We start from the raw sequence: 84,877 nt of genomic DNA, 5'->3' as shown, positions 1-84,877 counted from the left end.
GTCACCTCAAGATCAACCGGGCCATCGCCACCCGCTACGACCAACTGACCAGCAGCTTCCTCGGCATGGTCCACGTCGCCACCGCCAGATACTGGCTCAAATTTGTCCACGCCGCCTAGTCCCATAAGAAGCCGGCAACGCCGGCCGAGCGTATCGCATCGACCGCGCGCTTACCTATTCTTCCTGTAGCCATTTTCGAGCCTCCCGCAGGTGCTTTCCAGCAATCACCCAGCAATCACCGAAGCGGAAAAAGCCGCCAAGAGACTGCAAGTGTAGCGCAGTGAGGCTCAGAAAAAATCCGAAAAATCAACGCTATGCTACGCCTCAGTACGCTTCCAGCGAAAATACCAGACCTCATGCCCCTTGATGCGGGCCTTTCGTTCGTAGCGGGTTTCGGGCCAGTCGGCGGGGCGGTTCAGGAAATCGCCCGGCGTTTTTGCCTGCCACTCAAAGTCGCGCCGCTGGTTCATCACCATCATCGACCAGCGGCAATAGGTCGGGTCGTCTGTGCCGAGCCGGAATTCGCATCCCGGTTTCAGCTTCGCCGCGATCATGTCGATCGGGCCGTGATTGACCATTCGGCGTTTGGCGTGGCGCGCCTTGGGCCATGGGTCTGGGTGGAGCAGATAGACGCGGTCGAGCGATGCATCTGGCAGGCGTTCAAGCACCGCAAGCGCATCGCCCAGGTGCAGCCGCACATTCGTCAGTTCCCGATCGCGGACATGGCCCAGTGCGCCAACCATTCCGTTCAGAAATGGCTCGCATCCGATAAAGCCATGTTCCGGCCGCGCGCTCGCCTGTCCGGCAAGATGCTCCCCCGCGCCAAACCCGATTTCGAATTCCAGCGGGCGGTTGTCGCCAAACAGGACTTCGGCATTCAGAGGACCGGTTTCGGGAACGCTGAGTTCGGGAAGCAGCGTCTCGACCAGATGCGCCTGGGCGTCGCGAAGTTTATGGCCTTGGCGGCGGCCGTACAGGCGGCGGATCGTGCTGGGATCGTTCATGGCCGGGGCAACAGCATAATTTGGTCGCTTTGATAAGCCGTCGCTGTGCCGGGTGGTGGGGTGCGGCGCAAAAACTCGACTGGTCGTATGCAGGAAACGCTCGCACGCGTCGATCAGCCTGATCGATTTTTTCGCATGAACTTAGCGCTTTGCCCGCTGTTGGGCGAGCGGGGAACACAGCTTCAGGCCAAAAGGAAATTGCGAATGACCGACGACCTTAACCTCGACAAGGGCGGCGCGCCGCATCAGACCACCGAACAGGGATATGAAACGATGACGACGTCGCAGGGCGTTGCGGTTTCCGATGACCAGAACCATTTGAAGGCGGGCGCGCGCGGCCCGATGCTGATGGAGGATTTCCATTTTCGGGAAAAAATCTTCCATTTTGATCACGAGCGCATCCCTGAGCGCGTCGTCCATGCCCGCGGCTTCGGCGCGCACGGCTATTTCGAACTGACCGACGATTGTTCGGATGTGTCGATGGCGCACATCTTCAACCATGTCGGCGAAAAGACGCCGGCCTTTGTGCGGTTCTCCACCGTTGCGGGAAACAAGGGGTCCCCCGATCTTGCCCGCGACGTTCGTGGTTTCGCGGTGAAGCTGTACACGCAAGAGGGCAATTGGGACATTGTCGGCAACAACATTCCCGTCTTCTTCATTCAGGATGCGATCAAGTTCCCCGATCTGATCCATTCGGCCAAGCAGGAGCCCGATCGCGGATTCCCGCAGGCGCAAACGGCGCATGACAATTTCTGGGACTTTGCTTCGCTAAGCCCCGAATCGATGAACATGATCATGTGGATCATGTCCGATCGCACGATCCCACGTTCCTTCCGTTTCATGGAAGGGTTCGGCGTCCACACGTTCAAGCTGGTCAATGCCGAGGGCAAGCCGACGTTCGTCAAATTCCACTGGAAGCCCAAACAGGGGCTTCAGTCGGTCGTCTGGAACGAAGCGGTGAAGACCAACGGTGCCGATCCCGATTTCCACCGCCGCGATCTGTGGGACGCGATTCAGGCGGGCGATTATCCCGAATGGGAGCTTGGCCTGCAATTGTTCGACGAGGACTTTGCGGAGAAGTTTGACTTCGACGTGCTCGACGCAACGAAGATTATCCCCGAAGAACTGATTCCGATCCGCAAGGTCGGGCGGCTGGTTCTCGACCGTGTGGTTGATAATTTCTTTGCCGAAACCGAACAGGTCGCCTTCTGCACGCAGAACATCGTCCCCGGCGTCGATTTCACCGACGACCCGCTGCTTCAGGGACGCAATTTCTCGTACCTTGATACACAGATAAAGCGGCTGGGTTCGCCCAATTTTACCCATATCCCCGTCAATGCGCCGAAATGTCCGTTCCGTCATTTTCAGCAGGACGGCCATATGGCGATGCACAACCCGAAGGGGCGCGCCAATTACGAGCCCAATAGCTGGGGCACCGAAGAAGGCGGCCCGCGCGAAAATCCGCAAAAGGGATTCAAGTCGGTTCCGCAGGAACTGGAAGGTCCCAAACTTCGCGTGCGGTCGGAACGCTTCGCCGATCATTATAGCCAGGCCCGACAATTCTATATCAGCCAGACCGAGGTCGAGCAGGCGCATATCGGTCAGGCGCTGGTGTTCGAATTGTCGAAGGTCGAAACGCCGGTGATCCGTACGCGGATGGTTTCGCACCTGCGTAACATCGATGAATCGCTCGCCAATATGGTCGCCGACGGCCTTGGCATCGAATTGCCCGATCCGGCGACGCCGGCCAAGGCACCGATCACCGATCTGCCGCCATCCGAACCGCTGAGCATCGTCAAGAACGGCCCGAAAAGCTTCAAGGGGCGCAAGCTCGGCATTCTCGTCACCGACGGGGCGGAAGCATCGCATTTCGAAGCGCTGAAAAAGGCGGTCGAGGCCGAAGGCGGCATGATCGAACTGATCGCGCCAAAGGTCGGTGGCGTCACCTTGTCGAACGGCAAGGCGATGCCCGCCAAGCAGAAGATCGACGGCGGCCCGTCGGTACTTTATGATGCGGTGGCGCTGCTGATTTCGGAAGAAGGCGCGCAAAAGCTGAAAAACGACGCGCCGACCCGCGATTTCATCGCCGATGCCTTCGCGCACCTTAAATTCATCGCCTATTGCGAACCGGCAATGGCGGTGATGGAAAAGGCCGGTATCACTGAAAGCCTCGACGATGGCTGCGTCAAACTTTCGGGCGACAAAGATGCCAAAAGCTTTGTCGACAAGCTGTCTCAGCTACGGATGTGGGCGCGCGAGCCGAAAGTGGACGTAGACGCTTGAACGAGGACCGGCCTTTCGCGGATATCGAAAAGGCCATGCAGGAGGCCGCTGCACGCGAGGATTTCGCTGCGGCGGCCAACCTGCGCAATCGCCTGATGATCGCTCGCCAGACGGGCAGAGACCCGGGCGAGGGCGACTATTCCGGGATCACCCGGCAACAGCCCGGAAAGATGGGGCTGGGCAGCCAGGCGCCGGGACGATCGCGGCCGAAGGGATGGAAGCCGCCGAAAAAGCCCGATCCGATGACCGGCGGAAGAGGCAGCGGACACTAGCAGCGGCTATATCGCCTGCTCCAATCCGCATGGCTCGCGGTCCATCTGCGCTTCCGGTATTGCCGCTTTTTTAACATTCTCGATGCAAGCTCCTGAATCGGCGAGGGAACGGGAGCGGTTGATGCTGGGCAAGTGGTTGCGTGAACGTCGACGCCGCGCGGCCGCGCGTCAGTTGGGTGTCGGCCCGGACGCGCCGCCCACGCCCTCGCTGCAACGGCTGGCTGATCGCGCGGCGCTGGCGTTCGACGCGGAAATGGCGGCCGTTTCGATCATCGAAGGCAATCACCAATGGTTCAAGGCGAGTCACGGCGTCGATGACGGCGGAGAACCGAGCGAGCGCAGTCAGAGTTTCTGCACCCATACGATCGAAGGCGACGGCCTGTTCGAGGTCATCGACCCGCTTGGCGATTTGCGATTCGCGACGTCAACCTGGGTCACCAGGGAATCGGGGCTTCGCTATTATATCGGTGCGCCGCTGCGCCTGCGCGATGGATTGACGGTCGGCGCGCTATGCGTGCTTGATACGAAAACGCATAGTCCCGCATCGGCAGATCAGCGCGCCTATCTTCTCGCGCTTGCTCGGCAGGCGAGCAGCGAAATCGAAATCCTCTCCTATTCGCGCAGGCACGCGGTCGCATGAGTGAAGTGGCGCTGTGCATCGTGCAGGATCACGATCCATGGCTGCTTGTGCTCGCCGTCGTGACCTGTCTGGTCGGCTCGACGGCAACCGCGCATCTGTTTGCGCGGTTTCGCGCCATGAATAGCGTGCGTCGCTATGGCTGGATGATGCTGTGTTCGGTCAGCGCAGGCACCACCGTATGGTGCACGCATTTCATTGCTATGATGGCCTATATCACGGCAGCACCGGTGTTTCTCGATCCAATGCTGACGCTCGTATCGCTGTTGATCGCGGTGTGCGCGGCAGTACCGGGAATCGCGCTTGCCAGTGCGCGCCGGCCCGCGGCGGGCCTGTGTGGCGGAGGAATCGTGGGACTGGCGATGTCCGCGATGCATTATACGGGGATGCGGGCCTATCGCATCGACGGATTGGTCGAATGGGATTGGCGCTACATCGCGGTCTCGCTGGTTTTTGCAGCGGTATTTTCCGCGCTCGCCTTCCATCTGCTTCGCCGCGCCACGCACGCCGCACTGATGGGCGGGGCGTTGCTGTTCGGGCTCGCGCTCGTCCTGCTGCACTTCACCGGCATGACGGCGATGCATGTGTCGGTGCTCGATCTGCACGAGCGCGGTCTGGGCGACACGGCGATGGAGGCGCTTGCCATCGCGACGTCGCTTGCGGCGTTGCTGGTCGTCGGCTGTGCGGTCATCGCCGCGCTTATCGACCGCCAAGGGCAGGAGGAGACGTTTCGGCGGCTGCGCCGCATGGCGCTTCACGATCCGCTCACCGATCTTCCCAATCGTGCGCGTTTCAACGAGGAACTGACCGATCGCCTGCGCCATGGTGAACGGGATTCGCATCTTGCCGTAGTCATGATCGATTTGTCGCGGTTCAAATCGGTCAACGATATCTACGGCCATCAGGGCGGCGATCAGCTGCTCGTGGCGCTGGGCGCGCGATTTGCGGGCGCGTTGCACGATGGTGAACGGATCGCGCGAATGGGTGGCGACGAATTTGCGGCGCTGCTGTCCTATGACCGGCGAGAGGAGGTCGACGCGTTTCTGGAACGGGTGCGCGGATGCCTGGATGAACCCTTCGCCTTTGAACGATTCAACGTGTCGGTCAGCGCGAATATCGGGGTCGCGCTTGCCCCCGAAAACGGCACCGACGCCGATGTGCTGATGGCGAATGCCGATCTTGCTATGTACCGCGGCAAGGCGGCGCGATCGGCGCTTCCATGCTTTTATGACCAGACGATGGACGAAGCGATGCGCGATCGCCGCGCGCTGACCAGCGATCTTCGCGCTGCGATCGGCACGTCGCAGTTCGTCCTGCACTATCAGGTTCAGGCGCGGATCGCGGAAGGAGAGATCAGCGGCTTCGAAGCGCTGGTGCGCTGGAACCATCCGACACGCGGATTCGTCTCGCCCGCCGATTTCATTCCGCTGGCGGAGGAAAGCGGCCAGATCATTCCGCTGGGAAGCTGGATTTTGCGTCAGGCCTGTTTCGAGGCGGCGTTGTGGCCCAACCGGCATATCATATCTGTCAATCTTTCCCCGCTGCAACTGGCCGATCCGATGCTGGTCGACATCGTTCGCGATGCGCTGAACGACAGCGGCCTGCCGCCGGCGCGACTGGTGCTCGAACTCACCGAAAGCGCGATCATCCGCGACCGCGAATTCGCGCTGAAGACGCTGGGCGCGTTGCGCGACATGGGGATTGCGCTGGCGCTCGACGATTTCGGGATCGGCTATTCGTCGCTTGACGTGCTGCGCGCTTTTCCCTTCGACCGGATCAAGCTCGATGCGTCATTCGTGGCGGAGATCGAGCGAAGCGAACAGGCGGTGGCGATCCTCAATTCGGTGGCGGTGCTTGGCAATTCGCTGAAAATGCCCGTTCTTGCCGAAGGGATCGAGCGGCCGGGCCAGTTGCGAATCGTGGCGCAGCAGGGATGTTCGGCGATCCAGGGATATCTTATCGGCAAGCCTATGCGAACACTGGCGGACCCGCAGATGGTGCGCCGCGCGATCCTGAACGTGGTGCGCGGCGACGGTGATGTGACGATGGTCGCCTGATGCGCGGCAGGTGACTCAGCCATATGTGAAAAAGGGCGACAGTCCCCAACGACCGCCGCCCCGTCTCGTTTAGCGGATGACCGCGCCGCTTATCCGGCGGTTTCGGCCATCAGCGCGTTTTTCAGGTCCTCGACCAGATCGGTGCGTTCCCATGGGAAGGCATCGCCCTCCGCCTTGCGCCCGAAATGGCCGTATGCGGCCGAATTGCGATAGATCGGTTTGTTGAGCTGAAGATGCGTTCGGATGCTGCGCGGGGTAAGGCCGCCCAGCTTCGGATTGGCGCGAATCGCGTCTTCGATGCGTTCCTCGTCCACCTTGCCCGTGCCATGCGTGTCGACATAGATCGACAGCGGCTTGGAAACGCCGATGGCATAGGCGAGCTGGATCGTGCAGCGCCGCGCAAGCCCCGCTGCGACGATATTCTTGGCAAGATAGCGGGTAATATAGGCCGCCGAGCGATCGACCTTGGTCGGGTCCTTGCCCGAGAACGCACCGCCGCCGTGCGGAGCCGCGCCGCCATAGGTATCGACGATGATCTTGCGCCCGGTAAGGCCCGCATCGCCGTCGGGGCCGCCGATTTCGAACGTGCCCGTCGGGTTGATGTGATATTCCGTTTCGTCCGACAAAAGTTCGGAGGGAAGGATGTCGGCGATGACAGCCTTCACATAGTTTTTCAGTTCGGCCTCCTTCTCGCCCTTGTCATATCCCGGCGCGTGCTGGGTCGATACGACGATTGCGGTGCAGGCCACCGGGCGGTCGTTTTCGAACCGCAGCGTTACCTGGCTTTTGGCATCGGGTTCCAGAAACGGGGCCTTGCCTGATTTGCGGTCGGCGGCCATGCGCTGAAGGATCTTGTGGCTGTAATCCAGCGTGGCCGGCATCAGGTCGGGGGTGTCGGCGACGGCATAGCCGAACATGATCCCCTGATCGCCTGCGCCTTCGTCCTTGTTGCCGCTGGCATCGACGCCTTGCGCGATATGTGCGGACTGGCCGTGGAGGAAATTCTCGAACTCGAACGTCTTCCAGTGAAAACCGTCCTGTTCGTACCCGATGTCCTTAACGACGTTGCGGACGGTCTGTTCGATCTCGTCCAGCGCGCCGTCGGCCCATTCGCCGTTTTCGTACACGCCCTTGCAGCGGATCTCACCCGCCAGCACCACGCGGTTCGTGGTGGTCAGCGTTTCGCAGGCGATACGCGCTTCGGGGTCTTTCGACAGGAACAGATCGACGATCGCGTCGGAAATCTGGTCGGAAACCTTGTCGGGATGGCCTTCCGACACCGATTCGGACGTGAAGAGGTAGCTAGAACGCATGCAATTCCCTCTGCTCTGGCATGAATCCGGGCATTGGGCCGGATATAAAGAATTCGTTATATGACGATCTAGTGGTTTCGGCGGCGAATGGCAACGCCCGCCAGCGCAAACAGTCCGGCGGTAAGGAAGGCCATCCAGTTGCCCATGCGAGCGAATATGGTGGGTGCTCGCGGTTGCGGCAGGACGGCATCGGCAACGCCGGCGACATGGCGCGGGACCATTGAAACCAGCCGTCCGTCGGCGTCGATCACCGCCGAAATACCGGTCGGCGTTGCGCGCAGGATCGGAATACCTTCCTCGATCGCGCGCATCCTTGCCTGGGCGAGGTGTTCGGGCGGGCCCCAATTGCCGAACCAGGCGTCGTTCGACGGATTGAACAGGAAATCGGGCCGGTTTTCGGCATCGACCACTTGGCCCGAAAAGATGATTTCGTAGCAAATCTGAACGCCCATCTTCCCAAATCCGGGAATGTTTGTCGTCGCGGGGCCGGGGCCGGGGATGAAATCGATATCGCCCATCACCAGCCGCGCAACGCCCAGCGGCGACAGCAGCGAGCGCATCGGCAGATATTCGCCATAGGGGACGAGATGCGCCTTGTCATACCGCCCCGCGATCTTCGCGTCCGGCGTCACGACGAAGGCGGAATTGCCCGCACCCGTCAGCTTTCTCTGCCTGTCGAAGAACAGCGCATTGCCGCTGACCAGCGCGACATCGCGCGGGCCCAGCACGCGCGCGATGCGATCGCGCACCACCTTCGGATCGCCCTGCCAGTACCATTCGCGCGGATAGCCGTCCTCGATATAATAATCGACCATGCCCTCGGGCCAGGCGATCAGTCGCGGCCGGTCACCCGGATCGCCCGACAGCGCCAGCAGCCGCGACAGAACGCGGGCGGCGTGGTCGGGCTCGTGCGTCGCTTCCTGCCCGATATCGGGTTGTACGACGCGGACCAGCGGCTGGGTGGCGGGCGGCGGCGGCATCCGGTCGAGCGAGCCGGTAAACCCCATGGTCAGCAGCGCGAGCGTGGTGACCAGCGGCATGCGCCAGCGGCGATGCGCGAGCAGTAGCAGCGCCCCCGCCGCCAGGATTGCGACACCGGACAAGGCGTAGGTGCCGATCAGCCCCGCCGCCTGCGCCACGCCCCATACCGGCAGCCAGATCATACCAAGCGGATTCCAGGAATAGCCGGTGAACATTTCCGCGCGCAGCCATTCGGCAACGATCCACGCGGCCGCCGCAATCAGGACGAAGGCAGGGCCGGGGGCACCGGCGCGGCGACCCCAGCGCCAGGCAAGCCCGCCCGCCAGCATCGGATAGACGGCAAGATAGAGCGCCAGCAGCACGACCGCGAGATAGCCGAGCGCGGGTGGCATCTTGTCCTGAAAATCGAAGGCGTGCTGAATCCAGTTGTTGCCAACCGTGAAGTGCGCGACGCCGAACAGCCAGCTTTTGCGCAGCGCCGATCCCAGCGTCGGCGATTCGTGCACCAGCGCCAGCCACAATGCGAACGCGGCAAGCGCCAGCGGCCACAGGGACCAGGGCGCGAAGCCCGTCGCGGAGACGAACCCCGCGATCAGCGCGGTCCAATAGGGATGACGGAATAGGAAACGCATCATATCGCGCGTGGGTATCGCCGGGATGGGACGGGCTGGCAAGGCAGAGGCGCGAGGGGTGCGCGCGCATCACGTGACCGTGGGGGCTTCCTATCGGGCATCAGCTTCCGCTACCATGGCGGCGATGGCCGATATACGCCCCTTTCACCTTGCCTTCCCGGTCCATGACCTGGCGGCTGCACGCCGCTTTTACGTGGGCGTACTTGGGTGCGATGAGGGACGCAGCGCCGATCGCTGGATCGATTTCGACCTGTTCGGGCATCAGATCGTTGCGCATCTGGATGAAGACGCCGCGCCTGCGCGCGCCAGCAATCCGGTCGACGGCAACAATGTGCCGGTGCCGCATTTCGGCGTGGTGCTGACCATGGCCGACTGGCATGCGCTTGCCGAACGGGTGCGCGATGCCGGAATCGCCTTCGGCATCGAACCGCATATCCGCTTTGTCGGGCAGCCGGGCGAGCAGGCGACGATGTTCTTTCGCGATTTCAGTGGAAACGCGCTTGAGTTCAAGGCGTTTGGCGATGACGCAATGTTGTTCGCGACCTGACAGGAGCCAGACCCGAAATGCCCGATCCCATCACTGTCGATATTCCGCACAAGCTGACCCGCGAAACCGCGCGGGCGCGGCTGGAAGGTGGCATCGGCAAGGTTGCCGACATGATTCCCGGCGGCGCGGTGACCGATCACCGCTGGGAAGGCGACACGGTATTCTTCACTGTGGAAGGGATGGGGCAGCGCGTGGCGAGCCGCATGGATGTCGGCGATGACAAGGTCCATGCCGTGATCGACCTGCCACCGATGCTGGCGCTGTTCGCGAACAAGATTCGCGACAAGCTGACTCGTGAAGGCCCCAAATTACTCAAATGAGGAACCTGTAATGTCCCGCCGCCGTTCATCGCGCCGAAGCAGACGGAGAACCGCACGCGTGAGTGCATTTCAGCGAAAGATGCTGATCACCGCCACTGCCGGCATGGTGTTGGCCATGCCGGTCGGCATGGTGCTGGGCAGTTACACCACGTCGCATATGCGGCGCGATTTCGCCTATGGCTATGACATGCCCGATCCCGATGCCGGGACGGCGCCGTTTCAGTCCGCCGAATATCAGTCGCCCCGACCGAAGCGTTTCGGCCAGGATGCGACCTTTCATGCCGTGGTGAACGGCGATGAAGCCGCCGATTTCGATTCGGTCTATTTCCCCGAAGACGACACTGACGCGGACTGATCCGCCGCGACTCCGCCGGCCCCGGCAGCGCTCACCCGCCAGATCATGTTGCCGACATCGTCCGCCACCAACAGGCCGCCGCGCGGCCCGGTGATGACACCGACCGGCCGGCCGCGCGCATGCCCTTTCGCATCCAGAAAACCGGTGAGCACGTCCACCGGTTTCGCCCCATCGACCGGAAATCCTTCGGAAGAGAAGGGGACGAACACGACCTTGTAGCCCGAAACCGGCTTGCGATTCCACGAACCATGTTCGCCCACGAAAGCGCCGCGCGCAAAGGCGCTTCCCAGATTGGCATCCGCGGCGAAGGTCAGCCCCAGCGGTGCGACATGCGCGCCCAGCGCATAATCGGGCCGCATCACATATTCCATCAGGTCGGGCCGGCGCGGTTCGACGCGGCGATCCTCATACCCGCCCCAATAGCCCCAGGGCCATCCGAAAAAGGCGGCGAAATCGACCTGGGTCAGATAGTCGGGGGGCATGTCGGAACCGAGCATGTCGCGTTCGTTCACCACCGCCCATAGCCGTTTGGTTACGGGATTGATCGCCATGCCATTGGCGTTGCGGATGCCCGACGCCCAGATGCGGAACGTCTTCTTTTTGGGGAATACTTCAAGGATGGTCGCGCGGTTCTTCTCCGCGTCCATGCCGTTGTCGGCGATGTTGGTGGACGACCCGACCGACACCCACAGGCTGTCGTCCTTGGGATTGTACAGCACGTTGCGCGCCCAGTGATCGCCGCCGCCGGGAAGGTCGACGATCTTTTCAGGCTTGGCGGTGATCTTCGTTTCGCCTTCCGCATAGGGAAAGCGCAGCAGCGCATCGGTGTCGGCGACATACAGGTCGTTGCCGACCAGCTCCATGCCGAAGGGCGAGTTGAGGCCGGAAAGGAACACGCTGCGCTGATCCGCCACGCCATCGCCATTGCTGTCGCGCAGCAGGGTGATGCGGTTGGCGGAAGGGACATCCGCGCCCGCCTTCGCCATCAGCTTGTTCATCACCCAACCGGTAATCCCGCCGCCATCGCGCGGCGGTGAATTGGTTTCGGCAACCAGAATATCGCCGTTCGGCAGACGATACAGCCAGCGCGGATGGTCCAGCTTGTCGGCAAACGCCTGAACCTTCATCCCCTTTGCCGGGGTCGGCTTCGTTCCGGCGGGCCATCCGACCGCCTTGGCGATGTCGACGGTGGGCACCACCTCCGCTTGCGGAGCGCTAAGCGCCGGCACCCGGCCCGCAACCGCGTTGACCGGATGTTTGGCGATGTCCGGCTGAAACAGCCAAACCCCCACGCCGATCAGGACGAGCAGGATGATACCGGAGATAATGAAAAAATGTCTGCGCATATCGGCGACGATAGGCGAGCGGGCGGCTGCCGCAAAGCGCGAATCCGGTCCGCCCCGCCGGTTACTCTTCCGCTGTCTCGTCGATTACCGGGGGGTGGAGGCGCAGCCGGGTTACGCGGCGCGAATCGGCTTCGGTGATTTCCAGCCGCCAGCCGCTGTCATGCTCCAGCCATTCCCCCGGTTCGGGGACGTGCCCCGCCAGCACGAAGGCAAGCCCGCCCAGCGTATCGACATCCTCTTCGACCTCGGCCAGCCGCGCGTCCACCGTTTCGGCGACATCCTCCAGCTCGGCCCGGGCGTCCGCCTCCCAAATGCCGTCGTCAAGCGAGACGAGCATTGGCGGCGGTTCCTCGTCATGCTCATCCTCGATATCGCCGACGATCTCCTCAATCAGGTCCTCGATCGTGATAAGGCCTTCGGTGCCCGAATATTCGTCGAGCACCACGGCAAGGTGGGTGTGGCTCTGCTGCATCCGCGCGAGCAGGTCGAGCGCGCCCATTGACTGGGGGACATAGAGCGGCTGTCGGATCAGCGGGGCGATGCTGTCGGGCTGTTCAACACCGGTGGCGAGAATGTTGAACACATCCTTCACATGGATCATCCCGATCACGGTATCGAGATTGTCGCGATACACGGGAAGGCGGCTGTGCCCGGCATCGGCGAACAGCGCGACCATGTCGGCAAAGCTCGTCTGTTCTTCCAAAGCGACCATTTCGCCGCGCGGCACGCCGACATCGCCTGCGTCGCGTTCGCCGAAATGAAGCAGGTTCTTCAGCATCGCCAGTTCGATGGGGGCCAGGTCGCCCGCCACCGGTTCCTCAGCCTCGCGTTCATGCGCGACTATCGCATCCTCGATCCGCTCGCGAAGCGTATCGGCGCTTTCGGCACCGACGAAAAGGGCGCGGATGCCGCGCCATAAACTGCCGCTACTGTCGCCGTTTCCGGCGCTACTTTGGCCCTCTGACATTGGGGGTCTTCAATCCTCGCGCACAGGATAGGGGTCATGCAGGCCGAGCATGGACAGCGCCGCGCGCTCGATATCCTCCATCGCTTCGGCTTCCGCATCCCCCTGATGATCAAAGCCCAATAAATGCAGGCAGCCGTGAACAATCAAGTGGCTGGCATGATCGGCGACCGAAATTTCGCGCGTTTCGGCTTCCGATGCGCACACGCCATGGGCAAGTACGATATCGCCGAGCAGCACTTCGCCGTCGTCGCTGTTCAGCGTAACGGTATCAAGGAGGTCGGGCTGAATCATTGGAAAGGACAATACGTTGGTCGGCTTGTCCTTGTGCCGAAACTGGTGATTGAGCTGATGCACCTCGTCGTTCGAGGTTAGACGCACCGCAATTTCGATCATCGCGGGATCATCGACCCAGGCGGCTTGCGGCGTGCGGGAAATCGCAGCGCGCGCCGCCTCTCCGGCCAGTTTTTCCCAATCGATATCGGCGCTCCACTCGCCTTCGCGCTGGACGGCGACTTCAAGCATCGAAAATTCCCCTGTTCATTTCAATTTACCGCGCATGGTCGGCGCGGGTCTGCCAAATTGCCCGACATGAACGGCGGGCCGTGCGCGATGGTTCAACCATGCTGGCCTTCATACGCTTCGACAATGCGACCGACCACCGGATGGCGCACCACGTCGGCGGCGGTGAAGCGCACCGTTCCGATCCCCTCGACATGCTCCAGACGTCGCACCGCATCGGCCAGGCCCGACGCGGTGTCGCCGCCGGGAAGATCGACCTGCCGGGGATCGCCGCACACCACCATGCGGCTGTTCTGACCGAACCGGGTGAGAAACATCTTCATCTGCGCAGGCGTGGTGTTCTGCGCCTCGTCAAGAATCACGAACGCATCGGCAAGCGTGCGGCCGCGCATGAACGCGATCGGCGCGATCTCTATCTCACCGCTGGCGATCCGCCGTTCGACCTGTTCGGGCGGCATGCAGTCGAACAGCGCATCGTACAGCGGGCGCAGATATGGATCGACCTTTTCCTTCATGTCGCCGGGCAGGAAGCCGAGCCGCTCGCCCGCTTCGACCGCGGGGCGCGACAGGATCAGCCGCTGCACCGATCCGGTAATGAGCTGCGCCACCGCCTGCGCCACCGCCAGATAGGTCTTGCCCGTTCCCGCCGGGCCAAGCGCGAAGATCACGTCGTTCGACACCAGCGCGCGCATATAATGCGTCTGCATCACCGATCGCGGCACGATCGTCTTGCGCCGGGTGCGGATCATGATCGACGGGGGCGTCTGATTGCTTTCGGCGCGGATGATGCCGGCGAGCGTGGGTTCGGCCGACATCGCGATCACCGCGTCGATCAGGCCGGTATCGACCTCTTCACCACGGATCACCCGTGATTGAAGCTCCTGCAGCACCTCGCGCGCGCGACCGACCGATTCGGCCGATCCTTCGATTCCCACCCGGTCGCCGCGTGCGGTGATATAGACGCCCAGCCGCTCCTCCAGCGCGAGCAGATTGGCGTCGAATTCGCCGAACAGGCGGGGCAGGAGTTGCGGTTTGTCGAACGTCACCTCTACCCGGCTGCGTTCGCCGGCCTGGGCAGGTACGGGCTTGCGGCTCATGCAATTCCTTGATGCGATCCCATGGATCAGCGATGCTAACCGCTGGAACGGCGAAGCGGAACCCGCGAAATTCGCTTGCATGCGATACGTGCCGGTCAGCCGTGTTCGGCGATGATCGCTTCGGCCTCGCGCGCTGCATTGCCGACATCGCCGGCCAGCTTTTTCACTTCCGTTGCAACGACCGAAAAGCCGCGTCCCGCTTCGCCCGCGCGAGCTGCCTCGATACTCGCATTCAGCGCCAATAGCCGGGTCTGACCCGCGACTTCGCGAATGGCCGCGACCATCACGCCCACCCGTTCAATCGTTTCCTGCATTTCTCCGCTGCGCCTTTCCAGCGCATCGCGCAGCGATTCGCTTTCGTTGAGCCGTTGCTTCGCCTGCGCTTCCAGCTTCATTTCACGGGTGATGTCGGTCGCGATCTTCATCACGCGGGTAATGCGTCCGCGCGCATCGAAAATCGGGTTGTAACTAGCCTGGATCCAAACCGGATCGCCGTTTTTCGCGCGGCGGCGATAGCGTCCGCTATCAAATTTACCCTGACCCAGCGCCTGCCAGAACGCCTGATATTCCGGGCTTTGCGCCGTACCGGGTTCGCATAGCAGCGAATGGTGGCACCCGATCAGGTCTTCGCGCGTATAGCCGAACAGCGCGAGGAAATTGTCATTCACCGCCACAACCGTGCCGTCGAGCGCGAAATCGATCACTGCCTGTGACCGCTCGATCGCGGCGAGGCGCGAATCGACTTCGGCAACGCGCGCTTTTTCCGCCGTGACGTCGCTCGCGATTTTCAGGATTCGCGCCGGCTTTCCATTGCCATCGAAAATGGGATTATAGGTGGCGTTCAGCCATATTTCGCGACCATCCTTCGCGACGCGGCAATATTCCCCGCGATCGAATTTCCCGCCGCCCAGATTATTCCAGAAGGTGCGATACGAATCGCCGCGCGCATATTCGGAATGGCAGAACAGGCGATGATGCTTTCCGACGATTTCGCCCGCTTCATATCCCGTCAGACCAAGGAAGATCGCATTCGCCCATTCGACCGTGCCGTCGAGCGCGAATTCGATGACCGCGTGCGAACGACAGATCGCATCCCATGCATGGGATGCATCCCGCCTGACCGGCTCGCGGAGCATGACCGCTTCGTTCGATGCACCGGAATCATACGCCATTGATTCGTGGATAGCAGCGCGTGGTTAAACAGCCGTAACCATTATGACCTTCAAGCCGCGGTGCGCACGCGTTCGACACCGGCAAGGCTGTTGGGTCCCGCGCTTTCGATCTCGACCGTCACGATATCGCCGATTGCGGCGTCGGTGACGAGATGCACCGATTGCAGCCAGGGCGATTTGCCGATGAGCTGGCCCGGACGGCGGCCCTTGCGTTCGAGCAGAATTTCGCAGCGCCTGCCGACGCTGTGCGCATTGAACGCCGCCTGTCCCTCGCCGATCGCCGCCTGAAGCCGTTGCAGTCGTTCGTCCGCCACATGCGCCTCGACCGCGTCGTCCATATCCGCCGCCGGGGTGCCGGGGCGCGGCGAATATTTGAAGCTGAACGCATGAGCGTAGCCGACATCAGCCACCAGACTCAGCGTATCTTCGAAATCCTGATCGGTTTCGCCGGGAAAGCCGACGATGAAATCGCCCGACAGCGCGATATCGGGCCGCGCGGCGCGCACGCGATCAAGGATGCGCAAATAGGAATCGCGGCTATGACTCCGGTTCATCGCCTTCAAAATGCGATCGCTGCCCGATTGTACCGGCAGATGCAGATAGGGCATCAGCGTTTCGACCTGCGCATGCGCGTCGATCAGCCCCTGCGTCATGTCGTTGGGATGACTGGTGGTATAGCGGATGCGCGCCAGCCCTTCGATCCTGTCGAGCGCGCGGATCAGCGCGTCCAGCCCGCGCCCGTCCTCCTCCCACGCATTCACGTTCTGTCCCAGCAGCGTGATTTCCTTCGCGCCTGCATCGACAAGCGCCTTCGCCTCATCAACGATCGCATCGAAGGGGCGCGATACTTCGGCGCCGCGCGTATAGGGGACGACGCAATAGGTGCAGAATTTGTCGCATCCTTCCTGCACCGTCAGAAAGGCCGAGGGACCGACCCGTCGGCGGCTGGGCAGCGCGCCAAACTTCGACGCGGCGGGCATGTCGGTGTCGAGCGCCAGTCCGCCCTTCGCCGCTTTCGACACCAGATCGGGAAGGTTGTGATAGGCTTGTGGGCCGACCACCACATCGACCTTCGCGCGGCGGGCGATTTCCGCGCCTTCTGCCTGCGCAACGCACCCGGCCACCGCGATCATCGGCCGGGTGCCGTCGTCGCGACGCAGCCGGCCGATCTCCGAATAGACCTTTTCGGTCGCCTTTTCGCGAATATGGCACGTGTTGAGTACAACGAGATCGGCCGAAGCCGCATCGTCCGCAACTGACATGCCCTGCCGGGCCATCAATTCGCCCATCCTTTCGCCGTCATAGACGTTCATCTGACAGCCGAAGGACTTTACGTGATAGGTTTTGGGAGGTGTCGCCATGGCAGCGCGCTATACGCATTCGCGCCGCCGCGCACAACGCGCCTGCGGTTTCGTTCAGTGGGGGGCGCTGCATCCTTCGCCTCGCCGCGACGGCTGGGCATGGCGCGCGGGATCGTCGGTGCGGCCCGCCCACCAGTCATGGCCGATAAAGTCGGGCATCGTTTCGCCCATGCGCGCTTCGAACGCGTCGCCGATCCGGCGACGCGCCTCCGCCGCGATCGCTTTGCGTCCCGAAAAACCGCGCGGGTCGAACGGATCGAGGAAGACCACGCGCATCACGAAGCTGCCGGCGCTGGCAAGCACGCGGATCACATTGTCCTTGCCACTTTCATCGCCGATCCAGGCGAGATCGCGGCCTTGCGTATCGTAAACGAGCAGGATCGGCTGCACCAAAATTCCGGGCGGCGGCGTTTCAAGCACCTTCAACAGCGGCGATTTGAACGGCAGCAGCGAGACGCCATCGGTGGTCGTTCCTTCGGGAAAGACCGTCACCGCCCAATTGTCGGCAAATGCGTCGCGCACCTGTTCGATCTGATCCGCGACGTGCAGCCGGTTTTCACGCGATATGAAGATTGTGCGGTTCAGCGTGGCGAGCCAGCCGATGACGGGCGCGTCGCGGATTTCGGCCTTGGCGATGAACGCGCTGCCGCTTGCCCCGGCGATGGCGAGTATATCGATCCAGCTGACGTGATTGGAAACATGGAAAGCACCGCGTTTCACCGGCGTGCCGACGCGCTTTACCCGCGCTCCGCAGATCCGCGCGCATATTCCCAGGCACCATCTGGGCCATGGGGAGGGCAGCCGGAAAAGTCGCCAGACACAGTGCAAGGGAACACAAACAAGGGTACAGGCGAGCATCATCGCCAGGCGCAGGCCAATCCGCATCCGGCCGAGCAATGAAACTGGCGGCGGTGCGCCCTCCGCCGCGGCGAACCGCTCAGTTCTTGCGGTTGAGCGAGACCCCATAGAGCTCCATGCGATGATCGACCAGCCGGAAGCCAAGCCGTTCGGCAATCTGTTTTTGCAGCAATTCCAGTTCGGGATCGACGAATTCGATCACCTTACCGGTTTCGACGTCGATCAGATGGTCGTGATGCGCTTCGGGAGCGGGTTCGTACCTCGCTCGCCCATCGCCGAAATCATGCCGGTCAAGTATTCCTGCTTCTTCGAAAAGGCGAACGGTGCGATATACGGTCGCGATAGAAATGCCCGAATCGATCTTCGATGCGCGTTCATAGACCTTTTCCACATCGGGATGGTCTTCCGCTTCGGATAATACGCGCGCAATCACTCTGCGCTGTTCGGTGATGCGCAGGCCTTTTTCATGGCACAGCGCTTCAAGATCAATTTTACGGGCCATCACTTTCCTTCTTGCCCGTCCGATGTAGCGGTGAATTGATCGCGGGAAAAGACCGCGTACGCGTTATCTGTAATCGATTTTTACCGTTACAGGGCGTGGCGCGGTCTTCCATATTCAGCGTTTGCGGCGCTTGGTGCCCAGGCCGATTTTCTTGGCCAGGTTGCGGCGCTGTTCGGCATAGTTCGGCGCGACCATCGGATAGTCGGCGGGCAGATTCCATTTGGAACGATATTCTTCCGGCGTCATCTGATAATGCGTCATCAGGTGCCGTTTGAGCATCTTCAGCTTCTTACCGTCTTCCAGACAGACGATATAGTCGGGCTTCACCGACGAACGAATGGAAACGGCAGGTTCCTGCTTTACTTCGGCTTCCTCTGCTGCGCCCGAAAGACCGGTGAGCGCGCCATGAACATTCTGGATGAGCAGGGGAAGATCGGAAACCGCCACGCTGTTATTGCTGACATGGGCAGCGACGATGTCGGCCGTCAGCGTTACCAGCGTTTCCTGCATATCCGATTGATTATCCATTACTTTCCTCATACTTGCATTGCAAAGGCGGTTACGTAAATCCCCCGCGCATCCCTATCGGCTGTGTTTAGGTGCGATGCAACGATAAAATTGCTGTATTTAGTTTATTCTTGGGACAATGAACGACGGAAAGTCTGGGCATCAAATTGTTCCCCGTCCAGCCCCCGATAATATTTCCGGCGTTCGCCGATCTTGGTAAAACCTTCGCCAACGTATAGTGACACCGCAGGGTTTCCTGCGCGAACTTCCAGATGAAGATTTACAGCGCCGCGTATTACGGCTTCGGCCATTGTCGATCGCACCAGCGCGCGCCCCGTGCCGCGCCGTCGCGCCGAAGGGTCAACGGCAAGCAACAGTAACTCGGCATCGTCAAGGATTACGCGCGCCATGGCGAATCCCAGCGCGCGTTCGCCTTCCTGCGCGATGGTAAGCCATACGCCCGGTAGCGCGAACATGCCCGCGCATTGCGATGGCGTCCATGCTTCGCCGAAGCGTGGATCAAAGGCGGCGGCGGAAAGGCCGTTGACGATGCCCAGATCTTCCACCCCGCCGCCGCGCAGGGTGAGGTTGGCCCGCGTCCTCTTCACACCATCGGCTTTGCATCGGGCGCGCGTCCGTACAACGGCGCGGGGAAAAGCGAGCGAAAATTTTCGGGGAGCAGCAGCGCGCGCGATGCATCGGGCAGGGCTTCGACGACCGGCACCATGGGGTCGATCGCCGACAGGTGCCGTACCCCGCTGCCGACAGCGGTTCGATCGCCCAGTGCGGCGAGTGCATCGGCAGGTTTCAGCGAGGCGAGAGCGCCGGTTTCGCGCAAGGGGGCGGAGGTGAAGTGCTGCATGAAGACTTCACCATGGCCGCCCTCAAGCACGACGGCAAGATCGCTGATAGGTTCGGCGTCGGCGAAGGCGGCGGCCGCGACAAGCGCGGTTGAACTGAACCCGAAAACCTGTGCGCGCCAACCGATGCCCAGCCCGCGTGCCGCAGCCAGGCCGACGCGTACGCCGGTGAAGCTGCCCGGCCCGCAATCGACCAGAATCCGATCCGAACGCCCCTGATCCGGCAGCGCGGCGATCATCGGGATCAGGCGTTCGGCATGGCCGCGCCCCACCACCTGATGGTCGGCGGCAATCACCGAGTCCGCTTCGAAAAGCGCGACCGAGCAGGCGGCGGTGGCGGTCTCTATGACAAGTGTGCGCACGCGGGCAGGGCGATCAGGCGATCCGGTTGAATTTGTCGAAATCGGGGCGGGGGCTGCGATCGAAAACGCTGTCGGGGTCGCCATGGCCGAGCGTTGAGATGAAATTCACCTTCACCTTCGGTTGATCGGCGAAAAAGGCGGCATTCACCTTTTCAGCGTCGAAACCGGACATCGGCCCGGTATCGAGGCCAAGCGCACGCGCCGCGATAATGAAATACGCGCCCTGAAGCGAGGAATTGCGCATCGCATGTTCCTTGCGGCCCGCTTCGTCCCTCAGGAACCAGCTGCGCGCATCGGCATGGGGAAACAGCCAGGGAAGCTGTTCGTGGAAATCCTCGTCCATGCCGATCACGACGGAAACAGGCGCCTTACGGATTTTGTCGGCATTGCTGTCCATCGCGCATGCGGCGAGCTTTTCCTTTGCCGCATCGCTCATGCACCATATGAACCGCGCGGGATGCTGGTTGGCGCTGGTCGGCCCCATTTTCAACAGGTCGTAAATTCCGCGAATATCCGCTTCGCTGACTGGCTGATCGGTATAGCCGTTATAGGTGCGCGCGGTGCGGAAGATCGTGTCCAGCCCGGCCTCGTCAAGCGGCTTGCCCATGGCAGTCATCCTTGTTCAGTATATGTTTTGCGCGAAGGTCAGACCGCGCGTACTTCGGTCACTTCGGGAACATAATGTTTGAGCAGCTGCTCGATTCCCTGCTTCAGCGTCGCGGTGGAGGAGGGGCAGCCCGAACAGGCACCCTGCATCTGCAAAAAGACCTTCCCCTCGTCAAAGCCGCGATACACGATGTCGCCGCCGTCATTCGCGACGGCGGGGCGGACGCGCGTATCGATAAGGTCGCGGATCTGCGCGACGATGTCGGCATCTTCCGGATTTTCGGGAAATTCCACCGCGCCGTCGTCGCCTGGAACCTGAATCCCGGCGGCGCTGCCCTGTTTGAACAGCGGCATGTCGGCGGAAAAATGGTCCAGCAACACCCCCAGTACATCGGGTTTCAGCGCATTCCAGTCGGTGCCGGGCACCGCGGTGACCGAAATGAAATCCTTGCCGAAGAAAACGCCGGTCACATCACCCAGTCCGAACAGCGTTTCGGCGAGTGGCGAAACCTCGGCTTCTTCGGGATTGGCGAAATCACGCGTTCCCGCCTCCATGACGGTGCGGCCGGGAAGGAATTTCAGCGTCGCCGGGTTCGGGGTGGTTTCGGTTTCGATCAACATGGGTGCGCATTTGGGCGCGGCAGTGGCGGCTATCAAGTGCGCGGCGAAGAAACGATTGGTTTCGCGGCTATTGTTTCGCGACCGCGTTCACCGTCCCGGCAAATTCTTCAAAGTCGCGCGCTTCGGTGAAGTCCTTATATACGCTGGCAAAGCGAATATAGGCGACCGAATCGAGCGCCTTCAATCCCGCCATCACCAGTTCGCCGATCAATTTGGCGGGCACTTCGGGATCGCCGCCGGTTTCAAGCTGCCGCTGAATTCCCGATACCAGCTTTTCGACCTGTTCGCGGCCCACCGGACGCTTGCGGCACGCGATCGAAACCGACCGGACCAGTTTGTCGCGATCGAACGGTTCGCGCTTTTCCTCGCTCTTAAGCACGGTCAGATCGCGAAGCTGGATGCGTTCGAACGTGGTGAAACGCGCACCGCACGCCTCGCACTGGCGGCGGCGGCGAATGGCGGTCCCGTCCTCTGTCGGGCGCGAATCCTTTACCTGGCTGTCTTCATGGGCGCAGAACGGGCAGCGCATTCAGTTTTTGCTCCTAATCGCCGCCGCAATGCGCGTCAGCGCATCAAATCGCCATAGATCGGAAAACGATCGCACAGCGCGCGTACGCGCTGCTTCACGTCTTGCTCGACGCGAGGATCGCCATTTTCGCCCTTTTCGGCAAGTCCGTCCAGGACATCGGCGACCATATGGCCGATTTCGTTGAATTCGGCGACGCCGAAACCACGCGTCGTACCGGCGGGCGATCCGACGCGGATACCGCTGGTTTTCATCGGCGGCAGCGGGTCGAACGGCACGCCATTCTTGTTGCAGGTGATCGCAGCGCGCTCCAGCGCCTCGTCGGCGTCCTTGCCGGTAATGCCCAGCGGGCGAAGGTCGACCAGCGCCACATGCGTGTCGGTGCCGCCCGCGACCAGATCGCTGCCGCGCTCCTTCAGCGTCGCGGCCAATGCCTTGGCATTGTCGACCACCGCCTTGATATAGCCCTTATATTCGGGCTGAAGCGCTTCGCCGAACGCGACCGCCTTGGCTGCGATGACATGCATCAGCGGGCCGCCCTGAAGGCCGGGGAACACCGCCGAATTGATCTTCTTGGCAATCGCTTCGTCATTGGTCAGCACCATGCCGCCGCGCGGGCCGCGCAGCGTCTTGTGCGTGGTGGTGGTGACGACATGCGCGTGTGGCAGCGGCGAGGGGTGGAGGCCGCCCGCAACAATACCTGCGAAATGCGCCATATCCACCATGAACAGCGCATCGACCTCGTCTGCGATGGCGCGGAAACGGGCGAAATCAATCTGACGCGGATAGGCCGAACCGCCCGCGATGATCAGTCGGGGCCGGTGTTCCTTGGCCAGTCGCTCGACCTCGTCGAAATCGATCAGGTCGTCTTCCTTGCGCACGCCATATTGCACGGCGTTGAACCATTTGCCGCTCATCGCCGCCTTCGCGCCATGGGTCAGGTGGCCCCCGGCATCGAGGCTCAGCCCCATGATGGTGTCGCCCGGTTTGGTCAGCGCCAGCATCACCGCGCCGTTCGCCTGCGCCCCCGAATGCGGCTGGACATTGGCGAAGCCGCAATCGAACAGCTTCTTTGCCCGGTCGATGGCGATCTGCTCCACCTCATCGCTGGGGTGGCAGCCCTGATAATAGCGCTTGCCCGGATAGCCTTCGGCATATTTGTTGGTGAAGATGCTGCCCTGCGCCTCCAGCACCGCCTTCGACACGATGTTTTCGGATGCGATCAATTCGATCTGATATTGTTCGCGTTCCAGTTCGTGGCGCACGCCGGCAAAGATGTCGGGATCGGCCTCTGCCAAACCGCGGGTGAAAAATCCGTCCGGGGTGAGTTCGGTCGTCGGGTTCGTGCTCATATAGCGTCCCCTTGGCGTTGGGTTGCGAAAAATCGCCGGGCGCGCAGCGGCGTGCCGCGAGGCGGGAATCGGTGCCGCTTCTATGCGCTGACGATCCCGATTGCCACCGTCATCTCTAAAGCTGCGGCGCGCCCAGCTTGTCGACTCGCCGCGAATGGCGATCGCCCAGAAAGTCGGTGGCGAGAAAGCGTTCGACGCATACCTTCGCCATTTCAGGACCGGTCAGCCGCGCGCCGATCGCGATGACGTTCGCGTCATTATGGCTGCGCGCCAGTTCGGCCGACAGTGGTTCGGAAACCAGTGCCGAACGGCAGGCGGGGTTGCGGTTGGCGGCCATCGAAATGCCGATACCCGATCCGCACAGGGCGATGCCGAACCGCGCTTCGCCATCGGCGATCGCCTTGGCCAGCTTGTATCCGTAATCGGGATAATCGACGCTTTGCGGTCCGTCGGTGCCCAGGTCGAGCACTTCGTGACCCGCTGCACGCAACCAATCGGCGATTTCGGACTTCAACTCATAGGCCGCATGATCGGCGGCGATGGCGATGATATGGGACATGGGCGTCCTATTACCGGCCTTCGCGCCGCGCGCCAAGACGAAGGAGCCAAGATGCGCAAATTGCTGATCCCCCTTTTTTCCATCGCCCTGCTGTCGGGGTGCGGCGGGTCGAGTCCTGCGGAACGCAACGGCGCGGAGGATGCGAGCGAGGCGATCGCGAACGCGATCGGCGAAACCGCCTCCAGCGTCGGAAACGGAATCGAAGATGCGGGCAACGCCATCGCCGGGCCGGTGAAGCCGGGGCGCTATGACGACTGGATCGGCAAATGGGTAGGGGTGGAGGGCACCTATCTCGACATCAAGAAGCCGACCGATGAGGATAGCGAGGCGGATTACGAACTGACCATGCAATATGATCTGGATCACAAGGGGACGTTCGATGGTACTGCGACCGATCACGGCATCGCCTTTTCCAGACCGGACGGTAATCATGTCCTGAAAAAAGCGACGGGCGATCAGACGGGACTCAAATATCTGGCGGGCAAACGCAATTGCGTGATGGTGAAACAGGGCGAAGGCTATTGCCGCGATTGATCCGCGTCATCGGTGCGGTGGCGGCCGCCGGAACCGATGGGGATGATAGTTGATGGCGGTGCGCGAAACGGCGGCGATGATCGCCGCGATGGAGCCGGCATTGCAACCGGGCGAGTATGTCTTCGCAACCTTTGCCGATCCACAGGCGGCAAGCGCGTTCGCGGCGTTCGCGTCAGGAAGTTTTCGGGAGGCGGAGGGCGTGTCGCTGATTCTACCGACCGATCGCGCGCAAGGGCTGGCGTGTTCTCCGCCGATGCGCTGCATCACGCTAACGGTTCATTCCGCGCTTGACGGGGTTGGGCTGACCGCCGCGGTATCGGGCGCGCTGGCGCGGCACGACATCGCTGCGAACATGGTCGCTGCCTATCACCACGATCATGTTTTCGTTCCCACGGCCGACGCCGAGGCAGCGCTGGCCGTGCTTCAGGCCCTTCAGCGCGACGGCCGGTCAGGCGGCGAGCTTTAGCTCCATCCGGTCCCAGATTTCGACGAGCGCCTCGACCAGCTCGGTCATCATCGCCTCGTCATGCGCCGGGCCGGGCGTGAAGCGAAGCCGTTCGGTCCCGCGCGGCACCGTCGGGAAATTGATCGGTTGCACGTAAACGCCATATTCGGCGAGAAGGATGTCGCTGATCCGCTTCGCCTTCACCGGGTCACCGACCATCAGCGGAACGATATGCGTGGTCGAATCCATGACCGGCAGGCCGGCATCGCGCATCATCGCCTTCAGCTTCGCCGCCGCCGCCTGCTGCCCGTCACGCTCCGCGCTTGAGGATTTAAGGTGCCGCACGCTCGCCAGCGCGCCGGAAACCAGCACGGGGGAAAGCGAAGTGGTGAAGATGAAACCGGGAGCATAGCTGCGGATCACATCGATGATCTGCTTGTCCGCCGCGATATAGCCGCCCATCACGCCAAACGCCTTGCCCAGCGTCCCTTCGATGATGGTGAGGCGCCGTGCGGCGTCGTCGCGTTCCGAAATGCCGCCGCCGCGCGGGCCGTACATGCCGACCGCGTGCACTTCGTCGAGATAGGTGAGCGCGTTGTATTTGTCGGCCAGGTCGCAGATCGCGTGGATCGGCGCGATGTCGCCATCCATCGAATAGACGCTTTCGAACGCGATCAGCTTTGGAACGGCCGGGTCCTCGGCGGCGAGCAGCGCTTCGAGATGTTCGACGTCATTGTGACGGAACACCCGTTTTTCGCAGCCCGAATTGCGGATTCCCGCGATCATCGATGCATGGTTTAGTTCGTCGGAGAAAATGATGCAGCCGGGCAGGATCTTGGCCAGCGTCGACAGCGTCGCCTCGTTCGAAACGTAACCGGAGGTGAAAAGCAGCGCGCCCTGCTTTTCATGCAGGTCGGCCAGCTCCGTCTCCAGATCGATATGATAATGGGTGGTGCCGCCGATATTGCGGGTGCCGCCGGAACCTGCGCCTACATCGTGCAACGCCTCTTCCATCGCTGCGATGACCTTTGGATGCTGCCCCATGGCCAGATAGTCGTTCGAACACCATACGGTGATCGGCTTCGGCCCATTATGTCCCGCAAAGCAGCGCGCATTGGGGAACATCCCCTTGTTACGCAGGATGTCGATGAAGACGCGATAGCGCCCCTCGGCATGGAGCCGGTCGATCGCCTGCGCGAATGCGCGGTTATAGTCGATCCCCGGAACGGCATGGGTTTCGCTGGTCATGATTCCTCTGCGGGTAAACCCATCGGCCGGGGATTTCCAGTGTCGCGCTGCGCTTTTACGTATTCATCCGTAGGCGAAAGGTTCCTTCCTATCTGCGATTGCTCTCGATCAAGTCGCGTCCCCCGCGGCTGTGGTACAAGGCGATATCGCAGCCCATCGACTCCGGGCATGGCTGCGGCTGAGAGACGTAAAAAGCGCTCCCGTTCGGTTTCGAGGGGAAAGCGAATGATTGATCATCCACACCGCCAATATTGGCAAAAACGCGAACGCGAGGAACGCGAATCGGCTGATCGCGCCGTCGATGCATCGGCGCGAAGGGCGCATCGCGAGATGGCCGAGCGCTATTGCGTGATGGCGCGCGACGATGCCGACATGGCAAGTTCCACCATCCCGCGGCGCGGTTGAAACCACCGGTTTTGGCGCGGCCGTGCGCCGCTTTACAGCGCTTCGATGGTATCGAGGCCAAAGCCGGATAGCGCCGGTTCCAGCGCGCGTTCCGCGTGGCCCAGCCGGGTGAAAACAGCCTTGCCCGGCGGGGAAGTTTCCGGCCATGACTGACCGGCGGTCAGATGGGCAATGCGCCGCGCAATCCCCGGTCCACCATCGATGAAGCGCACCGGATGCGGCGCGGCTTGCGAAAGTTCCTGCGCGATCAGCGGGAAATGGGTGCACGCATTGACGACAATATCGATCTCGCCGCCGCCTTCCTGCCCGAACAGCCCATCCAGCGCTTCGCGATAAGCGGCGGGTTCGACCGGTTCGCCGCGCAATTTCGCCTCTGCCAGTTTCACCAGTTCGGCCGACCCGTGGCGCAGGACCACACAATCGCCCGCGAAACGCGCGGCGAGATCGTCGACATAGGTCTGCCGCACGGTGGCGGGGGTACCCAGCACGCCGATGACTCGCGTGCCGCTCTGCTGCGCGGCGGGCTTGATCGCCGGTACGGTGCCGACCACCGGCAGGTCCAGCGCGGCGCGAACCGCCGCGAGCGCGATGGTCGATGCCGTATTGCACGCGATGACGATCAGGCGGGGGTGGTAGCGTTCGGTCAGCCGGCCGAGCAGCGCGGGCACGCGTGCCGCGATATCGGCGTCGCTGCGCGTGCCATAGGGAAAGCCGGCCGAATCGGCCGCATAGACGATAGACGCGTGGGGCAGCAGCGCGCGCGTCGGCCCCAGCACGGACAGCCCGCCGACGCCGGAATCGAAAAACAGCACTGGCCGCGTGTCGGTCATGGCGCGCGCTGATGGGCTGGCGCTTCGCCATCGTCAAGCGGGCGCAAAGCTGATCGAGGTTGTTGCCGTTGCGCAATTGACGGCCTAGCTTGCGGGCTGCAAGGGGATTTAGTGCAGACCGAAATCATCTGGATGGCACCTGCCGGAGCATTATTGCTGGGCTATTTGCTGGGCGCGATTCCGTTCGGCATGATCCTGACCGCGCTTGCCGGGGCGGGCGATCTGCGCAGCATCGGATCGGGCAATATCGGCGCGACCAATGTGCTGCGCACCGGGCGCAAGGGACTGGCCGCGGCAACGCTACTGCTCGATCTGTTCAAGGGCTGGGCTGCGGTCTGGCTGGCGGGATTGGTCTTTCCGGGCAACGAACTGCTCGCCGCTGCCGCCGTCTTTCTGGGGCATTGTTACCCGATCTGGCTGAAATTCCGGGGCGGGAAGGGGGTTGCGACCTTTATGGGGATCGCGCTCGCGCTGCATTGGCCCTGCGCGCTGGTCTATGCGCTGCTCTGGCTGGGCCTGCTTGCGACGCTTCGCATTTCCTCGCTCGCAGGGATGGCGGCGGCGCTCAGCACGCCTGTCACCGCCGCATGGTTCGGCCGGTTCGATCTGGTGCTGCTGTACCTCGCGCTGGCCCTGCTCACCGTTTGGAAGCATCGCCAGAATATCGATCGGCTGATGTCCGGGGAGGAGCCGCGCGTCGGCGGCTCGCGTTGAGCGAACCGGACGTCCGGTTCGCGCGGCTTCGCCTGATCCGTTCCGCCAATGTCGGGCCGGTTTCCTATATGCAGCTCGTCGCGCGTTTCGGAGGTGCGGCTGCGGCGCTCGACGCGCTTCCCGACCTTGCCCGGCGCGGCGGGGGCAGGACACCGGTCATCGCCGATGAACGCATGGTCGTGCGCGAAATCGCGCAGGTGGAGAAACTGGGCGCGCGCTATCTGTTTCGCGACGATGCGGACTATCCGCCGCTTCTCGATCAACTCGACAATGCGCCGGCCGCGCTGATCCTGCGCGGCGATTCAGCGCTGATGGCGCGCCCTTGCATCGCGATGGTCGGCGCACGCAACGCGTCAGCCGCCGCATGCCGTTTCGCCCGGCAATTGTCGCAAGGGCTGGCGGGGCAGGGCCTGACCGTCGTGTCCGGACTGGCGCGCGGAATCGATACGCAGGCGCATATCGGCGCGATCGATGGCGGCACGGCGGGCGTGATCGCCAGCGGCATCGACATCGCGTTCCCGCCCGAAAATGCCGAGCTTCAGGAAGCGGTGGCAAATCGCGGGCTTTTGATCGCCGAACAGCCGCCGGGCACTGAACCGCGCGCGCGACACTTTCCTTATCGCAACCGGATCATCGCGGGGTTGAGCCTGGGCACGGTGGTGGTGGAAGCGGCGCCGAAATCGGGGTCGCTCATCACAGCGCGGCTTGCCGGGGAGGCGGGGCGCGAGGTCATGGCGGTGCCGGGCAGCCCGCTCGATCCGCGTGCGCAGGGATGCAATATGCTGATCCGCGAAGGGGCGACGCTGGTCCAGTCGGCGGCAGACATTATCGAGATGATCCGGCCCATCGACGCACGCGCGGTACGCTCGCCATCCTCGTCGTTCGGCGGCGCGCCGCCCGCGGCCGACGCCAGCGATGTGGAACGGCGCAATGTCGCCGGTCTGCTCGGCCCCGTGCCGGTCGCGGTCGACGAACTCATCCGCCAGTCAGGCCATGCGCCCGCCGCGGTTCAGACGGTGCTGCTCGAACTGGAACTGGCCGGACGGCTGGAACGGCATGCGGGGGGCAGGGTAAGCCTCGCCTAGCTTCTAGCGTACGTCGTGCAACTCCCGGCGAAGCTGCGCCATCAATTCGCTGGCTGGCATCGCACGGATGAGTGGCGCACCTTGCCCCGCCCATTGCGCGCCGAACCCGGCCTCTCCCTTTGCCTTGTGCGCGGCGTTGAGCGCTTTCCCGGCATCATAGGCACGCGGATAATCGGGTGGCGGCACGTCGATACTCGATCCGAGGCGGGTAAACCGGTTGGCAAGCGCGCGCGCCGGGCGGCCCGAAATGGCGCGCGTCATAATCGTATGTTCTGCCGCCTCTCCCGTCAGCGCGGCGCGATACCCGTCATCGGCTGCGCTTTCGGGACAGGCGATAAAAGCCGTGCCGAGCTGCGCTGCGATCGCGCCCAGATCAAGCGCGGCGCGAATTCCGGCGCCGTCCATGATTCCGCCGGCGGCGATCACCGGGACCGAACAGCGCGATGCGAGCAGTCGGGTGAGCGCGAGGGTGCCAAGCTGTTCATCATGCCCGTCGGGATCGAAAATCCCGCGATGCCCGCCAGCTTCGAAGCCTTGCGCGACAATGGCGTCGATCCCGGCGCGCTCCGCCGCCCGCGCTTCATCGGGGCTGGTCGCGGTGGCGAGCAGCAGGCAGCCCGCCTCGTGAAGCGCGGTGATCCGCCCGGCGTCGGGAAGACCGAAATGAAAGCTCACCACCGCCGGCTTTTCGTCCAGCAGCATGGCGAGCATCGCGTCGTCGTGCGCAAAGCTGCGATAGATGGTGCGAAGGGCATCCGGCGGCTCCGCGCCAGCTTCGGCAAAGCTGTGGCCCAGCGCTTTCAGCCAGGCTGTTTCGCGCGGCCAGTCTTCAGCCGGGTCGGCATGGACGAACAGGTTGACGTTGAACGGGCGGGTAGTGCGTTCGCGCGTTTCGCGAATCATCGTTCGTGCGGTTTCGGCGTTGCTGGAGCCCAGCCCCAGCGCACCCAACCCTCCCGCCTCGCACACCGCGGCGGCAAGCGCAGGCGTGGAAACGCCCGCCATCGGTGCCTGAAAAATCGGGACGGTCAGGGCGAGGCGGTCGGTCAAAGTCACATCTTTTCCTTCAGGCCCGATTTCACGAGCCACCAGTTGGTCGGATAGGCGGTGGCGAATCCCGCCAGCATCGCGATTTGCATCAGCCACCAGAATTCGGGCGTGTTCACCTCCGCCACGCCGCCATAAGCGGGTTTGAACCAGGCGAACTGGCCAATCGCCATCAGGCCGTACATGCCCACCTGCCAGCTGGTGATAGACAGCGTGTCCGCCTTCACCGCCTGCCACACGCCCTTGCCGAACGACAGACCGCGCATCGGGGCGATGGTGAAATATTGAAAGACAATGCCGATGGCAAACGCGACCAGATAGTCGGGAATCCATACCGCAAAGGTCTTCTCGGCGAACAGGCTGTGCCAGCCGAACAATGTCGCGATTCCCGGAATGGCGAACGCCGCCCATTCGACGATGATGTCGCCCAGCGTACAGCCAGCCCCGCAATGCGATGCGCCCTTGGCAACGGCGATGTGCATCGGCGGCGCATCGTCCTGCGTGCCGTCATTGCGCCCGAAACTGTTGTAGAAGGCCAGCCAGATGACGCTGCCGAACAGCGCGGTCAGCGGCCAGACCAGATTCATGATCCACATTTTCTGCGGATGGCGAACTTCGTCGATCACGATAACGACCGCGCAGCCAAAGCCGATGGCAAGCGAAAGTAGTGAAAGCGTGTGCAGCCAGGCAGGAAAATCCGGCAATATCGTCTCCGTGGCAATGATCGGCGATTGCGGCTTACACGTTCGATACGCTCGACAGGTTCCGATAAACGGTCTGTCGCGCACCTTGACGAGCCGCTAGGAGGCTCCCCATCCTTGTGCGCACACATGTAAGGACGTTTCCACTCTCTCATGCAGCTTGTCATCGTCGAATCGCCGGCCAAGGCGAAAACCATCGAGAAATATCTCGGCAAGGATTACCGCGTTCTCGCGAGCTACGGCCATGTCCGTGATCTGCCGCCCAAGGACGGGTCGGTCGATCCGGATCAGGGATTCGAAATGTCGTGGGAACCCTATGCCGACAAATCGAAGCAGCTAAAGGCGATTACGGATGAGGCGAAAAAGGCCGACCGGCTGATCCTGGCCACCGACCCCGATCGTGAGGGGGAGGCGATTTCCTGGCATGTGCAGGAAGTGCTGGCGAAGAAAAAGGCGCTGCCCAAAGAGGTGGAGCGAGTCACCTTCAACGCGATCACAAAAAAGGCGGTGACCGATGCGATGCTAGCCCCACGCGGCCTCGATACCGATCTGATCGATGCGTATCGCGCGCGCCGGGCGCTTGACTATCTGGTCGGCTTCACCCTGTCGCCGGTGCTGTGGCGCAAGCTGCCCGGCGCCAAATCGGCGGGGCGAGTGCAGTCGGTTGCGCTTCGGTTGGTGGTCGAGCGCGAGCGCGAGATCGAAAGCTTCGTCGCGCAGGAATATTGGTCGGTCGCGGCCGATATGGAACAGGACGGCACCGGTTTCGAAGCGCGCCTTGTCCGGTTCGAAGGCGACAGGATCGACCGGCTGACCATCGGCGACGAAGCCACCGCCATGCGCGCGAAAGCTGCGGTCGAGGCGGGGCGCTTCACTGTCGCCTCGGTCGAGACCAAGCCAGGCACGCGCAACCCGCCGCCGCCCTTCACCACTTCCACGCTGCAACAGGAAGCGGCGCGAAAGCTGGGCTTTTCCGCCAGCCACACGATGCGGATCGCGCAGGCGCTGTATGAAGACGGCGCGATCACCTATATGCGTACCGACGGGGTTCAGATGGACGGCGGCGCGATTCAGGACGCGCGCAAGGCGATCCAGGACCGGTATGACGGCGGCTATGTCCCCGATAAGCCGCGCCAGTATCAGACAAAGGCGAAGAATGCGCAGGAAGCGCATGAGGCGATCCGCCCCACCGACTTTTCAAAGGACCGCGCAGGCTCGGGTGATCACGGCCGCCTGTACGATCTGATCTTCAAGCGTGCACTGGCGAGCCAGATGGCGTCGGCGCGGCTTGAACGCACGACGATCGAACTGGAGGACGGCACCGGGCGCACCGCGCTTCGGGCGACGGGGCAGGTAGTGCTCTTTCCCGGCTTCCTCGCGCTGTACGAGGAAGGGCGCGACGACGCGGATGACGAGGATTCGCGCCGTCTGCCGATGTTGCGCGAAGGCGATTCCCCGGCGAAGATCGGCGTGCGCGCCGAACAGCATTTCACCCAGCCGCCGCCGCGCTTTTCCGAAGCATCGCTGGTCAAGCGGCTGGAGGAACTGGGGATCGGGCGGCCATCGACCTATGCCTCGATCATTCAGGTGCTGAAGGATCGCGCCTATGTGCGCACCGAGAAGAACCGCTTTTTCGCCGAGGAAACCGGCCGGTTGCTGACTGCGTTCCTCGAACGTTTTTTCGAAAAATATGTCAGCTATGATTTCACCGCCGGGCTGGAGGAGGAACTGGACGATGTGTCCGGCGGTCGCGCGGCATGGCAGGCGGTGCTCGAAGCGTTCTGGCGCGATTTCAAACCGCGCACCAACGAGGTCATGGAGTTCAAACCGTCCGAGGTGACGGCGCAGCTTGACCAGTTCCTCGAACCCTTCCTATTCCCGGCAAAGGCCGATGGATCGGACCCGCGCGCCTGCCCCAGTTGCGGCGATGGCAGGCTGGCGCTGCGCGGCGGGCGGTTTGGCGCGTTCGTTGCCTGCTCCAACTATCCCGACTGCAAATACACCCGCGCCTTTGCGCAGCCGGGCGTCGCGTCCGAAGATACCGGTCCCGAAGGGCTGGGCACCGACCCCGAAACCGGGCTGGAGGTCGAGCGCAAATCGGGACGGTTCGGCCCGTATATCCAGCTAGGCGAGGGCAAGGAGGCGAAGCGTGCGTCGATCCCCAAGGACCTGCCGGGCGAACTCGATCTGGAAATGGCGCTCAAGCTGCTCAGCCTGCCGCGCACCATCGGCGACCATCCCGAAACGGGCGAACCGATCGAAGCGTCGATCGGCCGCTATGGCCCGTATCTGAAGCATAACGGCAAATATGCGAAACTGTCCTCGACCGAGGAAGTGTTCGAAACCGGCATGAACGCCGCCGTGGTGAAGCTGGCCGAAGCGGCGGAAAAGGGACCGCGCGCCCGTGGTACTCGCGAACCGTTAAAGGTGCTGGGCAAGCATCCGCGGACCGAGGAAGAGGTGAAGCTGATGGAGGGGCGCTACGGTCCCTATGTCACCGACGGAACAACCAATGCCACGTTGCCCAAGACGATCGACAAGGATGCGCTGACACTGGAAGAGGCGGCGCAGCTTATCGATGACAAGGCAGCCAAGGGGCCGGTTAAGAAGAAGGGCGCGAAGAGGAAGGCGGCACCGAAGAAAAAGCCGGCGGCAAAGAAAAGTCCCGCGAAAAAAGCATCCGCGAAAGACGATTAGACGACGTTCCGCCCACCCCGTTCGCCCTGCGGCAGACTGCAGGGCGAACATCGTCGCGACACGTTCAATGCGCGCGGGCGCCAGACTGGTTCAGCCATGCGCGGGCCTGTTTCTGCGCTTCGGCGATTTCGAACGCGCTCATATAATCGGCGATTTCGGAACGGCATTCCTGTGCGCGGGGATTCCCGCCCATCGCCGCCAGATTAAACCATTTGTGCGCTTCGATCAGGTCGATATCGGACCCTGCTGCACCACTGGAATAGACCATGCCCAGTTCGAACCATGCCTCGGCATCGCCGCGTGCTGCTTGCTGCAAGTGGCTTTCGATCAGGAATGTGGCACTTTTGACGCTTTTGCCCATGGCGCGTCTCCCTTGTTCTGCATGATTGCAGGGACAAGGATTGACCACGAGTTTTCAACAAATGGTTAACAATATTAACTGTTATATTACAGCGTGCTGTGCTGTAATTTTACGATGCTGTCAGGCGGGGCCCGGTTCCACCACGATATTGTCGATCAGGCGGGTGCCCGCGATCTTTGCCGCGGCGATCAGACGCGAGGGCGCTTCGGGATCGTGCGGCTCTAGCGTGGATTCCTTAACAATCTCCACATAATCGACATCGAAACCCGCTTTTTCCAGAGTCTCGCGCGCCTGTGCCAACGCCGCCGGCACATCGCCGCCACGGGCGATGTCGCGCGCTGCGATGCCGAGCGCGCGGGGCAGCGCCACCGCCGCCTGCCGGTCTTCATCGACCAGATAGATATTGCGCGATGACAGGGCCAGCCCGTCATCCTCGCGCTGGGTGGGAACGCCGATAATGTCGATCATGAAATCCAGATCGATGACCATTTTGCGGATGACGGCGAGCTGCTGGTAATCCTTTTCGCCGAACAGTGCCAGATCGGGACTCACCTGATTGAAAAGCTTCGCCACCACTGTCGCCACGCCATCGAAATGGCCGGGACGGTTTGCGCCTTCATACCCTTCGCTAACCGTGCCGACATGGATGCTGCTATCGAAACCAGCCGGATACATGGTTTCGGCATCGGGCAGCCATAACAGATCGACGCCTGCATCGGTCAGCATGCGCGAATCGGCCTGTTCGCGGCGCGGATAGTGGTCCAGATCCTCGCCCGCGCCGAATTGCCGGGGATTGACGAAGATCGAAACCACGACGCGATCGGCGTTGCGTCTCGCCGCTTCGACCAGCGCCATATGCCCGTCATGCAACGCGCCCATGGTGGGCACCAGCGCGACGCGAAGCTGCTCTGCCCGCCAGGCGGCGACCGCTTCACGCAATTGGGTTAGCTGACGGATGGTTTGCACGCGTACCTGGCCTTGGATATGGAAATTGAAGGCGCGTCTTCTATGAGGGGGGGACGCAGGGATCAACTGAGGATATAGTGAACTTGGGGCACGGATCGAACCGGTTGCACGTCATCGTGTTCGCGAATGAAAAGGGCGGGACCGGCAAATCCACCACTGCGGTGCACGCCACTATCGCCCTTGCCGCGCGTGGGGCGAAGGTGGCGGCGTTCGACCTCGACCATCGTCAGCGTACGCTTGGCCGCTATCTCGACAACCGGGCGGAGACGATCCGCCGCACCGGGCGGCAATTGCCGATGCCCGAATATCGCACCCATGACGGCGAAAGCATTTCGCTGTTTTCGCGCACGCTAGACGAACTGGGCGCCGGCGCCGATTATCTGGTCATCGACACGCCCGGCCGCGACGACCGGTTCGCACGGATCGCGGTGACCAACGCCGATACGCTGGTCACGCCGATGAACGACAGTTTCGTCGATTTCGATCTGATCGGTCAGGTAGACCCCGATACGTACAAGGTCGTCAGGCCCAGCTTTTATTCCGAACTGATCTGGGAATCGCGCACCACCCGGGCAAAGGCGGATGGCAGCGCGATCGACTGGGTCGTGCTGAGGAACCGGATGCAGCATATCGAGGCGCGCAACATGCGCCGGGTGAGCGAGGCGATCGACCAGCTTTCCAAACGGGTTGGCTTCCGGGTCATTTCCGGCTTGTCCGAACGCGTCATCTATCGCGAACTGTTCCCCAAGGGGCTGACCATGCTCGATTCGAAGGAATTCGGGGCGATGGGCCTGTCGCATGTCGCCGCGCGGCAGGAACTGCGCGACATGATGGCGGGGCTTGCGCTACCGGACCTCGCGCCGCAGCCGGTGGATTGACATGGCGAAGCTGATCTTCGTCGCGCTGATCTTCGCCGCGCTCTGGCTCCTGATGCGCAAGGGCAAGGCCGAACGACTTAAACTTCCCGCCGACGAGGCAGAGGCGCGCAGCGTGCTGGGCGTCGGCCGCGACGCGGGACGGGACGAAATTCGCGCCGCGCATCGCCGTCAGGTCGCTCGGGTCCATCCCGATCGGGGCGGATCGGCGGAGGCGACCCGGCGCATCAACGCCGCGCGCGATCTGTTGATCGGGCGAACATCCGATTGAACTTTCGGGACATGCCAGGAATTCAGGCAGGCACCATGCAAGGAGGCACCAGGTGACACATCGCTTCGACCCGTCAACGCTTCGTGAATACGACATTCGCGGCATCGTCGGAAAAACGCTCGGCACGCAGGACGCGCATGCCATCGGCCGCAGTTTCGGCACGCTGATCCGCCGGGCGGGCGGTCGGCGCGTGGCGGTGGGGCGCGACGGCCGCGCATCGTCGCCGCAGATGGAAACCGCGCTGGTCGACGGGCTGCGCCAGGCGGGCGTCGACGTGGTTCGCATCGGCCTGGGGCCGACGCCGATGCTATATTATGCCGAGGCGGTGCTGGAGGTCGATGGCGGCATTCAGGTAACCGGAAGCCATAATCCCGCCGAATATAACGGCTTCAAGATGGTTTTTCAGCACAGCGCCTTTTTCGGCGAGGATATTCAGAAGATCGGCGCGATGTCGGCGCAAGGCGACTGGGACGAGGTCGAAACCGGCAATGTCGATGAAGCCGACATCATGGACGATTATGTCGGCCGCCTGATGGCAGGCTATGCCGGCGGTGCCTACAGGATCGGCTGGGACTGCGGCAACGGGGCGGCCGGCCCGGTGATCGAGAAGCTGGTCGAGCTCCTGCCGGGTGAGCATCATCTGTTGTTCACCGAAGTCGACGGCAATTTTCCCAATCATCATCCCGATCCCACCGAAGAGAAGAATCTTGCCGATCTGAAACGGCTCGTCGCGGAGAAGAATCTCGATTTCGGACTGGCTTTCGACGGCGATGGCGATCGGATCGGCGCGATCGACGGCGAAGGCCGCGTGATCTGGGGCGATCAGCTTTTGTCCATTTTGGCGGTACCTGTGCTGCGCGAAGTGCCGGGCGCCACGATCATCGCCGATGTCAAGGCATCGCAGATGCTGTACGACCGGATTGCCGAACTGGGCGGCGAACCACTGATGTGGAAGACCGGTCACAGCCTTATCAAGACGAAGATGAAGGAAACCGGCGCGCCGCTGGCTGGCGAAATGAGCGGCCATATCTTCTTCGCGCACGATTATTACGGGTTCGACGATGCGCAATATGCGGCGGTGCAACTTATCCGCGCAGTGCATATGATCGGCAAGTCGATGACTCAGATTCGCGGCGAAATGCCCAATATGATCAACACGCCGGAAATGCGGTTCCAGGTCGATGAAAGCCGCAAGTTCGCGATCGTCGACGAAGTGCTCGACCGGCTGGAGGCCGACGGTGCTGATGTCAATCGTACCGATGGCGCCCGGGTGAACACCCCGGACGGGTGGTGGCTGCTGCGCGCGAGCAACACGCAGGACGTGCTGGTCGCCCGCGCCGAATCGACCAGCAGGGAAGGTCTCGACCGGCTGGTCGCGCAGATCGACGATCAGCTCGCCAAAAGCGGGGTCGAGCGCGGTCCGCAAGCCGGGCATTAAACCGGTCCGCGGCCAAAATCAGCACTGGCAATCGGAGGGCGGAGCCGCCACTTAGGGGCCCATGTCCTCCGATCGCATCATTCGAGTCATCGACCTGGAAACCACCGGGTCGAGCCCGCCGGCGCACGGCGTTTGCGAAATCGGCTGGCAGGATGTGGCGCTGGGCAGCGGCGGCCGCTGGGAATTGACTGACGAGCATGGTGGAATTTTGGTCAATCCCGGCCGCCCGATTCCACCGGTGACTCAGGCCGTGCACCACATCCTCGATGAACAGGTGGCCGATGCGCCCTATTGGCACGATGTCGCGCGTCAGGTGCTCGACCCCTGGCCGCGGCGGGTGGCGCTTGCCGCGCATCGCGCTGATTTCGAACAGCAATTCTGCACCGCGCCGCTGACCCGCGGGGCGGACTGGATATGCACCTGGAAATGCGCGATGCGGCTCTGGCCTGATTCGCCCAGCTTTTCCAACCAGATGCTGCGATATTGGCGCAAGCCCGACGGGCTGGTGCACGAACGTGGCCTGCCGGTGCATCGCGCCTTTCCCGACGCCTATGTCACCGCGCATCACCTGCGCGATATGCTGAACGAAGCGAGCATTGCGCAACTGATCGAATGGTCGAACCTGCCGGGGCTGTTGCCGCGCGTGCGGATGGGGCCGGACCGCGGCAAGGAGTGGAACGAGATCGACGACGAATCGCTCGCCCGCTTCCTGCACGACCGCGATCCCGATATACGCTATACCGCCGAGCAGGAGGCCGAGCGCCGGGGGCAGGGCGGCTTTGTCGGCAGCCGCAGCGCCGAGGAATGGCTGCTGCTTTAACAGGAATATGGTGCAGCTATGATCGACGATACCGCCATCGCGCCCGGCGAGGTGGTTGCGAAAAGCGGCATGGGCGCGTTCGCGACCGAACTTTCGACCCACACCCATCGCTGGGTCGCCGACGAACCGGTTGCGGTGGGCGGCAGCGATATCGGACCGGGACCATATGACATGCTGCTCGCCGCGCTGGGGTCTTGCACGGTGATGACGATGAAGATGGTCGCCGCGCGCGAGAACATCCCCCTGGAGGGCGTCAGGATCCGCCTGCGCCATGATCGCGATCATGCGCGCGATTGCGATCATTGCGACGCGCCCGAAGCGAAGATCGAGGCTGTTTTCCGCAGAATTACACTGCATGGCGACCTTAGCGATGCGCAGCGTGCGCGCATGCTGGAAATTGCCGACAAATGCCCGGTCCACCGCACGCTCACCGGCACGCTGCACGTCCACACCGCGCTGGCGGGGGACGCCGAATGACCGACGTCGCGGTCATCACCACGGGCGGCACGATCGGATCGCTGCGCGGCTCCGAACAGATCGCGATCGATGAAGGCAGCGCCGTCCTCAACCACCGGCTGACGGCGATGGCCGAAGAGGTCGGCGTGCCGGTGCGGATCATGCCCGCCGCCAACCGCGAATCGAGCGAATTCGAGGCCGAGGACTGGATGATCTTCGCCGACGTCATTGAACGCTGTATCGGGGAAGGGCATGACTCGATCGTGCTCACCCACGGCACCGATACGTTGCATTTCACTGCGGCGTTTCTTGCCGTGCTTTTCCGCGACAGCCCGGTGAAAATCTGCCTGACCGGTGCCTTCTATCCGCCGAACCATGAAGCGTCGGATGCCGATGCGAATATGCGCGCGGCCTTGCGCGCGGCGGCGTCGGATTCGTTGCGGCCGGGCGTCTACGCCGCATTTCACGATGCCGATTGCGACGGGATCGGCGTCATCCCGGCGACCGACCTGGTCCCGCCGCGTTTCGACGAAGCGCATTTCAGGCAGCTTTATGCCGATCTGCCGCATGTCACCAACGCGGTGGCGCAGGCGCAGTCGATCTTCACCAAAATCGATTGGGCAAAGCTGCCGCGTGATATCACGTCCGACGGATTGAAGCGGGCCAAGTCGCAGGTGGCGACCGCGCTGCTCTTTCCCGGCATCGATATGCGGATATATGATTCGCTGCCGACTGGCGGCGCGCTGCTGATCGAAGGCTATCACAGCGGCACGGCCAGTTCGGCGCGAACCGAAACCTCCCTGCTCGCCTTGCATGAGCGCCGGAGCGATCTAGTGCTGGCGATATGTTCGGTGCCTTCGCCCAACGTGCCGATTCCCTATGCCGGGTCAAAGCGGCTGAAGGATGCGGGCGTGCTGGTCTATCGCGATCTGCCGCTCCACCTGTTGCTGGTGGCGCAGATGATCGGCACGGGACAGGGGCTGACCGCGCGTGAGGCGCTGGCCGCGTTCGATGCCTATCTGATCTGAAGCGAAGCCGTCGGCGGGAAATGCCGGCGTCAGACTTCCAGATCGATCGCGCCGTCCTCGCTGTCCCACCAGCGAGCGAATTCCTCGCGCTCCGCCTCGGTCATATGGATCGCGCATTTGCTGCGTCGCATCAGCGCATCCTCGGCCGTGATCGCCCATTCCTGCGCGCGCATCCACTTCGCCTCGACCTCGCTCAGGCCGTCGCCGAACTGACGGCCCATCGCTGCCTCGCTGCGCACATCGTCCAGCATCGTGAACAGCCGCGTGCCATAGGCGCGCGCCATGCGAAGCGAACGCGAATCGCCCAGAAAGGGGAAGCGGCCGCGCACCCGTTCGAGGAAGGCGTTGAAATCATGGATGTCGCCGCCCGGATAGGAACGGTCCCGGCTGGTCACCGGCTTTTCGATGCCAAGCACGGGTGCCAGCCGGGTGATTGCGTCTTCGGCCAGTGCGCGCGCCGTGGTGATCTTTCCGCCGAAAACGGACAGCGCGGCGGGGCCGTCTTCATCGAGTTCCAGGACATAGTCGCGGGTCACCGCGCGCGCTTCCTTCGCCCCGTCATCGTACAGCGCGCGGATGCCCGACCAGCTATGGACGATATTGTGCCGCCCGATCCGATAGCGGAAATGGCGGTTCGCCGCCTCCAGCAGATAGTCGATTTCGGCATCGTCGATCACCGGATCGCGCGGATCGTCAACCGGTACGTCGGTGGTGCCGATGGTGGTGTAATCGGTGTCGTAATTCAGCGCGAAGACCACCCGCCGGTCGGGTTGTTGCAACAGATAGGCATGGCGGCCGTGATACAGGCGGTTCACCGTGATGTGGCTGCCCTTCACCAGCCGCACCTTGCTTTTGGTCGTGATGCCGACCTTGTTCAGCAGCTCGCCCACCCACGGTCCGGCGGCATTGACGATCGCGCGGGCGCGCACCGTTTCGCCGGTTTCGAGCCGCGCCTCCCACAATTCGCCGACCCGCCGCGCCGAGGCGAGACCCGAACGGGTGCGGATTTCCGCGCCCAGATCGGCGGCGTCCAGCGCGTTGGAAAGGGTGAGGCGCGAATCATCGGTCCACGCGTCCCAATAGGCATAGCCCTTGTCGGCGGTGCGCAGCGCAAGCCGGCTGATCCGGTCCTGCGGGCCGAGCTTGCGCGACCGCGGCATCGAAGAGCGCGCAAGCATATCATAGAGCATCAGCCCGGCGCGCATCATCCATGCCGGGCGCTGCGATCCGTGTTGCGGCACGACGAATTCCAATGGACGGATCAGGTGGGGTGCCGCCTTCAACAGCCGCTCGCGCTCTTGCAACGCTTCGCGCACCAGCCGGAATTCATAATATTCCAGATAGCGCAGCCCGCCATGGATCAGCCTGCTCGACGCCGAAGAGGTATGCGCCCCGATATCGTCGCTTTCGACCAGCAGCACGCGCTGACCATTCAGCGCCGCCTCGCGCGCGATGGCGCAGCCGTTGATACCGCCGCCCACGACAAGAAGATCATAGCTCATCGCAGCGAGCTCTACCGAATTGGCCGGCGGGGTTGAAGCCGGGAAGTTGGCATGTGCGGGGTGACGCGGATGCAAGCCTTCCCTATCTTGGGCGCGATAATGACTAGAAAAGAACAACCCGCAGGCTTGCCCACGCGCCAGCAGATTCTCGACTTCATCGCCGATTCGGACCAGCCGGCGGGCAAGCGCGAAATCGCCCGCGCCTTCGGCATCCGCGGACAGGAAAAGATCGCGCTGAAAAAACTGCTTCGCGACATGGGCGATGAAGGGCTGATCGACAGCGCACCCGGCCGCGCCTTTCACAAGATGGGTGGCTTGCCAAAGGTCACCGTGCTGCGCATCATCGATGTCGATGACGGCGGCAATGTTTGGGCGGAGCCCGAACGCTGGGAAGCGGAAGATTCGCCGCCGCCCCGGCTTCGCGTGCGCGAACGGTCGAAAAAGGGCGCGCTGGGCGTCGGCGACCGCATCCTGTCGCGCACCGAGGAAGCGGGGAAGGGCTGGATCGCCCATCCGATGAAAAAGCTTCAGCGCGGCGCAGAGCCGCTGATGGGTGTGCTGCACGAAGAGGGCGGCAAATTCTGGCTGAAGGGGCTGGAGAAAAAGGAAAAGCGCGACTTTCCGGTCTCCGATACCGGCGGAGCAGAGGCCGGCGATCTGGTCATGGCGGAAAAGACTGGCCGCCCGCCGCGCATCACCGCCAAGGTGGTCCAGCGGCTGGGCGATCCGTTCGAAGCGAAGAGCTTCTCGCTGATCGCGATCCACAAACATGAAATCCCGCACGTTTTCCCCGAAGCGGTGCTCGAAGAGGCGGAGCGGGTTTCGAAGCAGAAACTGGGTGAGCGCGAAGACCTGCGCCATCTGCCCATCGTCGCGATCGATCCCGCTGATGCGCGCGACCATGACGATGCCGTCTGGGCAGCCCCCGACGACGATCCGAAAAACAGCGGCGGGTGGAAGGCGATCGTCGCGATCGCCGATGTCAGCTTTTATGTCCGCCCCGGATCGGCGCTCGATCGCGAGGCGCGGCGGCGCGGCAACAGCGTGTATTTCCCTGATCGCGTTGTGCCGATGCTGCCCGAAACGCTGTCGACCGATATCTGCTCGCTGAAACAGGAGGAAGACCGCGCCGCGATGGCGTGCCACCTGACCATCGGCAAGGACGGCGCGATCCGCGACTGGCGGTTTTCGCGCGCGGTGGTGCGCATCGCGGCGAACATCGCCTATGAAGACGCGCAGGCGGCAATCGATGGCGATCAGGATGCGGTTCCCCGCGATCTTGTCGAAACCGCGCTGAATCCGCTCTGGGGGTGCTGGAAGGCGCTGTATAAGGCGCGCGAGAGCCGCGAGCCGCTCGATCTCGACATTCCCGAACGGCGTATCGTGCTGGATGAAAAGGGGCGCATCACCTCGGTCGCGCCGCGCGAGCGCCTCGACGCGCACAAGCTGATCGAAGATTACATGATCGCCGCCAATGTCGCGGCGGCCAGGGCGCTGGAGGCGAAAAAGGCGCCGGTGATGTACCGGATTCACGAAACGCCGAGCCGCGAAAAGCTGGTCGCGCTCAAGGAGTATCTGAAAACTTTCGACGTGGAATTCGCGCTGGGGCAGGTCATTCGCCCAGCGACCTTTAACCGGGTGCTCGACCGGGTGGGGGATGCCGACTTCCGCCCCCAGGTGATGGAGCAGGTGCTGCGCAGCCAGACCCAGGCCTATTACGGCCCCGCCAATCACGGCCATTTCGGGCTTGGCCTTGGCAGCTATGCCCATTTCACCTCGCCCATCCGCCGCTATGCCGACCTGATCGTCCATCGCTCGCTGGTCGGCGCCTATGACTTGGGTCCCGGCGCGCTGAGCGCTGAGGATGCGGGCAATATGGAGCGGGTGGGGGAGACGATTTCCGGACTGGAACGCCGCGCGATGGAGGCGGAGCGCGATACGATCGACCGCTATGTCGCCGCCTATCTGTCCGAACATGTCGGGCAGGTGATGGAAACGCGCATTACCGGGGTTCAGAGTTTTGGTTTCTTCGCGACCGTCGACGGGATCGGCGGCGACGGGCTGGTGCCCGCGCGCGACCTTGGCAGCGAATATTTCCGCTATGACGAGGCGGGCCGCCGGTTGGTCGGCGAGGACAGTGGCGAAGCGTTTTCGCTCGGCCAGCGCCTGCCGCTCAGGCTGGTGGAGGCGAACCCGGTATCGGGCGCGCTGCGCTTTGAACTGCCCGACGGCAAGGGATCGGCGGGGAACAGCGCTTTGCGGCACAAGGGCAAGCCGAAACGGCAGATCAAGCGGCGCGGACGCCCCGCCAATATCCGCCATCAGGGCAAGGGTAAGAAACGATGAGCGTTCGCGAACGGGCGCGCTTCGAAACGGCGCAGCCGCTGCTTGCCCGTCACGCCATTTCGCCGGCCGAGGCCGAACCCTTCGCCATTCCGCAGGGAAGCGACCGCGCTGCGTTCGACTATATGCGTGACCATGCGATCATTCGCGAAGCAAAACCGGGCCATTATTATGTCGATGTCGCTGCATTCGACGCCGATATCGCCGCGCTTCGCCGCCGCCGTTCGTGGCTGTGGCTGGGCGTTGCGCTGACGATCGCGCTGGTCGCATTGGCATTCTATCGCTGAAACGACGGAACGACCGGGCGGGCATGCGCTTTTTCAAACCAACCGACACGAAAAGAGGAGGGACATTGATGTCCACCACCACATCGCGAGAAACCGTAATCCGTCGTCGCAAGGAAATCATCGCGCATTTCATGCGGCAGGACGCCGTAGCGCGCGACCGTGCGGTCGGCTATGAACCCGATCGCCCGCTCGACCGCCGGATTTTCGAACGGATGCGCGCGCGCGGCATCGTCAAGCAGGATAACGAAGGCGGCTTTTACATCGACGTGCCGCATTACAGGAAATTCCGTCGCCGCCGGGTTCGCCGGGTCGGCCTTGCCGCCGTGCTGGGCGCAGGCGCGATCGCGGCGGCGGTTGCCGCGGTGAAACAGTCGTCGCTGCTCGACCGCGACTGACGCTTCAGGAAACCGAAAAGGTGACCCCGGCGCGGGCTTCGAGCCGCTTTGTTAGCGGCTCGGCCATCAACGCGCCGGGCGTCCATATGCCGCCGCGATCCGCCGGAACATCGCGCAGCAGACATATCGCCGCCTCGGCGATCATCTTTGACGTCGATCCATAGCCCGGATCCCGGTCGCCCTTCACCGTAGCGGTGATGGTTTCGCCATCCCCGTTTTCGGCGATGAACAGCAATTCGTAGAAGCCGCTTTCGCGTTCTTCACGGCTTGGGCCTTCACCGGGTTTAGGCGCGTCCTTGCCGCCCATCGGATTGGCGTTGGCGATCGCCTCCGCCGCAGCCTTTCCGGCTTCGCCAAGGCCCGGCACCATCATCATTTCGTCATAGCGGAAATCGGCGCCATAAGGCAGTCCGGCAAGCGCGTTGGTGCGGTGAACATTCTTGGTATTGATGACCGCCATGATGAACGGAGCGACCCATGCCTCCACCGTTTCGTCATAGTGCGGCATCAATCCTTTTGGCTGGTCGACGCCGGTAAAGCCGGGGGTAAGCGCAAAGGGATCGATCATCAGCTTAAGCACCGACGGGTCCTTCGCGCCCGCCGCCATCGTGGCTTTCATGCTGGCCGCGGTGCCGCCCGAAAATGTGCCCTTCATCGCCTTTACCCGGCCTTTCACGCGCGCGGCGGGGGTGCCCCAACGCGCTTTCGCGGCCTGTTGAACGCACCACACGCCAAGGTCGAAGGGGATCGAATCGAAACCGCAGGAAAACACGATCCGCGCGCCGTTCGCCTTTGCCGTGCCTTCGTGCGCGTCGATCATCGCGCGCATCCAGTTGGGCTCTCCACACAGATCGACATAGCCGGTGCCGCTTTGTGCACAGGCGGCGATCAGCTCGGAGCCATATAATTGATACGGCCCGACCGTGCTGATGATAACGCTGGCACGCGCCGCCATTGCGCGCAGCGAAGCGGGATTGGCGGCATCGGCGGTGACCAGTGCCGTATCGGCAGGCGCACCGATTTCGCCGCGCACGCGCTCCAGCTTCTCGGCGGAACGTCCGGCCATCGCCCAGCGGATGCTGCCATCGGAATAGGTCGCGGCCAGATATTCGGCGACCAGCCGCCCGGTAAACCCGGTCGCGCCATAAACGATCAGGTCGAATTCGCGCTCGCTTGCCATTTTCTACTCTCCCGATGAACAGCCGATCAGCCGGCCTCGTTGAATTGCAGGCTGGCGAGGCGCGAATAGAGGCCCCCCAGCGCGGTAAGTTCGGCATGGGTGCCGGTTTCCACGATCCGGCCCGCATCCATCACCACGATCCGCTTCGCCGCGCGCACGGTGGCGAGCCGGTGCGCGATGACCAACGTGGTACGGTTCGCCATCAGCTTTTCCAGCGCATCCTGCACCAGCCGCTCGCTTTCCGCATCAAGCGCGCTTGTCGCCTCGTCGAGCAGCAGGATCGGGGCGTCGCGCAGTAGTGCGCGGGCGATGGCGATGCGCTGACGCTGCCCGCCCGACAGACGCGCACCGCCCTCCCCAAGATAAGTGTCGAGCCCTTCCGGCAAGTCGCGCAGGAAATCGGCGGCATTGGCCGCGCCCGCCGCCTGCCAGATTTCCTCGTCGCTCGCTTCCCATTTGCCATAGCGCAGATTGTCGCGTGCCGACGCGGCGAACATCACCGTTTCCTGCGGCACCATCGCGATGCGCGCGCGCGTGACCGCGGGATCGGCGGCGGGCAGGGCAACGCGATCGATGCTGACGGTCCCCTCTTGCGGATCGTAAAAGCGCTGGATCAGACCGAACAGCGTCGATTTTCCGGCCCCCGACGGCCCGACCAGCGCCACCGTCTCGCCGCTTTCGACCCGAAGCGAGAAATTGTGGAGCGCCGCGACCTCAGGCCGGGTGGGATAGTGGAAGGTTACGTGATCGAACGCAATCTCGCCCAGCGGCGGCAGGGGTAACGGGGTGGGGTCGGCGGGCGCCGTGATGTCGGGCTGTTCAGCCAGCAGTTCGGCCATACGCGCCGCCGCACCCGATGCGCGCAGCAGGTCGCCATACACCTCGATCAGCGCGCCGAACGAGCCGGTGACCAGCCCTGCTGTCAGCACGAATGCCGTGATCTCTCCGCCGGTGATCCGACCGCTGGCAACGCCCGCCACGGCGTCCCACATGATCAGCGTGATCGCGCCGAACAGCAGCGCGATGACCAGCGCGGTCATCAGCGCGCGCAGCCCGAAACGGCGCTTTGATGTGGCGAACACCGATTCCACCGCGCTTTCGAAGCGGCGGCGTTCGCGCCGTTCCTGCCCGAATGCCTGAACGATCCGCATCGCGCCCAGCGTTTCGGACACCATCGATCCGACATCGGCGATCCGGTCCTGCGTCGATCGCGACAGCTTGCGGACCTTCCCGCCCAGCCAGATCACCGGCAGCGTGACCAGCGGGATGCCGATGATCAGGAACAGCGCAATTCTGGGCGCGAGCACGAAAAGATAGAGTACGCCCAGCGTGCCGACCAGAAAGTTGCGCAGCGCGATCGAAATGGTGCTGCCCACCACCTGTTCGACGATCGCGGTGTCGGAGGTGAGTCGCGAGGCGATTTCGGAAGGCCGGTTCACCTCGAACCATTTGGGCGGCAGGCGAAGCAGATTGGCGTGCACCGCCATGCGCATGTCGGCGGTGGTGCGTTCGGCCAGCCAGGACACGAAATAGAAACGCCCGGCCGTCGCCAGCGCCAGGATGCCGACCACGACCAGCAGCATTTCGAAATAGGGCCGGATCGCCGACGGATCGGCGGTGTCGGCGAAACCGCGATCGACCACCAGGCGGAAGGTATAGGGGACCGACATGGTCGCCACCGCCGCGATCAGCAGCGATATCAGCGCCAGCGCCAGCCGCCCCTTGTACGGCGCGGTGAAGCGCCACACGATTGCCAGATTGCCCAGCTTTCGTTCGGGCGCGGGGTTCAGCTTTTCGGGCGGGTCCGGTTTTTCGGGCGGTGCTGCTTCGGTATCGGCCATGATGCGAACCGGGTTAGCGCGATCCGGGCACCGGTAAAACCGCCATGGGTGATTTTAACCCGATCGTGGCGCGCAGCGTGCGACATTGCAGCGCACCATCGCCGCGCTATAAGCACGCGTGGCACGTAAACCCGGCGCAGGGCGAGCCGTGCGGGAGCCCATGGGGGGCGGAAGGATTTTGATGCTGTACAACGCTTACGAAATGCAACGATCGCTGCTGGCCGGGGCCAGCGCCTGGGCCAATTTCGGTGCCGGCATGCTGACCAATCCGGCGAACCCGTTCGCCTATTTCGGCGGCGGTCCGGTGCTCGCAAGCGCGCTGGAAGTCTTCGCCCATGCCGCCCAGCCGCGCGGCAAGCCCGAATTCGGGCTGACCGAAACGGTGGTCGCGGGCAAGACGGTGGCCGTGCAGGAAGAGATCGTGCTGCGCAAGCCGTTCGGCCAGTTGAAGCATTTCGTTCGCGAAGGCGTCGAGGGTGGTCCCAAACTCCTCATCGTCGCGCCGATGTCGGGTCATTATGCGACCCTGCTTCGCGGCACGGTGGAGCGGATGCTTCCCTTTGCCGATGTCTATATCACCGACTGGCGCGATGCGAAGATGGTACCGCTGGCCGAAGGCAGCTTCGACCTTGACGATTATGTCGATTATGTCGTCGAATTTCTGGCCAAAATCGGTGAAACGGGGGACCCGCGCGCGCACATGCTCGCCGTGTGCCAGCCCTCCGTTCCCTGCTATGCGGCGACCGCGTTCATGGGCGGCAAGAACCATCCCAACCGTCCGCGCACGCTGACCATGATGGGCGGCCCCATCGATACGCGCGAAGCGCCCACGGCGGTGAACACGGTCGCCACCGAACGCCCGCTTGCGTGGTTCGAACAGAATGTCGTCGCCACCGTGCCGATGCTGTATCCCGGTGCGGGGCGCGAAGTCTATCCGGGCTTTCTCCAGCTTGCCGGGTTCATGTCGATGAACCTTGGCAGCCATTTGATGAGCCATTGGGAGATGTTCAAACATCTCGTCCAGGGCGATGAGGAAAGCGCCGAGGCCACCCGGTCCTTCTACGACGAATATCGTTCGGTCTGCGATATGAGCGCCGAATTCTATCTTCAGACCGTCGAACTGGTGTTCCAGACGCATGCGCTGCCCAAGGGCGAAATGCGCCATCGCGGGCGGTTGGTGAAGCCGTCCGACATTACCGATACCGCGCTGTTGGCGGTTGAGGGCGAGCGCGACGATATTTCCGGGCTGGGCCAGACAAAGGCGGCGCTGACGCTCGCCGACAAGCTGCCCGCGAAGATGAAGAAATATCACATGGCCGAAGGGGCGGGCCATTACGGCATCTTCAACGGGTCGAAATGGCGCACCAAAGTCGCACCCGTTCTGGAAAAATGGATCAGCGCCCATTCGGGCTGAAGCGTACCGTTTCTTCCAGTTCGGGCAGTGGGGGCACTCCCGCCGGGGGCGCTCCTTTGCGGCTCAGGAACAGGTGGCGGACGAGCTCGGCCTGCTGTTCGATCCCGTATGCGGCGAACGGTTTTCCCGCTTCGAAGCGATAGGCGTAGCGGCAAAAGGGATGGCGCATGAGCGGCAGGTAGAAGCGGCCCTTTGCCTGCGCCTGCCAGATATGCGTCATTTCATGGATGAATAATCCCTGCAGCGATAGCGAGGCGTTGCTGAAATCGTCGCGGTACAGACCGCCATCGGGGTGGAAATGGATGCACCCCGTCGGCGCCATGACGGTGTTGCGCGGCTGAAAGAACACCCATTTGCGCCCTGCGACACGCGCCGCGTCATATTGGATCGCACCGCCGAAAACGGGATGCGCCAATGCGATTTCGCCGGGGGTGAGGGGGCGGCTGCCGCGAACTGCCATGATTGTGCATATCCGCCGCCGCCGGAACGAAAACAAGCATTGCATGGCGAAGACCGGGCCAGCATGAATGGCGGTTTGCAACGGGGGCGATGATGGCGCGTGCGGTGGAACTGGGAAATGCGCGGATAGTCGCGCCGGGCAGGCTTCGCTGGCTGCGCGCCATCGGCTGGATGGTGCTGCTCGCCGTGCTGGTGATTTTCACTTTCGGCCTGATTTCTGGCGGACTGGTCGGCGTTGCGGCGAGCAGAGCGGGCATCGAACCGGCGGATGTGAACCAGACCATCGTGCTGTTGTCGACGATATTGGGCGCATTGGTCGCGACCTCGCTTTATGCAGCGCTGGTCGGCTGGGGCGAAAAGAGGCGCGCCTCAGAACTTAAATTGCGCTTTTTTCCGTTTGAGGTGGCGCTTGGCCTTGCGATCGGCGCTGCGATGATGGCGGCGGCCGTTGCCATCGCATGGACCGCCGGATGGATGACGGTGACGGCGGTGCCCGTGCAAACGGTGACGCGAGCGGTGTCCGAATCGATCCAGTCGGGCGTGATGGAGGAAGTGCTGTTCCGGCTGGTCATCCTTCGCCTGTTGTGGCGCGCCTTCGGCATCTGGCCCGCGCTGGGCCTGTCGGCGCTCATTTTCGGGCTGGTCCATCTCGGCAATCCGAACGCCAGCCTGTTCGCCGCGCTGTGTATCGCGGTAGAGGCGGGCGTGATGCTTGCCACCTTCTACATCCTCACCGGGCGTGTCTGGGTCTCGGTCGGCGTGCATGCCGGATGGAATTTCACGCAAGGGTGGATTTTCGGCGCTGCCGTTTCGGGCACTGACGGCTTCGCGGGCGGGCCGCTCCTCACCCGGCCCGCCGCGGATATGCCGCACTGGCTGTCAGGCGGCACGTTCGGGCCGGAAGCCTCGCTCGCCGGGCTGATCGTCGGAACCGGGGTGGGTGCGTACACGCTGTGGCTGGCGCGGCAAAAGGGGCGGCTTGGCGAAGGCGCCGCAGCGCCGGTCGAGTAAGGCACATCACTCAGGCGCGGATTGCCCCGCCGCGACCACGTTCGCTTGCGCAGAGACGGTGGCGCCGCTCGCCAGCGTCAGGGTGAAAGGGACCGTATCCCCTGGCTGAAGCTTTGGATTCACGTCGAACAGCATGACATGCCTGCCGCCCGGTGCGAAGGCGACATGACCGCCGGCGGGCAGCGGCACCCGATCCAGTTTTTTCATCGTCATCATCGCACCGTCGCGCGTCTTCATGCTTTCGTGCAGTTCGGCGCGCGCGGCGGCAGGCGTTCGGGCGGCGACCAGCGCGTCGTCGCGCCTGCCACCGTCCAGGTCGAAATATTCCGCTGCAGGACGCCCCGCGATGGCGGACAGCCTGATCCAAGCATGGTCGGCGCGCGGCTGCTCAGGAGTCCTGCCGCAGGCGGCAAGCATGGCGGTTGAAATAAGGATCATTGCCCGGCGCATGATGAAGCCTCCCTTTCCCCGATCGGGAACGTTCGCGCGAACGCCCGCACCCTTCGCGATCTTGCGGCAGGCAAAGCGCCACCTATATCGCCAGTCGGAAAATGGTTCCGCTGCCGTTTCGGCGACGCCGGGCCATCGCATTTTGATTGAACCAACCGGGGGCCACAAGAGGGACTATGGCTAAAGTTATCGGTATTGATCTCGGCACCACCAACAGCTGCGTCGCTGTGATGGAGGGCGGCAAGCCCAAGGTGATCGAGAATGCGGAAGGCGCGCGTACGACGCCTTCGATCGTCGCCTTCGCCAAGGATGGCGAACGCCTGATCGGTCAGCCTGCCAAGCGCCAGGCGGTGACCAACCCCGACAATACGGTTTTCGCGGTGAAGCGCCTCATCGGCCGCCGTTTCGACGATCCCGTCACGAAGAAGGACACCGAACTGGTGCCCTACCCGATCGTGAAGGGACAGAATGGCGATGCTTGGGTGAAGGTTGGCGGCGAGGATTACAGCCCGTCGCAGATTAGCGCCTTTACCTTGCAGAAGATGAAGGAAACCGCCGAAAGCTATCTTGGCGAAACGGTCAGCCAGGCGGTGATTACCGTTCCCGCATATTTTAACGACGCCCAGCGTCAGGCGACCAAGGATGCGGGCAGGATCGCCGGGCTTGAAGTGCTGCGCATCATCAACGAACCGACGGCGGCTGCGCTTGCCTATGGTTTGGAAAAGAACGACGGCAAGACGATCGCGGTCTATGACCTTGGCGGCGGCACGTTCGATATCTCGATCCTTGAGATCGGCGATGGCGTGTTCGAGGTGAAGGCGACCAACGGCGATACCTTCCTTGGCGGCGAAGATTTCGATTCCAAGATCGTTCAGTATCTGGCCGACGAGTTCAAAAAGGCGGAAGGCATTGACCTTACCAAGGACAAGTTGGCGCTTCAGCGGCTGAAGGAAGCGGCCGAAAAGGCGAAGATCGAGCTTTCCTCGGCGCAGACGACCGAGGTCAACCTGCCCTTCATCACCGCCGATCAGAACGGGCCAAAGCATCTGGTCAAGCAGATCAGCCGGTCGGACCTTGAGCGGTTGGTCGAGGACCTGATCCAGCGCACGCTGGAGCCGTGCAAAAAGGCATTGAAGGATGCCGGCGTCAACGCTTCGGAAATCGACGAAGTCGTGATGGTCGGCGGCATGACCCGCATGCCCAAGGTGCGTAGCGTCGTGAAGGATTTCTTTGGCAAGGAACCGCATACCGGCGTGAACCCTGACGAAGTCGTCGCGATCGGCGCCGCCATTCAGGCGGGCGTGCTGCAGGGCGATGTGAAGGATGTGTTGCTGCTCGACGTTACCCCGCTGTCGCTGGGTATCGAAACGCTGGGCGGCGTGTTCACGCGAATGATCGACCGCAACACGACGATCCCGACGAAGAAGTCGCAGACCTATTCCACCGCTGACGACAATCAGCAGGCGGTGACGATCCGCGTCTTCCAGGGCGAGCGCGAAATGGCGGCGGACAACAAGATGCTCGGCCAGTTCGACCTGGTCGGTATCCCGCCTGCGCCGCGCGGCGTGCCGCAGATCGAGGTCACGTTCGACATCGACGCCAACGGCATCGTCAACGTGTCGGCCAAGGACAAGGGCACCGGCAAGGAACAGCAGATCCGTATCCAGGCGTCGGGCGGCCTGTCCGATTCCGACATCGAACAGATGGTACAGGACGCCGAAAAGTTCGCGGACGAGGACAAGAAGCGCCGCGAGGGCGCTGAAGCGAAGAACAACGCCGAAAGCCTTGTCCACACGACCGAGCGCCAGCTTTCCGAAAATGGCGACAAGGTCGACGCATCGCTAAAGAGCGAGATCGAAGCCGCGATCGCCGAAACCAAGACGGCGATCGAAGGCGACGATCCCGAAGCGATGAAGGCGAAGTCCGAAGCGCTTGCCCAAGTCGCGATGAAGCTGGGTCAGGCGATCTATGAAAAGCAGCAGGCGGAAGGCGGCGACGCTGCCGCCGCCACCGGCGAAAGCGCTGCTGCGGGGAGCGAAGCGGGCGACGAGGAAGTCGTCGACGCCGAATTCTCCGAAGTCGACGACAGCAAGTCGTAAGATGCGACCGGGCCCGTATTGCCGCGATATGCGTGAATGCGGGCCCGCCGCGTTGGGGCGAATGAATGACTGAAGTCGATTATTACGAGCTGCTCGGCTGTACGCGTGACGCCGATCATGGGACGATCAAATCGTCCTATCGCAAGCTGGCGATGAAATACCATCCGGACCGCAATGGCGGGTGTGAGGAAAGCGAAGCCAAGTTCAAGGCGGTTAGCGAAGCCTATGAGGTTTTGAAGGATCCGCAAAAGCGCGCGGCCTATGACCGGATGGGCCATGCCGCGTTCAAACAGGGCATGGGCGGCGGCTCTGGCGGCGCGGATCCCGGTTTCGGCGCGTTCAGCGATATTTTCGAAAGCGTGTTCGGCGAATTCATGGGCGGGCGCGGCGGCGGTGGACGCCGTCAGGCGCGACGCGGTGCCGATCTTCGCTACGACATGGAAATTTCGCTGGCCGATGCGTTCAGCGGCAAATCAACCGAAATCACGGTCGACGTATCGGGCATCTGCACCAAATGCGACGGAACCGGGGCAAAGCCCGGAACCGCGCCCAAAATGTGCCCGACCTGCGGCGGCGCCGGCGCGGTTCGCGCGCAGCAGGGCTTTTTCGTGGTCGAACGGGCCTGCCCGACCTGTCATGGCGCGGGGCAGATCATTGCCGATCCGTGTCCCGAATGCCGGGGCGAGGGCCGGGTCGACATCACCAAGACGCTGACCGTCAATATCCCGCCGGGAGTCGACGAAGGCACGCGCATCCGCCTGTCGGGTGAAGGTGAGGCAGGTGCGCGCGGGGCGCCCCCAGGCGACCTCTATATCTTTCTGCACATTGCGCGGCACACGCTTTTCACGCGTGAGGGCACGACGCTTCACGCGCACATGCCGATCAGTTTCACCACCGCAGCGCTTGGCGGTGAAATCGAACTTCCCGGTATTGATGGCGAACCGATCGCGGTGAAGGTGCCGCCCGGCACCCAGCCGGGACGCGAGATTCGTCAGCGCGGTGCAGGCATGCCGGTGTTGCAGGGCCGTGGGCGCGGCGATCTTGTCGTGCATCTGGAAGTCGAGATGCCGCGCAAGCTGTCGTCGAAACAGCGCGAGATACTCGAAGCATTCCGCGAAACCGAAACCGGTGAGGAATGTCCGCAATCCACGGGCTTTTTCGCCAAGCTGAAACAGGCGATGGGGGCCTGAACAGCTCCCTTGTTTTTTCCAAAGCTGAAAAGAAAAATGACGATGCGAGGCCCGCCACCTCGCGTCGTCAGCGTTCGAGCAGGTCCGCCAGAATCCGGCCCATATTGGCGGCCGTATAGGGCTTTTGTAGAATCTGTGCCGATGCATGACCGTCGGGCGCCTGAAATTGCTCGCCATAGCCGGTGGCAAAAATATAGGGCACGCCCTTCGCGGCGAGCGCATCGGCGATCGGAAGGCTGGTTTCGCTCCCCAGATTGACGTCGAGCACCGCCGCGGTGAACGCCCCGTTCTCGATCTCGTTGAGCGCTGCAACCACGCCCGCCGCGACCGTCACCCGTTCCGCGCCAAGTTGCAGCAGGATATCTTCGGCATCCATCGCGATAATCAGGCTGTCCTCGACCAGCAGCACCGGGCCGGACAGAACCGGCGCGTCGCCCGGATCGCGCCGCTCGGCAAGCGTGCTGATCGGTTCCGCATGGTTTTCCGCCACTTCGGTTTCGCTGGCGGCGACGTAACGGGCGGGGATGCAGAAATCGGCCTCCATTCCTGTCAGCGGGAAACGGATATCGGCAGTGCCGCCAAGATCATAGGGGATCGAACGTTCGATGATCGTCGTCCCGAACCCCTGACGCTTGGGCGGCTGCACCGCAGGTCCGCCGCGTTCGCGCCATTCGATGAAGCAGTCGCCATATTGGTCGATCGACAATTCAACCGTGAGCGATCCGCTGTCCGAAAGCGCGCCGTATTTCGCCGAATTGGTCATCAGTTCGTGCATGACCAGCGCAAGTGTCGAAAAGGCGTGTGGGTGCAGCAATATCGGCGGCCCCTCGACCTTCACCCGGCTTGCCTTGCCGGCAAGATAGGCCGCCGCTTCGGTTTCGATCAGGCGGCGCAGCGGCGCGGGGGACCAGTTATCCTGCGTAATCTGGTCATGCGCGCGCGCCAGGCTTTCGATCCGTCCTTCCAGCAGTTTGATATAGCTGTTGAGGTCGGTGCCGGTATCATGGCTCTGGCGCACCAGCCCGCGTATCAGGCTGAGGATGTTACGAACCCGGTGATTGAGTTCCGCGATCAGCAATTCCTGCCGTTCGGACGCGCGTTGCCGTTCCGCCTGCGCATCGTCGGACAGGCGCAGCACCACTTCGATCAGCGAGGCGCGAAGCATCTCCGCGACGCGCAATTCTGCATCGGTAAACGGTTCCGACCGGCCTCGAACTTCCTCGGCCCAGGTTTCGAAACTCTGGCGCGGGGTCAGCCGTGCACCATTGGGGCCATAGCTTGCCGGCTTGTGCGGATCGCCCGCCCAGTTGACGGTGCGTACCTTTTCCTGCCGGAACAACAGGACGTAATCGCGCGGCGTGCGCGAAATCGGGATGGCCAGCAGCCCGGCCCCGACATCAGCATATTCGCGCGCCTGCGGAAGCAGATCGCCGAGATGATCGGTGGAATATACCCGGCCGGACGTCATCGCATTGAGGCGGCGGACCAGCGTAGGAATGGCCGAAGCGGGCGGGGTGGCACCGCTGGTCGCGATCTTGCCGTCGATATAAATCGCGATGCCGTCGCATGGCACCGTCTTGCCCAGCATCGACCCCAGCCAGTCAGGATTGTCGAGCAGCGTCGAATCGCCCGCCACACTCGCCAGAATGCGGTCGCTGGTCGCCCGTGCCTCGATCTCATAACGGGCAAGGGCTTCGCGCTGACGGCTTTCCAGCTTCAGCGCAAACATCTGCCCGAACAGTTCGGCGATGGAACGCCGCTCAAAATCGGGGCATCGCGGCTGATAATGGTGGCAGGCGAACAGTCCCCACAGCTTGCCTTCCAGAATGATCGAAATCGACAGCGAAGCGCCGACGCCCATATTCTTCAGATATTCGATATGGATCGGCGATACCGATCGCAGCACCGATAGCGACAGGTCGAGCGGTTCGCCCTGTTCGTCGCGTTCGGGCATAATGGCAGCCGGGGTGGCGTCCACATCGGCGATCACGCGGAACGGTGTGCGGACATACAGCTTGCGCGCCTGCTGCGGAATGTCGCTCGCCGGATAGCGCAGCCCGTGGAAACTGCCGATACCGGACCGAACCGCTTCGGCCGCGACCGTGCCCGATCCGTCGCGATCGAACTGATAGACCATCACCCGGTCGAAACCGGTGAGCGCGCGTACCTGACGCGCGCCTTCGCGCAGGAAGTCGCTGATCTTGTCGGTCGCGTCGAGCCGCGCCATCATCGCGCGAATCGTGCTGGCGGTGTCGGCATCGGGTGTTTCGGCGGACGGCTCGCCCTCCAGCACGATCGTGCCGTCGGTCATGTGCAGTGCAAAGTCATAGCGCGGCCCGCCGGTGCGCAGTGCCAGCCCGAACAACCGTTCGACCGCGTCGGGGCCGCGCAGCAGCGTCAACCGGTTGCGAATGGCATGCAGTGTTTCGGCCGCCATATGGTCGGACATCGGCGTGCCAAGAATATCCTCGGCTTTTACGCCCAGAAAATCGGCAACGTTCACCGATGCGCGTTTGATCAGCCAGTCGCTGGACAGCGCGATCAGAAAACCAAAAGGCTGGATCGCCCCCAATTGGTGAATGGGTTCGCGATCGCAATTGGTAAGGTCAACTTCGAAATCGGCGCTCGACACAGTTACTCTTTCAAAAGCCATTTCCTGCCCGCCGTTTCGAACGATCCGAAGACCGCGCGCGCGGCATCAATGGCGATCGCCAGTTCCGAAGGGCGGCTGAGCAGATAGTCTAGCGTGCCGAGCAGCCCCCGCCAATGGCCGGATGGTTGATCTGCATCAAGATAGGACGTTGGAAAGTCGTCTGGTACTTGTCTGGCAAGAAAACGTCCGCCCAGTCTTGACCCTTCCAGCACATATACTGACCCGGCGATTGTCGCGTTTCGAGACGTTTCTTGCGAAAGCATGTTGGTAAGAAACGGCGGCGCGGTGGCGATCTGCGCACCGCCCATCGCTTCCAGATCGGCGATCAGCGCAGACCCCCGTCTGCGCGCGGCCCAATCGTCCAACAGTGATGCCGCCCCGGCATGATCGAGCGCATCCTCAAGCGGAGGCAGTATTTCGGCATGCGCGGCGAGGAAGCGGCGATATCCATCGGCCTCATCCAGCGCGAACCCGGTGAACAGCCCGTCGAGCCGTTCATGCTCCTCGCGCGTGCCCTCGCGCAGCGCCTTGTGCGCGGGGTTCAGCCGAATATCCTTCCGAAAATCGTGTCGACATGTTTGAAATGATAATCGAGGTCGAATTTCTCCTCGATTTGCTGCGCGCTCAGCGCGCCGGCCACTTCGGGATCGGCCTTCAGCAACTCCATCAGCGACAATTCACCGTCCGATTCCCATACCTTCATCGCGTTGCGCTGAACCGCGGCATAGGCGTCCTCGCGGCTGAGCCCAGCTTGGGTGAGCGCGAGCAGCACCCGCTGCGAATGCACCAGGCCGCCCATCCGGTCGAGATTCCTGCGCATCCGCTCAGGATACACGACCAGCTTGTCGATGACGCCGGTAAGCCGGGCGAGCGCGAAGTCGAGCGTGATGGTCGCGTCGGGGCCGATATAGCGTTCGACCGAGGAGTGGGAGATGTCCCGTTCATGCCACAGCGCGACATTTTCAAGCGCGGGGGTGACATAGCCGCGCACCATCCGGGCAAGGCCGGTCAGATTTTCGGTCAGCACCGGGTTGCGCTTGTGTGGCATCGCCGATGAACCCTTTTGACCGGGCGAAAAATACTCTTCCGCCTCCAGCACTTCGGTGCGTTGCAGATGGCGGACTTCGGTCGCCAGCCGCTCGATAGACGAGGCAATGACGCCCAGCGTGGCGAAGAACATCGCATGCCGGTCACGCGGAATGACCTGGGTGGAAATCGGTTCGGAGGTCAGACCCAGTTTCGCCGCGACATGTTCCTGCACGCGCGGGTCGATATTGGCATAGGTGCCCACCGCACCCGAAATCGCGCAGGTCGCCACATCCTTGCGCGCCGCGGCGAGCCGTTCGCGATTGCGGGCGAATTCGGCATGCGCCTGCGCCAGTTTCAGGCCAAAGGTCACCGGCTCGGCATGAATGCCGTGGCTGCGCCCGATGGTGGGCGTATATTTATGCTCGATCGCGCGTCGCTCCAGCGCCTCCAGCAGCGCTTCCAGATCGGCGTCGAGGATTGCCGCCGCCCGGTCGAGCTGTACGGCAAGACAGGTGTCGAGCACGTCGGACGAGGTCATCCCCTGATGCAGGAAGCGCGCCTGCGGACCGATCTTTTCGGCGGCATAGGTCAGAAACGCGATCACATCGTGCCTGGTCACCGCTTCGATCTCGTCGATTTTGGCGACGTCGATCGGTTCCATTGCGCCATTGTCGAGCGCGGCCATGATCGTATCTGCGGCCTCGACGGGGATCATGCCCACATCGCCCATTGCCTGAGCGGCATAAGCCTCGATCTCGAACCAGATGCGATATTTGCTCTCCGGCTCCCAGATCGCGGTCATGTCCTGTCGGGCATAGCGGGGTACCATTGTCGTTTTTCCTGCCTGTGAAGATGAAGCCAAAGGCCGCTATCACCAGCCAACGGGCGCATCAATCGGCTTGTTCCGCAAAGCCGGGGCGGGGCGCCCGAATCCTTTCATCGCAACAAAGTAACGAGTCCGCGTTGAAACGCCGTTAATTCATGATGATCTGAAATGTTTATACGGATCGTATGGACGGTTTTCCGGTTATTGTTTCGACTCTTCCCGGCGCATGTTTTCGCGGGAGGAAGTATTGAAGGAGTTTACCGATGTTGAAAGCCGTTCTTCTCGCCGGAGCCTTTGCCGTTTCGGCGCCTGCACTTGCGCAGCAGACCACTCCGCAGACGACGCCTCCCACAAGCGACGCGCAGCCTGCGCCCGACCAGATGGCACCGGAAAATGAAATGTCGCCACAGGATCAGACCACGCCGGACACGATGACGCCCGATGACAGCGCGACGCCCGATGACGGTATGGCCCCCGATGACGACATGACCCCGGATCAGGGAATGGATGACGAAACCGCGCCGAACGAACCTTCGACGCAGCCCAAGGCGATGCCCAGTCCCAACGCGACTCCGCAGTCCGACGAGCCGGGCAGCGATCCCGGTCCGGGCCGCTGATTTCAGCCAATCATCCGGCGATCATAAGCCGGTTCGCCAACAGCGATCGATAGCGGGCCGCCGGTTTTCCGGCGGCCCGTTTCGTATGCACCGCTGGCGGGCGGCCGATGGAAATTCCTAGATCAGTCCCATGGCACGCAGACTGCTATGCCCTTGCGTTCCGATGATGATGTGATCGTGAACCGCGATGTTCAATCGTTTGCCCGCTTCAGCGACGGCGCGCGTGATTTCGATGTCGGCGCGGCTCGGCGACGGATCGCCCGACGGGTGGTTGTGCACCAGAATGATCGCGGCGGAACCAAGGTCGATCGCGCGGCGGATGACCTCTCGCACATGCACAGGGGCTTCGTCGATCGATCCTTCGCCCATCAATTCGTCGCGGATCAACATGTTGCGGGTGTTAAGGTGAAGCACCCGCACCCGCTCGATCGGATGGTGCGCCATTTCGGCGCGAAGATAATCGAGAAGCGCCTGCCAGTTGCTGAGCACCGGCCGCTCGGCGACATTGGCGCGCAACAGGCGGATCGCGGCGGCGTGAACGATCCTGATCGCCGCGACCGAGGTGTCGCCCATGCCCGGCACCCGTCGGATCGCATCGGCATCGGCGGTCAGCAGTCCGGCCAACCCGCCGAATTCGCGCAGCAACGCCTTGGCAAGCGGTTTGGTGTCCCTGCGCGGAATCGCGAGCGCGAGCAGATATTCGACCAGTTCATGGTCGAGCAGCGCATCGCCGCCATTGCCCAGCAGCCGTTCGCGAAGCCGCGCGCGATGGCCGGCACTGTCTTCGGCGGGAACCCCCATCGCAGCAGCCATTACGCACCGGCGGCGCTTCGCGCAATCGCGCGCTTGACGCCGCCTTGCCGGAAGGCAACGGTGCCCGCGTGAGTTGTTGGAACGCGGCGTGAGCGCACAATCAGAGACGGAGCCCGACGCGGGACAGGGACGGCGCGTGCCGCGAATGCCCCGTTTCGCGCGGGTGCTTGCCATTATCGCGGTAGTGGTCGCAACCGCGCTGGCGATATTGTGGCTTCAGCGCAAACCCATCGCAAACAGCTTCGTACGCGACGAATTGCGCAAGCGCGGCGTTCAGGCGCGCTACGATATCGCCGATCTGGGCGTATCGCGCCAGCGGCTGGAAAATGTCGTTATCGGCGATCCTGATTCGCCCGATCTCGTTGCCGACTGGGTCGAACTATATACCGATCTCTCCTTTTCGGGGGCGCAGGTGACGGGAGTCAGCGCCGGCCATGTTCGCATCCGGGGCAAGCTGGTCGACGGCAAATTGTCGCTTGGGTCTATCGACCGGTTGCTTCCCGCGTCATCGGGCAAACCCTTTTCGCTTCCTGCTCTATCCGTCGACGTCGCCGATGCGCGGATGCGCCTTGAAACGCCTTATGGCCTTGTCGGACTGAAAATGGCCGGGCAGGGAAAACTCAATGACGGATTTACCGGCAGACTGGCGGCGGTGTCGCCGCGCCTGGCAGTGGGCGATTGCGAGGCGCAGCGAATCGCGGTGGCGGTGAAGCTGAGCGTCGCCGACGATCGCCCCTCCTTCGCCGGGCCGGTTCGTGCAGGGCGCGCGCAATGCGGCGATATAACCGCCAGCGGCCTTGCCAGCGGCATCGACGCAACGCTCGGCGAACGGCTCGATCGGTGGAAGGGGCAGGCGACGGTGAAGCTGGACCAGGTGGCTGCGCCGCAGGGCAGCGTGAGCGGGTTTGGCGGCACCGTAACATTTGATGGCGGTCCGCAGCGAACCGAAGGTACGGCGGAACTGCAAAGCGCCGATTTTGAAAGTCCGTCATTATCGGGTGCCGGGGCAAAGCTGGACGGCCGCTATCGTCTGGGCAGCGCCGGCAACCGTTTCGCCGGCAGCGTTTCAGTGCAGCAGGCGAATCTTTCGCGCGCTCTGCTTGCCCGCGCCGATGCGCTGGGCACCACGGCCAGCGGCACACCGGTCGCGCCGCTGCTCGCCAGACTGGGCCATTCGCTCGCACTCGCCGGACGCAAGGCCGATATGGCGGGCGACCTCGTGGTGGAGCAGAGCGGAAAGAACGGTTTCCTTATCCTTCATCGCTCCAGCCTGCATGCCGCAAGCGGGGCCGACGCTACGCTGTCCGGCGGGGAAGGGGTGCGCTATCGCTGGAGCGACGGGGCGATGACGCTCAACGGGCTGGTCAGCACATCGGGCGGGGGCCTGCCCGATGCGGCGGTCCGGCTCAGCCAGCGTGCCCCCTATACGCCGGTTACAGGAACAGCGGTGATTGCGCCCTATCGGGCGGGCGATGCGCGGATCGACCTGACCCCGGTCCGGTTCAGCGCCGCCCCAGATGGCAGCACCCGGCTTTCGACCCGACTGACGCTGTCGGGGCCGCTCGGCGACGGGCGCGTCGACCGGCTCAGCCTGCCGCTCGACGCCGATTGGGATGGCGGCACCCGGCTGACCGTGAATCGCGCCTGCGTACCCGCTGGGTTCGACCGGCTCGCAATCTCCGGCCTGGTGCTCGATTCCGCACGCGTTCGGCTGTGCCCGAACGGCGATGCGCTGGTCCGCCTCGCGGGGGCTAAGCTGTCGGGCGGCGCACGGATCGCCGCGCCGCAACTTACCGGACGGATCGGCGGCACGCCGCTTACCCTCGCCGCCGGAAACACCGAATTCCGCCTGACCGATACCGGCTTTGCACTTGCTGATGTGAAGGCGCGGCTGGGCAGCGAAGCGAGCATGACCCGGATCGATGCCGCGACGATCACCGGCCGGGTGAATGGTTCTGTCGTCGCAGGCGGCTTTACCGGCGGGGCGGGGCAAATCGGCAATGTGCCGCTCGCCATGTCGGACGCGGCGGGTGACTGGCGGCTGGAAAACGGGACGCTCACGCTCGACGGCGGGCTGACCGTCTCCGACACGGCAGCATCGCCGCGTTTCAAGCCGCTGGCAAGCGACGATTTCCACCTGACGCTGGCCGGCAGCGATATTATCGCCGGGGGTACGCTGAAAACCCCGGATACGGACGTGAAGGTGACCGATGTCACGCTGACCCACGATCTGAACTCGGGCGCGGGGCATGCCGATCTCGCCATGCCGGGCATCACCTTTGCGCCTGACGCGCTTCAGCCCACCGATCTCACCAATCTGGCGCTCGGCGTCGTCGCCAATGTCGATGGCACGCTGACGGGCATGGGGCATATCGCCTGGGGCCGGGAAGGCGTGACGAGCACCGGCGATTTCCATACCGCGGGGACCGATCTCGCCGCCGCATTCGGAACAGTCAGCGGGCTTTCGACCGATTTGCATTTCACCGACCTTTTGGGGCTGGTATCCGCGCCCGATCAGGTCGCGACCGTGGCGGAGATCAATCCCGGCATCGTCGCGCGCGATGGCGAATTTCATTACAAGCTGCTCGGCGAACAGCAGGTGCGGATCGACAGCGGGCACTGGCCGTTCGCGGGCGGTGACCTGACGCTCGATACGACCGTGCTCGATTTCGGTGGAGAAAAGGACAAGCGGCTGACCTTCCACGTAAAAGCGATGGAGGCGGACCAGTTTCTGCAACAGTTCGATTTCGACAATCTGAACGCTACCGGGACATTCGACGGCGTGCTGCCGATGATTTTCGACACTGAAGGCGGGCGAATCGAGGGCGGGCATCTCGATTCGCGCAAGGGCGGGTCGCTCGCCTATGTCGGGGAAATAGGGCAGAAGGATCTGGGCTATTGGGGCAATGTCGCCTTTCAGGCGCTTCGTTCGCTGCGCTATGACGAACTGTCGATCGACATGAACGGGCCGCTTGCGGGCGACATGATTACGCAGATTCGCTTTTCGGGCGTGAAGCAGGGCGAAGGCGCGAAGCATAATTTCCTGACCGACCGGATCGCGAAGCTGCCCTTCCTCTTCAATATCCGGATCAAGGCGCCGTTCCGCCAACTGATCGATTCGGTGCAGTCCTATTACGATCCTTCGCGTCTGATCGAGCGTAATCTGCCGACTCTGCTCGAACAGCAGAATGACGCGGCCGGGGATGCAAAGACGGAAAATGGCGGCGATGCCGAAAGCGAAGCGGGGGCCCGAACGAATGTTCAGGCGGGCGAAAGCAGGGATATGCAATGATGCGGACAGGATTGATGAACGATAATGCGGAGCGCGGCGGCCGGAATGCCGTGATGATGTCGGCGGCGCTGATCGCCGGGCTGGTTTCGATCGGCGGGTGCGTGACGATCAACGCACCCGAAAAACCGATCCAGATCGACCTTAACATCAACGTGACGCAGGAAGTGGTATATCGACTCGATAACGAATCGAAGAATTTAATCGAGGACAACCCGGATATTTTTGGCGGATCAGGATCATGATGAATAAAATCGCTCTCGCGCTCGGTATCGGCGCTCTTGCCGCCGGCGGCATCGCCGCGCCCGCGCTGGCGCAGTCGATGAGCTGGCAACAGGCGAAGAGCCAGGGACTCGTCGGAGAACAGCCCGACGGCTATCTGGGCATTGTCGGCAGCGCGACGGCCGAGCTGCGCAAGATCGTCAACGACGTGAACATCAAGCGCAAGGCCGCCTACACCCAGAAGGCGCAGGCTAATGGGGCCACGGTCGAACAATTCGCCTTCACCACCGGCTGCAACCTAATCGCGCGCACTGATCCCGGCGAAATGTACCAGACGCCGTCGGGTGCTTGGAAAAAGCGCGGCAGCGGCGCGCCCGATCGCGACCCGCGTTGCGCGTAAGTCTTTGACGGTGCGCGACCCCCGGCTTTTCGCCGTTTGAGGCGGGGCCGGGGCATATTGTGACGCCCGCGCGGTTCGCGCTGGTGTTGACTCGGTTGTTACCCCTTTCTAAACCGGCGCCGCATCAAGGGCGCGGGTCCACGATGCTTTGTGTCGTCGCGCTGAACGCGACGGCATTTTTCATATCAGGATTACAAGACGTTGGCAGACGAAGGCCGGAACGGAACCGACGACCTCGACAAGCGCATCGCCGATGCGAAGGCGGCGCATATGCAGCGTTCGAAGGTCGATCACGCGGCGGAAGGGCGCGCGGAAACGCGCGGCTGGGCCGTGGGGATCGAATTTGTCGGTGCCGTCATCGTCGGCGCGGTCATCGGTCTCTTGCTCGACAAGTGGCTGAACACCGCACCGTGGCTGATGATCGTCTTCCTCGTTCTGGGTTTCGCCGCCGGCTTGCGCCGCGCGATGTCGACGTCGAAGCAGTTCGACACCGATCTCACCACCGACCGATAGGGCCCTGAAGACCCATGTCCGCCAACAATCCGATGGAACAATTCGCGATCCGCACGCTGCATCCGCTCAGCGTGTCCGGATACGATGTTTCCTTCACCAATTCCGCGCTGTGGATGCTTGTCGCGCTGGTCGTGATCGCCGCGTTCATGGTGATCGGCACGATGAAGCCGACGCTGGTTCCCGGCCGCTGGCAGGCCGCGCTGGAATATGTCTATGACTTCGTGGTCGGCGTGGTCGACGAAAATGTCGGGTCGAAGGGCAAGGCCTATGTCCCGTTGATCTTCTCGGTCTTCGTGTTCGTGCTGGTCTGCAACCTGCTGGGCCTCGTGCCCTGGGTAGGATCGTTCACGCCGACGAGCCATATCGCGGTGACGCTGGCGCTGGCGCTGATCGTGTTTCTGATCGTCGTGATCGTCGGGCTGGTCAATCACGGCCTGCACTTCTTCACCTTTTTCTGGCCCAAGGGGATGCACCCCGCGCTTGCGCTGTTCATCATGCCGATCGAGGTGGTCAGCTTCCTGGTACGTCCGTTCACGCTGGCCATCCGGCTGTTCGCCAACATGACCGCGGGGCACGTGCTGTTGAAGGTGTTCGGCACCTTCGTGGTCGCGCTTGGATCGTTCGGCGCGCTTCCCTATGTCTTCGGCATCGTACCGCTCGCGGTGAACGTGGCGCTGTCTGCGCTCGAACTGCTGATCGCGCTGATCCAGGCCTATGTGTTCGCACTGCTCGCTTCGATCTATCTGAACGACGCGATCAACCTTCACTAATTTCAACCACTGACTTCACGAAAAGGGTATCAACATGGACGCAGAAGCAGCAAAGTTCATTGGCGCCGGTCTTGCGGCGATGGGTGCGGGTCTCGCCGGTATCGGCGTGGGCTACATCTTCGGTTCGCACGTCCTCGGCGCGTTCCGCAATCCCGAAGCCGAACCGCGTATCGCCGGCCGCCTGTTCCTGGGCTTCGCCGTGGTTGAGGCGCTCGGCCTGATCGCGGCGGTCGTCGCGCTCTACCTCGCATTTGCGGGCTGAGCCGACACCGACTGCAACCGCATCTGTAAGGTCTGACCCATGCCTCAATTTGAACCGGCGAATTTCGTGCCCCAGATGGTTTGGCTCGTCGTTGCGTTCGCGATTCTCTATTTCGTGATCGTGCAGACGACGCTGCCGCGCCTGGGGCGGACGATTGATGCTCGTGAAAAAAAGGTGATGGGCGACCTTACGTCCGCCGAACGTGCAAAGGCCGAGGCCGATCACATGCAGGCGGAATATGAAGCCGGCGTCGCCACTGCGCAGGACAAGGCGCGCGCCCGGGTGGCCGAAGCACGCGCCGCAGCCGCGCGGGAGATCGAGGCGAACAACGCCGAGACCAACCGGATGCTTCACAGCAAGGTCGAAACTGCTGAAGCAGCGCTCGCCGAACGCCGCGCAAAGGCGATCGGGGAAATCGAGGCGGTCGCCGCCGAAGCCGCCGGCGATATCGTCGAGAAACTGACCGGTTCACGCCCCGATCCCGCTGAAACGCAGGCGGCGGCGCGCGCGGCGCTGGCTTGACGAGGCGATCATGATCAATAGTGAACATGTCGTGGATACGATCGACGCGCATCAGGCGGTGGCGCATGGCGCCCATGGCCCCGAACTTCTCGGCTTCTCAGCAGAGGGATGGGTCTATTGGGGCGTCACCATCTTTCTTTTGCTGGCGATCTTCGTCTTCAAATTCCCGAAGCTGATCGCAAAAGCGCTGGACGACAAGATCGCCGAGGCGCGCCGCCAACTCGACGAGGCGCAATCGATCCGGTCGGAAGCCGAAGCGCTGCTGGCCGAAGCGAAACGCCGGCATCAGGCAAGCGCCGGCGACGCCGATGCGATCCTGGCCCATGCGCAGGACGAGGCGAAGGACATCGTCGCCAAGGCGCATGCCGATGCCGAGGAACTGACCAAACGTCGTCAGAAGATGGCGGAGGACAAGATCGCCGCCGCCGAACGTCAGGCGATTGCCGATGTTCGCGCCAAGGCGGCTGATGCAGCAGCGCTTGCGGCGGGCAGGGTGATTGCCGCGAAGCATGACGTTGCCGCGGACCGCGAAATGGTCGACCGGACGATTGCGGGGCTGGGCCGGCTCAACTGATCGGTGCGGCGGGGCGCGTGATCGCGTCCCGGCTTTCAGTTCGAACGATTGTTTTTGCGCGAGCGCCGCTGCCTGGGCTAAAACAGTCCGGGCCGGCGCTTTCGCTTTTTTGCCGGCGGGTAGAAAGGTATCGCCATGTCCCTGCGTATTGCCGCATCCGCGCTGATCGCATTCGCCATCGCCACGCCTGCCGTGGCGCAGACCGTGCCCGACGAGACGCCGGCCCCGCAAAGCGGACTTACCCTTGCGTTGTTCGACCTGGATACTCCGATCGGGACGCTGATCGCCGATGAACGCGCCCGTGCGGTGCTCGACAAGCATCTGCCCGGGCTGAGCACCGACGAAAACCTCGACAAGTTCAAACAGATGAGTCTGCGCGAATTTCAGCCCTATACCGGCGGCAAGCTGACCGACGCCATGCTGGAACAAGTGGGCAAAGACCTTCGCGCCATCCACTGACGGGCTTATCAACGCCGCCCGCCTGCGCCATGGTGGCGCGATGATCCGCTGCATTATCGTCCTGCTGCTCGCGCTTGCGGCCATGCCCGCCACCGCGCAAAATGCCAGCACCCCCGCGCCGCAGGCTTCGCCCGCCATTTCCACCGAAGCGGTGAGCGATGCGCAGGATCGCGAGGTCGCGGCCCGCATCCGCGCCATTTTCGCACAGATCGAATCGCTCCGTTCGGTGCGTGTCACCGTGGCGTCGGGGGTGGCCACGCTTTCCGGATCTGTGGCGGGCGCGGCGGATGCCGAACGCGCCGGGGCGATCGCCGAACGCGTATCGGGCGTGGTTACGGTGCAGAACGATATCGACCGCGATTTGGCGGTGCAGCAGAATCTGTCGCCCGCGCTGGGCCAGTTCGGTGCCGATCTGCGCGCGCTGTTGCGAGCGCTGCCGCTGCTTGCCGTCGCGGTCGGTATCGCCGCGCTGATCGCCGCGCTGGGCTATCTGCTTGCCGGGCGGAACCGTTTCTGGCGCTGGATCGCGCCCAATATCTTCCTGGCCGAATTGCTGCAAACCTCGATCCGCTTCGTCTTCGTCGTTCTGGGGCTGGTAGCGGCGCTTGAGATACTCGGTGCGACCGCGCTGCTCGGCGCGGTGCTCGGCGGGGCGGGCGTGATCGGCATCGCACTCGGCTTCGCGGTACGAGACACGGCCGACAATTACGTCTCCTCGCTGATGCTCAGCCTGCGCCAGCCGTTCCGCGCGAACGACCATGTCGTGATCGAAGGGCAGGAGGGGCGCGTGCTTCGCCTCACCTCACGCGCGACGATCCTGATGACGCTCGACGGCAACCATCTGCGCATCCCCAACAGCACCGTCTTCAAGGCGGTGATCCTGAACTATACGCGCAATCCCGAACGCCGCTTCGAATTCGACCTCGGCGTCGATGCCGATGACGATCCGGTCGATGCGATGGGCGTCGGCCTCGCCGCGCTGAACGGCCTCGACTTCGTGCTCGACACGCCGCGCGCCAGTGCGGTGATTCAGCAAGTGGGCGATTCGAACATCGTGCTTCGCTTCTATGGCTGGGTCGATCAGACGCATACCGACTTCGCAAAGGGGCGAAGCCTCGCCATTCAGGCGACAAAGGCGGCGCTGGAAGCGGCGGGCTTCGCGCTTCCCGAGCCGATCTATCGCCTGCGCTTCGACGAAGGCGCACCGCTGCCGCTCGCCCGTGCGCAAGCGGCGGAAACCGTTCCCGCAAAGCCGCGTACGGCAGCGGGGAAGCGCGATGCGACCGACACGCGCCCTGAAACCCATATCGAAAAACTAGTCGCCGAAGAACGCGCTGGGGACCGCGAAACCGATCTGCTCGATTCAACCAAACCGATCGAGTGAGCGGCATCACGGCGTAATAGTACGCAGCGTCCTCTATGCCACGCCGCATTGACCTGAACGCATCGCATCATAAACATTGCGAAACCCAAAGGGGCGCGGCAATCCAGTGACGCGCGCATAAAACCGCTGGTTGATGGATCGCCGCGTCGCTACGCTCCTCGCGATGACGATGACGCGATGAATCACTCGGCATAAGTGGGCCGGCATGCCCTTTGCCGCTGGCGATTTATTGCTTATGGCCCGCGCGATGTACTGGACCGTCCTCGGCATCGCCGTCATCACCGAAATCTGCTGGGCGCTCAGCCTGAAATGGGCGGGCACCGTCGCCACGTGGCAGGCCTCCGCCGTGCCCATCATCCTGTCGTTCGTGAATATGGGCCTGCTCGCCTTCGCGATGCGCGGCCTGCCCGCCGGAACCGCCTATGCGGTGTGGACCGGCCTCGGCGCGGTCGGCGTCATCATCGGCGGCGTGATCCTGTTCGGCGACAGGGTCGGCACGGTTCAGGCAATTTTCATGGGCCTTACCGTTATCGGCGTCGTCGGCACGAAGCTGTTCGCGCAAGGGTGATCATCGGAAACGCCGGGTAAAGCCGCCCAGTATCTCGATATCGGGCGTATCGCGGGTAAGCCCGATATAGCTCGACAGGTCGAATTGCGTGTCAGCGTCGCTTTGCCACGCGCCGAGCAGGTCGAGGCTCCCCTGCGTGACATGCCCCGCCGGGTCCTCGTCCCGCATCGCCCAAAGTTCGCCGGTCAGCGTGACGCCGCCGCCGACATCCTTGGATACCGCGCCAGCGCCCGAATAGGCGAAATGCCGCCCGTCGCCATCCTCGTCGGCGCGGGCGAACACCCCCGGCGTCGCGGCAAGGCTCCAGCCGTCCGAAAGCGGCAGATCGACCGGCGTGAAAAGGCTCGCAGACCAGGTGCCCTGGCTCACGTCATGCGCACCCAGCGGCAGCGTGACCCCCGGCATCAGCGCGAGCGAAGGCCCACTCTCGCTACCATCGATCGCTAGATAGCGCGCCGACAGCCCGACATCGCCGAACCCGTCCGCGACGCTCACCGCGCCGTCGCTGCGGGTCCGGTCATGGATATAGGGGGTGACGGCGACGCGCACCTCCACCCGGTCGGCGACGCCGTAGCGCAGCAGGCTGTCGCCGAAGAGGATCATATCCTCCGTCTCGCCAGCCTGATGGTCGTGCGACCAGTCCGCGATGCTGGTTTCCACCTGAAAATTGCCCGGTGCCACGACACAGGTCGGGCTGGCCTTGCCCGGCCGGTCCGGACACAATTCGGGCGGATCGCCGTCCTGCGCGCTGGCGATGGCGGGGGCAAGCATAAGCACAAGCGGCAGCGCGACAAGGATCGACCGGTTCATCCCGCGCCAAACGCCGCCCGCCCCCGAAAAGTTGCCGTAAGAGGCGGCGGTTGGGGGCGTCGCCCTACACTCCCCTGACGTCATCCCAGCGAAAGCTGGGAACGGCATAATCCCGAAGAGCTGTCGAACAGATCGTGCCATTGCGGATTATCTTTTTCGATCCGTTCGATCTTCCATGCGCGTTTCCAGGCTTTCATCGCCTTTTCCCGCGCGATCGCTTCGATCATTGTTTCATGCCACTCTGCAAGTACAAGTCGCGTCAACCCGTAACGGCGACAAAATGCCGAACCCTGGCCGGCGCGATGCTGTGCAATCCGCGCGACCAGATTTGCGGTCACGCCGATATAAATAACGCCGCAGCGCCTGTTCGTGAGTATGTAGACCCAGCCGCCCATCCAAACGCGGTAGTCAATCCTGAAAGCGATCCCAGCTTTCGCTGGGATGACGACGGAGAGGATGCCATCCCATTAGGTAACAGTTCGCTGTCCAATAACCGCCGCGCCGCGCGAACCCGTCTCGAATTTCGCGCCCGCGCGCCCTAGATACGCCCAATGCCCCCCAGCAAAGCCGACCGTCCCGATCAGCCCAACGCCGCATCGCGTTTCAACGAAGAAGCGCAGACCTATACGGTGCGCGGTGCGGACAAGCCCGACCTGGAAACCGGGGTCGCGGCGATCCGCAATGTGCTGGCGACGCTGCCAGCGCGGCCCGGCGTGTATCGGATGCAGGATTCGCGCGGCGAAGTGCTGTATGTGGGTAAGGCGCGCGCGCTGAAGAATCGCGTCACCAACTATACGCAGGTGGCGCGGCTGTCGAAGCGGTTGCAGCGCATGGTTGCGCAGACGCGCGGCATGACAATCGTCACGACGAATAACGAGGCGGAAGCGCTGCTGCTCGAAGCGCAGCTCATCAAACGCTATCGCCCCGCCTACAACGTGCTGCTGCGCGACGACAAAAGCTTTCCCTTCATCCTGCTGCGCGCGGATCATGATTTTCCGCGCATCCAGAAACATCGCGGGGCGCGGCGGGCGAAGGGCAATTATTACGGCCCCTTCGCCAGCGCGGGCAGCGTCAACAACACGCTGAACGCGTTGCAGAAACTGTTCCTGCTGCGAAGCTGCACCGACAGTTTCTTCAACAATCGCGACCGGCCGTGCCTGCTCTATCAAATCAAGCGCTGTTCGGCGCCATGCGTCGGGCGAATCGACGAAGCGGGCTATGCCGAGCTGGTGGCCGATGCGAAGGAGTTCCTCGCCGGCAAATCGACGCGGGTGCAGGAAAAGCTGGGTGTGCAGATGGAGGAAGCGAGCGCACGGCTCGATTTCGAACATGCCGCGCTCCTTCGCGATCGCCTCCGCGCGCTCACCTTCATTCAGGGGACTCAGGCTATCAATGCCGAAGGCGTGGGCGATGCCGACATCTTCGCGCTCGCGTGCAAGGAAGGCGTGATCGGCATCCAGGCTTTTTTCATTCGCGGCGGGCAGAATTGGGGCCATCGCAGCTTCTTTCCACAGCACACAAACGATGTGCCCGAAGACGAGGTGCTGCAAAGTTTCCTCGTCCAGTTTTACGAAGAGGTGCCGCCACCCAAAAACATCTTCGTCGATCGCGATCTTGGCGAAAGCGCGCTGCTCGCCGAAGCGCTGGGCGAACGCGCCGGGCACCGCGTGGCGATCAGCGTGCCGCAGCGCGGCGACCGCCGCCGCCTGATCGAGCAGGCAAAGCGCAACGCCATCGAAGCGCTCGAACGCCGTCTCGCCGAATCGACGACGCAGGCAAAGCTGCTGCGCGAGGTCGCCGACCTGTTCGAACTCGACGGACCGCCAGACCGGATCGAAGTCTATGACAACAGCCATATTCAGGGGACGAACGCGCTGGGCGCGATGATTGTCGCGGGGCCGGAAGGGTATCGCAAGAACCAGTATCGCAAGTTCAACATCAAGCGGAAGGAGACCGCGCCGGGCGACGATTATGCGATGATGCGCGAAGTGCTCACCCGCAGGTTCGCGCGCGCGCAGTCGGAGGACCCGGACCGCGATCGCGGCGACTGGCCCGACCTCGTCCTGCTCGACGGCGGCAAGGGCCAGCTTTCGACCGCAATGGAGGTGCTGGAGGACCTCGGCATCGAGGATGTGTGCATGGTCGGCGTGGCGAAGGGGCCGCATCACGGGCGCGAGGGGCGCGAGGTGTTCCACATGATGGACGGGCGCGAATTTACCCTGCCGGTCAATTCGCCGACGCTTTTCTATTTGCAGCGGTTGCGCGACGAAGTGCACCGCTTCGCCATCGGCGCGCATCGGCAGAAACGGGCAAAGGCGATGGGCGCAAGCCCGCTCGACGACGTGCCGGGTATCGGCCCGTCGCGCAAAAAGGCGCTGCTGATGCATTTCGGCACCGCGCGCGCGGTGCGCAACGCCAGCCTGGAGGATTTGCAGCGCGCGCCGGGGGTGAGCAAGGGCGTCGCCCGGACGGTGTACGATTTTTATCACGCGCGATAGGCCGTGCGCTCTTTGCGGCGCCGCGGTCAGTCGCTAGGCTACGAAACACAAAGAAATTTCACCCCTGGGGGCCTGATGATCCCGCGCGCGTTTGCCGCTTCCGTTGTTCTGCTTGCACCTGCCGTCGCCCATGCCGGTACCACGCCGCTTTACAAGCCCGCCCCCGACTGGGTCGCGTCCGCTCCGCCGATCGATGCGAGCGACCTCGACGATTCCTCCCCCATCTTCCTGCGCTACGACCAGCAGCAACGGGTCGAGGATGGCCGCGTATGGACCTATTCGGACAACGCGATCCGCATCGCCAACGGTCAGATGCTGGCGCAGGCGGGCACGCTCACACTGCCATGGCAACCCGATGGGGGCGACCTGATCATCCATGGCGTCGAGATCATTCGCGGCGACCAGCATATCGACCTGCTGGCCAAGGGCGCTAAGTTCACCGTGCTCCGCCGTGAAGAGGCGCTGGAGCAGCTTCAGCTCAACGGCATCCTGACCGCCACCTTGCAGGCGGAGGGGCTTCGTGTCGGCGATGTGCTGCACGTCACCGCTTCCACCACGCGCAAGGACCCGGCGCTTCAGGGCAATGCCCAGACGCTGATGCCGTTGATGTCGCTGCCGATGCGCGCGCGGTTCGGCCGTGCGATCCTGAGCTGGCCCGAGGGGCTGGACCTGCGCTGGAAATCCTATCGCGACATCGATGCGCAGCCGGTGACGAAGAACGGCTATCGCACGCTGGAAATCAAGCTGCCACTGGCGAAGCCCGACGACATGCCCGCCGACGCGCCCAAACGCTTCCAGCCGCTTTCGCTGCTGGAGGCTTCGACCTTTGACAGCTGGGCACAGGTATCGGCGGTGATGGCGCCGCTGTACGCGACGAAGGGCACGATCGCGCCGGGCAGCCCGCTTGCCGCCGAGGTGGCGCGGATCAAGGCGGCGAGCAGCGATCCGAAAACCCGCGCGGCGATGGCGCTGCGGCTGGTGCAGGACAAGGTGCGTTACCTGTTCAACGGTATGGATGGCGGCAATTACGATCCGCAATCGCCGTCAGACACCTGGCGGCTGCGCTATGGCGATTGCAAGGCGAAGACGCTGCTGCTGCTCGCGCTGCTTCACGAACTCGATATCGAATCACAACCGGTTCTGGCGAGCACCGAACTGGGCGACCTTGTGCCCGAGCGGTTGCCCAGCGCGGCGGCGTTCAACCATGTGCTGGTCCGCGCGAAGGTGGGCGGAGAGACGCTGTGGCTAGACGGGACGAAGAGCGGCGACCGGCTGGTCGACATCGCGGACACCCCCGATTTCGGCACGGTGCTTCCGGTACAGGCGTCGGGCGCGGCGCTGCAAAAGATCGATATGCGCTATCCCGCGCAGCCAGACCTGAAGGTCGATGTGACGCTGGACGAGCGTGCGGGGCTGGACTTCCCCGCGCTGTACGATGTCGCGATCACCTTTCGCGGGCCGACCGCCGAACTCGTCTCGACCGCCTGGTCGCAGGGCGATGACGAACAGAAACGCCAGCTCGTAAACCGCTCGGTTGGCGCGGCGGTGGGCGATTCGCTGCTCGCGACCAAATCGCTCGAACGCCCCGAAGGCGATGCCGGAACGGTGATCCTGCATGCGAAAGGCCTGGCCGCGACGGGATGGGAAAAGCAGAATGACCGTTATCGCATGTCGCTCGACCATGCGGTGAACGAGATTGATTTCGATCCCGACCGCGCGAAGCAGGCGTGGCGCAAAATTCCGGTGCAGCTGAAGGCGCCGGGCGGTCAGGTGGTGCGCACCCGGATCGAACTGCCGGCCGAAGCGAAGGGGGTGACGCTGGAGGGCGACAGCAAACTTCCCGAAACGCTCGCCGGCTACCGGCTGAAACGCGATGTCAACGTGTCCGACGGCGTGCTGACCATCGAAGACAGCGTCCTGTCGCGCGGCGGGGAGATCGCGCCCGACCAGTTCGCCGATGTCCGCGCGGCGGTGGCGCTCGCCAAATCGCGCATGCTCGAAGCGGTCGCGCCGGCGGACTATCCCGCGCCATGGGAAATGATCCGCAGCGGCAGGAAGGACGGGCGGTTCAAGCCGATCCTCGATACCTATGCGAAGGTGATCGCCGATAATCCCGACGATGCCTCTCACTATGCGGCGCGCGCGCATTTTCTGGGCGCGATTTACGACTGGCAGGGCGCGATCGCCGATCTGGACCATGCCATCGACCTTGAACCCACATCGGATCGCTATCTGTGGCGTGCGGGGCTGCTCCACACGATCGGCGCGGATGACAAGGCGCTCGCCGATGCGGAAGCCGCACGCAAGCTCGACCCCGGCTCGACCGGCGTGCTGGCGCAGCTGGCGACGCTCTATGCCGAAACCGGCGATCCGCAAAAGGGGCTCGACCTGGTGTCCGAACGCATCGCGCTGGGCGGCGACGACCGCCAGCCGCTGATGATTGTGAAGAGCGACCTGCTGAGCCGCGAAGGCAAGGCGAAGGAAGCGATCGCCACGATCGACACCGCGCTTGACGAACATCCCGGCCGCCCGGTGCTGTTCAATCAGCGCTGCTGGATCAAGGGGACGATGAACGTCGAACTGGCCAGCGCGTTGAAGGATTGCACCAAATCGATCGAATTGGACGATCAGCCCTCGGCCGCGCTGGACAGCCGCGCAATGGTGTATTTCCGCATGGGCCGGATGGACGACGCGCTCGCCGACCTCAACGCCGCGCTCGACATCGCACCGGGCCGCCCGGCCAGCATGTTCATGCGCGGAATCATCCACGAACGGATGGGCGACAAAAAGGCTGCTGCGTCCGATCTTGCCGCCGCGCGCGCTGCCCAGCCGACTATCGACAAGGATTATGCCCGCTACGGAATAAAACCGTAATCGCCTCGCGCGGAATATTTGCCAAATATTCACGGCTCGTTCCTAGGGCGAAGCCATGGCGACATCCGTATTCCTGACGGTCGATACCGAATTTGCCTGGCGACACCATGTCGAAGGACTGACGCCCGATGAAATCGTCCGCCGGTCGTTTCAACCGGCGGGCGTCGGTATCGGCTGGCAATTACGGCGTCTTGCTGCGCATCGCCTGAAGGCGGTGTTCTTCGTCGATCCCATGCCGGCGCTTGTCTTCGGCCTTGATCCGTTTCGGCGGATCGTGGGGGAGATATTGGAGGCGGGGCAGCGGGTGCAGCTTCACCTTCACCCCAATTGGGCAGGCGCGCGTGCGGGCGATGGCGGCGCGTCGCATGGCGGCTTCGCGCTCAGCGAATATGACCGGCAGGCGCAGTGCGATCTGATCGGGCAGGCCCGCGAACTGCTGATGGCGGCTGGCGCGCCCCGGCCGGTGGCGTTCCGGGCGGGAAGCTATGCCGCGAACGGCAGCACGCTCGATGCGCTCGCCGATCTCGGTTTCCTCTACGACAGTTCGCACAATGGCAGCGACCATCCCGATCCCAGCGCGATCGACCTGCCGCCGCGCCAGATCGCGCCGGTCGCGCATCGCGGCGTGATCGAAGTGCCGGTCACGGTGATCGAGGACCTGCCCGGAAGGCTTCGCCATTTTCAGATTTGCGCGCTTTCGGCCGCCGAAATGGCCGCTGCGCTCGATCATGCCGCGACGAACGACCATGCTGTCGTCACGATCGTCAGCCATGGTTTCGAACTTGCCAATCGCGACGGAACGCAGGCGAACGGCATTCATGTCGGCCGGTTCGAATCGCTGTGCGGGATGCTGGAAGAGCGCGCCGACATCGCGCCGACGCGCTGGTTTTCGGAACGTCCCGATCTGACGCTCGCCGATCCATCGGTCGAAGGCGGGGACGAACCGCTCGCGCCCAGCCTGCTGCGCACCGGGCTGCGTCAGGTGCAGCAGCTATGGTCGAACTTGGTAGAGGAACGCGCGGCATGAGCCCTGCGGCCCCGCTGCCGCTGCGGTTTCAGGTGGGGGCGAGGACGCTCTTCAGCCTTGAGCGCACGCTGGTGCGGGTGGCTCTGTCGCTGGACGATGTACTGAACGACCGGGCACCCGTGCTCCCCCCGCTTCCCGGCGACGCGCACGGCTATCTTGTGACGTCGCTCCCCGCCGACCGCTTGCTCGCGCTTACCGCCGCCCGGTCGGGCGACATCGCCTTTATCCGCCAGCGCTATGTCCGCTATCATGTCGATCTCACCATCGGCTTCGATGCCTGGCTCGCCGGGTTGTCGGCGAATGTCCGCTCGCAATTGCGGCGAAAGACGAAGCGGCTTGCCGCGCGGTCGGGCGGCGCGCCCGATATCCGCGCCTGCCGCACCCCTGACGAGATGGCGGCATTCCATACAATCGCGCGCGGGGTCGCGGCTAAGACCTATCAGGAACTGCTCATGGGGGCGGGGATTCCCGGCCACAGCGCCTTTACCGACCAAATGGCGCGCCTCGCCGCCGCCGACCAGGTGCGCGGCTGGCTGCTGTATATCGATGGCGAACCGGCGGCGTATCTTTATTGTCCCGTCCGTGGCGACACGCTGATTTACGAATATGTCGGGCATGATCCGGCGTTCAGTGCGCTGTCGCCCGGCATGGTCCTGCAATTCGCGGCGTTCGAACAGCTTTTTGCCGAAGACAGCTTCCGCCGCTTTGATTTTACCGAGGGCGAGGGACAGCACAAGCGGCAGATGGCGAGCAGCGGCATCGATTGTCTCGACCTGCTGCTGCTCCGCGGTTCGTTTCCGAACCGGGCGCTCATCGCTGCGCTGGGCGGGTTCGACCATGGCGTCGGTGCGGTCAAGAAATGGATCGAAGCGACGCCGCTCGGCTCGCTGGCAAAGCGCATCCGGCGCGGCTGAAATCGACCGCGCGCGAGTAATTTCCCCGCTCGCGATTTCGCCCTAGAACGAACCGATATGCAGCTTCGCGCCCCCGCCATCATCCTGTCGGTTCGCAGCCATGGCGAACATGGCGCGATCGTGCGCGCCCTGACCGAACGGGCGGGCGTGCAGGCGGGCTATGTTCGCGGCGGCCATTCGCGCCGCCTGCGTCCGGTCTTGCAACCGGCCAATGCGGTGGTCGGTGAATGGCGCGCACGCACCGAAGGCGCGCTTGCCGAGCTGACCGTCGAACTGACCGACAGCCGCGCGCCGCTTTATGGCGAACCGCTCGCGGCGGCAGCGCTCGATTGGGTCAGCGTACTCACCGCCGCGACGCTGCCCGAAGGACAGCCCTATCCACAGCTTTACGCCGCGCTCGATGGCGTCATCGCCGCGATCGCTGCAGCGCCCAGCGCGCGCGGATGGGCGGCGGCGCTGGTGCGCTATGAATTGCTGATGCTCGCCGCGATGGGTTTTGGACTGGACCTGTCGACATGTGCGGTAACCGGTCGGGCCGACAAGCTGATATATGTCAGCCCCAAAAGCGGCCGTGCGGTCAGTGGCGCTGGCGCGCAAGGATATGAAGACCGATTGCTGCGCCTGCCCGCATTTTTGACCGAAGGCGGCCCGGCAATATGGCTGGACATATTGGACGGGCTTGCGCTTACCGGCCATTTCCTTGCGCGTGACTTGCTGATCGACCGGCGCCGCGATGTGCCGGGCGCGCGCGAACGGCTGGTCGAACGGCTGAAAAGGGCGGTTGCGTGATCGTCCCTGCGCGGGCACATCGGCGCGCGTAAGCAAGCAGCGGAGATGGTGATGGCGTTGATCGCGATTTTGCCCGGTGACGGGATCGGCCCCGAAGTCACGCGAGAGGCGCGTCGCGTTCTCGAACAGGTCGGCGATTTCGACTTTGAGGAAGCGTCCGTCGGCGGCGCTGCGTATCGCGAAACCGGCCATCCGCTGCCCGACGCCACGCTGGCGCTCGCCAAACGGTCGGACGCGGTGCTGTTCGGCGCGATTGGCGATCCCGAATTCGAATCGCTCGAACGTTCGTTGCGTCCCGAAGCGGCGCTGCTCGGCATCCGCAAGGAACTTGGGCTTTTCGCCAATCTGCGCCCGGCAAAGCTGTTCGCGGGGCTTGAGGAAGCGTCCTCGCTCCGCCCCGAAATCGCGCGCAGCATCGACGTGATGATCGTGCGCGAACTCACCGGCGATGTCTATTTCGGGGAAAAGGGGCAGGGGACCACCGATGCGGGCCTTCGCGAAGGGCATGACCTGATGCGCTATGACGAAGCGGAGGTCGCCCGCATCGCGCGCGTCGGTTTCGAAACCGCGAAGCGTCGCAAAGGGCTGCTATGTTCGGTGGACAAGGCCAATGTCCTTGAAACCTCTCAGCTCTGGCGCGATGTGGTGATCGAAATTTCGGCTGAGTATCCCGATGTTTCGTTGAGCCATATGTATGTCGACAATGCCGCGATGCAGCTTGTCCGCGATCCGGGCCAGTTCGATGTAATCGTCACCGGAAACCTGTTCGGCGACATCCTGTCCGATCAGGCGAGCATGTGCGCCGGATCGATCGGGATGCTCCCCTCGGCCTCGCTCGCGGGGGAGGGCGGCCTTGGCATGTACGAACCGATTCACGGCAGCGCGCCCGACATCGCCGGACAGGGCAAGGCTAATCCGTGCGCAGCGATCCTTTCGGCGGCGATGCTGCTTCGCTATTCGCTGGGCATGACCGATGCCGCAGACCGGATCGAGGCGGCGGTGGCGAAGGCGATCGCCGACGGCGCGCGGACCGCCGATCTGGGGGGCACGCTGTCTACGGGCGCGATGGCCGACGCGGTGCTCGGGGCGCTTGCGTGACACGCCCTTTGGAGCTGGCGGTCGTCATTCCCGTGTTCAACGAATGCGCGAACGTCGCCCGGCTCATCGAGGGAATCGATGCCGCGCTTGCCGGACGGCGGTGGGAAGCGATCTTCGTCGATGACGACAGCCCCGACGGCACCGCCGACGCCGCGCGCGAGCTTGGCCGCACCGATCCGCGCGTCCGGGTGATCCAGCGGATCGGGCGACGCGGGCTTTCCACCGCCTGTATCGAGGGGATGTGCGCCACTGCCGCCCCGCTGGTCGCGGTGATCGACGGCGACCTTCAACATGACGAAACGCTGCTCCCCAGGATGGCTGACGCGCTGGAGGCCGATCCGGCGCTCGACGTCGTCATCGGATCGCGTTTTGTGGCGGGCGGCTCGACCGGCGAATGGGATCGCGACCGGGTGGCGAAATCGGCCTTTGCGACAAAGCTTGCCCGCGCCGTGCTGCGCGCCGATCTGTCCGACCCGATGAGCGGCTTTTTCATGATCCGCAGCCAGCTTGTTCGCGACCTCGTCCCCCGGCTGTCGGGAATCGGGTTCAAAATCCTGCTCGACATCATGACGGCCAGCCCGCGTCCGCTTGCCTTCAGTGAACTTCCCTATGTCTTTCGAACGCGTGCGGTGGGGGAGAGCAAGCTCGACCATGTCGTCGCGCTCGAATATCTCATCGCGCTGTATGATCGCAGTTTCGGGCGCTATGTGCCGGTGCGTTTCGCCATGTTCTCCGCGGTGGGCGCGATGGGTGCGGCGGTGCACATGGCGGTGCTTGCGCTGCTGTTCCGGCTGGCAGGCGTCGAATTCCTTACCGCCACCATATTCGCCACCGTGGCTGCGATGACGTTCAACTTCTTCCTCAACAACGCGCTCACCTATCGCGACCAGCGACTGCGCGGGATGCGCCAGCTTGTCGATGGCTGGGTATCGTTCTGCGTGGTGTGTTCGCTCGGCGCGGTCGCCAATGTCGGCGTCGCCGCGTTTCTGCACGATGTCCAGAACGGGTCATGGGCGGGCAGCGCGCTGGTCGGCGTGGTGGTTGCCGCGGTGTGGAACTTCGCGCTGTCCTCGCGCTTCACCTGGGGCCGGTATGGCCGCCGTGGCGCGGCCTGATCACCGCCAGGCGACGAACCAGGTCCAGTGGGTGAAGGATTGCTGCCCGGTCAGCGGCATCGCCGCGATGATGGGGTAGAAATACGCGAACATGGCGATTGCCGCCAGCGCGTACCACCATCCCGCATGTCGCCATCGTCCGCGCGCATACAGCCGGCACGACACTGGCAGCGCGACGCAAAGGAAGATGCTCGATAGATAGTAATAATAATAAAAGCCCAGCGATTTTGGGATGATGGCCCAGATGGCGAGCGATCCGATCCACAATCCCGCCGCGCCCAGCGCTTCGCCCGACCGCGTTCGCCACCAGCCGATCAGGCACGCCGCCACGCCGATCAGCCCGCCCCACATCACCACCGGATTGCCGATCAGCAGCACCCCGCGCCACACACCCATATCGGGTTCGTAGAAATACCAGATCGGCCGCGCGATGATCGGCCAGCCCCACCAGTCCGATTGATAGGGATGCGCTGGCAGCACCTGCGTCTGAAGCGCCCACATATCGAACTGGTACGGGATCAGCTTGCGAAGCGTCAGCGCGTCATGGGCGTAGAAAAAAGCAGGCAGGAACGTCGCGAAATAGACCGTGATGCTCACCAGCCCGAGGATCAGCAGCGCGGGCACCACGCCAATTCCCGCCCAGTGCCGCTGTCCTGCGTCACCCAGTGCGGTTGTCAGCGGCCGCCCGGCAACCCGTGCATCGCGCATCCGCACGAACAACAGCGTCATTCCCGCAAAAGCGACATAGGGCACCGCCGTCCACTTCACCGCCACGCCCAGCCCCAGCAGCACCGCCGTTACGATCAGCCGCCCGGGAACGCTGCGTGCCGGGCCGCGCATCGCCCACAGCATCGCGGCGATGGCGAGTACCACGAACATGCCCAGAAAGCCGTCGAGCATCCCGATTCGCGCTTGCACGAATATCATCTGGTTGACGATCGCCAGCACCGCTCCCAGCACGCCCGCCCGCCAGTCGCGGCAAAGCTGCCACAGTATCGCGAATACGCCGCTGACCGTTGCCGCACCCGCGATCGCCGAAAACAGCCGCCAGCCGATCGGATTGTCGCCGAACAGCGCGATTCCCGCCGCGATGATTTCCTTCGCCAGCAGCGGATGTTCCTGGTTCACCGCATGGTCGAGCGTCAGCAAGACCCGCGCCGCAGGAACATAATGCACCTCGTCGAACATCAGTTTCGCCGGGTGGCCCAGATTGATGAGGAACAGGATTTGTGCGGCAAGCCCCAGCAACAGGGCGGTCAGAAACGGGTGCTCGCGCAATCGGTTCAGCATTGGAAGCGGGCTGTAGCGGCTTTATCCGCCCCCCGCCATCGTCCGATGATATTGACGAGAGCAGCGCAAACCCTGCAAAGCGTGCCCCATGAAGCGCAATACCGGCCAAGACCGCAGCATCACCCGCCATTGGCGCCCCGCGACTCAAGCCGTGCGCGGCGGCACCGCCCGCAGCGAATGGGGCGAAACATCGGAGGCGATGTTCCTCACCTCGGGCTATGCCTATGACTGCGCGGGCGACGCCGCTGCGCGTTTCGCGGGCGATCAGCAGGGGATGACCTATTCGCGCCTGCAGAATCCCACGGTGGAGATGCTGGAACAGCGTATCGCGTTGATGGAGGGGGCGGATGCGTGCCGCGCCACGGCAAGCGGCATGGCGGCGATGACGGCGGCGTTGTTGTGCCAGCTCGAAACCGGCGATCACATTGTCGCGGGGCGCGCACTGTTCGGTTCCTGCCGCTGGCTCACCGATACGCTGCTGCCCAAATTCGGCATTTCGGCGACCAATGTCGACGCCCGCGATCCGCAGGCGTTCAAGGACGCGATCCGTCCTGAAACGAAGCTGTTCTTCTTCGAAACCCCCGCCAATCCGACGATGGATATCGTCGATCTGAAGGCGGTGTGCGACATTGCGAAGGAAAACGGCCTGCTGACCGTGGTCGACAATGCCTTTGCCACCTCAGCGCTTCAGCGGCCGATGGAATTCGGTGCGGATGTGGTTGCCTATTCGGCGACGAAGATGATGGACGGGCAGGGCCGCGTGCTTGCAGGCGCAGTGTGTGGATCGGAAAGCTTCATCAACGACGTTCTGCTTCCCTTCCATCGCAATACCGGCCCGACGCTGAGCGCGTTCAACGCCTGGGTGGTGCTCAAGGGGCTGGAAACGCTGGACCTGCGCATTCGTCGGCAAAGCGAAAATTCGCTGAAAGTCGGGGAGTTCCTCGAAACCCGCGTGCCGCGCATCCTTCATCCCGGCCTGAAAAGCCATCCACAGCACGATCTCGCCATGGCGCAGATGGCGGCGTGCGGATCGATCTTCTCGTTCGAGGTGGCGGACCGCAAACAGGCGCATGCGTTGCTCGATGCGCTCCAGCTTATCGATATATCGAACAATATCGGCGATTCGCGATCGCTGATGACTCATCCCGCCTCCACCACCCATTCGGGTGTGGCAGAGGACAAGCGCATTGAAATGGGAATTTCGGAAGGGATGCTTCGCTTCAATGTCGGGCTGGAAGACCCGCAGGATTTGATCGAGGATATCGATCAGGCGCTGACAAAGGCGGGATTGTGAAGGGACTGTTCGGATATCGGGCCGAAACGGGCGACCTCGCCGTATTGGTGTCGGTCAGCTATCTGCCCGAACAATCCGATCCGCAGCGCGGCCGCTGGTTCTGGGCCTATCATATCCGGATCGAAAATCACGGCGACACCTCGGTGCAACTGCTCAGCCGCATGTGGATTATCACCGATGGGCGCGGCGCGCGCCATTCGGTCGAGGGGGAGGGCGTTGTCGGCGAACAGCCGCTGATCGAACCGGGCGACAGCTTCGACTATGTTTCGGGTTGCCCGCTGTCGACGCCCACCGGATCGATGGAGGGCAGCTATCGGATGATCGACGAAAGCGGCGAGCAACTGGATGTCGCCATCCCCAAATTCGCGCTGATCGCGCCGGCGACCGCGCAATGACCGGGCGTGGGAACATTCGGTTCGAAACGAACGGTGGATATGCGCTGAAATGAAACGCACCCATCTTCCGCTTAACGGCCTTCGCGTGCTCGACGCTGCCGCCCGTCACCTTTCCTTCACCCGCGCCGCCGACGAACTCGCGGTCACCCCGGCGGCTGTCGGGCAGCAGATTCGCGCGCTCGAGGATACGCTGGGTGTGGTCCTGTTCCGCCGCACCACGCGCGGACTGGAACTGACTCAGGAGGGGGAGGCAGGACTCGACGCGCTGCGTACCGGCTTCCTGCAGTTCGAAGACGCGGTGCGTGCAATGCAGGCGGGCCAGTCGTCGAAATCGTTGACCATCGCTGCGCCGCGCGACCTGTCGGGCAAATGGCTGATGCCCCGGCTCGCCGAAATATCCGCTGCTGACGGCGAATTTCGCTTCGCCGTAATTCCCGCCGACGATATCGTCGATTTTACCGAGGCCAATCTCGATCTCGCCATCCGCTGGGGCGATGGGCCCGGCGATCATGAAGGCGAGGCGCTCGAATCGGACGGCATGGTTACCGTAGAACGCCCGGGCGGCGGCGCGGACATGCGCATTTCCTGGCCCGGCTGCCTCAGCGAGGATGCCCATTCGCTGGTGCGCGTCGGTGATGCCGGGCTGGCGATCGAAGCGGCTGCGTCCGGCCTTGGCCGCGCCACGGTTCCCGAATTGCTCGCCCGCGCCGATATCGCCGCCAATCGCGTTGCGATGGTGGGGGAGGCAAAGGCCGCGCGCTTCGGCTATTGGCTGGTCGCGCCCCTGCCGCAATGGCGCCAGGCCAAGGTGAAGGCGCTGGTCGACACGCTGGCCGGCTAGGATGCGTCGAAATTCTGCTCTGATGCCCGGAAAATGGCGCTTTTTGCGCTTTCCGATGTTCACGCATTTTAGGAGACCTGTGCGCGGATGGGCGTCTAGTGATGAAGCCGCCCGCTCATGACCGCATCTGTCCTGGTTCAGTCGCCGGGACGCACCGACATTGCCGGGGTCCAGACCGTATAGGTCCGGTTGGAGAAGATCGAATCGAGCACACCCATGGCAACGCCGGCAAGGCTCGTCAGGCCGCTGAACACGATTAGCAGCGGGCGAGCCCTGATCAGCAGACAGAATGCCAGAATCGCGATTGCAGCCGAACACAACAGGACAAATTTGGTCGTGCTTATGGCAAGATAGACTGCAAGCGCGCCCGTCAAGATTCCAGCGAGCGCAAAGAAGGGCGAAAGCCATTTGAGCAGCCGGTGCGAAACATACCCATAAAACGTGACGGCGGGCAGTTTGCGCAGGCGCGGCCACAGGGCGCGGTGCACGTTGAACGCCTGACACGCGATCCGCCGCTTGCGCCGAAACTCTTCTTCCCAGCGAACCGCGCTTCGTTCGTACACGACGACTTCGGGGGCGCTGATCACCCGATAGCCGCGCGTAAGCGCCGCAAGTGAAACGTAAAGATCGTCGATCAGATGTGGCGGTGCCGGTTCATAGGCGGCGCGGCGAATCATGAAAAAGGCGCCATCGACGCCGATGACCCCGGTGGTGGTGCTTTCGATCGCCTTGAGCGCTTCTTCGAAACGCCAGTACAGGGTTCCCGCGGCGCTGGTCGAGGTTTCGCCTGCGTTGCTGTAATCCAGCCGCCCGCTGACGCATCCGATTTGCGGATCGGCGAAATGGCTGGCCAGTTCGATAAGGCCGTCGACGGGCGTGACGACATTGCCGTCCGTGAAGCACATCAGTTCCGATTCACAACGCTGCATCAAGAGGTTCAACCCATAGGTCTTGCCGTTGCGATCGGTGCTCACGACGAGGTCGATCGCTTCTCCGAACTGGCGCAGTTGGCTCGCCGTATCGTCATCCGCACCGTCGACATAGATGTGGATGGAAGCGGCGGGACTATAGGCCGCTTTCATTTCAAGCAGGTTGCGCACCTTGGCAGTGATCACCTTGCCTTCATTGAACACCGACATGCACAGAGCGAGCGACGGGCGAAATTCACGATTTTGCGGCTTCGTCTCCTTGCGCGGCAACAGCAACATGGTGACCGGGTAAGTGATGAAAGGGTGAATGCTGATGAGGAGCGTCGCGATGGAAATTGCGAGCAGAATCAACAGCATTCCCAGAACTCTCTCCGTAGGAAGGGCAATATCCTCA

The 84,877-nt window shown here is 63.2% G+C and carries 87 protein-coding genes; 49 read left to right on the top strand and 38 right to left on the bottom strand.

All coding sequences use genetic code 11. The features are described 5' to 3' along the window. Positions 1-317: 317 nt before the first annotated feature. Positions 318-1,004, bottom strand: a complete 687-nt coding sequence (gene trmB, locus KY084_RS13640; RefSeq protein WP_219239027.1) for a tRNA (guanine(46)-N(7))-methyltransferase TrmB — start codon at positions 1,002-1,004, stop codon at positions 318-320. A gap of 204 nt (positions 1,005-1,208) precedes the next feature. On the opposite strand from trmB, the gene KY084_RS13635 reads away from it, so the two are divergent. The 4 genes from KY084_RS13635 (at position 1,209) to KY084_RS13620 (ending at position 6,253) form a co-directional block, all read left to right on the top strand. Beyond that, entirely contained in the window at positions 1,209-3,287 is a 2,079-nt protein-coding gene (locus tag KY084_RS13635; RefSeq protein ID WP_219239026.1) for a catalase, read from the top strand. A gap of 35 nt (positions 3,288-3,322) precedes the next feature. Next, the gene (locus KY084_RS13630; protein ID WP_219239025.1) at positions 3,323-3,559 is read left to right on the top strand and encodes an excinuclease ABC subunit B; all 237 of its coding nucleotides are present in this window, start codon (positions 3,323-3,325) and stop codon (positions 3,557-3,559) included. A 121-nt stretch (positions 3,560-3,680) separates the two neighbouring features. Continuing rightward, on the top strand, positions 3,681-4,199 hold the full coding sequence (locus tag KY084_RS13625) for a GAF domain-containing protein (protein WP_219239024.1): 519 nt from the start codon (positions 3,681-3,683) through the stop codon (positions 4,197-4,199). Next, positions 4,196-6,253, top strand: coding sequence for a putative bifunctional diguanylate cyclase/phosphodiesterase (locus tag KY084_RS13620; protein ID WP_219239023.1), 2,058 nt, complete (start codon positions 4,196-4,198; stop codon positions 6,251-6,253). Before KY084_RS13625 ends, KY084_RS13620 begins: the two co-directional genes overlap by 4 nt. A gap of 89 nt (positions 6,254-6,342) precedes the next feature. On the opposite strand, the gene metK is transcribed toward KY084_RS13620, so the two are convergent. Beyond that, positions 6,343-7,566, bottom strand: a complete 1,224-nt coding sequence (metK, locus tag KY084_RS13615) for a methionine adenosyltransferase (protein ID WP_219239022.1) — start codon at positions 7,564-7,566, stop codon at positions 6,343-6,345. A gap of 68 nt (positions 7,567-7,634) precedes the next feature. Further along, positions 7,635-9,182 carry an apolipoprotein N-acyltransferase gene (gene lnt / locus KY084_RS13610; protein ID WP_219239021.1) on the bottom strand — a complete coding sequence of 516 codons (1,548 nt, stop codon included), beginning with the start codon at positions 9,180-9,182 and terminating at the stop codon, positions 7,635-7,637. A gap of 121 nt (positions 9,183-9,303) precedes the next feature. On the opposite strand from lnt, the gene KY084_RS13605 reads away from it, so the two are divergent. From KY084_RS13605 to KY084_RS13595, 3 genes are read left to right on the top strand one after another with little or no spacing between them, the layout of a single operon-like run. After that, positions 9,304-9,726 carry a VOC family protein gene (locus tag KY084_RS13605; RefSeq protein ID WP_219239020.1) on the top strand — a complete coding sequence of 141 codons (423 nt, stop codon included), beginning with the start codon at positions 9,304-9,306 and terminating at the stop codon, positions 9,724-9,726. Positions 9,727-9,743: 17 nt separating this feature from the next. Further along, positions 9,744-10,046, top strand: coding sequence for a polyhydroxyalkanoic acid system family protein (locus KY084_RS13600; protein WP_219239019.1), 303 nt, complete (start codon positions 9,744-9,746; stop codon positions 10,044-10,046). A gap of 58 nt (positions 10,047-10,104) precedes the next feature. Beyond that, a complete protein-coding gene (locus KY084_RS13595; protein WP_219239018.1) occupies positions 10,105-10,401 on the top strand; it encodes a hypothetical protein in 297 nt (98 codons plus the stop codon). Here the strand turns inward: KY084_RS13595 and KY084_RS13590 are convergent. The 16 genes from KY084_RS13590 to rpiB form a co-directional block, all read right to left on the bottom strand. Beyond that, the gene (locus tag KY084_RS13590) at positions 10,368-11,747 is read right to left on the bottom strand and encodes a PQQ-dependent sugar dehydrogenase (RefSeq protein WP_219239017.1); all 1,380 of its coding nucleotides are present in this window, start codon (positions 11,745-11,747) and stop codon (positions 10,368-10,370) included. The genes KY084_RS13595 and KY084_RS13590 overlap by 34 nt on opposite strands. A 61-nt stretch (positions 11,748-11,808) precedes the next feature. After that, positions 11,809-12,714, bottom strand: a complete 906-nt coding sequence (locus tag KY084_RS13585; protein WP_219239016.1) for a hemolysin family protein — start codon at positions 12,712-12,714, stop codon at positions 11,809-11,811. A gap of 9 nt (positions 12,715-12,723) precedes the next feature. Continuing rightward, positions 12,724-13,236, bottom strand: coding sequence for an rRNA maturation RNase YbeY (gene ybeY / locus KY084_RS13580; RefSeq protein WP_219239015.1), 513 nt, complete (start codon positions 13,234-13,236; stop codon positions 12,724-12,726). Between the two features lie 92 nt (positions 13,237-13,328). Then, the gene (locus KY084_RS13575; RefSeq protein WP_219239014.1) at positions 13,329-14,330 is read right to left on the bottom strand and encodes a PhoH family protein; all 1,002 of its coding nucleotides are present in this window, start codon (positions 14,328-14,330) and stop codon (positions 13,329-13,331) included. A 95-nt stretch (positions 14,331-14,425) separates the two neighbouring features. Next, a complete protein-coding gene (locus tag KY084_RS16610) occupies positions 14,426-15,502 on the bottom strand; it encodes a methyl-accepting chemotaxis protein (RefSeq protein ID WP_281421909.1) in 1,077 nt (358 codons plus the stop codon). A 50-nt stretch (positions 15,503-15,552) separates the two neighbouring features. Continuing rightward, positions 15,553-16,863 carry a tRNA (N6-isopentenyl adenosine(37)-C2)-methylthiotransferase MiaB gene (gene miaB, locus KY084_RS13560; protein ID WP_219239013.1) on the bottom strand — a complete coding sequence of 437 codons (1,311 nt, stop codon included), beginning with the start codon at positions 16,861-16,863 and terminating at the stop codon, positions 15,553-15,555. 54 nt (positions 16,864-16,917) lie between these two features. Next, the gene (locus tag KY084_RS13555; RefSeq protein ID WP_343228026.1) at positions 16,918-17,583 is read right to left on the bottom strand and encodes a lysophospholipid acyltransferase family protein; all 666 of its coding nucleotides are present in this window, start codon (positions 17,581-17,583) and stop codon (positions 16,918-16,920) included. Positions 17,584-17,800: 217 nt separating this feature from the next. Next, positions 17,801-18,223 (bottom strand): Fur family transcriptional regulator, encoded by a 423-nt coding sequence (locus tag KY084_RS13550; protein ID WP_219239011.1) that lies wholly within the window; start codon positions 18,221-18,223, stop codon positions 17,801-17,803. A 114-nt stretch (positions 18,224-18,337) separates the two neighbouring features. Then, positions 18,338-18,751 (bottom strand): Ros/MucR family transcriptional regulator, encoded by a 414-nt coding sequence (locus tag KY084_RS13545; RefSeq protein ID WP_219239010.1) that lies wholly within the window; start codon positions 18,749-18,751, stop codon positions 18,338-18,340. A gap of 104 nt (positions 18,752-18,855) precedes the next feature. Beyond that, positions 18,856-19,338, bottom strand: a complete 483-nt coding sequence (locus KY084_RS13540; protein ID WP_219239009.1) for a GNAT family N-acetyltransferase — start codon at positions 19,336-19,338, stop codon at positions 18,856-18,858. Further along, positions 19,335-19,952 (bottom strand): tRNA (adenosine(37)-N6)-threonylcarbamoyltransferase complex dimerization subunit type 1 TsaB, encoded by a 618-nt coding sequence (gene tsaB / locus KY084_RS13535; RefSeq protein ID WP_343228025.1) that lies wholly within the window; start codon positions 19,950-19,952, stop codon positions 19,335-19,337. Before tsaB ends, KY084_RS13540 begins: the two co-directional genes overlap by 4 nt. A 13-nt stretch (positions 19,953-19,965) precedes the next feature. Next, positions 19,966-20,559: a malonic semialdehyde reductase gene (locus KY084_RS13530; RefSeq protein WP_219239007.1), complete on the bottom strand. Its 594-nt coding sequence runs from the start codon at positions 20,557-20,559 to the stop codon at positions 19,966-19,968. Positions 20,560-20,597: 38 nt separating this feature from the next. Then, complete coding sequence (locus KY084_RS13525; protein WP_219239006.1) at positions 20,598-21,179, bottom strand: NifU family protein; 582 nt, start codon at positions 21,177-21,179, stop codon at positions 20,598-20,600. Between the two features lie 67 nt (positions 21,180-21,246). Continuing rightward, positions 21,247-21,708 carry a transcriptional regulator NrdR gene (gene nrdR, locus KY084_RS13520; RefSeq protein ID WP_219239005.1) on the bottom strand — a complete coding sequence of 154 codons (462 nt, stop codon included), beginning with the start codon at positions 21,706-21,708 and terminating at the stop codon, positions 21,247-21,249. Positions 21,709-21,743: 35 nt separating this feature from the next. Then, positions 21,744-23,057 (bottom strand): serine hydroxymethyltransferase, encoded by a 1,314-nt coding sequence (gene glyA, locus KY084_RS13515; protein WP_219239004.1) that lies wholly within the window; start codon positions 23,055-23,057, stop codon positions 21,744-21,746. Between the two features lie 115 nt (positions 23,058-23,172). Further along, positions 23,173-23,616, bottom strand: a complete 444-nt coding sequence (rpiB, locus tag KY084_RS13510; protein WP_219239003.1) for a ribose 5-phosphate isomerase B — start codon at positions 23,614-23,616, stop codon at positions 23,173-23,175. A 51-nt stretch (positions 23,617-23,667) separates the two neighbouring features. On the opposite strand from rpiB, the gene KY084_RS13505 reads away from it, so the two are divergent. Then, positions 23,668-24,150: a hypothetical protein gene (locus KY084_RS13505; protein ID WP_219239002.1), complete on the top strand. Its 483-nt coding sequence runs from the start codon at positions 23,668-23,670 to the stop codon at positions 24,148-24,150. 52 nt (positions 24,151-24,202) lie between these two features. Beyond that, a complete protein-coding gene (locus KY084_RS13500) occupies positions 24,203-24,616 on the top strand; it encodes an ACT domain-containing protein (protein WP_219239001.1) in 414 nt (137 codons plus the stop codon). Here KY084_RS13500 and hemA read toward each other — a convergent pair. Next, the gene (gene hemA / locus KY084_RS13495; protein WP_246587142.1) at positions 24,599-25,843 is read right to left on the bottom strand and encodes a 5-aminolevulinate synthase; all 1,245 of its coding nucleotides are present in this window, start codon (positions 25,841-25,843) and stop codon (positions 24,599-24,601) included. The genes KY084_RS13500 and hemA overlap by 18 nt on opposite strands. 225 nt (positions 25,844-26,068) lie before the next feature. Here hemA and KY084_RS13490 point away from each other — a divergent pair, with 225 nt between their 5' ends. Next, the gene (locus KY084_RS13490) at positions 26,069-26,248 is read left to right on the top strand and encodes a hypothetical protein (protein ID WP_219239000.1); all 180 of its coding nucleotides are present in this window, start codon (positions 26,069-26,071) and stop codon (positions 26,246-26,248) included. Between the two features lie 32 nt (positions 26,249-26,280). Here the strand turns inward: KY084_RS13490 and murI are convergent, their stop codons facing one another. Next, positions 26,281-27,078, bottom strand: coding sequence for a glutamate racemase (murI, locus tag KY084_RS13485; protein WP_219238999.1), 798 nt, complete (start codon positions 27,076-27,078; stop codon positions 26,281-26,283). A gap of 132 nt (positions 27,079-27,210) precedes the next feature. Between murI and plsY the strand changes: the two genes are divergently transcribed. Beyond that, entirely contained in the window at positions 27,211-27,792 is a 582-nt protein-coding gene (plsY, locus tag KY084_RS13480; protein ID WP_246587151.1) for a glycerol-3-phosphate 1-O-acyltransferase PlsY, read from the top strand. Continuing rightward, positions 27,789-28,877: a DNA-processing protein DprA gene (gene dprA / locus KY084_RS13475; RefSeq protein ID WP_246587141.1), complete on the top strand. Its 1,089-nt coding sequence runs from the start codon at positions 27,789-27,791 to the stop codon at positions 28,875-28,877. Before plsY ends, dprA begins: the two co-directional genes overlap by 4 nt. Positions 28,878-28,880: 3 nt before the next feature. Here the strand turns inward: dprA and KY084_RS13470 are convergent, their stop codons facing one another. Further along, positions 28,881-29,933, bottom strand: a complete 1,053-nt coding sequence (locus KY084_RS13470) for an NAD(P)H-dependent flavin oxidoreductase (protein ID WP_343228024.1) — start codon at positions 29,931-29,933, stop codon at positions 28,881-28,883. After that, positions 29,930-30,628, bottom strand: a complete 699-nt coding sequence (locus tag KY084_RS16415) for a DUF4396 domain-containing protein (protein WP_246587140.1) — start codon at positions 30,626-30,628, stop codon at positions 29,930-29,932. The genes KY084_RS13470 and KY084_RS16415 overlap by 4 nt, the downstream gene beginning before the upstream one ends. Positions 30,629-30,778: 150 nt before the next feature. On the opposite strand from KY084_RS16415, the gene topA reads away from it, so the two are divergent. Then, positions 30,779-33,322 (top strand): type I DNA topoisomerase, encoded by a 2,544-nt coding sequence (gene topA, locus KY084_RS13465; protein WP_219238996.1) that lies wholly within the window; start codon positions 30,779-30,781, stop codon positions 33,320-33,322. 64 nt (positions 33,323-33,386) lie between these two features. On the opposite strand, the gene KY084_RS13460 is transcribed toward topA, so the two are convergent. Together KY084_RS13460 and panC are read right to left on the bottom strand one after the other, a co-directional pair. Beyond that, entirely contained in the window at positions 33,387-33,683 is a 297-nt protein-coding gene (locus KY084_RS13460; RefSeq protein ID WP_219238995.1) for an SEL1-like repeat protein, read from the bottom strand. A gap of 120 nt (positions 33,684-33,803) precedes the next feature. After that, positions 33,804-34,649, bottom strand: a complete 846-nt coding sequence (gene panC, locus KY084_RS13455) for a pantoate--beta-alanine ligase (RefSeq protein WP_219238994.1) — start codon at positions 34,647-34,649, stop codon at positions 33,804-33,806. A 77-nt stretch (positions 34,650-34,726) separates the two neighbouring features. Here panC and KY084_RS13450 point away from each other — a divergent pair, with 77 nt between their 5' ends. The 6 genes from KY084_RS13450 to KY084_RS13425 all read left to right on the top strand — a co-directional run bounded on the left by KY084_RS13450 (position 34,727) and on the right by KY084_RS13425 (position 39,537). Then, the gene (locus KY084_RS13450) at positions 34,727-35,527 is read left to right on the top strand and encodes a division plane positioning ATPase MipZ (RefSeq protein ID WP_425516741.1); all 801 of its coding nucleotides are present in this window, start codon (positions 34,727-34,729) and stop codon (positions 35,525-35,527) included. A 1-nt stretch (position 35,528) separates the two neighbouring features. Beyond that, positions 35,529-35,795 (top strand): J domain-containing protein, encoded by a 267-nt coding sequence (locus KY084_RS13445; RefSeq protein WP_219238993.1) that lies wholly within the window; start codon positions 35,529-35,531, stop codon positions 35,793-35,795. 52 nt (positions 35,796-35,847) lie between these two features. After that, positions 35,848-37,233, top strand: coding sequence for a phosphoglucomutase/phosphomannomutase PgmG (gene pgmG, locus KY084_RS13440; protein ID WP_219238992.1), 1,386 nt, complete (start codon positions 35,848-35,850; stop codon positions 37,231-37,233). Positions 37,234-37,294: 61 nt separating this feature from the next. Beyond that, the gene (locus tag KY084_RS13435) at positions 37,295-38,053 is read left to right on the top strand and encodes a 3'-5' exonuclease (protein WP_219238991.1); all 759 of its coding nucleotides are present in this window, start codon (positions 37,295-37,297) and stop codon (positions 38,051-38,053) included. Between the two features lie 18 nt (positions 38,054-38,071). After that, on the top strand, positions 38,072-38,530 hold the full coding sequence (locus tag KY084_RS13430; protein WP_219238990.1) for an OsmC family protein: 459 nt from the start codon (positions 38,072-38,074) through the stop codon (positions 38,528-38,530). Continuing rightward, positions 38,527-39,537, top strand: coding sequence for an asparaginase domain-containing protein (locus KY084_RS13425; RefSeq protein ID WP_219238989.1), 1,011 nt, complete (start codon positions 38,527-38,529; stop codon positions 39,535-39,537). Before KY084_RS13430 ends, KY084_RS13425 begins: the two co-directional genes overlap by 4 nt. 29 nt (positions 39,538-39,566) lie before the next feature. Here the strand turns inward: KY084_RS13425 and glpD are convergent, their stop codons facing one another. Next, a complete protein-coding gene (gene glpD, locus KY084_RS13420; RefSeq protein WP_219238988.1) occupies positions 39,567-41,039 on the bottom strand; it encodes a glycerol-3-phosphate dehydrogenase in 1,473 nt (490 codons plus the stop codon). Positions 41,040-41,138: 99 nt separating this feature from the next. Between glpD and rnr the strand changes: the two genes are divergently transcribed. From rnr to KY084_RS13405, 3 genes are all read left to right on the top strand, one after another. After that, positions 41,139-43,385: a ribonuclease R gene (gene rnr / locus KY084_RS13415; RefSeq protein ID WP_219238987.1), complete on the top strand. Its 2,247-nt coding sequence runs from the start codon at positions 41,139-41,141 to the stop codon at positions 43,383-43,385. Then, entirely contained in the window at positions 43,382-43,669 is a 288-nt protein-coding gene (locus KY084_RS13410) for a hypothetical protein (protein WP_219238986.1), read from the top strand. The genes rnr and KY084_RS13410 overlap by 4 nt, the downstream gene beginning before the upstream one ends. A gap of 68 nt (positions 43,670-43,737) precedes the next feature. After that, positions 43,738-44,064: a hypothetical protein gene (locus KY084_RS13405; protein WP_219238985.1), complete on the top strand. Its 327-nt coding sequence runs from the start codon at positions 43,738-43,740 to the stop codon at positions 44,062-44,064. Between the two features lie 4 nt (positions 44,065-44,068). Here the strand turns inward: KY084_RS13405 and KY084_RS13400 are convergent, their stop codons facing one another. Both KY084_RS13400 and KY084_RS13395 read right to left on the bottom strand, forming a co-directional pair. Then, entirely contained in the window at positions 44,069-45,244 is a 1,176-nt protein-coding gene (locus tag KY084_RS13400; protein WP_219238984.1) for a saccharopine dehydrogenase family protein, read from the bottom strand. 26 nt (positions 45,245-45,270) lie between these two features. Further along, positions 45,271-47,085, bottom strand: coding sequence for an ABC transporter transmembrane domain-containing protein (locus tag KY084_RS13395; protein ID WP_219238983.1), 1,815 nt, complete (start codon positions 47,083-47,085; stop codon positions 45,271-45,273). A gap of 181 nt (positions 47,086-47,266) precedes the next feature. Here KY084_RS13395 and KY084_RS13390 point away from each other — a divergent pair, with 181 nt between their 5' ends. Continuing rightward, positions 47,267-48,499, top strand: a complete 1,233-nt coding sequence (locus tag KY084_RS13390; RefSeq protein ID WP_219238982.1) for a polyhydroxyalkanoate depolymerase — start codon at positions 47,267-47,269, stop codon at positions 48,497-48,499. Here the strand turns inward: KY084_RS13390 and KY084_RS13385 are convergent. Next, complete coding sequence (locus KY084_RS13385) at positions 48,480-48,959, bottom strand: vgr related protein (protein ID WP_219238981.1); 480 nt, start codon at positions 48,957-48,959, stop codon at positions 48,480-48,482. The two genes, KY084_RS13390 and KY084_RS13385, sit on opposite strands and share 20 nt — an antisense overlap. 104 nt (positions 48,960-49,063) lie before the next feature. On the opposite strand from KY084_RS13385, the gene KY084_RS13380 reads away from it, so the two are divergent. Beyond that, positions 49,064-49,969, top strand: coding sequence for a CPBP family intramembrane glutamic endopeptidase (locus KY084_RS13380; RefSeq protein ID WP_219238980.1), 906 nt, complete (start codon positions 49,064-49,066; stop codon positions 49,967-49,969). Positions 49,970-49,975: 6 nt separating this feature from the next. Here KY084_RS13380 and KY084_RS13375 read toward each other — a convergent pair whose 3' ends face one another. After that, the gene (locus tag KY084_RS13375) at positions 49,976-50,407 is read right to left on the bottom strand and encodes a copper chaperone PCu(A)C (RefSeq protein WP_219238979.1); all 432 of its coding nucleotides are present in this window, start codon (positions 50,405-50,407) and stop codon (positions 49,976-49,978) included. A 188-nt stretch (positions 50,408-50,595) separates the two neighbouring features. On the opposite strand from KY084_RS13375, the gene dnaK reads away from it, so the two are divergent. Beyond that, entirely contained in the window at positions 50,596-52,518 is a 1,923-nt protein-coding gene (dnaK, locus tag KY084_RS13370) for a molecular chaperone DnaK (protein ID WP_219238978.1), read from the top strand. A gap of 65 nt (positions 52,519-52,583) precedes the next feature. Beyond that, positions 52,584-53,708, top strand: coding sequence for a molecular chaperone DnaJ (dnaJ, locus tag KY084_RS13365; RefSeq protein WP_219238977.1), 1,125 nt, complete (start codon positions 52,584-52,586; stop codon positions 53,706-53,708). Between the two features lie 67 nt (positions 53,709-53,775). Here dnaJ and KY084_RS13360 read toward each other — a convergent pair whose 3' ends face one another. Together KY084_RS13360 and KY084_RS13355 are read right to left on the bottom strand one after the other, a co-directional pair. Then, positions 53,776-56,340 (bottom strand): HWE histidine kinase domain-containing protein, encoded by a 2,565-nt coding sequence (locus tag KY084_RS13360; RefSeq protein ID WP_343228023.1) that lies wholly within the window; start codon positions 56,338-56,340, stop codon positions 53,776-53,778. A gap of 2 nt (positions 56,341-56,342) precedes the next feature. Beyond that, positions 56,343-56,726 carry a biliverdin-producing heme oxygenase gene (locus KY084_RS13355; RefSeq protein WP_246587139.1) on the bottom strand — a complete coding sequence of 128 codons (384 nt, stop codon included), beginning with the start codon at positions 56,724-56,726 and terminating at the stop codon, positions 56,343-56,345. An 18-nt stretch (positions 56,727-56,744) separates the two neighbouring features. Here KY084_RS13355 and KY084_RS16410 point away from each other — a divergent pair, with 18 nt between their 5' ends. Then, positions 56,745-56,948 (top strand): hypothetical protein, encoded by a 204-nt coding sequence (locus KY084_RS16410; protein WP_246587138.1) that lies wholly within the window; start codon positions 56,745-56,747, stop codon positions 56,946-56,948. Here KY084_RS16410 and purB read toward each other — a convergent pair. After that, positions 56,903-58,219: an adenylosuccinate lyase gene (gene purB, locus KY084_RS13350; protein WP_219238975.1), complete on the bottom strand. Its 1,317-nt coding sequence runs from the start codon at positions 58,217-58,219 to the stop codon at positions 56,903-56,905. The two genes, KY084_RS16410 and purB, sit on opposite strands and share 46 nt — an antisense overlap. Before the next feature lie 260 nt (positions 58,220-58,479). On the opposite strand from purB, the gene KY084_RS13345 reads away from it, so the two are divergent. After that, positions 58,480-58,833, top strand: coding sequence for a hypothetical protein (locus KY084_RS13345; protein ID WP_219238974.1), 354 nt, complete (start codon positions 58,480-58,482; stop codon positions 58,831-58,833). Positions 58,834-58,950: 117 nt separating this feature from the next. On the opposite strand, the gene radC is transcribed toward KY084_RS13345, so the two are convergent. Then, positions 58,951-59,646, bottom strand: coding sequence for a RadC family protein (gene radC, locus KY084_RS13340; protein WP_246587137.1), 696 nt, complete (start codon positions 59,644-59,646; stop codon positions 58,951-58,953). Positions 59,647-59,734: 88 nt separating this feature from the next. Here radC and KY084_RS16710 point away from each other — a divergent pair, with 88 nt between their 5' ends. The 11 genes from KY084_RS16710 (at position 59,735) to KY084_RS13285 (ending at position 68,609) form a co-directional block, all read left to right on the top strand. Continuing rightward, positions 59,735-62,938, top strand: coding sequence for an intermembrane phospholipid transport YdbH family protein (locus tag KY084_RS16710; RefSeq protein WP_219238973.1), 3,204 nt, complete (start codon positions 59,735-59,737; stop codon positions 62,936-62,938). Then, positions 62,935-63,180, top strand: coding sequence for a YnbE family lipoprotein (locus tag KY084_RS13330; protein WP_343228022.1), 246 nt, complete (start codon positions 62,935-62,937; stop codon positions 63,178-63,180). The genes KY084_RS16710 and KY084_RS13330 overlap by 4 nt, the downstream gene beginning before the upstream one ends. Then, positions 63,177-63,557, top strand: coding sequence for a YdbL family probable chaperone protein (locus tag KY084_RS13325; RefSeq protein WP_425516740.1), 381 nt, complete (start codon positions 63,177-63,179; stop codon positions 63,555-63,557). Before KY084_RS13330 ends, KY084_RS13325 begins: the two co-directional genes overlap by 4 nt. 201 nt (positions 63,558-63,758) lie before the next feature. Then, on the top strand, positions 63,759-64,070 hold the full coding sequence (locus KY084_RS13320; RefSeq protein ID WP_219238972.1) for an AtpZ/AtpI family protein: 312 nt from the start codon (positions 63,759-63,761) through the stop codon (positions 64,068-64,070). A gap of 14 nt (positions 64,071-64,084) precedes the next feature. Beyond that, complete coding sequence (locus KY084_RS13315) at positions 64,085-64,840, top strand: F0F1 ATP synthase subunit A (RefSeq protein WP_219238971.1); 756 nt, start codon at positions 64,085-64,087, stop codon at positions 64,838-64,840. A gap of 34 nt (positions 64,841-64,874) precedes the next feature. Beyond that, the gene (gene atpE / locus KY084_RS13310) at positions 64,875-65,102 is read left to right on the top strand and encodes an ATP synthase F0 subunit C (protein ID WP_219238970.1); all 228 of its coding nucleotides are present in this window, start codon (positions 64,875-64,877) and stop codon (positions 65,100-65,102) included. 39 nt (positions 65,103-65,141) lie between these two features. Beyond that, complete coding sequence (locus KY084_RS13305) at positions 65,142-65,624, top strand: F0F1 ATP synthase subunit B family protein (protein WP_219238969.1); 483 nt, start codon at positions 65,142-65,144, stop codon at positions 65,622-65,624. A gap of 10 nt (positions 65,625-65,634) precedes the next feature. Further along, positions 65,635-66,198 (top strand): F0F1 ATP synthase subunit B family protein, encoded by a 564-nt coding sequence (locus KY084_RS13300; protein ID WP_219238968.1) that lies wholly within the window; start codon positions 65,635-65,637, stop codon positions 66,196-66,198. Positions 66,199-66,333: 135 nt separating this feature from the next. Further along, positions 66,334-66,657: a hypothetical protein gene (locus KY084_RS13295; RefSeq protein ID WP_246587136.1), complete on the top strand. Its 324-nt coding sequence runs from the start codon at positions 66,334-66,336 to the stop codon at positions 66,655-66,657. A gap of 40 nt (positions 66,658-66,697) precedes the next feature. Continuing rightward, complete coding sequence (locus tag KY084_RS13290) at positions 66,698-68,041, top strand: mechanosensitive ion channel family protein (protein ID WP_219238967.1); 1,344 nt, start codon at positions 66,698-66,700, stop codon at positions 68,039-68,041. Between the two features lie 247 nt (positions 68,042-68,288). Next, positions 68,289-68,609: a DMT family transporter gene (locus KY084_RS13285; protein WP_219238966.1), complete on the top strand. Its 321-nt coding sequence runs from the start codon at positions 68,289-68,291 to the stop codon at positions 68,607-68,609. Here the strand turns inward: KY084_RS13285 and KY084_RS13280 are convergent, their stop codons facing one another. Together KY084_RS13280 and KY084_RS13275 are read right to left on the bottom strand one after the other, a co-directional pair. Then, on the bottom strand, positions 68,610-69,419 hold the full coding sequence (locus tag KY084_RS13280; RefSeq protein ID WP_219238965.1) for a transporter: 810 nt from the start codon (positions 69,417-69,419) through the stop codon (positions 68,610-68,612). Positions 69,420-69,499: 80 nt separating this feature from the next. Further along, entirely contained in the window at positions 69,500-69,814 is a 315-nt protein-coding gene (locus KY084_RS13275; protein WP_219238964.1) for a GIY-YIG nuclease family protein, read from the bottom strand. A 156-nt stretch (positions 69,815-69,970) separates the two neighbouring features. On the opposite strand from KY084_RS13275, the gene uvrC reads away from it, so the two are divergent. The 7 genes from uvrC to KY084_RS13240 all read left to right on the top strand — a co-directional run bounded on the left by uvrC (position 69,971) and on the right by KY084_RS13240 (position 79,734). Then, positions 69,971-71,917 carry an excinuclease ABC subunit UvrC gene (gene uvrC, locus KY084_RS13270; RefSeq protein ID WP_219238963.1) on the top strand — a complete coding sequence of 649 codons (1,947 nt, stop codon included), beginning with the start codon at positions 69,971-69,973 and terminating at the stop codon, positions 71,915-71,917. Between the two features lie 75 nt (positions 71,918-71,992). After that, positions 71,993-74,791, top strand: coding sequence for a DUF3857 domain-containing protein (locus KY084_RS13265; RefSeq protein ID WP_219238962.1), 2,799 nt, complete (start codon positions 71,993-71,995; stop codon positions 74,789-74,791). A 55-nt stretch (positions 74,792-74,846) separates the two neighbouring features. Then, positions 74,847-75,818, top strand: a complete 972-nt coding sequence (locus KY084_RS13260; RefSeq protein WP_219238961.1) for a polysaccharide deacetylase family protein — start codon at positions 74,847-74,849, stop codon at positions 75,816-75,818. Next, positions 75,815-76,732 (top strand): GNAT family N-acetyltransferase, encoded by a 918-nt coding sequence (locus tag KY084_RS13255; RefSeq protein WP_219238960.1) that lies wholly within the window; start codon positions 75,815-75,817, stop codon positions 76,730-76,732. Before KY084_RS13260 ends, KY084_RS13255 begins: the two co-directional genes overlap by 4 nt. Before the next feature lie 57 nt (positions 76,733-76,789). Beyond that, positions 76,790-77,521 carry a DNA repair protein RecO gene (gene recO, locus KY084_RS13250; protein ID WP_219238959.1) on the top strand — a complete coding sequence of 244 codons (732 nt, stop codon included), beginning with the start codon at positions 76,790-76,792 and terminating at the stop codon, positions 77,519-77,521. A gap of 51 nt (positions 77,522-77,572) precedes the next feature. After that, on the top strand, positions 77,573-78,619 hold the full coding sequence (gene leuB, locus KY084_RS13245; protein ID WP_219239028.1) for a 3-isopropylmalate dehydrogenase: 1,047 nt from the start codon (positions 77,573-77,575) through the stop codon (positions 78,617-78,619). Next, a complete protein-coding gene (locus KY084_RS13240; protein ID WP_219238958.1) occupies positions 78,616-79,734 on the top strand; it encodes a glycosyltransferase family 2 protein in 1,119 nt (372 codons plus the stop codon). The genes leuB and KY084_RS13240 overlap by 4 nt, the downstream gene beginning before the upstream one ends. Here the strand turns inward: KY084_RS13240 and KY084_RS13235 are convergent, their stop codons facing one another. After that, positions 79,735-81,012, bottom strand: coding sequence for a phospholipid carrier-dependent glycosyltransferase (locus KY084_RS13235; RefSeq protein ID WP_246587135.1), 1,278 nt, complete (start codon positions 81,010-81,012; stop codon positions 79,735-79,737). Positions 81,013-81,112: 100 nt separating this feature from the next. Between KY084_RS13235 and KY084_RS13230 the strand changes: the two genes are divergently transcribed. From KY084_RS13230 to KY084_RS13220, 3 genes are read left to right on the top strand one after another with little or no spacing between them, the layout of a single operon-like run. After that, complete coding sequence (locus KY084_RS13230) at positions 81,113-82,318, top strand: trans-sulfuration enzyme family protein (RefSeq protein ID WP_219238956.1); 1,206 nt, start codon at positions 81,113-81,115, stop codon at positions 82,316-82,318. Further along, on the top strand, positions 82,315-82,713 hold the full coding sequence (gene apaG / locus KY084_RS13225) for a Co2+/Mg2+ efflux protein ApaG (protein ID WP_219238955.1): 399 nt from the start codon (positions 82,315-82,317) through the stop codon (positions 82,711-82,713). Before KY084_RS13230 ends, apaG begins: the two co-directional genes overlap by 4 nt. Positions 82,714-82,762: 49 nt before the next feature. After that, complete coding sequence (locus tag KY084_RS13220; protein WP_219238954.1) at positions 82,763-83,554, top strand: LysR family transcriptional regulator; 792 nt, start codon at positions 82,763-82,765, stop codon at positions 83,552-83,554. A gap of 137 nt (positions 83,555-83,691) precedes the next feature. Here the strand turns inward: KY084_RS13220 and KY084_RS13215 are convergent. Then, positions 83,692-84,877, bottom strand: a 1,186-nt coding sequence (locus KY084_RS13215) for a glycosyltransferase (RefSeq protein WP_219238953.1), incomplete at its 5' end; no start/stop codon positions are given.

Origin of the sequence: Stakelama flava (genome assembly GCF_019351405.1) — a bacterium.
GTDB lineage: Bacteria > Pseudomonadota > Alphaproteobacteria > Sphingomonadales > Sphingomonadaceae > Sphingomonas > Sphingomonas flava_A.
This window is presented reverse-complemented; position numbering and strand designations above follow the sequence as displayed.

What these genes read in the sequence shown, in the direction of transcription:
- trmB (WP_219239027.1), bottom strand. Translation starts at nt 1,004, where the DNA reads ATGAACGATCCCAGCACGATCCGCCGCCTGTACGGCCGCCGCCAAGGC.
- KY084_RS13635 (WP_219239026.1), top strand. Translation starts at nt 1,209, where the DNA reads ATGACCGACGACCTTAACCTCGACAAGGGCGGCGCGCCGCATCAGACC.
- KY084_RS13630 (WP_219239025.1), top strand. Translation starts at nt 3,323, where the DNA reads ATGCAGGAGGCCGCTGCACGCGAGGATTTCGCTGCGGCGGCCAACCTG.
- KY084_RS13625 (WP_219239024.1), top strand. Translation starts at nt 3,681, where the DNA reads ATGCTGGGCAAGTGGTTGCGTGAACGTCGACGCCGCGCGGCCGCGCGT.
- KY084_RS13620 (WP_219239023.1), top strand. Translation starts at nt 4,196, where the DNA reads ATGAGTGAAGTGGCGCTGTGCATCGTGCAGGATCACGATCCATGGCTG.
- metK (WP_219239022.1), bottom strand. Translation starts at nt 7,566, where the DNA reads ATGCGTTCTAGCTACCTCTTCACGTCCGAATCGGTGTCGGAAGGCCAT.
- lnt (WP_219239021.1), bottom strand. Translation starts at nt 9,182, where the DNA reads ATGATGCGTTTCCTATTCCGTCATCCCTATTGGACCGCGCTGATCGCG.
- KY084_RS13605 (WP_219239020.1), top strand. Translation starts at nt 9,304, where the DNA reads ATGGCCGATATACGCCCCTTTCACCTTGCCTTCCCGGTCCATGACCTG.
- KY084_RS13600 (WP_219239019.1), top strand. Translation starts at nt 9,744, where the DNA reads ATGCCCGATCCCATCACTGTCGATATTCCGCACAAGCTGACCCGCGAA.
- KY084_RS13590 (WP_219239017.1), bottom strand. Translation starts at nt 11,747, where the DNA reads ATGCGCAGACATTTTTTCATTATCTCCGGTATCATCCTGCTCGTCCTG.
- KY084_RS13585 (WP_219239016.1), bottom strand. Translation starts at nt 12,714, where the DNA reads ATGTCAGAGGGCCAAAGTAGCGCCGGAAACGGCGACAGTAGCGGCAGT.
- ybeY (WP_219239015.1), bottom strand. Translation starts at nt 13,236, where the DNA reads ATGCTTGAAGTCGCCGTCCAGCGCGAAGGCGAGTGGAGCGCCGATATC.
- KY084_RS13575 (WP_219239014.1), bottom strand. Translation starts at nt 14,330, where the DNA reads ATGAGCCGCAAGCCCGTACCTGCCCAGGCCGGCGAACGCAGCCGGGTA.
- KY084_RS16610 (WP_281421909.1), bottom strand. Translation starts at nt 15,502, where the DNA reads ATGGCGTATGATTCCGGTGCATCGAACGAAGCGGTCATGCTCCGCGAG.
- miaB (WP_219239013.1), bottom strand. Translation starts at nt 16,863, where the DNA reads ATGGCGACACCTCCCAAAACCTATCACGTAAAGTCCTTCGGCTGTCAG.
- KY084_RS13550 (WP_219239011.1), bottom strand. Translation starts at nt 18,223, where the DNA reads ATGGCCCGTAAAATTGATCTTGAAGCGCTGTGCCATGAAAAAGGCCTG.
- KY084_RS13545 (WP_219239010.1), bottom strand. Translation starts at nt 18,751, where the DNA reads ATGGATAATCAATCGGATATGCAGGAAACGCTGGTAACGCTGACGGCC.
- KY084_RS13530 (WP_219239007.1), bottom strand. Translation starts at nt 20,559, where the DNA reads ATGGGCAAGCCGCTTGACGAGGCCGGGCTGGACACGATCTTCCGCACC.
- KY084_RS13525 (WP_219239006.1), bottom strand. Translation starts at nt 21,179, where the DNA reads ATGTTGATCGAAACCGAAACCACCCCGAACCCGGCGACGCTGAAATTC.
- nrdR (WP_219239005.1), bottom strand. Translation starts at nt 21,708, where the DNA reads ATGCGCTGCCCGTTCTGCGCCCATGAAGACAGCCAGGTAAAGGATTCG.
- glyA (WP_219239004.1), bottom strand. Translation starts at nt 23,057, where the DNA reads ATGAGCACGAACCCGACGACCGAACTCACCCCGGACGGATTTTTCACC.
- rpiB (WP_219239003.1), bottom strand. Translation starts at nt 23,616, where the DNA reads ATGTCCCATATCATCGCCATCGCCGCCGATCATGCGGCCTATGAGTTG.
- KY084_RS13505 (WP_219239002.1), top strand. Translation starts at nt 23,668, where the DNA reads ATGCGCAAATTGCTGATCCCCCTTTTTTCCATCGCCCTGCTGTCGGGG.
- KY084_RS13500 (WP_219239001.1), top strand. Translation starts at nt 24,203, where the DNA reads ATGGCGGTGCGCGAAACGGCGGCGATGATCGCCGCGATGGAGCCGGCA.
- hemA (WP_246587142.1), bottom strand. Translation starts at nt 25,843, where the DNA reads ATGACCAGCGAAACCCATGCCGTTCCGGGGATCGACTATAACCGCGCA.
- KY084_RS13490 (WP_219239000.1), top strand. Translation starts at nt 26,069, where the DNA reads ATGATTGATCATCCACACCGCCAATATTGGCAAAAACGCGAACGCGAG.
- murI (WP_219238999.1), bottom strand. Translation starts at nt 27,078, where the DNA reads ATGACCGACACGCGGCCAGTGCTGTTTTTCGATTCCGGCGTCGGCGGG.
- plsY (WP_246587151.1), top strand. Translation starts at nt 27,211, where the DNA reads ATGGCACCTGCCGGAGCATTATTGCTGGGCTATTTGCTGGGCGCGATT.
- topA (WP_219238996.1), top strand. Translation starts at nt 30,779, where the DNA reads ATGCAGCTTGTCATCGTCGAATCGCCGGCCAAGGCGAAAACCATCGAG.
- KY084_RS13460 (WP_219238995.1), bottom strand. Translation starts at nt 33,683, where the DNA reads ATGGGCAAAAGCGTCAAAAGTGCCACATTCCTGATCGAAAGCCACTTG.
- KY084_RS13445 (WP_219238993.1), top strand. Translation starts at nt 35,529, where the DNA reads ATGGCGAAGCTGATCTTCGTCGCGCTGATCTTCGCCGCGCTCTGGCTC.
- KY084_RS13435 (WP_219238991.1), top strand. Translation starts at nt 37,295, where the DNA reads ATGTCCTCCGATCGCATCATTCGAGTCATCGACCTGGAAACCACCGGG.
- KY084_RS13430 (WP_219238990.1), top strand. Translation starts at nt 38,072, where the DNA reads ATGATCGACGATACCGCCATCGCGCCCGGCGAGGTGGTTGCGAAAAGC.
- KY084_RS13425 (WP_219238989.1), top strand. Translation starts at nt 38,527, where the DNA reads ATGACCGACGTCGCGGTCATCACCACGGGCGGCACGATCGGATCGCTG.
- glpD (WP_219238988.1), bottom strand. Translation starts at nt 41,039, where the DNA reads ATGAGCTATGATCTTCTTGTCGTGGGCGGCGGTATCAACGGCTGCGCC.
- rnr (WP_219238987.1), top strand. Translation starts at nt 41,139, where the DNA reads ATGACTAGAAAAGAACAACCCGCAGGCTTGCCCACGCGCCAGCAGATT.
- KY084_RS13410 (WP_219238986.1), top strand. Translation starts at nt 43,382, where the DNA reads ATGAGCGTTCGCGAACGGGCGCGCTTCGAAACGGCGCAGCCGCTGCTT.
- KY084_RS13405 (WP_219238985.1), top strand. Translation starts at nt 43,738, where the DNA reads ATGTCCACCACCACATCGCGAGAAACCGTAATCCGTCGTCGCAAGGAA.
- KY084_RS13400 (WP_219238984.1), bottom strand. Translation starts at nt 45,244, where the DNA reads ATGGCAAGCGAGCGCGAATTCGACCTGATCGTTTATGGCGCGACCGGG.
- KY084_RS13395 (WP_219238983.1), bottom strand. Translation starts at nt 47,085, where the DNA reads ATGGCCGATACCGAAGCAGCACCGCCCGAAAAACCGGACCCGCCCGAA.
- KY084_RS13390 (WP_219238982.1), top strand. Translation starts at nt 47,267, where the DNA reads ATGCTGTACAACGCTTACGAAATGCAACGATCGCTGCTGGCCGGGGCC.
- KY084_RS13385 (WP_219238981.1), bottom strand. Translation starts at nt 48,959, where the DNA reads ATGGCAGTTCGCGGCAGCCGCCCCCTCACCCCCGGCGAAATCGCATTG.
- KY084_RS13375 (WP_219238979.1), bottom strand. Translation starts at nt 50,407, where the DNA reads ATGATCCTTATTTCAACCGCCATGCTTGCCGCCTGCGGCAGGACTCCT.
- dnaK (WP_219238978.1), top strand. Translation starts at nt 50,596, where the DNA reads ATGGCTAAAGTTATCGGTATTGATCTCGGCACCACCAACAGCTGCGTC.
- dnaJ (WP_219238977.1), top strand. Translation starts at nt 52,584, where the DNA reads ATGACTGAAGTCGATTATTACGAGCTGCTCGGCTGTACGCGTGACGCC.
- KY084_RS16410 (WP_246587138.1), top strand. Translation starts at nt 56,745, where the DNA reads ATGATCGAGCGCATCCTCAAGCGGAGGCAGTATTTCGGCATGCGCGGC.
- purB (WP_219238975.1), bottom strand. Translation starts at nt 58,219, where the DNA reads ATGGTACCCCGCTATGCCCGACAGGACATGACCGCGATCTGGGAGCCG.
- KY084_RS13345 (WP_219238974.1), top strand. Translation starts at nt 58,480, where the DNA reads ATGTTGAAAGCCGTTCTTCTCGCCGGAGCCTTTGCCGTTTCGGCGCCT.
- radC (WP_246587137.1), bottom strand. Translation starts at nt 59,646, where the DNA reads ATGGCTGCTGCGATGGGGGTTCCCGCCGAAGACAGTGCCGGCCATCGC.
- KY084_RS13330 (WP_343228022.1), top strand. Translation starts at nt 62,935, where the DNA reads ATGATGCGGACAGGATTGATGAACGATAATGCGGAGCGCGGCGGCCGG.
- KY084_RS13325 (WP_425516740.1), top strand. Translation starts at nt 63,177, where the DNA reads ATGATGAATAAAATCGCTCTCGCGCTCGGTATCGGCGCTCTTGCCGCC.
- KY084_RS13315 (WP_219238971.1), top strand. Translation starts at nt 64,085, where the DNA reads ATGTCCGCCAACAATCCGATGGAACAATTCGCGATCCGCACGCTGCAT.
- atpE (WP_219238970.1), top strand. Translation starts at nt 64,875, where the DNA reads ATGGACGCAGAAGCAGCAAAGTTCATTGGCGCCGGTCTTGCGGCGATG.
- KY084_RS13305 (WP_219238969.1), top strand. Translation starts at nt 65,142, where the DNA reads ATGCCTCAATTTGAACCGGCGAATTTCGTGCCCCAGATGGTTTGGCTC.
- KY084_RS13300 (WP_219238968.1), top strand. Translation starts at nt 65,635, where the DNA reads ATGATCAATAGTGAACATGTCGTGGATACGATCGACGCGCATCAGGCG.
- KY084_RS13295 (WP_246587136.1), top strand. Translation starts at nt 66,334, where the DNA reads ATGTCCCTGCGTATTGCCGCATCCGCGCTGATCGCATTCGCCATCGCC.
- KY084_RS13290 (WP_219238967.1), top strand. Translation starts at nt 66,698, where the DNA reads ATGATCCGCTGCATTATCGTCCTGCTGCTCGCGCTTGCGGCCATGCCC.
- KY084_RS13285 (WP_219238966.1), top strand. Translation starts at nt 68,289, where the DNA reads ATGTACTGGACCGTCCTCGGCATCGCCGTCATCACCGAAATCTGCTGG.
- KY084_RS13280 (WP_219238965.1), bottom strand. Translation starts at nt 69,419, where the DNA reads ATGAACCGGTCGATCCTTGTCGCGCTGCCGCTTGTGCTTATGCTTGCC.
- KY084_RS13275 (WP_219238964.1), bottom strand. Translation starts at nt 69,814, where the DNA reads ATGGGCGGCTGGGTCTACATACTCACGAACAGGCGCTGCGGCGTTATT.
- uvrC (WP_219238963.1), top strand. Translation starts at nt 69,971, where the DNA reads ATGCCCCCCAGCAAAGCCGACCGTCCCGATCAGCCCAACGCCGCATCG.
- KY084_RS13265 (WP_219238962.1), top strand. Translation starts at nt 71,993, where the DNA reads ATGATCCCGCGCGCGTTTGCCGCTTCCGTTGTTCTGCTTGCACCTGCC.
- KY084_RS13260 (WP_219238961.1), top strand. Translation starts at nt 74,847, where the DNA reads ATGGCGACATCCGTATTCCTGACGGTCGATACCGAATTTGCCTGGCGA.
- KY084_RS13255 (WP_219238960.1), top strand. Translation starts at nt 75,815, where the DNA reads ATGAGCCCTGCGGCCCCGCTGCCGCTGCGGTTTCAGGTGGGGGCGAGG.
- recO (WP_219238959.1), top strand. Translation starts at nt 76,790, where the DNA reads ATGCAGCTTCGCGCCCCCGCCATCATCCTGTCGGTTCGCAGCCATGGC.
- leuB (WP_219239028.1), top strand. Translation starts at nt 77,573, where the DNA reads ATGGCGTTGATCGCGATTTTGCCCGGTGACGGGATCGGCCCCGAAGTC.
- KY084_RS13230 (WP_219238956.1), top strand. Translation starts at nt 81,113, where the DNA reads ATGAAGCGCAATACCGGCCAAGACCGCAGCATCACCCGCCATTGGCGC.
- KY084_RS13220 (WP_219238954.1), top strand. Translation starts at nt 82,763, where the DNA reads ATGAAACGCACCCATCTTCCGCTTAACGGCCTTCGCGTGCTCGACGCT.